Source organism: Sphaerisporangium sp. NPDC049457, assembly GCF_055586705.1.
Genome location: NZ_JBVJHR010000023.1, coordinates 51,189 through 157,449, shown reverse-complemented (window position 1 = coordinate 157,449; position 106,261 = coordinate 51,189). Strand labels below are relative to the sequence as shown.

Below are 106,261 nucleotides of genomic sequence, written 5' to 3'. Positions count from 1 at the left end.
CACGATCTTCGGATGTCATCACAAACACTGATGATCACGCGGTGGCCGTACCCATGCCACCACAACCAGCGAGATCACGAACGGTCACTGGAGTATTAGGACACACGGCATGATGCCTGATTTACTCTCATCAGGGCGAAAACCCGGCGTCGCTACCATAGTTCGCGAGCAGGGACGGTTCTGTCGACCTTCGGTCACCCTCTTCGCTCTCGCGAAGTGGTGTAATCCCATTTGGAATCACGAGCGATCGACGTCGTCTTCAGGCCCGCCTGACGTATCGTTCCGCAGGCGAATCGATGGGCGACCATCACACCAGACGGCAGATCGCTACGACCCGTCGAACCAGCTACTAGGTGGGTGTCATGAGCAAGGACGTAACGGACGACCTGAAATCCGAAGCCGAGAACGACCTGATCGACGTGCGCCGTCTCCCGCTTGGCACTCTCGGCGCTTTAACCGGTACGGGAATCATCGACGACGCGGTCGTTACCGGTGCCTCGTCCGGAGTGATCGTCGCTGCTTTCAACTCGTCGATCTGACTTCATGGGCACGCCCGTCCTGCCGTTTCGGCAATTCGTCATCAAGGTCGCCGGCCGCTGCGATCTGGCCTGTGATCACTGCTACATCTACGAGCATGCCGATCAAAGCTGGCGGGGACGGCCTACGGTCATGCCCGACGCGACGATGGCGTCCGCCGCACGCAGGATCGCCGACCACGCACGACGGCACCGGTTGCCCGGCGTCGACGTGATCCTGCACGGCGGCGAGCCACTGCTGGCCGGGCACGAACGGCTCGGCCGCTTCGCCGACGAGTTGACGCACTCGCTCGACGGCGTCTGCGCGCTCAATCTCAAGATCCACACCAATGGCGTCTTACTCGATGCCGCGTTCTGCGACATGTTCGCCGCACGCGGCATCCAGGTCGGCGTCTCCCTGGACGGCGACCGCGTCGCCAACGACCGCCACCGCAGGTACGCCGACGGCCGCAGCAGCTACGACAAGGCGACCGAAGCCGTCGCCCTGTTGATAGAGCGCTACCGCCCCCTGTACTCCGGTCTGCTGTGCACCATCGACGTCGCCAACGACCCCATCGCGGTCTACGAGGCGCTGGCCGAGCTCGAGCCGCCACGGGTCGACTTCCTGCTGCCGCACGCCACGTGGGACCGGCCCCCCGCGGGCGGCGCGGCGGCGTACGGCGAGTGGCTCGTGCAGATCTTCGACCGGTGGCTGGCCGACGGCAGGCCGATGGGCGTCCGCATGTTCGAGTCGGTACTGCGCACCCTCGGCGACAGGAGCAGCCTCACCGAATCGCTCGGGCTCGAGCCCAGCGACCTCGTGGTGATCGAGACCGACGGGGCCTACGAGCAGGCCGACTCGCTCAAGACCGCATACGACGGCGCTCCCGCGACCGGCTTCGACGTCGAGCGCCACGCCCTCGACACCGTCGCCGCCCACCCCGGCGTCACCGGCCGTCAGACGGGCCTCGCGGCACTCGCCGAGCACTGCCAGAGCTGCCCCGTGGTGTCCACCTGCGGCGGCGGACTCTACGCGCACCGCTATCGCACCGGCTCCGGGTTCGGCAACCCCAGCGTCTACTGCGACGGTCTGCTGCGGCTGATCACCCACATCCAGGGCGAAGTGCGCGCGATGACCGCGACCACGCACGCCATCTCCTCATCCGACCTCGCCGCACTGGCCTCCGGTCATGGCGACGCCAGGGTGATCAGCAGGCTTGAGGAGGGGCAGCAGAGCATACAGCGCACCCTCCTCGCCGGCGTGGGCGGCGCGTCGGCATCCATCGCCGCCTGGCGGCTGTTGACGCTGATCGACAGCGAGGCCAGGCCGGTCCTCGACTCCGTGCTCGCCCACCCGTACATGCGCGTGTGGGCCGGGCTGTGCCTGAAGGGCAGAGCCGACGACGGCCACCTGTCGGCGATCGCGGCCGTCGCCGCGATCCGGGCGGGCGTCCGGGCGGTGCTGCGGGTGCCCGTCCGCGACGGCGCCCTCAATCTGCCGTCGCTCGGCCGGCTCGCCGTCTCCGGAACCGGCGAGGTCACCGTCGAGACCGGCCGGCGATGCTTCCGCGTCGTCACGGGCGACGGCGCCATGTCGGTCGCCCTCGACGCTCCCGACGACACTCCGGGCTGGTGGCCGGTGCGCCGCCTGGCCGCCGAAGGCTGGAGCGTGGCGCTGGACGACGTCGACCTCTACCGCGACTGCCACCAGTGGCCCGCCGCCGAGCGCCTGAGCGACGAGGAGTACGGCCGCTGGACCTCCACGTTCGCCGACGCGTGGGCGCTCATCCAGCGTGACCATCCGAATTACGCGCCAGGCCTGGCCGCCGGCCTCAGCGTCGTCATGCCCCTCGCGCCGAGCCCCGACGGCTCCGAGATCAGCTCGACGTCCCGTGACGCCTTCGGCGCCGTGGCCGTCGCGCTCCCGGAGGACGCGACCTCGCTGGCGCTGCTGCTGATCCATGAGTTCCAGCACGTCAAGATGGGCGCCATCCTGGACATCCACCACCTGTACGACCACAACGACACTCGGCTTTACAACGCGCCCTGGCGTGAGGATCCACGCCCCCTCGAAGGGCTTCTACAAGGCACGTACGCCCATCTGGCCGTCACCGACTTCTGGCGTACCCGCCGCGTGGTCGACCACAACGAGGCCGCGCACCGCGCGGCCTCGCGGTTTGGCATGCACCGTGAGCAGGTGGCAGAGGCGATCGTCTCCCTGACCGAGTGCGAAGCCTTGACGGGTTTGGGACGGCGCTTCGTCAGGGGCATGCGGAAGACCGCTCTTCCATGGCTTGACGAACCCATCTGCTCGTGATCGGCGGACGAAGCGACTTCAGATCACTGCCCGTGCAGGGCGACGGCCCTGGCCTCTCGTATCGCGAGGCCGCTCGAAGAGCTATTCCGGGCTCTGTTCACCTCATTGCCTGGTTCATCGCATCGTTTTACAATCAAGGCGTCTCGCGGCCGGAGGTGGCATTGAGCACGTCACGCGACAGCGATAGCACCCGGCCCTATTTCTTTCTCAGCTACGCCCATACTCCCCGAATCGACAGAGATGACTCCTACGATCCTGACCACGGGGTCGAGAAGCTGTTCACCGACCTGTCCCGGCATGTCATGGTGCTCAGCGGAATGGATCACGGCGGGACGCCGGGTTACATTGATCGCAGGCTTCGTCTGGGCCAGCCCTGGTCTGATGAGATCGCGTACAACCTGGCGACCTGCCGGGTGTTCGTCCCGCTCTATTCCAGGCTCTACTTCACCAGAGAAAACTGCGGCAGGGAGTGGAGTGCCTTCCTGCACCGGATCTCCCCTGATCGGGCGACGAGCACCAGCGCGCAGACTCCTCTGGCTAGCCGTCAGGTTGACGGCCGCAGCCTGATCATCCCCGCGCTCTGGACTCCCGTCCCTTTGCACGTGATCCCGGACGTGGCACGCGACATCCAATTCACCGACTTTGGGTTCGACGCGCAGTACCTCCAGCACGGGTTCTACGGCCTCATCAATATCAAACGGTCTCGGCATGTTTACCAGGCCGTCGTCTACGACCTGGCGCGCCGTATCGTCGAGGCGGGGAACGACTTCCCTCTGGAAGTCTCTCCCCCTCTCGACTACATCTCTCTGAGTAACGTGTTCACGCCGGGGATCGTCGACCGAGATCAGGGCCACGCACTCAGGATCGCTGTGATCACGGCGACGACCGAGCGGCGTCAGAACGAAGCTCATCCCGCGGAAGTGCCGGGCGGAGTGAGCCCCTACCAGCCCTCGATCTCCGACTGTGTCTCCAATTCCATACCAGCGGACCCGGTCGTGGTAGCCGCGCTACCTCTCGCCAAGTCACGAACGCAATCCCGACCCGCCGACGAGATGCCGCTTCTCGCGATGGAAAACAGCCTTGCCGGCCCGGTCGGTGGCGAGCAGGCCATGCCGGAAACGGTGGGATCCATCCAGGAAGCCGTCCAATTCCACGACGCCACGACACCGCCTTCCCGTGGCGATCACTATGAGTTCTGGGTCGCCATGGTGCTGCCAGGGAGCGACGCCGCCCAGGAAACCGCAGAGAGCCGGACTGCGCCATGGCGAACTCCCGGCGAGACTTCGTCCGATTCCTCCGCGGACCCTCCAACAGCCCTGCCCATGCCCCCCGACGGCACCCTCTACCTCGACCCCCCGCACGGAGGGCAGGCCAGATCAGCACGGTCGATCCTGAACCGCCGACTTCGCCACGCCCCTGTGTACCCCCCTCAGGGAACGGCGTCCATCCCACGTCCCCGACTGCAGGGTCCTCTGTCGCTTCTCAAAGAAGGCACGCCGAAGGCCATAACATGACATCCGCCCACAAATCGTCATGTTACCTCTGTTTAAGGTGGCGCCGTTTCGGCGATGCACCGGCCGGTCGGTGCATTGCCGAGCCCGACTTACCACTTCCTGCGCAGAAGAGCAGGCGCAGATCCTTCTTCTCTGACCACCCTTGACCGTCCGACGTAGCGTGTAGCCAAACTCCGATATGACAAGGCATCCCGGCTGGAGGTGGGTCTGCAAGTGCCATATGCCACACAGGCCGGGCCTTATTTTTTCCTCAGTCACGCGCCCAGCCCAGGACGCGACCTTAATGATCGCTACAGCTTCAACCTCTGGACGGAGAAGCTTTTCGTAGATCTGTGTCGCCATGTGATGGTTCTGAGCGGTCGGGACTACGGCACCGAGCCCGGAATCATGAATCATGAGCAGGACTCAGGCGGCCACTGGCTTGACAAGCTGACCGAAGGGCTCGCCACCTGCAGAGTCTTCGTCCCTCTCTACTCCAGACGCTACTTCGAAAGCGAGCAGTGTGGGAAGGAGTGGACGGCCTTTTCCGAACGCATTCTCTACCACCGCGCGCGGGGATGGGAGAGGGTCGAGACAATCATCCCCGCCATCTGGGTCCCCGTGCCGCCGGAAGAGCTCCCCGAGGTGGCCCGCTCGATTCAGTTCAACCACGCCGGCCTCGGGCCGCAGTATACCGAGCACGGCTTTTACGGCATCATGAAACTCCGGCAGTACCGGAGCGCGTACGAGATGGCGGTCTACAACCTCGCGCGCCGCATCGTCGAGGTCGGCCACTCCACCCGGCTCATCCCAGGCGAGCCGCCCGACTACGACTCCCTGCGCAGCGCCTTCGGCTCCATGGACTCGCCCCGGGCCGGCGGCAACCGCATCAGGATCACCGTGATCGCCCCCGACATCCACAACCTTCCCGAAGGCCGGGAGCCGTACCACTACGGGCACACCGCCCAAGAGTGGAACCCCTACCGGTCGATCATCGGCAGATCTCTGGCCGAGCACACCGCCGACCTGGTGCGCCATCTGGGCTTCCGCGCCGACATAGGCTCGCTCGACGAGCACTACGACCACCTCTTCGGCGACGATCCGCCGACGAGCGCCGGACTGGTCCTCGTGGACGCCTGGGCCGCCGCCTCGGAGAAGTTTCAAGAGTCCCTCCGCCGCCTCGACGAGGCCCGCAAGCCGTGGATCAGCGTCGTGGCGCCGATGAACAAAGAGGACATCCAGTCAACGGAGGCGGAGCACCGGCTGCACGGGCATCTCGCAACAGCACTCAGGCACAAGCTCAACGAGGGACACCCCATCCAGCGATCCATGGCGAACAACATCGCGACCTTCGACCAGTTCCGCAGAGCGGTTCCCGAAATGGCCCGCGCGGCGATGAACCAATATCTGAGGCACGCACCGACGTACCCGCCCGCCGAGCGCCCGTCCTTGGATCGTCCGAGGTTGCGAGGCCCCTCGTTCCCGTACGACCGCAACGACACGGAGGCTCGGCCATGAGTGAGGCCCCCGAAGGCCACGTCATCACCTTCTACTCCTACAAAGGAGGCACCGGTCGCACGATGGCGCTGGCCAACACGGCATGGATTCTGGCGAGCAACGGCAAGAGGGTGCTGGTCCTCGACTGGGATTTGGAGTCGCCCGGCCTGCACCGGTTCTTCCATCCCTTCCTCGACGCCGACAAGATCGGTGGGACCGCCGGCATCATCGACATGATCAACGATTACTCGTTGGAGAACCTGCAACCGATACCACGACGGGGCGACTGGCACCTGGAATTCGCGAGGGTGCAGCGCCATGCGGTGTCCTTGAACTGGGAAGACTTCCCCGGGGAGGGGACGCTCGACTTCGTCTCCGCCGGCCGGCAGAACCGCGATTACGCCTCTTTGATCTCCTCTTTCGACTGGGACAACTTCTACGAAAGGCTCGGCGGCGGCCAGTACTTCGACGCCCTGCGGGCCGACATGAAGCGTCACTACGACTACATCCTCATCGACAGCCGGACCGGGCTGAGCGACATCGCCGACATCTGCACCATCCACTTGCCCGACACGGTGGTAATTTGCTTCACCCTCAGCGACCAGAGCATTGACGGCGCCTCGGCAGTCGCCCATCACATCAACGAGCGCTATTCACACCGGAACATCCGTATTCTTCCAGTCCCTATGCGCATCGACGAGGGCGAGAAAGACAGACTCGACGCCGGCCGCGAACTTGCCCGTACCCGATTCGAGGGCTTCCCTCAAGGCATGACCGCCGATCAGGTCCGCCACTACTGGAGTGCCGTCGAGATCCCGTACAAGCCCTTCTACGCCTACGAGGAGACCCTGGCCACGTTCGGCGACGCTCCGGGGGCGCCCGCCTCCCTGCTGGCCGCCTTCGAGCGGCTGGCCAGCATGATCACGCAGGGTGAGATCGCGTCCATACCCGCGTTGCCTGAGGATCTTCGCCTGAGCGTCCGCGAGGCGTTCGTCCGCAGACCGGCCACCATCGCCACCGACGTCCTGCTGAGCTATGTGCCCGAGGACCGCATGTGGGCCGACTGGATCGCCTCCGCGCTGGAACGGGCCGGCTTCAACATAGTGCGCCACAGCCAGGGCGACCTGACCGACGCCTCCGGCACGACGGCCCCGCAGAAGGGCCATGTCTTCAGCCACGTCATCGCCGTCGTGTCGGCCGCGTACATGCGATCCACGCAGATGGCCGCGCTGCGGCAGCCCTCGGCCGCCGCAAAGGCCAAGGGCCTGCACCCGAAGCTGATGTCGGTGCGCGTCGCCAATGTGCGAGTCGCCCCGCCGCTCGGCGAGCGCGCCACCGTCGACCTCACCGACTGCAACGAGGCTCAAGCCACCGAGGCCCTGTTCCGGGGGCTCGGCCGGCCTCCACAGGCCTCCAGCCCGGCGGACGACGATGCTCCGGTGAGGCCCCGCTTCCCCGGCATCCGACCGCCGGTATGGAACGTCCCCAACCGCAACGCGGCCTTCACCGGCCGCAACGCCGTCCTTGAGAAACTGCGCGACCAGATCGTCGGCGGCAGCAAGACCGTGGTCCTCCCCCAGGCGCTCTACGGGCTGGGCGGCGTCGGCAAGACGCAGGTGGCGCTGGAGTACGCCCACCGGTTCATGGCCGACTACGACGTGGTGTGGTGGATCGCCGCCGAACACCTGGAGCTCATCAATCCCGAGTTGGCCGAACTGGCGGAGAAACTCGGCGTCCGGGTCGGCGAGAGGGTGGCCGAGGCGGCCGAGGCCGCCCGCGAGGCGCTGCGCCTCGGCCGTCCCCACGCGCGGTGGCTGCTCATCTTCGACAACGCCGACGACCCCAAGGAACTTGAGCCCTACCTGCCCAGCGGCTCGGGGCACATCCTGATCACCTCGCGCAACTCCGCCTGGTCGCAGGTGGCCGCCCCGCTCGAGGTCGACGTCTTCACCCGTGAAGAGAGCATCGAGCACCTGCGCCGCCGCGCGCCGGGGCTGCGCGTGGCCGACGCCGACAAGGTGGCCGACGCGCTCGGCGACCTGCCGCTGGCCATCGAGCAGGCCGGTGCCTGGCTGGAGCAGACCGGGATGCCCCCCGAGCAGTACGTCGGGCTGCTGGACGCTCAGCTCACCGAGATGCTCGAACTCGGCGAGCAGCCGACCGACTACCCCACCCCCGTCGCCGCCACGTGGAACGTGTCGTTCGAGCAGCTGAGAAGGCACTCGCCGGCCTCGGTGCGCCTGCTGGAGCTGCTCGCCTTCTTCGGTCCCGAGCCGGTCTCCCTCGACATGCTCTACGGCGACGCGATGGTGGACTGCCTGGTCCCCTACGACGAGGCCATGCGCGAGAAGGTCATGCTCGCGCCCGCCATCCGGCAGCTCGGCCGCTATGCCTTGGCCCGCGTGGACATCGCCGACAACTCCATCCAGGTGCACCGGCTCATCCAGGCCGTCGTCCGCGACCGCATGGAAGTCCGCGAGCGCGAGACCACCATCCACGACATCCACCGCATCTTGGTCGCCGCCCGGCCCCGCGTCGGCGACGTCGACGACCCGAGCAACTGGCCCCGCTACGACGAGATCTGGCCGCACCTGGTCCCCTCCAATGCCGCCGACTGCGACGAGGAGTCGACGCGCCGCCTGCTCATCGACCGGGTGCGCTACCTGTGGCGGCGCGGAGAGCTGGAGCATAGTCTGGAGCTCGGCCACCGGCTGGAGGAAGCGTGGAGCGCCAAGCTCGGCAGAGGCGACCGCCAGACCGTACACCTGCGCTTCCACCTGGCCAACACCCTGCGCTCAATGGGCCGGTACACCGAGGCGTACGACATGGACACCGAGGTGCTGACCCACCAGACCCGCGAGCTCGGCGAGGACCATCCGTACACACTGCTCACCGCCGGCGGTCTGGCCGCCGATCTACGGGCCCTCGGCAGGTTCCAGGAGGCCCTCGATCGGGACAACCAGACCTACGAACAGGTCAAAGAGGTGTTCGGCGAAGACCATCCGCGCACGCTGACGGCCGCGCACAACCTGGGTGTCAGCCTGCGGCTGGCCGGCAGCTTCTCCCGCGCGAGAGAACTCGACCAGGAGACCGTCGACCAGCGCCGCAAGATGAGCCGCGAACTGCGCCCCGACGCCCTGTACACCATCGCCAACCTCGCCCGCGACCTGCGTGACCTCGGAGAGCTCTCCGAGTCGGTCACTATGACGCGCATGAGTCTCGAGCAGTACCAGAAGGTGCTGGGCGACGGCGCAATCGACACTCTGCGCACCGCCACGAGCCTGGCCACCTCGCTGCGCAGGACCGGCGCGGAGGCGGAGGCCAGGCGGCTGGTGGAAGACGTGCACGACCGCTACGTCCAACGTTACGGCGACACCCACCCCGATACTCTCCTGTGCCGGCTGGAGTACGCCTCCTGCCTCGCCACGATGGGAGAGACGTCTCTCGCCCACGAACGAGCCACCAACGTCATGGACCACCTGGTGGACACCCTCGGCCGAGAACACCCGTACACGCTCGCGGCGGCGAACAATGTCGGCTCCTACCTGCGGGCGCTGGGCCGTCTGTCCGAGGCCGGGCGGCTCGTCGAGCAGGCTCGCGACGGCCTGGCGAGACAGGTCGGCAAGAGCCACCCCATGACGCTGCTGTCGTCGATCAATGTGGCAAGTTGCCTCGCGGAGCTGGGCGAGCTGGAGACCGCCGAGGCGGCGGATCAGCGCACGCTGGCGGTCCTGCGCGAGACCCTGGGCTCGGAGCATCCCGACACGCTCGTCTGCGAGGCCAACCTGGCCATGACCCTCAACGCCCTCGGACAGACGGCCGAAGCCCGCCAGCGCCGCGAACGGGTGCTGCACGCCATGCGCAACGCCCTCGGCGACGACCATCCGCACATCGCCGACCTCGCGGCTTGGCGCAGGATCAACCGCGACCTCGAACCTCACGTGTGGTGAGCGCGACAGGGGCCGGCCGCAGCGCGGTGTCCTGACGCCGGATGCGCAGGCAGTTGAACGGGCGCGGCGCCACCAGGTTAAAGCGGCCAGGCCGCCCTGGACACCCCTAGGCGGCCTCCTCGTCACCGACGAGCCAAGGCAGCAGGTCGGGAAGGGCGGCCAGTGCGCCGAAGTGGGCGGCATCCGGCTCCACCCGTATGGTGGCCGTGGGTATGCGGGCAGCCAGCCAGTGGGAATGGCCGATCGGGGAGAACCGGTCTTGCTCTCCGTGCCACAGCAGGGTGGGAGCGCTGATGGCGGCCAAATCGAAGCCCCACGGAGAGCAGAAAGCGATCGCGTCGTCGATCCAGCCGTCCTCCGAGTGGCGCAACGCCTCGGTGTAATTCTCCAGCAGCATGGCCCGTACTCCGGGGTTGGCCACCATACGGCGATCCGCCTCGGGAAGCTCGGCGTACAAGCCGGCAATGAGAGCCGCAGGATCGGTGCGGATCTCCCGAGCCGTGGGAGCGAGCCAGTCGGCGAACCGCCTGCGTCCGGCGAGCGCGACGGTGAACTCCGTGATATTGGACTCCGTCATGCCGCCGAACCAATCGAGTCCTTCGGCCGCACGCGGCGCGAGGCCGACGAGCACCGCCGCCCGGATGACGCGGTCGGGCAGCAGCGCGGCGCAGGCCAGGGCGTGTGGACCACCCCCCGAGCGGCCCACCACGGAGAATCGGTCGAGTCCGAGCGCGTCGGCGATCGCCGCGACGTCGTCGGCCACCGAGGCCACCGAGCGGCCGATGAGGCGGTCAGATCCCCCGTACCCAGGCCGGTCGAAGGTGATCAGACGCACGCCGAGCCGGTAGAGGACCGAACCTCGCGGGCATGGGCCCACCCGGCTTCCCGGCGTGCCGTGGAGCAGGAACACAGGGTCGCCCTCAAGCTTCCCCTTCTCCTCCACCGCGAGTCGCCTGCCGTCGGCCGTGCGCACGACCTTCAATGCCCGCCTCCCCTGGACGACATGCCCAACTCAACATCCCCCAATTCGGTGCGCCGGGGAAGGGGAGGAGGGACATTCACGGGTACACGCTTGGGCGCTAATGTTACGGCCATGCGTCGCGTTTTGATCGTTTCTCCGCCGACCGCCCACTAGCGGGCGGTTTCTCTCCATCTGTCCGGGTCTGCATGGCTCGGTGAGTGGCGGCTGCCCGCGTTCAGGGGCCTTTTCCGTTTCCACTCCTCTGGAGAGAGTTCATGACGCACGTCTCCGTACGGCGGGGCATGCTGTACGTCACCGTCGCCGCCGCCATCTGGGGCACGGGCGGCCCTGCGGCTGCCCTGCTGTACCAGCTCAGCGGGCTCGGCCCGCTGGCGGTCTCGTTCTGGCGCTTCGTGTTCGGCGCCCTGATGCTGTTCGCCGCCGCGCCGCTGTCCAGGCTCGGCGCCCGGTCCGGCGTTTCCACGATCGGGAGGCTCCGTGCCGGGTGGGCCGGGCTGTTGCTCATGGGGACCGGGCTCGCGGTGTCGCAGGCGGCCTACTTCGGTGCGGTCGCGACGAGCGGCGTGGCCGTGGCGACCGTGATCACGCTGGGCGCCAGCCCGGCGATGGTGGCCCTCGGGGCGCGGTTGCTGCTCGCGGAGCGGCTCGGCCGCAGGGGCGCGGTCAGCATGGTGCTGGCTCTGGCAGGCCTGGCCTTGCTGGTGGGCGGCCCGTCGGGCGCGTCGGCGGCCGGCGTCGCGCTGGCGCTGGTGTCGGCCGTGGCCTACGCCGGCGTGACCCTGCAGTCGCGGCACGCGGGTCGTCCTCAGGCGCCGGCACGCTGTGTCGCCGCGACCGGCCAGGACGGCGTGACCAGCCGGGGGAGCGTAACCGGCCCGGATGTCGCGAGCCGCTTGGGGGCCGGGGCCGTGGTCGCGCAGGGGGAGACCACTGTGGTCCGGCCCGGGGACGGCGGTGGCGCCGGTGAGGCGTACGGGAGGGCCATGTGGGGGTTCGCGGTGGGCGGGGTGCTGCTGCTGCCGGTGGCCGCCGTGGAAGGGCTGGCGCCGAGCGAGGGTGCGGCCGCGTCGGTGGCGCTGCTCGGCTACCTCGGCGCGATGCCGACCGCGCTCGCCTACAGCCTGTTCTTCGCCGGGCTGGCGTCGGTGCGCGCGACGACCGCCTCGGTGGTGGCACTGCTGGAGCCGGCGGGCGCCACGGCCATCGGCGTGCTGCTGCTCGGCGAGCGCCTGACGGCCGCCTCGGCGGCGGGCGCGGCCGTGCTGCTCGCCTCGGTGGCTCTCCTCGCCGCCGGCGAGGCACGCGACGACCGGCCGGCGCGGGGCGCCTCCCGATAGCGGACCACGTGCCCGTAGCGGACCAGGTGCCTGGTAACGGACCAGGTGCCTGGTAGCGGACCAGGTGCCTGGTAGCGGATCATGGGCTCGACGGCGGATCATGGGCCGATGGGGGCACCATGGGCTGGGCGGTTCTCCGCGCGGTGACGGCGTCCGGCGGGTGTGGCGGGTACGAAGGTTTCACCATGCACAGGCTGGAAAGACCTCCAGCCTCACGGGAGAGGGGCCGGGATGAGCGCCGAGGCAGCGCGGCTGAGCCGTAGGCAGATCCGCCTGGTCTTCGCGGGTCTGATGGTGGCCCTGCTGCTGGCGGCCCTGGACCAGACGATCGTGTCCACCGCCCTGCCGACGATCGTCGGCGACCTCAAGGGCCTTGAGCACATCGGCTGGATCGTCACCGCCTACATCCTGGCCTCGACCATCGGCCTGCCCATCTACGGCAAGCTCGGCGACCTGATCGGCCGCAAGATCGTCTTTCAGGCCGCCATCGTCATCTTCCTGGTCGGGTCGGTGCTGTGCGGCATGGCGCGGAACATGCCCGAGCTGATCGCCTTCCGCGCCCTCCAGGGGCTCGGCGGCGGCGGCCTCATGATCGGCGTGCAGGCCATCGTCGCCGACCTGGTCTCCCCGCGCGAACGCGGCCGGTACGTCGGCGTCATCGGCGCGGTGTGGGGGCTGTCGTCGGTCATCGGCCCGCTCATCGGCGGCTTCTTCACCGACCACACGAGCTGGCGCTGGTGCTTCTACGTCAACCTGCCGCTCGGGCTGGTGGCGTTGGCGGTCACCGCCGTCGTGCTCAAGCTGCCCAAGCCGCGGTCGCGGCCGAAGCTGGACGTCCTCGGCACCGCGCTGCTCGCGGGCGCGTCGACGTGCGTCGTGCTGGTGACGAGCTGGGGCGGCACGCAGTACGCGTGGGCCTCCCCCGCGATCATCGCCCTGGGCGCGGGAGCGGTGGTGCTCGCGGTCGGGTTCGTGCTGGCCGAGCGGGTGGCGGAGGAGCCGATCATCCCGCTGCGCCTGTTCAGGAACAACCTGTTCGCCCTGCCCGCCGCGATCTCGGTGTTCGTCGGCGTGGGCATGTTCGCCGCCATCGCCTACCTGCCCACGTTCCTGCAGATGGTGAACGGGGCGAGCGCGACGCAGTCGGGGCTGCTGATGCTTCCCATGGTCGCGGGCATGACGATCACCTCGATCGGCTCCGGCCGCGTCATCTCGGCGACCGGGCGCTACCGCGTCTTCCCGATCGCCGGCATGGCGATCCTCGCGGCGGGCCTGGCGCTGCTGTCGCGGATGACCGCGGACTCCTCGATGGTGCTCAACGGCGTCTACATGTTCGTCACCGGGTTCGGGCTCGGCATGGTGATGCAGACGCTCGTGCTGATCGTGCAGAACTCGGTCGGCCACCGCGACGTCGGCGCCGCCACCTCGGCCGTCAACTACTTCCGCCAGACCGGCGCCTCGCTGGGCACGTCGCTGGTGGGCTCGGTGTTCATCCACCGGCTGTCGGACGCGCTGGCCGCGAACGGCGCCCGGCTGCCGGTGCACGCCGTCAACGCGATGACCCCGCAGATGGCGCACAGCCTGCCGCCGCCGGTGCGCCGGGCCGTCGCCGGTGCGTACGCGCAGGCGCTGCCGCCGATCTTCCTGTACGTGGTGCCGCTCGTCCTGATCGGCCTGGTTCTGGCGTTCTTCGTCAAGGAGGTTCCGCTGTCCGACCGCCCGGCCTCGGCGAGGCAGGACGTCACGGCGCGCAGCGGCTGAGGCGGGCGAGCGCTGGAACGCGGTTACAGTTGGAGGCGTTGGAGGTGACGTGGCCTCGATACCGCGATTTATGAAGAATCTCCTGGATCGTCCGGGAAGCGCAAATATAGGCCCCTTTCAGCGCCTGGCCACCCAGGCGCGCGGCCACGAAGAGCGGGTCAAGGCGTTGGACGACCTTCCCCGCCCTGACCTGGACGACCTGGCCGAATACTGCGCGATCGCCCGCGAGGCCGCCCGCCGCGCCCTCGGCATGCGGCCGTTCGACGTCCAGCTCGTCGGCGCGCTCGCGCTGATGTCCGGGCAGGTCGCCGAGATGGCGACCGGCGAGGGCAAGACGCTTTCTGGCGCCATCGCCGCCGCCGGGTACGCCCTGCGGGGCAGGCGCGTGCACGTGATCTCGGTGAACGACTACCTCGCCCGGCGCGACGCCGAGTGGATGGGGCCGCTCTACGAGGCCCTCGGCGTGTCCGTGGGCTGGATCGGGCAGTCCTCGACGCGCGAGGAGCGCCGGGAGGCCTACGCCAAGGACGTCACCTACGCCTCGGTCAGCGAGATCGGCTTCGACGTGCTGCGCGACCGTGTCGCGACGTCGCCCGGCGATCTCGTCGTCCCCGAGCCGTCCGTGGCGCTGATCGACGAGGCCGACTCTGTGCTGGTGGACGAGGCGCGCGTGCCGCTCGTGCTGGCCGGCGCCGCCGACCCCGGCGCGGACGCCCCCGAGATGGCCGAACTGGTCCGGCGGCTCTCGCGCGGCTACCACTACGAGCTGGACGACCAGGGACTCAACGTGTTCCTGACCGCCAAGGGCACCGACGCGGTCGAGAAGGCCCTGGGCGGCATCAATCTGTACGAGGCGCCGGACGTGCTGACCCGGGTGAACCTGGCCCTGCACGCCCACGCCCTGCTCGTCCGCGACGTCGACTATCTGGTCCGCGACGGGCGCATCCATCTGGTCAGTCAGTCCCGCGGCCGGGTGGCGACGCTGCAGCGCTGGCCCGACGGGCTGCAGGCGGCCGTCGAGGCCAAGGAGGCGCTGCCGGCCAGCGAGACCGGCGAGATCCTCGACTCGATCACCGTCCAGGGACTCATCCGCCGATACCCCGAAATATGCGGCATGACGGGTACGGCGGTGGCCGTCGAGGAGCAGCTCAGGGAGTTCTACGGCCTGAAGGTCGCGGTCATCCCGTCCAACAAGCCGTGCGTCCGCATCGACGAGCCCGACCGCGTCTACGGCACGGTCGCCGACAAGGAGCGCGCGCTGGCCGAAGAGATCGGGCGCGTCCACGCCACCGGCCGGCCGATCCTCGTGGGCACGCTCGACGTGTCGGAGTCCGAGCGTCTCGCGAGCGACCTGGCCGACAAGGGCCTCGACTGCGTCGTCCTCAACGCCAAGAACGACGCGCAGGAGGCCGCGATCATCGCCCGCGCCGGCGAGCACTCGGCGATCACCGTGTCCACGCAGATGGCCGGCCGCGGCACCGACATCCGCCTCGGCGAGGGCGTCGCCGAGCTGGGCGGCCTGTACGTCATCGGCTCGGGCAGGCACGCGAGCAGCCGCCTGGACGACCAGCTCCGCGGGCGCGCCGGCCGCCAGGGCGACCCGGGCGGGTCGGTGTTCCTGGTCAGCCTGGAAGACCCCCTGATCACCCACTACGCCCCCGACGAGGCCCTGCCGCGCGCCGGGGACGACGGGGTCGTCCACCACAAGCGCGCCGGGTACGTCGTGGGCCACGCCCAGCGGGTCGCCGAGGGCTCCCACCTGGAGATCCACCGCAACACCTGGCGCTACACCCGGCTGCTGGAGCGCCAGCGCGACCTGGTCCTGGAACAGCGCGACAAGGTGCTGCGGGGCGACTCCGCGGCCGACGCCCTGAGCAAGGCGGCCCCGCAGCGCTGGGAGGAGCTCGCCGAGCAGGTGGCGGAGCCCGTGCTCAAGGACGCGGCCCGCCAGATCGTCCTGTTCCACCTCGACCGCTGCTGGACCGAGCACCTCGGCTTCATGTCCGACGTGCGCGAGGGCATCCACCTGCGGGCGCTCGGCCACAGGCTCAAGCCCCTGGACGAGTTCCACCGCGAGGGCGTCGCCGCCTACCGCCATCTGATGGACGAGGTCGAGCGCCGCTCGGTCGAGACGTTCCTGGCGGCGACCATCACCGCGGACGGGCTGGACGCGGCCGACAGCGGGCTCAAGCGCCCCACCGCCACCTGGACCTACCTCGTCCAGGAGAACCCCTTCGGCAACGCCTTCGACCGCGTGCTCAAGCGGCTCTCACCGAGGGCCAAGCGGCGCCAGGACCTCGACTGACGCGACGGGACGCCGGATCCGGCGTCCCGGATCGGATCCGGCCTTCAGGTCCGGTCCGGCCGTCCAGGCCGTCCAGGTCCTGGTCCGGCACGTCCGGGTCCTGGTCCGGCACGTCCGGGTCCTGGTCCGGCACGTCCGGGTCCTGGTCCGGCACGCTCGGGTTCGGGTCCGGCCATTCGCGGCCGGGTCCGGCGCCTCCCCTCTGCTGCGCGGACGGGCGGTTGTGATTGGGTGCTGGATAGCAGGAGCGTCGCAAACGGGCACCTCCGCGACCGATGACGGTGACCGCATGAACCCTCATGACTTCCTCGACGTCGACCGTGACCTGTCCGATGAGGAGCGCGCGATCCGCGACGCGGTGCGCGACTACGGAAGCGCCGAGCTCCTCCCCCACGTCGCCGACTGGTTCGACGCCGGCACCATCCCCGACCCGCGCGGGCTGGCCCGCGGCCTGGGCAAGCTCGGCGTCTTCGGCATGCACCTGTCCGGGTACGGCTGTGCGGGCACCAACGCGGTGAGCTACGGCCTGGCCTGCCGCGAGCTGGAGGCCGTGGACAGCGGGTTGCGCAGCTTCGTCTCGGTGCAGGGGTCGCTGGCGATGACGGCGATCCACAAGTATGGGAGCGACGAGCAGAAGGACGAGTGGCTGCCGCGCATGGCGACCGGCGAGGCGCTCGGCTGCTTCGGGCTGACCGAGCCCGACTCCGGCAGCGACCCCGGCTCGATGCGCACCCGCGCGCGCCGCGACGGCGACGACTGGGTGCTCGACGGGACCAAGATGTGGATCACGAACGGGTCGGTGGCCGACGTCGCGATCGTGTGGGCGAGGACCGACGAGGGCATCCGCGGCTTCCTGGTGCCGGCGTCGGCCCCGGGGTTCTCGGCCAATGTGATCCACAAGAAGATCTCGCTGCGCGCCTCGATCACCTCCGAGCTGGTGCTCGACGGGGTGCGGCTGCCCAAGGAGGCGCTGCTGCCGGGCGCGGAGGGCCTCAAGGCCCCGCTGTCGTGCCTGTCGGAGGCGCGGTTCGGCATCGTCTGGGGCGTCGCGGGGGCGGCCCGCACCTGCCTGCTGGCCTCGATCGACTACTCCAAGAGCCGGGTGCAGTTCGACCGGCCCATCGGAGGCTTCCAGCTCACCCAGCGCAAGATCGCCGACATGCTCGTGGACGTCAACCACGCCATGATGACCGCGCTGCGCATCGGGCGGCTCAAGGACGCCGGGCTCGCCCACCACGCGCACGTCAGCTTCGGCAAGCTCGCCAACGTACGGGCGGCCCAGCGGGTGGCCGCCACCGCGCGCGGCATCCACGGCGCCAACGGCATCACCCTGGAGTACCCGGTGATGCGTCACATGGTGAACCTGGAGACCGTCGCCACCTACGAGGGCACCGAGGAGGTCCACGCGCTCACCCTCGGCCGGGCGGTGACCGGCCTGGACGCCTTCCGCTGAGGTTCGGGACACCCGGCACGCGGACGTCCGGCGGCGGCCGGTGATGTGTACCGGTACGGCTTGCGCGAATGCGGGTGCCGCCTCGCGGCAAGCCGTACCGGTCGCCGAAGCACGCACCGCCCGGTGATCACCGTGCCACGGCGAGACCTCACAGATCCCCGAGCCGCGAGGTCAGCTCAGGGGATCGCACTCCAGCCCGGCGACGAACCAGACGATCTTGCCGCCGCCCTCGGCCTGGACGACACCCCAGTCGTCGGCGAGCGTGCCGACGATCAGCAGACCTCTCCCGCAGGTGGCGTCCAGGTCGCCGGGTCCCGCGCAGGGCAGCCCGTCGCCCGCGTCGAAGACCTCGCCGTACACCCATTTGCCGTCACTGCCGAGCCTGAGCGAGAACGCCGTGCCGGCATGCTGGATGGCGTTGGTCACAAGCTCGCTGACAATGAGCAGGCAATCGTCGACCAGCCCCGCAGTGCCCCATCGACGCAACTCTCGGCCGACCAGCGCGCGTGCCGCACGGACGCTCTCGGCTTCTGCGGACAAGATCCATTCGGCCGTCCGCAGGGGAAGGCCACTGAGCACGTCCGGTCCGGTCGTGCAGTTCGCGCGGAAGGTGACGGACACCGGGAACTCCTTAGTGGGAGCGCTCCCACACACGTTACGGCAATAAGTCAGTGATGTGAATCACTTGCGACAAGATTGTTCGCCGGTTTCGGTCGGCGGACCATGGAGTTCTGTCGTGGTATACGCAGCAATGTTGGCCCATGGGGATAGTTATGCCCCTATCTCACCCTTTGTGGACCTCTCGTTTGGGAGCGCTCCCAAATACCTGCTGGAAGAGCCGGAAAACGTCGGCGCCAATGGCGGGACCTTGGCCTTGCCGGGCAGCGTGATTACTGTCGAAGCCGTGCGCCGTGCCCGCCTTCGGTCGCGGCTATGCCGGCCGAGAGGGCGGGGCGGTCAGCCGCCGCTCTTGCGGCGGAAGGACCGCTTGGCGGCGGCGGGCCCGTGGGCGCCGTGGATCTTGGAGCCGTCCTTGCCGCGGCCGCCGCCGTTCGACTCGGCCTGGCTGCGGCGCTTGCGCTCGAGCGCCTCGCGGAACTTGCGCTTGAGCTCGTCGTCGGAGGTCTCGGGACCGGGGACGTCCGCGGCCGGGGTTCCGGCCTCACCGGTCTCGGCGCCGGGGGTCGGGGCGCTCCCCTCGACGTCAGCGGGCGTCGCGGCGGCCCGGGTCTGGGATTCCGGCTCGAGCGCGTCGGCAGTCATGCGGACCTCCTGGTGTTGGACGGGCGACCACGCGGCCTCGCGCGGCGCGCACATGACGGCTCACCGGGCCGGCGGCGCCTGCGCCCCGCCCGTCGACCACGTCACACACGATCCGGCGAAGCACGGGCCCATCATCTCACGGGTCGCCCGGCCGTTTCGTACCAGGCGTGCCGTCCACCACGAGGCGGCGGTCAGTCCCACCAGAAGGACCAGGTGTGCTTCCCGAGGAGCGTCTCGGCGTAGTCGAGCAGGGTGCCCGCGCCCTGGACGATGGCGTCCGGGCAGAACGCCCAGTGCTCGGCCGCGACGTGGACGGCGTGGTGCTCGGCCATGGGAGGCGCCGCCACGCTGAGCTCCAGCGTGTTGAACCCCATGCCGACCAGCCGCGCGCCGAAGCGGTCCTCCCAGCTGCGCACCACGGCGGCGAGCGGGACGTTCCACTCGTTGTGGTGCAGCGCGCCCTGCCAGCCCATGACGGCGACGGCGTCGGCGCCGCGGTCGACCGCCGCGAGGCCCACCGGCATCCCCTGTGCGGCCAGGGTGGCGGCGTACCAGTCGGCGACCGCGCCGGGGTCGGCCCTCGGCTCGGCGGCCTCGGCGGGGCCCGGGCACAGCGGGCCGAACGGGTCGAGGATCTCCAACTGGTCCTCCGCCGCCCGTGCGACCCAGTCGGCCCACACCTCCTCCATGAAGGCGGCCACGTTGAAGTTGTCGATCTCGGCGGCGGCGTCGGGGGCGATCTGCCCGACCGACCACGGCTGCACCGAGTCCTCCAGCAGCACCGGCCACAGCCCCGAGTGCGGGTGCTCGGCCCGCAGCCGGGCGTAGAGGGCCCCCGTCACCGGCGCCTGGCTGAGCCAGAACGCGGGACGGCCGCGGGCGGCGGACGGGAAGCGAAGGTAGGTGGGGTCGGGCCACACCACCTCGCCGGCCGGAAGCTCGACCGCGAGCGTCCGCCCGTCGCCGCCGTCGTCGAACAACGGGCGCACGGCGGGGGGCAACCGCCGACGCTCACAACCGTCCATCTCCACCGTTCCGGTGCCGATCACACCCATAGGATGCCGGGCAGCCGAGATGGTAGTGCGAGGAGGATCCGCCACGTTCTCCGTCGTACCGCACAATCGCCCGTCCTGTCCCGCGCCCTGGCCACGATCTCTACCGTACGGAGGCTCCAGCGGATCGGCATCCTTCGCTACGGTGGTGATATGACGGATGCGATCGGGAATGTACGGGCCTCGGACGCCGATCGGGAGGCCGTGTCCGAACGCTTGCGCATCGCCGCCGGTGAAGGCCGGATCACCCTGGAGGAGCTCGACGAGCGGCTCGGGCGCGCCTACGCGGCCAGGACCTACGCCGAGCTCGACGTGCTGATCGAAGACCTGCCGCGCATCACGGCGGGCGCGCCCATGGCGGTCTCCGGCGAGGCGCCGCTGGTGCTGCGCACCGGCGCCGGTTCCATCACCCAGGCCGGCCAGTGGACGGTCCCCCGGCGCATCTCCGCCGAGTGCACCTGGGGCAACGTGAAGATCGACTTCACCGCCGCGACCTGCCCCTACCCTGAGGTGCTGCTCAACGTCGCGTGCGGGGCCGGGAACATCGTCGTCATCGTGCCCCGGGGATGGGGCGTCATGCTGGAGAACATGACGAGCGGCATGGGCCACGTGGTCAACAAGATCAGCACCGCCGCCGAGCCCGGCATGCCGGTGCTGCGCGTCAGCGGCCGTGTCGGCATGGGGCACGTCAAGTTCAAGCACCCTCGCCGCTAGGCTTCCGGCCGCCGAGACAAGCGTCCCAGGCAAGCGGCCCACCGAGGTGAGCGGCCGAGACGAGCCGTCGAGGCGGCCGAGAGAGGCCGTCGAGGCGAGCGGCCGCCGCGAGCCAGCGAGGCGAGCGGTCGAGGCGAACCGCCGGATTCCCGTCCCCCACAGGCGAAGCGTGCCTCCGGCTGGTCATATACATAATGCGTTGATATAAGTTCCTTATGGATTTTTCGGCCGGTACGCGCGACTTCCCCGCCACCGAGGTGACGGCCGCGCTCGAACGGCTCGCCCGCATGGTGCTGCGGCTCAACGCGCGCGGCGAGCTGTCGCTCACCTCGGCGGCGACGCTGGCCACCCTCGATCGTGCGGGTCCCTGCCGCCTGACCGAGCTGGCCGCGCGCGAAGGCGTCACCCAGCCGGCGATGACCCAGTTGGTCTCCCGGCTGCAGGAGGCCGGTCTGGTCGAGCGGTCCGGCGATCCGGACGACCGGCGGGTCGTGCGGGTGGGCATCACCGACGCCGGGCGCGCGGCCCTCGTCGCGCGGCGGAAGGTGCGCGCCGACGCGCTCGCCCGGCTGCTGCCCCAGCTCGGCGACGACGACCGGGCCGCGCTCGTCGCGGCGCTGCCCGCCATAGAGAACCTGACCCGCCTGGCGCCCGACGACCGGTTCGGCGCCTCGCGATGACCCCCGAGTACTGATCGACCGCCTGCGCGCCCCGGCATCCGGTGAGAACCGGCGCCGGCGGGCGCCGGCGACCTGTGAGATGGAGCGACGATTGATGAGCGGTCTGTCCGCCGGAGCGAGCGCGAGCCCGTTCAGGCAGCCGAAAGCGGTGTTCGCGGTCGCGTTCGCCTGTGTGGTCTCGTTCATGGGCATCGGGCTGGTCGACCCGATCCTGCCCGCGATCTCCCACGAGCTGAACGCCACCCCGAGCCAGGTCACCCTGCTCTTCACGAGCTACCTGGTGGTCACGGCCGTCGCCATGCTGATCACCGGCTGGGTGTCCAGCCGCATCGGCGCCAAGTACACGCTGATGGCCGGCCTGGTGCTCATCGTGGTGTTCAGCGCGCTGGCCGGGGCCTCGCCGAGCATCGGGTCCATCGTCGGCTTCCGCGCCGGATGGGGCGTCGGCAACGCGCTGTTCATCGCCACCTCGCTCGCCGTGATCGTGGCCTCGGCCAGCGGCGGCTTCGCGGGCGCGATCATCCTGTACGAGGCCGCACTGGGCCTCGGCATCGCGGTGGGACCGCTCCTCGGCGGCCTGCTCGGCCACGTGAGCTGGCGCGGCCCGTTCTACGGGGTGTCGGTGCTGATGGCCGTCGCCCTGATCGCCACCGTTGTGCTGGTGGAGCCCACCCCGCGTCCAGCGCGCAGGACCGGCCTGCTGGACCCGCTGCGCGCGCTGCGGCACCGCGGCCTGCTCACCATGTCGCTGACCGCGCTCTGCTACAACTGGGCGTTCTTCACCGTCCTCGGATACGCGCCCTTCCCCATGGGGCTGGACGCCGTCCGGCTCGGCTTCGTCTTCACCGGCTGGGGCCTGCTCGTGGCGGTGTTCTCGGTGTTCGGCGCGCCCTGGCTGCAGCGGCGCCTCGGCATCGCCCGCACGCTCTACGCCAACCTCGCCCTGTTCGCGGTGACCGTGCTCGTCATCGCCATCTGGACCACGCACCCGCCGGTGCTGATAACCGCGGTGATCGTCGCCGGGATCTTCATCGGCGTGAACAACACCGTCACCACGCAGGCCGTGATGACGGTCTCCCCCGTCGAGCGCCCGATCGCCTCGGCCGCGTACGGGTTCGTCCGCTTCATCGGCGGCGGCCTCGCGCCGTTCGCGGCGGGCAAGCTCGTCGAGCACACCGACATCCACGTCCCGTTCTTCATCGGCGCGGGCACGCTGGTGCTCGGCATCGTGATCCTGTCCACCGCGCACCGGCACCTGGCCGAGGCCGAGCGCGTGCAGGCCCAGGCCCTCCACACCGCTCCCGAGCCGGCAGGCACGGCAGTGTCGCCGTGACCGGCCCGTGAGCGGCGCGGGGCGGGGTCAGAGCAGGCGGCGGATGTCGCCGTAGGCGCGGTAGAAGCCGCCGCGCTCGGAGGAGCGGACGCCCTCTACCAGGTAGCGCGCCCCCGCCTCGCGGACGGTCTTCGGGAACTGGACGTTCCACCCCGAGTCGTAGCCGGGGCTGACGACGCGCACGCGCAGGCGGTCGCCCTCGCGGACGCACTCGACGACGATGCCGCCGTCGGCGTGGGAGACGCTCTCCAGCACGGCGGACGGCTGGACCGCGGCCAGGGTGGTGGCGGCCTTGACATCGACCGGCTCGGGGACGGTGCCCGCCTGGGCGGCCCTGATCGCCGCCTCGCTCGCGTCCACGCAGGCCAGGGTGCCGTTGGTGGTCACGATGTACAGGCGGTCGTCCAGGAACTGCATGGAGTAGGCCGAGCCGCACCCGGTGGCGAGCTTCCACAGCCGCGTGCCGTCGCGGTCGAAGCAGTAGATGGACGAGTGGTTGTCGCCGGCGAAGACGAAGCGCCCGTCGGGGGCCGCGGCGCAGGAGAAGACCGCGCCGTCGCAGCGGTAGATCGCGCCGAGCGCGCCGTCCCGCTTGGCGAGCCGGTACACCTCGTTGTGGCTGGTGCCGGCGTAGACGTCGTCGGTCTCCTGCCAGCCGAACAGCACCTGGCCGTTGGTGCGGGTGTGCCACACCGGCTTGCCGTCGGCGGCGTCGTAGCGGGACACGCCGTGGGAGTCACCGTGGTAGACGGCGTCCTGGTCACAGCGCACCATCCAGGCCGAGCTGCCCTGGCCGAGGCGGGCCCACTGGAACTCGTCCTCGTGGTCGATCGTCGTGACGCGCCCGGCCCGGTCGGAGACGCCGAGCACGCCGTCGTGGATGTCCAGCCAGTAGATGTCGACGTCCTCGGCTATCTCGTAGGCCACCCGCGGCACCTTGCCGCTCAGGTCGTACACCTTGCCGTCGTCGGCGCCGGCGTAGATCCAGAAGTCGTCGGCGACGATGCACTTGACGCCGTCGGGCAGTCGGAAGCGGCCGGTCACCGTACCGCCGTGGGTGACGGTGTAGACGTCGCCGTTCTGGTTGCCGACCCAGCAGCGGTCCTCGTCCACGAAGATGCCGAACGCGGCGGCGCCGCTGGCGAAGCGCCACAGCACCGGGGCCTGGCTGGCGGTGGAGCGGCCGCTCACGATGCTCCTGCGGGTCACCGCGCGCCGCGAACGCACCCCGCGCACGGCGGGGGCGTACCCCTTGCGGACCTTCTCCCCGATCTTCTTCGCCGCCGCGGCCTGAGCCTTCTCGGGGCTCGTGAACGCCGACACCTTGGTCTGGCCCTGCTCGCCGATGCGCCCGTAGGTGATGGTCACCTGGGTGCCCGACACGGCCACCTCGTAGAACTTGTGCGCGCTCCCGGCGTCCTCGGAGAGCTCCAGATACGTCGTCTGCGGCGCCATGCCGGCCGTCCCTTCCTTGATCGAATGCCCGGGAGCGTACGGGAACCGGCCGACAAAATGCTCCTAATACCCAAAACCCATGTTTACCTGCGGCGACGCGGGCAACGCCCACAAAGGGGAATGCGCCATCGCACGGGAGGCAGAGCCATGGCGAACGCTTTCGAGTTCCTGGAACGGGACCACCAAGAGGTCAAGCGGATGATGGCCGAGCTGGAGGACATGCCTCCGGTGAGCGCCGACGACCACGAGCGGATGCGTCAGCGCAAGGAGCAGGTCCGCCGGCTGATCATCGAGGAGTCCAAGCACGAGGCGGTCGAGGAGGAGTACTTCTGGCCGGCGGTGCGCAACCTCGTCCCGCACGGCGACGAGTTGGCCGAACACGCGATCAAACAAGAGCAGCGGGCGAAGTACACCCTCAACGACCTCATCGACTACGAACCCGGCCGCACCAGGTACGAGGACATGCTGACCGAGTTCATCGCCGAGGCGCGCGAGCACATCGCCTACGAGGAGGAGCAGGTCTGGCCCGAGCTGCGCATGGTGATCAGTCCCGAACGCGCCATGGAGCTCGGCACCAAGATGGAGAAGGCGAAGAGGCTCGCGCCCACCCGCCCGCATCCGCACACACCACCGAACCCGGGCCTGCTCAAGGCCGCCGGCCTGTTCGTAGGAGCCGCCGACCGCATCCGCGACATGATGGCCGCCCGAACAGCCCGCCACTGAGCAGCCCGGCACCGAGCAGGCCGCATCGAACGGCGGCAGGCTCGAACAAGCAGCAGGAAGCGACAAGGGGCGCGCCGATCCTGTGAGGGCGGCGCGCCCAAGCATGGGCCGAGCAGTAGGCGCCCTCCACGCGCAAGCGGCTTGAGCGTGGGCCTCCGCCCCACGCGCTCCCGGCGTACGCCGTCCTGCGGACCGTCGGCCGATAGCGCCATGTAACGATCTATGTGCGTACCGCGAAGTCAAGATGAAGCGAGGTCCGTACGCCGAGAATCGTTGGATGGGTCGAGCGATGCCCGAAGACACCACGCTGCACGCCCCGCTGGGCCGCCTCTGGGAACGCGTCGTCGACCTGCCGCCGAGGCTTCCGCCGGTCGTCGACGTTTCGCAGGGTTTTCAGGCTCGTGTGCCCTGAATGAGTCCCGACCCCGTTTTATAGAAGGACTCGGAGGTGGTCGCCATCTGGATACAGTTGGTGCCGACCGTTGTCGGGCTTGTCGGCGTTGTGATCGGGGTGCTCGTTGGCGCTTGGCGGCAATCACTGCTTCAGCAGGGTAACTGGCAGAACGAGGATCTGAGGCGTTGGCAGCGAGACCGAAGGAAGGCCTACCTCAAGCTCGTCCAGGCCGACGACAAACTGTACCGTTGTGTGATTCGGGACTCGCGTGACCCGCCGCCTGGGCAGACGGTGACCGATCGTGGAGCAGTAGATCCTGGTGAAGCGATTCCGCCACTCGCCACAGATGAACGTGCCGGGCTGCTCCAGGCACTCGACCGCCTCTGGCGTGCGAAGCGCGAGATCGAGCTGCTCCATCTGACGGACGACGCGCTTTTGGTGGCGACCAACAGACTCACACTGAAGGACGCCGAACTGGTGAGCCTCACGCTGTTCGACTTGACGCACCGCCCCGAAGACGCGCAAGCAGTGACAGTACAAATCCGAAATGCGCTGAAGACGCGGCGCGACTTGATCGACCAATTCATGCAGGAAGCACGGACGGCTCTCAACGTCCCGCGTAACCGGAATGCTTGATTCGATTTCGGGCCTGTTCGCTGATCCGTGTCCCGCCAAGGCCGCAGAGGTCGGCGTGGTCCCCGATCCGTCGCGGTCCTGGACGGAGGCCGCCATCACACAGGCGACCAGCGGCAGTCCGAGGGGGCGGGCGACGCTCTAACCCTTCTGAGCCGTTACTAGGGTGCTGTGGTGAGCACATCCCGGGCGTCCTGGCGTAACACCACCCATGACTGGGCGGCCGACGTCGATTTCGGCCACCTGGGCGACATTCGGGGGAACCCGGCCGGGTTCGCCCCCGGCGGCGTCCGGCACCTGGTTCTCGAAGTGCTCGCGTACGCGGCCGACGAGGCGGCGAGCACGGGTGGCGGACGCTGCGCCGTCACCCTCCACGCCGACGGCTCGGTGTCCGTGGCCGACGACGGACGGGGCACCGACACCCGTTTCGATGAGCAGGGGCGGCCGGTGAAGAAGCCCGTCATGGCGTCCAAGGACCTGCGCTTCTTCGACGACCCCGGCGCGAAGCCCCTTCCCGACGGGCATCCGCGCCGCGGCATGTCCGTGGTCGCCGCGCTCAGCGAGTGGCTCGTCCACACCAACCGCCGCCTGAACGGGTCCTGGATCCAGCGGTACGAGCACGGCGTCCCCGTCACCGGCCTGGAGCCCGTCGCCGGCGATGGCGCCACGGGGACGACCGTGCGCTTTCTGCCCGGCGCGCACCTGGCCCCACTCGCCGACCACCCGCGCAGCCTCGCGGACGGATGGTCTGGCCTGGCCGTGACCGTCGACGACCGCCGTGGTGGCTGACCGATCGAGGTCTGTGCCGTCTGTCGGAGCTGAGCAGCTTGTTCTCTCCGCCCAGATGAGCACCTTGAGATCAACCTTGAGACGTGCGCGCTCGGCGTGGGGCCGCGACGCTTTGCCCGAAGCACCGGGGCGGCGCCGCGCCAGCAGTCGTACTCTGGGCGGGGACGCTCGGCCGGAAGGTGGAGAGCAGGCATGTTGTGGATGTGGCTGGCGCTCGTCTCAGTGCTGGTCGTCACGGTCGTGGTGGTCGCCTGGGCAGGTCTGGTGACGGTCCCGGCCGGTCACATAGGTCTGATCAGCCGCAAGATCGGCCGGCTCCGCGAGAACGATCGCGCCTTCCCGGTACGAGTGCACGGCTCCGCCGGGCAGCAGGCCGCCGTTCTACCCGCTGACCACCTGTACTTCCGGCTGCCTTGGGTGACGACCGTGCGATTCGCCCCACGAACGCATGTACCGGTGGGCACCATAGGGCTGGTCGTCGCGCGTGAGGGACGGCTGAGGCGGACTGATCAGGTACTCGGGACGTACGTCGAATGCGACCACTTCCAGGACGGCCGCGCCTTCCTGCTCGACGGCGGCCAGCAGGGACGGCAACCAGCCATCCTCCCCGGAGGTGCTTCCTACGGCATCAATCCGTGGCTCTTCGACGTGATCACCGTCGACACCGTGACCGACGGCGGGCACGGGCTCACCGCCGCCGATCTCATGGAGACCTCCGTTCCCGTCGGGATGGTCGGCGTCGTCATCGTGCTGGACGGTGGCCGGCCGCTGGACGAGGAGCCCGGCCCGGTCGTGCCCGGCCATGAGAGCTTCCAGCGGCCAGAGGTGTTCCTGGCGGGTGGAGGTCGCCGTGGAGTTCAAAAGGAGACCCTGAGTCCCGGGGTATACCAGATCAATCCCTGGTTCGCCCATGTCGTCCGGGTCCCGACCAGGGATCTCGTCCTCGAATGGTCGCGTAAGGCGGCCGGCGCCGGGGGCTTCGACTCGGGTCTCGGCCCGATCGCGGTCAACGTGGAGGGGCATCGGCTCCGCGGTGAGATGTCGCAGATCATCAGGATCCCGAAAGAGACGGCGCCGCGACTGGTCGCCCACTTCGGCGGCGCCGGCGACGACTCCGGCGCGGAGAGCGAGTTCGACGAACGGGCGCCGGTGCGGCGCTTCGTCCAGCGGGTGCTCGGCGCCACGGCGGAGGGATACTTCCAGACTCTCGGCGGGACGTCGACCATTCTGGACTTCTTCGCACGTCAGTCGGAGGTACGTCTGGACCTCGAGGCGAGGATGCGGCTGGCCGCGGCCGAATGGGGAGTCGAGGCGCTTCGGACGACCGTGGCGGAGTTCCAGCACGAGGGGCCGGATTTCGACGCGATCCGCCGCCGGATCGCCTACCAGCGTGAACGGCTGCACGAACTGGAGTATGAGCGGAGCTTCGCCAATTACGAGGCCAGGGCCGACCTCACGAGAAGGAGCGCCGAGCGCGAGGACCACCTTGAGCAGGTGAGTGCACTGCGAGCGCAGATCGACTTGCTGAGCGCCGACCACGTGGCGATGGAGCGGTTTCTCGGTGAGATGAGACGACTGGGCGTGCCTGAGGTCGTCGGCGGCGACGCCAACGAGTTGCTGCGGTTCATTCCGATGCCGGTCGCCATGGAGTTGATCCGTAAGCTCTCGCGGGAGGAGCCGTCCGGGTCACGCGCACCTGGCGATCAGGAGAGCGGAGGCGACTCATCCGGGTCGGGCTGACGGCTCAGGCGGCTGAGAAGGCGGTTCCTCAGATGAGACGGGTCGAACGGCGCGCCCACAGAAGCAGTTCCTGGCCGAAGGAGCTGAGGATGCCGAGCCTCGCGAACGGCTCGAGCAACTCCAGGGCTTGTCCGGCCACCCCTCTGGCATCGTCTCGGGTACAGGCGTCGAGATAGAGGACTGCGCTGAGCTCCTCGGTCAGGTCGACGCGGCCCGGCTCGCGATCGTGCAGGGTCCTGCGAACGGCGACGGCCTCGCCCAGCATCCGTGAGGCCTCCTCCATCCGCCCCGCCCGCCGGGCAAGCCCCGCAAGCCGCTCGTAGGCGGCGGCCAAGCTCCGCAGATGTGCCCGATCACCGGGCTGCCGCGCCACCAGGCGCTCGGCAATGCGTAAGGATCGCCGGAAGAGGTCCTGGGCGTTCGCGTCGCGCCCCGCATCGGCCGCGAGGTCTCCGAGTTTTCCGTAGGAGACGGCCAGGTCGTGCAGGAACACGTCGCTGTCGGCGTCCGAGCGTGCCAGGCGTTCCCGGATCTCCAGCGATTGCCCGTAGCGGAATTCCGCCTCGCGGTTCGAGGCGGTCGCCGCCGCCAGATCACCCAGCTTGCTGTGGGTGATGGCAAGGTCTCGCAGATAGAGCGGATTGTCCAAGTCCTCGCGCAGGAGGTTCTCCGTCTGCCGCAAGGAGCTGAGGAGCAGGTCCCGCGCCGTCGCATACGCGCCGTCGGCCGCCGCAAGCTCGCCCAGCCGCTCGTAGGCGACCGACAGGTCCCGCGCGTGCCGGAGACGCTCGCTCCCGGTGCGCTGAACGCGCCGCCGGATCAGTGCCAGGCCGCGTTCGTACAGCCGGCGTGCTTCGGCGCCCCGCCCGAGATCCGCCATCAGATCGCCGAGCTTGACGTAGGACACCGCGAGCTCACGCTGGAAAGCCGTGTCGCCGGGTTCCACCTCGGCGAGCCTCTCGGCCGGGATGGTCAGCGTCAGCCGGACGAGATCATCCGTGAGGTCAAGCGGGTCGGGACGAGCGACGCGGTCCCGCAGTCGCCGCTCCGCCCGCGAGACGAGCGACTGGTGGCGGTCCGCGAGGGCGCGGCCGATGGTGGCCCAGTGGTGCGGGTTCGCCGTGCCGATCCGGGTCAGCGCGTCGAGGGCACGGCCGACCTGCCGACTGCCCGGAAGAGCCAGCACGCCAGCGAGCAAGGCTCGTCCGCCGTCCGGCTGCTCGTTGAGCGCTCTGCCGATCAAGGCTTCGCCGAGACGGTCGGGGCGGAGTGGATTGAGCAGGTCAGGACCGTTGTAGACGCTCGCGAGCCAGCTCACCACATTAGCCCGTCGCCGGTGTTCGGCTGCCAAGCCCAGAGCGGGCACCGCGGCCAGAAGTGCGTGCGCCTCCGTCGCGTCGGCGGCACCCGCGAGGGTGGCGAGCGCGACGTAGGTCCGTAGTTCATCCGGCTCCGCGGACGGGCAGTCGGGCGAGGCGAGCCAGTGGGCCTCCTCGTGCCGCAGGATGCGTTCGACCGGGGTTCGGTCGCTCTCGGAGCCGACAGCGCCGGAGAGCACGTGGTCGAGCGCTGCGAGCAGGATGTCCAGCGGCAACGTGCCGCCCAGCTCGTCACCGAGCGAGGGCCGATCGGCCACGTCACGCGACAGAGGGCGCCATACGTCCGTGAAGCGGGCCGTCGCAAGCGCGTAGAGTTCCCGCTGCTGCTCCGGCCGGAGCGGGAACAACAGCCGCTCCTCGTGCCGGGCCCGGTCCAAGATCGGCCGCCTGGCAGCCCGCAGGCCGTACTTCCACTGGGAGAACACGTCGCGGCCGGGCCTGCCGTTCTGACGCGTGATCAACAGCAGTCTCGCGGGGGCGAACTCGGTCGCGCCGTGCTGCAGCGCGCTGAGCAGGGCGTCCAGTTGAGCAGGGCTCACTCTTTCCGCATAGTCGACGACGATCAGACGCGGCAATGCCAGCGCGACGAGAGTGCTGTCGTTGTCGCCCCTGCGCATGCCGGTGGCCCAACCACGCTTCGACATCCGCCGGCACGCCTCGATCGCAAAGCGGGTCTTCCCCGCGCCACCGGGCCCGCTGACCACCGTGATGGCGACAGGATCGGGCGCGTCGCACCACGCCTCCAGATCGGCGAGGACGTCGTCATGGAAGAGAAACGGGACGACCCCGTACTCAGCCTGCAGGAGGTCCGCGGCGATGGACCGTGGCGAGCGGACGAACCCGTGGTCCGCCCATGGATGGTCCAGCACACCCACGTCATCCAGCGGCAGCACGCGATGCCAGGACCTGTCCCGCATGTTGTGCGCCCGGTTGGCCGCCAGGACCCGATCACCCCCGGGCATCGCGTCACCGCGCTCGAGTGCGGCGATCGGGCCGGCGAAGCCGCCGAGGTCGCCGTCCACGTGCCGAGACGCCGTGACGACTCCCACCACCGCGCGGCGGCTGGGGCTCACCAGCGGGGCTCCGCTGAGTCCCGGTGCGGCCTGACCGGCTTTGAGCCGCAGATAACCGTCTCCTTCGACTCCTTCGAAGAGGAAGGTGGCCGGCGAGCCCACAGGCGCGACACCGTCCTCACGCCGTGCGAACCCCCAGCTGTGACATTCCTCGCCGCTCGCCGGGTCCTGCGTCGCCAGCAGGACGGGCTGCCGGTGCAGCGTGGAACCGACCTCGACCAACGCCATGTCGGGGTAGGGCCACAGGCCGGGGTGGGTGGGTGCGGCGGCGGAGACGCTCACCGGTTCGCCCGGCCCACGTGCGCCGTCAGCCGTGCGGACGACCACCTCGTCACGGGCACGGACGACGTGCGCGCAGGTGAGGATGAGATCCTGTCTCACGTAGAAACCCGAGCCGAGGAGCACACCGTCGCGCGTCTCGATCTGGACGACGTAGGAACTCAGCGCCCGGGAGTCCACCCCGCCCGGGGCCGTCCGGCCGGACTGAGGCGGCACCGCACGCTCAGCTCTCGCTCTTCCACGTGAGTGTCACCTTGAGGGACGCCTCACCACCGCCTTCGACGATCAGCCCTGTGAGCTTTCCTGACTTGGCGGTCAGGTTCAGCCCGAACTCGACGGACGCCTCGCTCGGCTGGACCTTCTCCCACGCGGCACAGAGGTGCTCGGCAACGGCCTGGACGGTCTCACGCACTCCGTCGAAGGAGAAGGCGTCGTCCAGTCCGACGGTGCGGACGCCCGTCGAGTCGGCCACGTGGACGAAGAACTCCGCATCTCCAGAACGCACCAGGACCGACTCGGCCACAGCCCTTCCCCTCCTTGTCCGACCCCGGCACCCTATCGGTCACATCCTGCACCCCTGAGGCGCTTCCGCGGAATGCGTCCGGCTGGTCGTGTGCGGCTCTCTACACCACTAGTTCAGTGCGTCGCTCCGGAGCGGGGTGGTCTCGATTCGAGCGATAAGCGATTGCGGGCTCCGGCTTGGAGGTCAGTCGGTTCGCTGGCAGATCGTGACGGGGAGGCGGGGGGACCAGGTCTTGGTGACCTCGTCGTAGCCGCGGGCGTACCCGTTCGTTCCCGGGGCGCAGGGGGCGGCGATCGTCGTTTCCACGTAGACGGCGCCGCCGGGGGTGATGGGGTGCGTGACCGCGGTCTGCCACCTGGAGAACGCCACTCGGCCGGTGGTGAACTTGACGACCACGTAGACGCGGCCTCCGACGGTGAAGTTGCCGCCGGCGATCTTGAGGTGGCCGTTGAAGGTGTAGTTGAACAGGAAGGGCCTGGCCTGCCGGAGAGTGTGGGCGCTGGAGGAGGCCGCGCCGGCCGACGTCGTGTCGGTGACGCTCGCGTTCGCAGCGGTGCCGAGGGCGGGGACGCCGAGGGCGACGATGCCGGCGACGGCGGTGGCGCCGAGCAGGGCACGAATGGTGCTGTTCATCGGGATCTCCTCCGAGACGGTGTGAGCCATGCGCTCCGGGACGCTACGTCGGTGGGCTTGCTCCACCATTGACGGGCATGCCGCCTGCAGCCCGCTGTCAGCGGCCTGACTTTCGCTTGCATCACTCCGGCCCCTGGAACGGGACCGCCTAAGAGGCCGACGGGGCCGGTCCCCCGGGTGGGGTGGTCAGGTGGTGGCGAGGGTGGACAGGAAGCGGGAGGCGACGGGGGCCGCGACCTGCGCGCCGGTGCCGCCGCCTTCGACGATGACCGCGAACGCCAGGTCGCCCCGGTAGCCGATGAACCACGAGTGGGTCGGCGGCATGCGGCCCGACCCGTATTCGGCCGTGCCGGTCTTGCCGGCCGTGCCGCCGGGGAACGCGATGCCCTTCGCGGTGCCCTCGCTCACCACCGCCGGCATGAGGTCGCGCAGGGCGTCCACCACGGCGCGCTCCACCCTGCGCGGCGCCGACCCGCCCGCCGGCACCAGTGACGGCGGCACCAGCCGGGGCTGGCGCCAGGTGCCGTCGGCGATGGCGGCGGCCACGGCCGCCATGTTCAGCGGGCTCGCCAGGACGCGCCCCTGGCCGATCGCCGCCGAGGCGAGGTCGGTGTCGTCGCGGGGCTCGGGGAAGTCCGCCCGCACCGCGGGGACGCCGGGCGTGATCGGCGCGCCGAACCCGAAGCCGCGCGCCACCTGGGCGAGCCGGGCGCCGCCGAGCCGGTCCACGGCCAGGCTGCCGAAGGTCGTGTTGCACGAGTGCGCGAAGGCGTCCTCCAGCGACAGCCGCCCGAAGTCGTGGAACTCGGCGTTGTGGAAGGCGAACCCTCCGATGGTCCGCTCGGGCGGGCACTCGACGGTGTCGCCGGGGGTCATGCCGCCGGCGATGAGCGCCGAGGCGGTCACCACCTTGAACGTCGACCCGGGAGGGTAGGCGCCGAGCAGCGCGCGGTTGAAGCCTCCCGGCCGGTTGACCGCGGCCAGCACCTCACCCGTCGAGGGGCGCAGCGCGACCAGGGAGGCCGGCTTGGCCACCCCTTCGAGCGCCGCCGCGCCCGCTCGGTGGACCCGCAGGTCGATGGTGGTGCGCAGCGGCGTGCCCGCGACGGCCTTGCCGCTCGCCACGGTCTTGAGCGCGCGTCCGCCCTTGACGATCTCCACGCGGGCCGACGGCCTGCCGCTCAGCCGCGCGCCGTACTGGGACTTGAGCCCGTCGACGATCTGCAGCACGGAGCCCGGTGCCGTGGGTGTGTCGATGCGCGTGCCGTCGGCGGCGAGGATCGGGGCGGTCTCGGCCGGCACCTGTGTGATCTTGAAGCGCGCGCCGGCCGTCAGGTCGCCGTGGACGGACGAGGGCGAGAAGGACACCTTCCAGGCGCGGTCGCGCTCGACCAGCCGTAGGCGGCCGGTGTAGCCGAAGTCGACGGGGCCGCGCAGGTCGGCGCGGAAGTCCACCGTCGTCGCCGCTTCGCCCTCCTTGACGGTCCCCGGCGTGAACCGCGCGGAGGTCAGGCGCAGGTCGTCGTGGAAGCGCCGGTACCACCCCTCGAAGTCGGCCGGCGGGGCCGCCACCAGGGCGCGCATCGCGGCGTAGTCGTTCTTCGACCAGGCGGCCAGATAGCGCGCGGCGGTCTCCTCGGCCGAGCCTTCGGTGCGCAGCGCCCACACCACGCCGCCCGCCGCGACCAGCGGCACCAGCGTCAGAGCGGTCACCAACGTCAGTCGTCTCATCGTTCCCCTTCGACTTAGAGGAGGACAGCAGACGTCTGAGCGTTATGTCCAATATTGATATCACTACCTATTGATATGAATCACGATATAGTCGCTGATAATGGACCTGGTACGGCACCTGCGCTACTTCACCGTGGTCGCCGAGGAACTCCACTTCGGCAACGCGGCGGCGCGGCTCGGCATGGCCCAGCCACCCCTGAGCCAGCGCATCAAGCGCTTGGAGGACGAACTGGGCGTGCGCCTGTTCGACCGCTCCAGCCGCAGTGTGCGGCTGACCGAAGCCGGGCGACTGCTGCTCGCCCACGCCCACGACATCGTCGAACGGGTGGACGCGATTCCCGCCCTGCTCGCCCGCCCGGCGGGCGGCGGCGCGACCCTGCGCATCGGCGTCCCTCCCGACCTGGGCGGATCCGCGATCGCGGCCCTGCTCGCCGGGTACCGGGAAGCCCATCCCGAGGTACGGCTCGCGCTGACCGAGATGGGCACGGCCGACCAGGTGGGCGCGCTGGCGGACGGCGCGCTGGACGGCAGCGTGATCCGCCATCCGGTGAGCGCGCCCGGACTGCGCTTCGGGCCCGTGCTCGTCCAGCGTCCGGGCGTGCTCCTCCCCGAGGACGACCCGCTGGCGGCGTTCTCGTCCGTGCACCTGGCCGACCTGGCGACGCGCCACCTGGTGCTGTTCCCCCGCGAGAGCGAGCCGGGGCTGCACGAGGAGACGCTGGCCGAGTGCCGCCGCCACGGGTTCGTCCCGGCCGAGGTGCACCTCGGCCGGCATCCGCAGTTCACCCTGGGCCTGGTCATGTCCGGGACGGCCGTGGCCTTCGGTCCCCGCACCGAGCAGCGGGGCGTCGCCTGGCGGCCCCTGCTGGGAGATCCGCTGGCCTGGCGGGTGTCGGTGGCCTGGCAGCGCCCGTCCGAGGCGATGGAGGAGTTCGGCGCGGTGGCCCTGCGCGTCCTGCGGGACAATGCCGGGATGGTCCACGAGGGAGCCGCGCCGGCCCGCGCGGTCAGGCCGCGCCCGGCGTCCGGCCTGCTCGCATGAGCCCGCGCGACCCGGCCCGGCCCCCTGACCTTGAGGCGATCTTCCGTGCCGCCGCGGTCACCGGCAGCCTGCACGCGACCGACCTGGACACCGGGGCGCGGGTCGGCGCCGGCGACGACGACCCTGTGGTGCTCGCGTCGGTGTTCAAGCTCCCCCTGCTCGTCGAGTTCTACCGGCAGGCCGAGGCGGGCCTGCTCGACCCGGCCCGGCCGTGCCGGCTGGAGCCCGGCGACCGGACGGCGGGCGGCACGGGGCTGGCCGCCATGCTGGACGACGCCACCCTCTCGCTGCGCGACCTGGCGTACCTGATGATCGCGGTGAGCGACAACGCCGCCGCCGACGTCGTGGCCCGGCACGTCGGGCTGGATGCGGTGAACGCCATGCTGGGCCGGTTCGGGCTCCCGGGCACCTTCATCGAGCACGACTGCCGCGGGATGCTCGCCGCCCTGGAGGCCGACGCCGGGCGACTGGACGGACCGCTGCACCCTCGCGACGTGGCGCGCCTGCGGGTGCTCGACCCCGCGCACACCAACCGCAGCACGCCCCGGGAGATGACCCGGCTGCTCGGCATGGTCTGGCGGGACGAGGCCGCCGGCCCCGAGGCCTGCGCCGAGATCCGCCGCCTGCTCGGCCTGCAGGTGTGGCCGCACCGCCTGGCGTCCGGGTTCCCCTATGACGACGTGGTGGTGAGCGGGAAGACCGGGTCGCTGCCGACCCTGCGCAACGAGGTCGGCGTCGTGGAGTACCCCGACGGCGGCCGCTACGCGGTCGCGGTGTTCACCCGCTCGATCGGCACGGCCCAGCACCAGCCCAGAGCCGACGCCGCCATAGGCGCCGCCGCCCGCGCCGCCATCGACCACCTCCGCTCCCTCTGACCCCGTCTCGGCGCAGGCATGGCGGTACGACCCGATTCGGCCGGTCGCGGGGTGTGCCTTCCGGCGGGTCGATCGGACCCGCCGGAAGGCGGGGGCCTCAGTCGACGTCGACCCAGTTCAGGGTGCGTTCGACGGCCTTCTTCCAGCCGGCGTAGCCCTTTTCGCGCTGGTCGTCGGACCAGGCGGGGTGCCAGCGCCTGTCCTCGTTCCAGTTCTGCTTGAGTTCCTCGGTGGAGTTCCAGAAGCCGAGGGCGAGGCCGGCGGCGTAGGCGGCGCCGAGGGCCGTGGTCTCGGCGACGACCGGCTTGGACACCGGGACGCCGAGGATGTCGGCCTGGATCTGCATGCACAGCTCGTTCGCCGTCACGCCGCCGTCGACGCGCAGCACGTCCAGGCGGACGCCCGAGTCGTTCTCCATCGCCTCGACGACGTCGCGGCTCTGGTAGCAGATCGCCTCCAGGGTGGCCCGGGCGATGTGGGCGTTGGTGTTGTACCTGGACAGGCCGACGATGGCGCCGCGCGCGTCGGAGCGCCAGTACGGGGCGAACAGGCCGGAGAACGCGGGCACGAAGTACACGCCCCCGTTGTCGTCGACCTGCCGGGCGAGCTGCTCGCTCTGCGCGGCGCCGGAGATGATGCCGAGCTGGTCGCGGAGCCACTGGACGGCCGACCCGGTCACGGCGATCGAGCCCTCCAGCGCGTACACGGGCTTCTCCCGGCCGAACTGGTAGCAGACGGTCGTCAGCAGCCCGTGCCGCGAGCGCACGAGCTCGTTGCCGGTGTTGAGCAGCAGGAAGTTGCCGGTGCCGTAGGTGTTCTTGGCCTCGCCGACGCCGAAGCACACCTGGCCCACGGTGGCCGCCTGCTGGTCGCCGAGGTCGCCGGACAGCGGGACCTCGCCTCGCAGCGGGCCGGTGGCGCGGGTGACGCCGTACAGCTCGGGGTTGGAGGACGGGCGGATCTCCGGCAGCATCGCCCGGGGGATGCCGAAGAACGACAGCAGCTCGTCGTCCCAGTCGAGGGTCTCCAGGTTCATGAGCATGGTGCGGCTGGCGTTGGTCGGGTCGGTGACGTGGACGCCGCCGTCGGGGCCGCCGGTGAGGTTCCACAGCAGCCAGGTGTCGGTGTTGCCGAAGACGGCCTCGCCCGCCTCGGCCGCCGCGCGCACGCCGTCGACCTTCTCGAGGATCCACTGGATCTTGCCGCCGGAGAAGTAGGTCGCCGGCGGCAGGCCGGCCTTGCGGCGGATGACCTCGCCCTTGCCCTCGCGTTCCAGGGCGCTCGCGATGCGGTCGGTGCGGGTGTCCTGCCAGACGATGGCGTTGTAGTAGGGCCGGCCGGTCCTGCGGTTCCAGACGACGGCCGTCTCGCGCTGGTTGGTGACGCCGAGCGCCACCAGGTCGGCCGCCGAGAGGTTCGCCTTGCCGAGCGCCGTCTCGACGACCGCGCGGGTGCGCTCCCAGATCTCCACGGGGTTGTGCTCGACCCACCCCGCCTGCGGGAGGATCTGCTCGTGTTCCAGCTGGTGGCGGGCGATCTCGTTGCCGCCGTGATCGAAGATCATGAAGCGGGTGCTCGTCGTGCCCTGGTCGATCGCGCCGACGAAGTCAGCCATGGATTGTCGTCTCCTTCACTGGCCCCGCCGGTCGCCCGGTGCGGCCTTCGCCCTGCACACCTTCCACGCCGTTCACGGCGTCATCCCGTATCCCGTCCACGCCGTTCACGGCGTCACACCGTCGTGCCGCTCGCGACCGAGGGCGCCTTCCGACGCTTCCCCCTCGGTGGGCACGGTACCCGGCTCGGGCTCGCCCTCGGCGGGCAGGAACCGCGCGATCATCGCCTGGTACAGCCCGGCGCCGAGCACTCCGCCGATGACCGGGGCCACGATGGGCACCCAGAAGTAGAGATTCCCGTACTGATCACGCCAGGCGGACTCGTACCCGGTCAGGAACGAGGCGAGGCGCGGCCCGAAGTCGCGGGCCGGGTTGATCGCGTAGCCGGCGTTGGTGCCCCACGCCATGCCGATCGCCACCACGATGAGGCCGATCACGAACGGGGCGAGGTTGGCCGCCGGCGCGCTGTTGGCCAGGTCGGTGACCGCGAGGACCAGGAACAGCAGGATGGCCGTGCCGATCACCTGGTCGCGGAAGGCGCCCCACTCGGTCACCGGCAGCGTGCCGTTGCCGGGCAGCGTGGAGAACACTCCCTGGGTCTTGATCGTGAGGCCGGGGTCGGCCTTGGTGAGCACTTCGGTGTAGTTCCACCGGACCAGGAGCGCGGCCACGAACGCGCCGGCGGTCTGGGCGAGCGAGTACGGCAGCACCTTGCGCCACTCGAAGCCCTTGAACGCCGCGAGGGCGATGGTGACGGCCGGGTTGAGGTGGGCGCCGCTGATGCGGCCCGCGGTGTAGACGGCCAGGGTGACGCCGAGGCCCCACGCCCAGGCGATGCTGTCGTGGTCTCCGATGCCGCCCGCGACGACCTGCGCCACGACGGCCGTTCCCATCAGGATCAGAATCAGAGTGCCCGCGAATTCCGCGGCCAGCTCGCCGAACAGGCTGGGGGGTCGCTTCGGTCCGGCCATGTCGTCTCCTCACGTGTCGCCGTACGACTCGCCGTTCTCGCTGGATCGCCGCGGAGGCGATGACGGGCCGCACCGTCGGCCAACGGGAGGCGCCTGACCACCTGCCCGTACTGTTTGACCTGCGGCAACACTGCACCCAAGGAGGAGAAAGCCACGTCCACGAACGGGTCAAGAAATTTTTTCGCGCAGTTCGCAGGTCCCTGGATTCGTCCGCCGCCGTCCCGGTCTCCGCACCGATCACGTTCTCCGATTATGAAGTCCTGACGAATGATTTCCACCCTGAGGCAGTGGTGGGGTAAAAAACCTTCGCGGCCGGCGTACCGCGATCGCCGTAGCGCAGAACGGTCCTCGCGGACGAGGAGGACGCGCCGCGGCGGCCATAACGTAGGGGACGTGAGTCGCGTGACCCGGCTGCGCGAGGCCGTCTCCTCCCATCCTTACCTGGTGGACACCTTCATCGCGTGCCTGACGTTCGCGGGGAGCGTCCTCGGGCCGCCGACCGGACACCGGCCCCGCATCGGCCTCCCCCCGATCCCCCCGCCCACCCCGGTCCCGGTGGCGCTCATCGGGGTGATGTGCCTGGTGCTGGTGTTCCGCCGCGCCTCGCCACGCCTGGTCGCCGCGGTGGCCGTGGCCGGCTCGATGGCGCAGCTCATCATCGGTGGCGCCCGCGGCCCGGTCGACCTGGTCGCCGCCGTGGCGCTGGTCACCCTCGCCGTCCACACCCCGCGCCGCGCGTCCTGGACGTTCGGGGTGATCGCCGCCCTGATCCTGGGCGCCACCCGCATCGCCCTGTCCGGCGACTCGTGGTTCACGCCGCAGGTGGCCGGGCAGATCGCGTGGATCGTCATGGCCATCGCCGTCGGCGAGGCCGTGCGGAGCCGCCGCGCGTACATCGCCGCCGTGGAGGAACGCGCCCGCCGCGCCGAGCAGACCCGTGAGGAGGAGGCCGAGCGGCGCGTCATGGAGGAGCGGCTGCGCATCGCCCGCGAGCTGCACGACGTGCTCGCCCACCACATCGCGATCATCAACGTGCAGGCGCAGGTCGCCTCGCACGTCATGGACGCCCAGCCGCGGCAGGCGCGCGAGGCGCTCGGCCACATCCGCCAGGCCGGCAGGGAGGCCCTGGACGAGCTGCGCACCACGGTGGGCCTGCTGCGCCGGCCGGGCAGCGCCGAGGAACTGCCCACGGAACCGGCTCCCGGCCTCGACCGCCTGCCGCAGCTGATCACCTCGTTCACGGCCGCGGGCCTGGACGTGGAGTGCCGCCTGGAAGGCACTCCCCGCCCGCTGCCCTCTCCGGTGGAGCTGACCGCGTTCCGCGTCGTCCAGGAGGCGCTGACGAACGTCAGCAAGCACGCGGGGCCCGCCACCACCCGGGTGCGCGTCGCCTACGGGCAGCGGGACCTGACGGTCGAGGTCGTCGACGACGGCCGGGGCTGCGCCACGCCCTCGGACGCCTTCTCGGGGGTCTCGTCCGGTCTCTCGTCCGGTCTCTCCTCCGGGGGCTCGTCCGGGGGCTCCTCCGCCGGAGACGGCGGCCCGCGTCCGGCCGGCGCCGGGCACGGGCTGGTGGGCATGCGCGAGCGCGCCCTGTCGGTGGGCGGGACGTTCAGCGTCGGCCCCTCCCCCGGCCGCGGGTTCCGCGTCCACGCCGTCCTGCCGGCGCCGGAGGTGAGCGCCGTATGAGCGTCCGCGTCGTGCTCGCCGACGATCAGGCCCTGGTTCGGGCGGGCTTTCGCGTCCTGGTCGACTCCGCGCCCGACCTGGAGGTGGTCGGGGAGGCCGACACCGGCCACGAGGCCGTGCGCCTCGCCCGGGCCACCAGGGCCGACGTGGTGCTGATGGACATCCGGATGCCCGAGATGGACGGCCTGGCCGCCACCCAGGCGATCACCTCCGACGCCGACCTCGCGGGGGTGCGGGTGCTGGTGCTGACCACCTTCGAGATCGACGAGTACGTCTTCGCCGCGCTGCGCGCGGGGGCCAGCGGGTTCCTCGGCAAGAGCGTCGAGGCCGACGAGCTGCAGGACGCCATCCGCGTCGTGGCGCGCGGGGACGCCCTGCTGTCCCCCGGCGCGACCAAGGGGCTCATCGCCCGCTTCCTGTCGGCGCCGGGAGCCCGGCCGGACCACACCCCCGAGCACCTGGCCGTGCTCACCGACCGCGAACGCGAGGTGATGACGCTGGTCGCCGGCGGCCTGACCAACGACGAGATCGCCGACCGCCTCGGCATCAGCCGGATGACCGCCAAGACGCACGCCAACCGGGCGATGCTCAAGCTGGGGGCGCACGACCGCGCCCAGCTCGTCGTGATCGCGTACGAGACCGGCCTGGTGCATCCCCGCGCGCGGTAGCCGTCCGGGCCGCCTACGGCGTTCGCGGTAGGACAAGACCCTCCCAGCGGCGGACTCCCCCCGCCTTGGCGGCGATGAGCCTTGAAGTACGGCCGGGAGACCGGCCTGCGCCCCCACCGAATCCGACAAGAGATGGACCGATGTCGTTACTCGCCAGACTGAGCCTCGCCAACCGCGGCCTGGTCGCCCTCATCACGATCGTGGTGGCCGCCTTCGGCGTGTACACCATCCCGGCGCTGAAGCAGCAGCTGCTGCCGTCGCTCTCGTTCCCCACCGTGTCGATCATCGCCGCGTACCCCGGCGCGGCGCCGCAGATCGTCGAGGACGGCGTCACCCGCCCGCTTGAGGACGCCGTGCGCGGGCTGTCCGGCGTGACGGGCGTGAACTCGACCTCCCGCGAGTCCAGCGCGAACGTCCAGGTGATGTTCGACTACGGGACCGACATCGACGCCGCCCAGAACCGCATCCAACAGGCCATCGGCCGCGTCTCCGCCCAGTTGCCCGACAAGGTCGACCCGCAGGTCGTCACGGGCAGCACCGACGACCTGCCGGTCATCCAGCTCGCCGCGACCTCCGCGGGCGACCAGCGGCGGCTGGCCGACCGGCTGTCGGCCGACGTCGTCCCGGCGCTCAGCGGCGTCGAAGGGGTGCGCGACGTGACGGTCTCCGGCACCCGCGACGAAGTGATCACCATCGAGCCCGACGAGGACGAGCTGGCCGAGCACGGGCTGACCGCCTCGGCGATCGCCACGGCCGTCCAGTCGGCCGGCACCCCGGTGCCCGCGGGCACGCTGACCCGTTCGGAGAAGTCCCTCAGCGTCCAGGTGGGCACCAAGCTCGGCTCGGTGCGGGACATCAAGGACCTCTACCTCACCCCGCCGGCCACCGCCCAAGGCCAGGGCCAGGGGCAGGCGTCCGGGCAGGGCCGGCAGCGGCCGGCGGGCCAGGGTCAACCCGGAGCGGCGGGCGCCACGGGGACGGCCGGATCCGCCGGCGCGACCGGCGCCCGTTCTCCCCAGGCCCAGGCGCCTGCCAGGCCCAAGCCCGTCCGGCTCGGCGACGTGGCCACCGTCAAGCTCGGGGTGGCCGACTCCACCACGCTGACCCGCACCAACGGCAGGCCCAGCCTCGGCATCGCGGTCACCATGAAGCCCGGCGGCAACGCGGTGTCGATCTCGCACGACGTCCGCGCGAAGCTGCCCGCCCTGGAGACCGCCCTCGGCGACGACGCGCGCTTCACCGTGATCTTCGATCAGGCGCCGTCGGTGGAGCAGGCGATCGAGAGCCTCACCACCGAGGGACTGCTCGGCCTGGCCATGGCCGTACTGGTGATCCTGGTGTTCCTGTTCTCGCTGCGGTCCACGATCGTGACGGCGGTGTCCATCCCGCTGTCGGTGCTGATCGCGCTGATCGCCCTGTGGATCCAGGACTACTCGCTGAACATGCTGACCCTCGGCGCGCTCACCATCGCGATCGGCCGGGTGGTGGACGACTCCATCGTGGTCCTGGAGAACATCAAACGACACCTGTCGTACGGCGAGGGCAAACGCCAGGCCGTCGGGAACGGCGTGCGCGAGGTGGCCGGCGCGGTCACCGCCTCCACGCTGACGACCGTCGCGGTGTTCCTGCCCATCGCCTTCGTCGGCGGCCTGGTGGGCGAGCTGTTCAGCCCGTTCGCGATCACCGTGACGGTGGCGCTGCTCGCCTCGCTGCTGGTGGCGCTCACCGTCGTCCCCGTGCTGGCCTACTGGTTCATGAAGGCGCCCAAGGACGGGGACGTCGAGGCGATCCGGCGGGCGGCGGACGAGAAGGAGCGCCGCGGCCTGCTCCAGCGGGCCTACGTCCCGGTGATCCGCTTCGCCACCCGGCACCGGATCACCACGCTGGCCGTCGCCCTGGTCATCTTCGTCGGGACCCTCGGCCTGGTGCCGATGATCCGCACCAGCTTCATCGAGGACTCCGGCCAGAACACCATCAGCATCCGGCAGACCTTCCCGGTGAGCACCTCGCTCGCGGCGGCCGACGCCATGGCCAAGAAGGTCGAGCAGGTCGTCGCCGCGACCAGCGACGTGCAGTCCTACCAGGTCACCGTGGGCGGCGGCGGTGGCATCGGGTTCGGCGGGCGCGGCCGCGGCGGCGGCACCTCACGCGCCAGTCACTCCCTGACGCTGCGCGAGGGCGCCGACGCGGGCGCGGTCGAGCGCCTGCTGACCGACCGGCTCGCCGCCACGCGGGGCATCGGCGAGGTGAGCGTCGGCCAGGCCGGCGGCTTCGGCGGCAACTCGCTGCAGGTGGTCGTGCGGGCGGCCGAGCTCGACACGCTGCGCTCCGCGGCGCGGACCGTCCAGCAGGCCATGGCCGGGGTGCCGGACGTCGCCGAGGTGACCAGCAGCGTGGCCGACACCGCGCCGCGCATCGACGTCACGGTCGACCGCAGGAAGGCCGCGGAGAAGGGACTCAGCGAGATCGCCATCGGGCAGACGGTGGCGCAGGCGTTCAAGGGCGCCACCGTCACCCAGATCGCCCTGGACGGCACCACGGCCGACGTCGTGCTCCGGCCCGGACCCGCACCCGCGTCGCAGACCGACCTGCGCGACCTGAAGCTCGCCGGCAAGGTCACCCTCGGGGACGTCGCGACGGTCAAGCAGGTCAACGGGCCGGTCGAGGTCACCCGCATCGACGGCGACCGCAGCGCCACGGTGTCCGGCAAGGCCACCGGCACCGACCTCGGCGCCACCAGCGCCGAGCTGAGGAAGCGGCTGGACGGCGTGAGCCTCCCGGCGGGCGCCTCCTGGGAGATCGGCGGCGTCAGCGCCGACCAGGCGGAGGCGTTCGGCAACCTCGGGCTGGCGCTGGTGGCCGCCATCGCGCTGGTGTTCTTCGTCATGGTGGCGACGTTCCGCAGCCTGGTGCAGCCGCTGCTGCTGCTGGTCTCGATCCCGTTCGCGTCCACCGGCGCCATCGGCCTGCTGCTGGTGACCGACACCTCGCTCGGCCTGGCCGCGATGATCGGCATGCTGATGCTCATCGGCATCGTGGTCACCAACGCCATCGTCCTGATGGACCTGGTCAACCAGTACCGCGAACAGGGCATGCCGTTGCACGAGGCGGTCGTCGAGGGCGGCCGGCGGCGGCTGCGGCCCATCCTGATGACGGCGCTGGCCACGATCTTCGCGCTGCTGCCCATGGCGCTCGGCATCACCGCAGGGGGCGGGTTCATCTCCCGGCCGCTGGCCATCGTGGTGATCGGCGGCCTGATCAGCTCGACGCTGCTCACGCTGGTCCTGGTGCCGACGCTGTACACGATGGCCGAGAACCGCAAGGAGAAGGCACGCGCGCGGCGGGAGCGCCGCCGAGGCGGCAGGCCCCTGCCGCCGCCGCTTGAGGAGGCTCCCGGCGAGCCCGCCGTGAGCGCCTCGGGCACCGTCTGACGAATCCGGCGCCTCGGAACACCATCTGAGGGATCTGGGGCCTCGGGCACCGTCTGCCGGGTATGGGATCTCGGGCCGGCGAGCGCCGGTCGTCCTCGTGACGACCGGCGCTTTCCCGGTTCAGGGCTAAAACTAACCATTGTCATTTGAAAACCGGCGTTTTAGCTTCTTTACGTACCAATCACCCGCCTGTACGGGGTGCCGATGCGAGCACCCCGCCCCCTGGACCAGGAGGTTCCCTCCCGATGGTGAAGCCGCTGGGCGTGCAGCTTTACACCGTTCGTGACCAGATGAAGGTCGATCGTGACGAGGTGTTACGGCGGATAGCGGACATCGGGTACGGCGCCGTCGAGGCCTACGATCCCACCGACGATCCCAAGGGCTTCCGCGCCACGGCCGACGACCTCGGGCTGACCGTGCCGGCCACGCACGCCTACGCCCTGCTCTCGCAGGAGCCGGACGCCGTCCTGGAGGCCGTCGCCACGATCGGCGCGGACCTGGTCATCATCCCCGGCGGCATCCCGGAGGAGTCCTTCACCACCCGCGATGGCATCGTCCGCGCCGCCGACCTGCTCAACGGCCTGGCCGAGCACGCCGACCGCCACGGCATGCGGCTCGGCTACCACAACCACTGGTGGGAGATCGAGCCGAAGATCGACGGCGTCCACGCCCTCGAGGTGCTCGCCGAGATGCTCGCCCCCCGCGTCTTCCTGGAGATCGACACCTACTGGGCGGCCGTCGGCGGCGCCGACGTTCCCGCGCTGCTCGGACGGCTCGGCGACCGCGTCCTGGCCCTGCACGTCAAGGACGGGCCGGGCGTCAAGAACCGCCCGCACACCGCCGTCGGCAAGGGCGTGATGCCGGTGCCCGGCTTCCTCGCCGCCGCCCCCGGCCCTCTGCGCATCGTCGAGCTGGACAACTGCGACACCGACATCTACGAGGCCCTGGCCGAGAGCCACGCCTACCTCACCCAGTTGGAGGGCGCGTGACCGGCGGCCCCGTCGGCGTCGCCCTCGTTGGCGCCGGCGCCATCAGCGACGCCTACCTGCGCAACCTCACCACCTTCCCCGACGTGCGGGTGCTCGGCGTCGCCGACCTCGACGTCGCGCGGGCGCGGGAGAAGGCGAGCGCGTACGACGTGCCGGTGTCCGGCGACGTGGACACCGTCCTCGCCGTCCCCGAGGTCGAGATCGTCGTCAACCTCACCATCCCCGCCGCGCACGCCGCCGTCGCCACCGCCGCCCTGCGCGCGGGCAAGCACGTGTACGGGGAGAAGCCGCTGACCCTGGCCCCCGAGGAAGGCGAGAAACTCCTGGCCGAGGCGGCCGAGCGGGGGCTGCGCATCGGCAATGCGCCCGACACCTTCCTCGGCGCGGGTTTGCAGTCGGCCCAGCGGGCGCTGGCGTCCGGGCTGATCGGCGCGCCGGTCGCCGCGAACGCCGTCATGCAGAATCCCGGCCCGGAGTCCTGGCACCCCAATCCCGAGTTCCTGTTCCAGCGCGGGGCCGGCCCGCTGTTCGACATCGGGCCGTACTACCTCACGGCGTTGGTCGCGATGCTCGGACCGGTGGCCAAGGTCGCGGCCACCGCGCGCCAGGCCCGGCCGTACCGGGTGATCGGCTCGGGCCCGAAGGGCGGCACGCGGTTCGCCGTGGAGGTGCCCACGCACGTCATGGCGCTGCTCGACTTCGCCGGCGGGGCCAGCGCGTCCACGACGTTCAGCTTCGACTCTCCTGCGCACGTGACGATGATCGAGATCATCGGCACCGAGGGCAGCCTGGCCCTGCCCGACCCCAACACCTTCGGCGGGCCGCTGAAGGTGCGGGCCGCGGGCGACGACGACTGGCGCGAACTTCCGGTCGAGGGCACCACGGTCGGCCGCGGCCTGGGCGTGCTGGACATGGCGCGGGCGCTGCGCGGCGACCAGCCGCACCGCGCCTCCGGGACGCTCGCCCTGCACGTGCTGGAGGCGATGGCCGCCATCGCCGGCTCGGCCGAGCTCGGCGAGTTCCGGCATCTGTCGACGACCGTCCGCGAGCCTGAACCGCTGCCCGCCACCTGGAGCCCGGAGGAGGCCACCCTGTCCTGAGCCGCCGGACACCGCCCGCCGGCTCAGACGTCCAGCGCGCGGGCGAGCAGCGCCTGGAGGGTGATCGCGCCCGTCAACCGGCCGCCGTCCACCACGGCGACCAGCGGGCTGCGGGTGCGGGCCATCAGGGCGGCCACCTCCAGCACCGTGGCGTCCGGGTCGGTGATCGGCAGCTCACGCGGCTGATCGGGCAGGCACTCGCCCACCGTACGGCCGCCGAGCGCACGGACGAACAGGTCGGCCTGGCTCTCGTCGATGACGCGGGCCAGCGCCGGGTCGTCCTGGCAGTATCGCGGCACGGCCAGCCTGAGCACCTGCGTGCCGGGCAGCACGAACAGCGGGTCACTGTCGTGGTTCACCACGATCAGGCCGGGCAGGTCGTGCTCGGCCAGCAGGCGGGCCGCCTCCACCGCCGGGGTGTCCGCCGTGACCGTGGGAAAGCCGGACACGAGATCGCGCGCGTGCACCGGAGACCTCCTTCGCCTTTGCGTGTGAGCCTAACCGGTGAGATAGCGCAGCCACAGGTACGGAGCCGCCAGCCCCACCGTCACCACGGTGACGACCAGCCCGTACTTGGTGAACTCCCAGAAGCTGATGCGGACGCCGTTGCGGGCCGCGATGCCGAGCACGACGACGTTCGCCGAGGCGCCCACCGCGGTCGCGTTGCCGCCGAGGTCGGCGCCCAGGGCCAGCGCCCACCACAGCACGTCGCCGGACGGTCCGCTCGCGTGCACCAGGTCGGCGACGATCGGGCTCATGGTGGCCACGTAGGGGATGTTGTCCACGATCGCCGACAGCACGGCCGACCCGCCGAGCAGCCCCATCGTCGCGGGCAGGAGGTTGCCCTCGGTGGCCGAGGCCGCCGCCTGCGAGATCTGCCCGATGACGCCGGTCTCCACCAGGGCGCCCACCATGACGAACAGGCCCATGAAGAACACCAGCGTGGCCCACTCGACCTCGCGGATCGACTCCTCCACCGTGACCCTGGTCGCGGCGACGAGCAGACCGGCGCCCAGCAGGGCGACGACCGCGGGCTCGTAGTGCAGCACGGGATGCAGGACGAACGCGGCGATCACCACGGCGAGCACCGCGAGGCTCTGTACGAGGAGACGGCGGTCCTGGATCGCCTCGCGCTCGTTGAGCTTCATGATCTGCGCCGCCCGCTCGGCGTCGTACACGAACGCGGACCGGAACAGCCACCGGCACATGCCGATGAACACGACCAGCAGCACGACGACTAACGGCGCAAGATGCACCAGGAAGTCGTTGAACGTGAACCCGGCCCGGCTGGCGATGATGATGTTCGGCGGGTCGCCGACCAGGGTGGCGGTACCGCCGATGTTGGACGCCATGACCTCGGCGATCAGGTACGGCGCCACCGGCAACGACAGCCGGTCGCAGACCAGGAAGGTGACCGGCGCGATCAGCAGCACCGTGGTGACGTTGTCCAGCAGCGCCGACGCCACGGCGGTGATCACCACCAGCATGACCATCAGCCGGAACGGCCGGCCCCGGGCGCGTTTGGCCGCCCAGATCGCGACGTACTCGAACACGCCCGTCTGTTTCAGCACGCCGACGATGACCATCATGCCGAGCAGCAGGAAGATGACGTTCCAGTCGATGCCGGAGTGCTCGGAGAAGAACGCAGAACGGCCGTCCACCGCGTGGATCAGCAGCATCAGCGCGGCACCGCCGAGCGCGGCGGCGGTCCGATGGACGCGCTCGGTCGCGATCAGGACATAAGCGGCCACGAACACCACGACGGCCGCGATCGCGATCACAGGCGAACCCTCCAGAAAGCCGGTCTGGACAATGCCAACAACACCGCCGACCAGACTTCCCGGCACACCTCACAACTCCCCAAGCACCCTACCAACCCCCACCCCACCCAACACGACCCCTCCTGCGGGCCCCGCCCAGCCCAGCCCAGCGTCACACCTCAACGGCAACGACATCCACCAGAAGCACGCCGACCCCAGGCAAGCCGACAGCTTGCGAGACTTATGGGCTTGACGTTACGTGACGCCATGATGACCATGTGTTGAAGAATCTTCGCAACAAAGCACTCACTGACTGCTCGGGGACGCCTGTCCATGCTGGAGGCATGAGCGACGAGGAGCCGATCGACTACGAAGCCGTCCGGCGACGCTTTCCCTGGGTGGGTCTCGGAGAAAGCGGCGAGTACGACCTCTCCACCCGCTACCGCGAGATCTCCCGCATCATGCCGTTGGCCTGGCCGTTCCAGGAGAACGTTACTTAAGCTCCTCGACGGCGTCGCCGGTCCCGTTCTGGAGGAGCGCGAAAGCCCGGTCGGCGTCCGCGACCGCTTCGGGATGCACCTCGTCGGCGGTCCGTCCGGCCACGAGCTTCTGCCAGGTGGCCTGGGCGAGCACCCGTTGGACCGCGATCACTTGCGCCGCCTGGAGTCGTGCCGTTATGTCGCCGCCGAGGGCGGCGGCCAGCGCCTCCTCGTTGCCGAGCGCGTACTGGGCGACGCGTCCGGCGAGGCTCGGCGTGCTGAAGACCAGGCGGTGGAACGTCAGAACCTCGGGATGGTCGTTGAGGCCCGTGACAGGGTCGCGGCGGTCGAGGCCGGCCCGGAAGTGCCGGTGCAACGCGGTCAGCGGCGAGGTCCCGGCCGGACGGTCGCGCACCACCCGTGCGGCCTCGCCGTGGTGATCGGCGATCCGGTGCAGGACCAGATCCTCTTTCGCGGCGAAGTATCTGAAGAGGGTCGGCTTGGACACCTCGGCGGCCGCGGCGATGTCGGCGACGGACACGCGGTCGAAGCCGTGGGCGAGGAACAGCGAGATCGCCGCGTCGGCGATGGCGTCGCGGGTCCGGGCCTTCTTGCGGGCCCGCAGCCCGACCGGCTCAACCATGCGTCCAGCGTAACGTATGTAACCCGGTTGCTTTTTTAACCGAGTAACGATTCAATGCGCGGTGTGACAGAGACCGATGTTCTTGTGGTGGGTGCCGGGCCGACCGGCCTCACGCTCGCGTGCGACCTGGCCCGGCGTGGCGTCACGGTCCGCATCGTCGATCGGGTTCTCGAGTTCCCGCGTGGCTCGCGCGGCAAGGGGTTGAGTCCGCGCAGCCTTGAGGTGTTCGACGACCTCGGCGTGGTCGACCGGCTGCTGGAGTCCGGGATCACGCACCTGCCGCATCGCAAGTACCGAGGCGCGGAGGTCGTCGCCGAGATCGACCCGGAGGCCGATCGGGTGGCGACGCCGGACATCCCCTACCCGACCGGCCTGATGATCCCCCAGTGGCGGGTGGAGCGAACGCTGCGCGAGCGGCTCGCCGATTCCGGCGTCACCGTAGAACTCGGCGCCGAGCTGCGGGATCTCCGCCAGGACGCCGACGGCGTGACCGCGACCGTGGGAGGGACGCGGATCCGAGCGCGGTACCTGGTCGGCTGCGACGGTGGCCGCAGCACCGTCCGCAAGTCGCTCGGCCTGCGTCTGCATGGTGAGACGCCGGATGTCCAGCTCATGGCGGTCGGCGATGTCGAGGTCGACGGACTCGGCCGCGACGCCTGGCACCAATGGTTCGCGGGCGACGGCGCGATCATGCTCTGCCCGCTACCCGGCACGACGGCCTTCCAGGTCCAGGCATCGCACGAGCTCGCCCCGGACGGAACACCGCTGGAGCCGACGCTGGCGACGTTCCAGCGGACATTCGACCGCGTCGCCGGAATCCCGGGCGTGCGACTGCACGACCTGACCTGGCGGTCGAGCTACCGGGTCAACGTCCGGATGGTCGACCGGCTCCGTGTGGGCCGGGTGTTCCTCGCCGGAGACGCCGCGCACGTGCATCCGATCGCCGGCGGCCTCGGCATGAACACCGGCGTCCAGGACGCCTACAACCTCGGCTGGAAACTCGGCCTCGTGCTGACCGGCCGAGCCACGCCGGGCCTGCTCGACACCTATGACGAGGAACGGCTGCCGATCGCGAGCCGACTGCTCGACATCACCTCGGAACGGCTCGACGCCGTCCTCACCGCGATCAAGCAATCGGGCGGCGGCGTGGACGCCGTGGCCTCGCCCGAACTCACCCAGCTCCAGCTCGGATACCGGTGGAGCCGGTTGTCCCAGCATGCCGCCGGCCGGCGGAGCGACCTGCCGCACGACGCCGCGAGTGGACCCGGCGGACTTCGCCCGGGCGACCGGGCACCGGACGCTCCCTGCCTCGACCCGTCCACCGGCGCGCGGAGACGCCTGTTCGACCTCTTCCGCGGCCCCCATTTCACCCTGCTCGGCCTCGGCGAACGCCGTCGCCCCGCACTGGACGGCCGCACGGCCGACATCGTCAAGCCCTACGCGATCGGGCCGGGCGGCCTCGTCGACCACACCGGACACGTGGCCCACGCGTACGGCCGAGACGCCCAGATCCTCGTACGCCCGGACGGATACATCGGCCTGATCGCCAACGCGGACGACCCATCAGCGGCCACCGACTACCTACGCTCCCTGTGACCCTTCGCCTCCAGCCCGAACGCGGAGCGACTCAGTGCCCATCGGAGCGGATGCCATGCTCAAACAGCCGGAGGAAGGGCCACCCACTTTGGTGCACCACTTCCTCTATGAGTCGGAGCGACTGTTCGGACCGTTCGCTCTGCCCTGCACCCTTGGCGAAGACCATCAGCGTCTGCCGCAGTACGCGTTCGTGCCCGCCGACGACCGTGCCGGCCGCGTGCCCGCCGCTCGACTCGGAGGTACTTGGCGTGCACTGACCGTGCGCGAGAACAACGAGCAGGACTGCGGACCGGGACCCGGTTGGCTGCGGGACCAGTGAAGGGGTGTGGGAGTGCGCTGGAACGCGAAAGGAGCCCTGCCGGGTGAGCCAGGGCTCCTTCGTCTCGTGCGCGGTCGCGGGTGTCAGGCGATCATTTTTCCGTTCTTGAGCGCGCCCAGGAACGTGGACCACTCGGCCGGTGGTAGGACGAGGGCTCCGGACGCCGCGCTCTTGTTGTCCCGCACCCCGATGATCCCCGGCACGTTCAACGCGACCTCGACACAGTTACCGTTGTCTGTGCTGTAGGTGCTCTTGCGCCATTGCGCGCCCCAAAGGTCACCCACTTTGGTTCACCACTTCCTGTATGAGGCGGAGTGACTGTTTAAACGGTAGAGCCTCAGCGCGCACCGCGTCATATCTGGCTGTCAGCTCCACGATGACCTGCCGGTCCTCTATTGTTCGCCCGTTCGGCTGCGCGTCCGTATAGGCCGCATAGGCGGATCCGTTCCGCTCGGCGATGATGAACCCACCAGCCAGCCCACAATGCTCTCCCGGGTCGTAGGGCACGATCTGTATGGTGACCTTGGGCTGATGCGCGACCTCCAGCAGGAACCGTAGCTGTTTCCGTAGAACTTCCGCGCTGCCTACGCGACGTCGAATCACGCCCTCATCCATGACGAAGCTGGTCGCCGGAGGCTTGTCTCTCTGCAGGATCGACTGTCGCTGCATCCGGCTGGCAAGCCGTTCCCCCACCTCCTGAGAAGTAAGACCAGGAGCCGTCGAGAACATCGCATATGCGTATGCCTCGGTCTGCAGGAGGCCGGGGATGAGGACGGGCTCCCAACTGCGAAGCACTTCGGCCTCTTCCTCTTGTTCGAGCCAAGGCCTGAGGTGCCCGGGCGCACGGTTCCACGTCGTGGCGATGTAGAGCCCGAACATGATGCCGTCCAGGCCGAGGGCCCGGTCGCATGCGCGGGCGAAGTCGTCGGTCGGCGGGCGTCTGAGAGTTTCGACCATGGCGACCAGCGAGTCAGAGAAGCCCATGCGAGACGCCAGCGCTCGTTGAGAAAGCCTGGCCGCCTGACGATACCGTCGCAGTTCGCAGGCGAAGACGGCGCGTGGGGACTCACCCGGATCTACGTTATTCGTGGGGACAACTCACTCCTTTCCATGCAAATTTCCGACATATTGCTGCGCTCACCGGAATGCTCACGGAAGATGTGAAGCCATGTAAGCGTCATTCGCTCCCGATCGTAGCTTTCTGCCGCCACTCTGATAGGGCGAAGCCTCCAAGACGCGCAGTCCTGGATCGGACGAAAAGGCGAGCGTGATGCGGACAGGAAGACTATTAGGCGTCATCGAACTGGCCGGCGACCCCAAGTCGGCCAGGATGGCTCGTAACTTCGTACAGGCGACATTAGGCGAAGGCCACACGGCGCTGGACACCTTGACGCTACTGGTTTCCGAAGTCGTCACCAACTCAGTGGTCCATTCGGATTATCGGCACGGCGGCAGAGTCACTCTGGCGCTCGCCGACTGCTACGACTTCATTCATGTCGACGTGGTGGACGCGGGCGGCGCATGGGTTCCGCACGCGCACGACGACGAATCCGGTGAAGGAGGACGGGGTCTTCAGATCGTGCAGATCCTCGCCGCTCGCTGGGGCGTACGCCAGGACGCGACCAACCGGACCGTGTGGTTCCAAGTGGAGTACGAGCGCGACAGGGTCGACTCTGCGGTCCTCCCCTGGGGGCTGGCACCTCCGGACGGCGGCGAGACCGCCTTACGCCGAACCGCCAGGTACGCGACTCGGGCGATCGGCGGAAGCCTCACCGAAAAAGGGTGCGTACCGGGCGATTTATAGAACACCGGGTTTGGCGGGAAGACCTGGAGAAAGAAGCCTGGCCCACTGGCGTCGCTCTTTTCCTTCATGACGCCGCTCACCTCTCAAGACCGGCGCAGCCGAGAGGCGAAAGCCCCTGAGCCGAATCACAAGCATGCCTGACTCATCGCCGCCCCACTCCAATTCCACAGCGCGGATGACCGGCACATGAGCTGAGCGATCACGCCGTTGGTGACGTAGGTGAGCAAGGAAATAGCACCGCGTATAAAGGCCGCCATACCGGCTCACCTGATATCCGGATCGGCCACACCGCCGGCCGGCCATGAACCGGTGCGGCGACGAATTCCACCCCTTCGCCGTCGCACCTCGGCGGCGGCACGAAGTGGCGCTACCCCCGGGCGTCATCGAGCCGCCGCCGCAAGTCGTCCGGCGACCGTCGCCGGGCACCACCAGAAAGGGGAAGCAGATGCACGACCTGTACGGTGCTGCTCCCCGAACCGGCACGCCGCCCATCCCTGCCCAGCCCGCAGGTGACAATGGGCCTAGAGGCGACCTTCACCGCGAGCACAAGGCTCCTCCAGGCCTTGCCATCAAGGGCTGACACAACATGCGCCGCGCGACGGCGAGAGCGACGGCAGACGAGAACCGCCCAAAAAAGCGTGCCGAAGGCACCGTTTTGGGTGGCAACGCTCATCGCCGGCCGAGCCCGCCGGCCGGCGCCACGATGTGGCCGGCGGGGTTCGGTGGCCGTGGAGTCAGCGGGGCAGGGCGACGGTGAGGAGGATGGCGGAGTCCTCCAGGGCTTCCAGGCGGTGGCGGGCTTCGGGGATGACGAGCAGGTCGCCGGTCATGATCTCCCAGGAGTCCTCGCCGGCGATGATGCGCACCCGGCCGGACAGCACGTAGACGGTGGCCTCGCCGTTGGCCTGGTGCTCGCTCTGCCCCGCACCCTTGGCGAAGGCCATCAGCGTCTGCCGCAGTACGCGTTCGTGCCCGCCGACGACCGTGCCGGCCGCGTGCCCGCCGCTCGACTCGACCGCCTTGTCCAGTTGCTCGCGGGCCATGGCTACCAGAGAGAACTTCTGCGTCACGATGCTTCCCCTCGTGTTCGGCACGGCCGATCCGGCGCGCGCGTCCCCGTCGCGGGTCGCCGCGTCCTGACCGGAGTGGTCACGCGGGACGACGGAGGCCCACCCCCGCGTACGGGGGCTCACCCCAATGCGTACCCGGTCCAGGTCTACCCCTGACAGCGGTTTGACACCTTCCGGCGGCCAGGGCAGGAGCGTCAGGTGGTGGCCAGCGCCACGGTGGGAGGGAGGCGGGCGGCGCGCATCGCCGGATAGATGCCGGCGAGGGTGCCGATGAGCAGCGTCGCCAGCAGGGCCCCGCCCACCGCCCAGGGGGGCACCACCGCGGGCCATCCCTTGGCCAGGGCGTACGCCGCCGTGGCGGCCGCGCCGAGGGCCGTGCCGACCACCCCGCCGAGTACGGACAGCAGCAGGCTCTCGGTGAGGAACTGCAGCCGCACCTGACCGCGCGTCGCCCCGAGCGACCGGCGCAGGCCGATCTCCCTGCGGCGTTCGAGAACCGAGATGACCATGGTGTTGGCCACGCCGACCCCGCCCACCAGCAACGCCACGGCGCCGAGGCCGAGCAGCAGGTTGGTGAAGGCCCCCGATGCCGCCGCCTTGGCCGCCAGGGCGTCCGACGGTCTGCTGACCTGCACCTCGTCGGGGTTCTCCGGGTTCACCGTGCGCGCCAGCACGCCGGCGACCGCCTCCACGGCCTCGTCCGGCGAGCGTTCGTAGATCGTGGTCGGGTGCCCGTCGAAGCCCAGATAACGCTCGGCCGCGGGCCAGCCGACCAGGGCCGAGCGCTCGATCTCCGGTGCCAGCGGCATCGCGTCGAGGATGCCGATCACCTTGAACCAGCGGCCGCCGATCCAGACCTGCGGGCCCGCGCGGTCGATGCCCAGCCGCCGCGCGGCGACCGCGCCGAGCACCACGGCGGGCCGGCGCGCGGTGGCCGCGTTGAGCCAGGCGCCCCGCCGGACCGTGCCCTCCAGCGCCGCGGCCAGTCCCTCGTCCGCCGCCTGAACGGCGATGCCTCCGGTGACCTCCTTGGGGATGCGGTCGGTCCTGCGGACGCTGGCGTCCAGCCGTCCCGTCGCGCCGGCCTTGGTGACGGGGGCGATGCGGCGCACCATGTCCAGCGCCCCCTTCGGCAGCTTGGCGTCGTGCCCGAAGAGGGTCTGGCCGGGGGCGACGGTGAGCAGGTTGGTGCCCAGGCGGTCCAGCTCGCGCAGCAGTTGTTCCCTGGACGAGGCGGAGATGCCGATGACCGCGACCATGGTGGCGATGCCGATCGCGATGCCGAGCGCCGACAGCACCACCCGTGCCGGCCGGGTGCGCAGCCCCGCCGCGCCCACCCGCAGCACGTCGCGGAGCGTGAGCCGGGCCGGGGCCAGCCGGTCGGTGCGGGCGCCGCTCCTCATGGCGGTCATGCCGCTCATCGGGCTCTCCCCTCGATCTCCCACGGAGGGGTCGCTACGGTCATCGGGCTCTCCCCTCGACTTCCCACGGAGGGGTCGCTCTGATCATCGGGCTCTCTCGTCGATCTCCGGTCGTTCCGGTCGTTCCGGTCGTTCCGGTCGGTACGGTCGTTCCGGTCGGTACGGTCGTTCCGGTGGCGTCGTGTGGGTGGGCGGGCGGCGGGCCGTCGTCGGCGGCGATCAGGCCGTCTCTGACCCGCACCCTGCGGGGCGTCCGCGCCGCGACGTCGGCGTCGTGGGTGATGATCGCCACGGTGGTGCCCGAGGCGTGCAGAGTGCGCAGGATTTCCAGCACCTCGGCCCCGGCCGCCGAGTCCAGGTTTCCGGTGGGTTCGTCGGCGAGCAGCAGCGGCGGGTCCCCGACGACGGCGCGGGCCACGGCGACCCGCTGCTGCTCACCGCCGGAGAGCTGGTGCGGCTTGTGCCCGAGCCGGTGCCCGAGACCCACGCGCTCCAGGGCGGCGGCGGCCCGTTCCCGCCGCTCGCGCAGCGGCCGGCCGCTGTACAGGGACCCGTCGGCGACGTTGTCCAGTGCGGTGGTGCCGGGCGCCAGGTGGAACTGCTGGAAGACGAACCCCAGGCACCGGGCGCGCAGCGCCGACAGCTCGCGGTCCGACAGCTCGCCGATCTCGTGGCCGGCGATGCGGACGCTTCCCGACGTCGGCCGGTCCAGGGTGCCGATCATGTGGAGGAGGGTGGACTTGCCCGATCCGGACGGGCCGACGATGGCGAGCAGTTCGCCCTCCTCGATGACCAGGCTCACCCCGCGGAGCGCCTCCACGTGCCCGCCGTAGACCTTGCGCACGTCGGTGAGCCGGACGATGGCGGTCACTGCTCCGGCACCCCGACCTTCATGCCCTCGGCCAGTCCCGGGCCGGTGACCTCGACCCGTCCGCCGCCGTACGCCCCCGTCTCGACCGCGACGTAGCGGGACGCACCCCCCTGCACGACCTCCACGCCGAAACCCCCCTCGGCCAGGGCCACCAGCGCCTCGACCGGCACCGACAGCACGTCCTTCACCCGCTCGCTCTCCATGTCGACGGTGACCGGCGCCTGGTCGAGCCGGCCGACCTTCTTCGGCGACTTCAGCGTGATGTCGACGTCGATGGTGGCTCCGCCGTCGTCGCCGGGGTCGCCCTGCCCGGTCGCCTCGGCCACCGTGCCGACGCCGCTGATCGTGCCCTTGACCCGCCGCCCTCCCGGCAGCTCGACGGTCACGGCCGCTCCCTTCCTCGCCATGGACTGGTAGCCGCTGTCGAGGTCCACGTGGACGGTGCGGCGGGTGGAGGTGACGGTGAGCGCGCGCCTGCCCGGGGCCACGGCGTCGCCGACCTCGACCTCGGCGTTCGACACCCGTACCGGCCCGCGGAGGAAGACCACCTGGCTCGCGTCCACCGCGCCGGTCTCCGGCAGGCCGCGGTCCTCCTGCCACTCGCGGACGGCCTGGTAGGTGGCGTAGGTGAACCCCCCGTCCACCGTCATGTCGTCGCCGTAGCCGAGCGCCTTGAGGTTGGACTCCAGCTGCCGCACGTCGGGTCCGTCCACGACGCCGCGGCTCATGGTCCGGTACACCGGGATCGTGCCGTACATCAGCACGAGCGGCTTGCGGTCCACCTTGAGCAGCGCGTGGCCGCGGGTGACGGTGGCCCCCTCCCGGGCGACGGCCGTCACCGTGCCGGCCCCGCCGGCGTAGACCCGCCGTTCGCCGGCGTAGGTCAGCGTGCCGTCGACCGAGGTCGTGTCCACCAGATCGCCGCGGGTCATCTCCGCCGTGTTCCGGGCCGCCGACGCGGACGGCGCAGGTGCGCCGGCGCCGGAGCTCATCACCACGGCGGCGGTGGCCGCCCCGGCCGCGATCACGATCACCCCCAGCCCGGCCGACAGGACGGCCAGGCGCCGAACTCGCATCAACGTGTCACCTCCGTGCTCCGGGACGCACGCCCGGCAGCATGGGTGGGTTTCTAGCCAGGCGCGGATTAGCGGCGGATAAGCGGTGACGCGGCGCGGCGGGCGAGGTCCGGGCGCTTACCGGTGGCTAACGCGCGGTGAGGCACGCTGGGCAGTCGGCCGTCTCATGCAGGCAGGCCATCGGAAGGGGGATCGGAGATGCGTGTGCTCGTCGTCGAGGACGAGGACGAACTCGCCGACGCCATAGCCCGCGGACTACGGCGCCGGGCGATCGCCGTCGACGTGGTCTACGACGGCGCCGAGGCGCTGGAGCGCCTGTGCCACACCGGCTACGACGTGGTGGTGCTCGACCGCGATCTCCCCGAGCTGCACGGGGACGAGGTGTGCCGCCGGCTGGCCGCGACCGGGGCGGCCGGCCGGGTGCTCATGCTGACCGCCGCAGGGCGCGTGGGCGACCGGGTGGCGGGGCTCTCGCTCGGGGCGGACGACTACCTCACCAAGCCGTTCGCGTTCTCCGAACTGGTCGCGCGCATCCGCACGCTCGCCCGCCGGACCGCGCCCGCCCGTCCGGCCGTCCTGGAATGGGCCGGGGTGCGGCTGGACGCGGCGGTCCGCGCGGTGCACAGGGACGGGGCGCCGGTGACGCTCACCCGTAAGGAGTTCGCCGTGCTGGCGGAGCTGATGCGGGCCGGCGGGGCCGCGGTCACTCCCCGGCAGCTCGTGGCGCGGGCATGGGACGAGAACGTGGAGTCGGGGACGGGGGCGTTGCGGGTGACCATCACCACCCTGCGCAGGAAGCTGGGCGAACCGGATGTCATCGAGACCGTGCCGGGCCTCGGATACCGCCTGGGAGGGCAGCGATGATCAGAGCGCGGCTGCACGCGTGGTGGAGCGGCGTCGGGCTGCGCACCCGGCTCACCATCCTCTACAGCGGCCTGTTCTTCGCGGCCGGCACCACGCTGCTGTGGGTGACGTACCTGCTCACGGCCCGCGCGCTGGAGCGGGAGTTCTTCGTGGGGTCGGCCCCGCCGCTGCCGTCGGTCTCCGGAACGACGGAGAAGCCCATGGTGTTCGCGATGAAGGTGCAGCGCGACGTCGTCGCGGCGGTGGAGCAGGGCAGGCAGCAGGTGCTCAGCGATCTGTTCCAGAACTCGGCGCTCATCATGCTGGCCGTGGGCGTGCTGGCGATCATCCTCGGCCATCTCGTCGCCGACCGCGCCCTGCGCCCGCTGCGGCAGGTGACCGAGACGGCCGAACGGCTGTCGGAGAGCAACCTGCACGAGCGCATCGCGCTGGACGGTCCCCGGGACGACGTCAAGCGGCTCGCCGACACCTTCGACGCCATGCTGGACCGGCTCCAGCGCGCGTTCGACGCCCAGCGGCGGTTCGTGCTGAACGCCTCGCACGAGCTGCGCACCCCGCTCGCGATCAACCGCACGCTGCTGGAGGTGGCGCTGGAGGAGCCGGACGCCTCCGAGGACCTCGTGCGCCTGGGCAAGGCGCTGCTGGGCACGAACGCCCGGCACGAACGGCTGATCGAAGGGCTGTTGCTGCTCACCCGGTCCGAGCACGAACTGGTGGCGCGCAAGCCGGTGGCGGTGGACGAGGTCACGCTCGGGGTGCTGGAGGCGCTGGAGGCGATCGCGCGGCGGCGGCGGATCGCCATGGAGCGCCGCCTGTCCCCGGCGACGGCGGCGGGCGATCCGGTGCTCATCGAGCGTTGCGTGTTCAACCTGGTGGAGAACGCGCTGAAGTACAACGTCAAGGACGGCATGGTGCAGGTCGAGGTATCCGACGAGTCAGGAAATGTCATTGTCAAGGTGACGAATACCGGCCCGGTGATCCCGTCCTACGAGGTCGAGGACCTGTTCCAGCCGTTCCACCGGCTGCGCGAGCGCGTCGGCTCCGCGCAGGGCTCCGGCCTCGGGCTCTCGATCGTCCGGGCCATCGTCACCGCGCACGACGGCCAGGTCGACGCCGCGCCCCGCCCGGACGGCGGCCTGGTCGTCACCGTGCGCCTGCCCACCGCCGCCCGTTCCCCGGTCGCGGCCCGCCTCCCCGCCACCGCGAGGTGACCACCGGCGCGCCGCGACCGGAGCCGTTCATCCGCCGGCGCCGGGCGGTGGGGCGCCCGCGCCCGGCAGGAGCCGCTCACACGCCTTCTGCGCGTCCTCCAGCTTCTTCTCGGCCGCCGCCCCGCCGTTCTCGGGCATCTTCAGGAGCATTCCCTCCCCCGGCTTGGGATCGGGCATGTCGATGCCGTGCTCGCGCATGCACCCGGCGTAGGCCAGCATCGCGTCCCTGGCCTTGGGATCGTCCCTGTCCATCCGCTTGCCGCCCTGCATGTACTTGGCGCACGCCTGCTGGGCCGCCTCCATCTTGCCCTGCTGACCCTTGTCGGCCTTGATCATGATCTTGCCGTCCACGGGGTCCTTCATGTCGATCCCGTGCTCGCGCATGCACTGCGCGAACTTCAACGGGTCGCTGGACGTCATCGGCGAGGCCGTCGCGGTGGGCTGCCCCGAGGCCCCGCCGTCCGCCGAGGCGACGCCCGCGCTCTTGGCCTGGCCACCGCATCCGGCCAGCGCGAGCACGGGTAGTGCCGCGAACACCAGGGCCAGCCGCCGGACTGTCATTTCGTCCTCCTCCTCGCGTCCCCGGGCCCGTTGCCCGGCCGACGGCACCATGTCTACGGAGCACGGGATTAGCGAGAGGTAAGAGTCGGACGCGCCTGCCCGGACGACTGTGCGGTGTTCCCATACCTATGGCCAAGATTTGCCATACATGCCCCTTTCGCTGTTCCACACGGGTAAGGCTTGTCTTGCGTGAGGACAGGGGGCGGGTGATGCCGAGGAAGGTTTCCGCCGGTGCCGCCGACCTGATGGCCGAACTGGTCGAAGCCGGCCACCTGTCGGCCCTGGAGAGGCTGCCGGAGCTGCTCGCCGAGCACGCTCCGCTCGCCGGGCTGCGCGATGTGCTGGTCTATCTGATCGACCTGCAGCAGGAGACGCTGCACCTGCTCCCGCTTCCGGCCGGCGCCCACCCGCAGCCCGCCGACCCGCCGGTCGAGCTGCCGGTCGAGGGCACCCTGCCGGGCAAGGCGTTCCAGCAGCTCCAGGTGCTCGCCAAGAACTACGACGGCGGCGGCCCGGAGTGGTGGTGGGTGCCCCTGCTCGACGGCACCGAGCGTCTCGGCGTGATGCGCGTCAGCGCCGACGAGACGACGGAGCAGACGCTCTCGGACATCAGCTGCCTGGCCTCGACCGTGGCGCTGCTGGTGGTGAGCAAGCGCTCGCACAGCGACACCTACGCCCGGCTCGTGCGTACCCGCCCGATGAGCGTCACGGCGGAGATGCAGTGGAACCTGATGCCGCCGATGAGCTTCGCCAACGACAACGTGGTGGTCGCCGGGGCGCTGGAGCCGGCCTACGACATCAGCGGCGACGCCTTCGACTACGGCATCGCGGGCGACAACCTGCACCTGGCGATCTACGACGCCATGGGCCACGACGCCTCCGCCGGCCTCACCGCGACCCTGGTCGTCGCCGCCTGCCGCAGCAACCGGCATCAGGGCAAGGCCCTGCCCGCGACCGCCGAGGCCATCGAGGACACCCTGCTGGAGGAGTTCGGCGCCGACGAGCGCTTCGCCACCGCGCTGCTGGGCAACCTCGACATCCCGACGGGCCTGCTCACCTGGGTCAACTGCGGCCACCATCCCCCGGTGCTCCTCCGGGACGGGCACTGGGTGGGCACGATGGAGTGCAAGCCCTCCCACCCCCTGGGCCTCAACCTCGGCCTGCCGCTGGTGACCTGCCAGGAGCAGCTGCAGCCGGGCGACCGGGTGCTGCTCTACACCGACGGCATCACCGAGGCCCGCAACCGGGACGGCCAGGAGTTCGGGCTTCCCCGCTTCGTCGACTTCGTCATCCGCAGCGTGATGGACGACCTTCCCGTGCAGGAGATGCTGCGCCGGCTCATCCGCAGCGTGCTGACCTACCACGACCGGCAACTACAGGACGACGCCACAGTCCTGCTGATCGAATGGCGCGGCCCCACCCCCCGCCGCCCGGTACCGCGTCCCTAGCCAGGATTTCCCGGGCTTCACGGCGAATCTCGTCGTCTCCACCCACCGACGGCCGCGCTCGTTTCAGCCGGGCGAATATTCGCGGGGCACGAGCTACGGGTGGGTCGACGGAGGGCGGGGCGCCGTCCTCCGGGTGGCGGCGTGCGGCCGGTCAGCCGAGGACGAACGGGAGCCTTCCGGCCGCCTCGCCCAGTTCGGCCTTTTCCGCGTCGGTCGGGGCACGCCGACCTGTGCCGACGAGCAGCGCGTCCTTGTCGGTGAACGACGCGGGGAAGGCGGTCCGCGCGATCGTCTCCAGCATCTCGCGGGACCGGGCGAGGCTCTCGGCGGGCGGGTCCGCCGCGTCCGGAAGGTGCGCGACCAGGTCGAGGTGGTGCAGCGTCCACTCGAGGACGTACGCGGAGAGGTAGTCACCCGCGGTGAGGACCTCGCCGCGGGTCCCGACCCGCAGGCCCGGGTCGGCGAGCCCGGCGGCGCGGCCGGCGGCGGAGCCGACGTCGTCCAGGTGGAACTTGAGCAGCCGAGGCTCCTCGTACGCGGCGGCCAGCCGGACGGTCAGCGCGTCGAGCGGGTCGTCACCGGTGGGCGGCGTGTCAGCGACCTCCCAGTAGGTCACCGCGTCGCGGGTCGGTTCCGTGTCGGCGGGGGTCACCAGGGTGATCAGAACGTCCTGCGCGTCGATCACCAGATGGCACACCAGGTCGCGCACGAGCCAGCCGGTACAGCCGGACGGCCGCACGAAGTCCTCGTCCGGCAGTTCGGCGACCGCCGTACGCAACGCCGCCCAAGAGCGTACGAACAGGTCCACACCGGCAAGGTAGTGCGACGCCGCGACGGCGGACAAGCGCGACGAACGTTCGCCGGGCCGGGCACCGTACAACGGCGCCGCCATCGCCGTACCACGACCCGCCGACCCGGCGCCGGACACATCCAGCACACATGAGCGGAGAAGGGCATGGTCACTCGGGTCATCGGCTCAGACGGCGGGCTTTTGGGCGGGTATTTAGGGGTGCAGGGCGGCTTGTGCTTGTTGGGCGCGGCGGCGGGCCTCGGTGGCGCGGCGGGCGGCGCGGTCGCGCTCTCGCTCGGCCACGCCGAGCCGCTTGGTCGCCGCCTCCTGGCGTTCCCTGGCGGCCTCCAGTTCGCGGCGCAGGCGTTCGACGTCCTCACCGGCCGCCGTGCATACCTGGGCGGCCTCGGCGGCCTCCGCCTCCCATTCGCCGAGGACGCGCGCGGCCTCTTCCGCGGCGGCCGCGGCGTCGGCGGCCCGTCGCACCAGCGCTCGGCGCCGCTCTTCCTCCTCCCGGCGCCTGGCCTCCTCACGCTCACGGCGCCGCGCCTCCGCGCGGGTCTCCCCCGCCTCCCGCGGCGCCGAGGGCCCCTCGCCGTCGCCCTCGCCTTCGCCGTCGCCCTTCCCGGGGCCGGGGCGGCGATCGCCCGCGGGACGCTTCCCGGACGCGGGCGGGGCGGCGCGGCCGGACCGCGACGCCGCCATGCCCGGCAGTGCCCCGACAGGCCCGAAGCCGACGTGGCTGCGCGGCTGCGCCAGCCGCCCGTGCCGGACCTCCTCGGCGACCTCCTCGTCCATCGTCGCCGCGTGCAGGGTGTCCTCGACCTCGCGCGCCGCCGCCTCGCGCAGGGGACGGCCCGCCCGCTCGGCCAGTTCGTGCGCGGTGCGGGCAAGGCGGGCGACCAGTTCGCCGCGCCGCTGGTCCAGTTCGCCGATCTGCCCGCCCGTCTGCCAGGCCGCGCGCAGCTCGGCGCCCAGGTCGAGCAGCTCGCCCAGTTCGTCGGGGGCGTCGCGGGCGAGCCGGTTCACCGCCCACGCCGAGACGGTCGGACGCCGCAGCGCGCCGATGGTCTTGGCCAGGCCGGCGTCCCCGGCCTTCTTGGCATCGGCGGCCAGCCGCTTGCGCGCCTCGACGAAGTCTTCCGGCGCGCCGCCGTACAGCTCGCTCACCGCCTGGGACAGGTCCACGTCACCCCCTTATCAGGGTCTCCCACCAGCCGTCCACCGCGGGCGCGGCATCGACGTCGACGGTCTCGCCCGGCCGGGGCGTCACGATGCGGACGTCACGGGCCTTCGCCTCGCGCCACAGCCGCTCCACCGGCTCGGCCCACGGGTGCAGCGCCAGCGTGAACGTCGCCCAGTGCACGGGCAGCAGCAACCCGCCGCCGAGGTCGACGTGAGCGTTCACCGCCTCTTCCGGGTCCATGTGAATGTCCGGCCAGGCGGAGTTGTACGCGCCGATCGGCATCAGCGTCAGGTCGAACGGCCCGTGCTCGGCGCCGATCCCGGCGTACCCCTGGAAGTAGCCGGAGTCGCCGGCGTAGAAGACCTTGCGCCGCGCGCCGGCGACCACCCACGAACCCCACAGCGTGTCGTTGCGGTTGAAGGTGCGCCCCGAGAAGTGCCGGGCCGCGGTCGCGGTGAACCGCAGCCCGGCCACCTCGGCGTCCTCGCCCCAGTCGAGCTCGATGACACGCTCGGACGGCACGCCCCAGCGCTCCAGGTGGGCGCCGATGCCGAGCGGCACCAGGAACGGCGCGGAACGCGTGCGCGTCAGCCTGCGCACGGTCGCCAGGTCGAGGTGGTCGTAGTGGTCGTGCGAAATCGCGATGGCGTCGATCGGCGGCAGCGAGTCCAGGCCCACCGGGACGGGGTGCAGCCGCTTCGGCCCCACGAGCTGCGAGGGCGACACCCGCCTGCTCCACACCGGGTCGAACAGGACGCGCCGTCCCTCGATCTCGACCAGCGTCGACGCGTGGCCGTACCAGACGACCCGCAGTCCGTCGGCGGGGGACGGCGCGGCCGACGGCGTCAGGAGCGGCACGGTCCCCGGCGGGCGGCGCAGGTCGCGGCCGGTGACCAGCTCACGCACCATGTTGGGCGGCGGCCCGGCCGGCACCTTGGTCGTGCCGGACATGGGGTTGTGGAAGACGCCGTCCTTGAACTGGGGAGACCTGAGGATGCGGGCGGCGCGCGGCTCACCCGACCGCAGCGGCCTGACCCCCAGCTCCGCAGGGATGTCACGCAGCGCCCATCCCGCCGCCGCCAGCACCGCGGCGGCCGCCATCAAACTCTTCGACGCTCGGCTTCCCGTCACCCGTTCACACTCCCCGCACCTGAGTCATATCCAGCCGAACTCCTCCCGGCACGCCGGGTGTTCCCGTCCACGGCAAGAGGTCGTACGGCTCGGTCGTACGGCTCGCCCCGCGCCGACGCGCGTACAGGAAGCGCCAACACCGTCACCTCCTCCGGCCATGGTGTCAAAAGGCGGTCAAAGACACACGGAAGACGACAGCTCAGGCGAAGGGTGGGCGCGGGCCATGGGTAGGGAGCCTGACGTCATCGATGCACCGGCCGGGCACGCCCGTCCGCCGGGCGACATGGAGAGGCAGGTGCGCGAAATGGCTCGTCACCGCGCGGACAACCCGCTGGTCGGCGCGCTGCCACAGGCGTCGGCCTCGCCCAGCCTGCTGGGCTTGCTGGCGTCGGCCTTCTGCGCGCTGACGGCGTTGGGGTTGGGCGCGTGGTCGCCGGCCGGCGCCGAGGCGATGAGCGCGCCCCGTGGCCCGGTGGCGGTCATGACGAGCGGCGACCGGGGGCCGGTCCGCACGCACGCGGGCAACGGCCGGCGCAACAACGCCTACGTGGCCGTCCACAGCCCGACGGTGCTCCGTGGGCAGCAGCAGGTTGCGAACACCATCACCGGCGGATACGCCCGCACCCAGACGGCTCAGTGCCATCGGCAGCGCGTCTGCGTCATCACGCAGAAGAGCCGCATAGGCCACCGTCACCGGAGATGAGCCGCGAACGCGCGCCACGCCTCGCCGCTCGTCGCTCTCGTCATGCATGGCAATGATCCGGTAATGACCTCCGCGCGCGGATAGTCAGGAACGGGGTGGCCACACCGCCCGGCGATACGCTGACCACTCCGGTCCGGATCCCGGACCCGCCCGCCCGGGTTCAAGGGTGACGCAGCAGGGGGCGACAGAAGATGACGCGTCAGCACCGCGGCCGAGTGCTCGCCGGAAACCTCGCCATGTGCCTGCTCGCGGGCGCCTCGGCGTCGATCGTCTTCGGCGTGGTGGCCCCCGCCGCGAGCGCCGACACCGACGCGGGGCGCTCGGCCAAGGGACGCCATCACGTCCGCGCGAAGGCACACCACCACGCCCGAGCGCACGCGCGAGCCCGCGGGCACGCGCGCGACGATGACGACTCCGGGACCGGCTCGGGCTCGGGGTCCGATTCGGGGTCGGACGTGCTGAAGATCGGGAACGGCAAGCGCAACAACAGCCTGGCCACGGTGCGCAGCCCCACCAGCAACCGCGGCTACCAGCACACCTCGGCCGACACCATGGGCGGCACGACCGGCATCCAGAACGCGCTGTGCAAACACGCCAAGGTGTGCAACATCCATCTGAAGGTCATCATCATCAACCCGGCCCCGCCGAAGAAGGCCAAGAAGGCGACGTCCACCGCCGACGCCACGACGACCGACGACTCCTCGGACGGTGCGACCGCCGGCGCGAACACCACCGGCGATGACGACGACTGCTGCTGCGACTGACGCCGCGACGGCCGTTCCGCGACCGCCACGGGCGTGAGACGACCCCCACGGGCTGAGACGGCCGCCACGGGCGTGGAACACCCACGGGCGTGAGACGGCCGCGGCACGAGGGCCGTGCCGCGGCCGTGGGTCGGGGTGTCGGACCGTCACCGGCGCGTTGCCGGGGGGCGGCTCAGGGAGTCGGGGTGACGGTGATCGTCTGCGTCACCGTCGGATCGGCCGTGGGGTTCTCGCTCGGCTCGGTGGGGGTGGGACTGGGGGTGGTGGGTTCGCTCGGCGTCACGGTGGGGATCGCCGTCGGCGTGGGGGCCGGGGTGGCGCAGGACGCGGGGGTACGCCACTTGCTCTGGTTCGGCGCCCAGTAAGTGGCGGGCCACCAGCCCTTGCCCGGCCAGTACCTCTTGCTCGGGCGGGACAGGTCCACGATGTAGCCGGCCGTCGCGGCCGCCTCAGGCGCGGGGGTCACGGTCTCCTGCGGAGCCACGGTCCCGCTGTCCTGGGGCGCCACCGTCCCGGGATCCGACGGCGTGGAGCTCACGGTGTCCGACGGCGTAGGAGTCGCGGTCTCGGACGGCGCGGGGGTGGCGGTGTCGGACGGCGCGGAAGTCGCGGTGTCCGACGGCACAGGAGTGGCGGTGTCGGACGGCGCGGAAGTCGCGGTGTCCGACGGCACAGGAGTGGCGGTGTCGGACGGCGCGGGGGGCGGGGTGGGGTCTGGCGTCGCGCTCTCCCCCTGAGGCGCGGCGGTCAGCGAAACCCAGTCGCCCTGCTTGATCTCGCCGTTGCCACGGCGGCCCGAGACGACGCGGGTGTCGTCGGTGATCGCGTACGCCCTCTCGTAGCCGTCCAGGCTGCGCACGGTGATGGAGTCCTCGGCCACGGCGGTCGCCTGGCCGGTCTGGGTGAGCAGCGTGACGAAGGTGCAGCTCTTCTTGACCGCCATGACGAACTCGCCGTGCATCGTGCCGACGAACGGCCAGGGGGCCACCTTCGGCACCGGCACCGAGGGCACGGGGGTCGGCGGCACGGCCGGCGGCAGACCGGTCGGCGGCGCGGTCGGAGTCTCGGTGGTCGTCAGGGTGGGGGTGGGGGTCTCCACGGGAGGCGTCGTGGGGGACGCCGCGGAGGCCGCGGCCATCCCGACGCCTCCCGACGCCACCAGTACGAGGGCGGCGGCGAGGATGGGCGGGCCTGAGAGGCGCCAGCGCGGCCCGCCTGATCCGTTTTCGTGCGGCTTGTCAGGTTTGGTGGGCGTCACCGTTGTTCCTCCATTGGCTTGTCTGGTCAGCCCGCCGCGAATGGCGGCGAGTCGACAGGGCCGTTCTGCCTTACCCCTTCTAGAACGGCCCTCACGCCCCTCCGGCTCGATTCCGGCCGACAAAAGCGTCCAGAACGCCCTCCCGATCGCCCGCGTCCACGCCGCCCGCCCCAAGCGCGCCGCCCGCACCGCCCTCGCCCCAAGCCAGGTGAACGCGGCATTCCACCTCCACCCGACACCCCTGCCGACAACGCGCGACCGCCCCCGGCACCATGCCAGAAAATTTCACCAACATTTCCTGACAACCAAGCATCCTCACGCACCGTCTCCTCTCGTGCCCCATCCGTCATGACAGGAGCCGCAGTGCGCATCCCCCCGGCCCTCCCCGCCGCCGCCTTGGCCGGCGGTCTGCTCCTCCTCTGCTCTCCGGCGCACGCCACCGCCCTCGCGGGCGGGCAGGGCACGGTCGTCGTCACCGACATCGTGGAATACCAGTGCACCGACAGATCAGGGAGCGCTCAACGGCAGGACATCCGGGTGCAGGTCGAGTTGACGATCCCGACCGGCGTCGTGACCGGGCAGCAGATGACCATCGGCTGGCGGGGCGTGTACGTCGGCGGCGGCTCGCTGGTGGCCCCCGCGGCCGGGCTGCCCGCCGGCACCAAGATGTACGCGTACGCGTCCATCAGCGACCTCCCCCAACTGAACTCGGCCACGGGAATGGCTTCTCTCGGCGGGCAGATCGGCCCGGGCGAGCCCATCGCCCTACCGGCCGTCGGCATGAAGACCACGTCGATGAACACCGGCACGGCCAGGGTGAAGCCCGGTGCGATCAACTTCGGTTCCACACCGAGCGAACGGCTGATCGAGTGCGAGGTGGGCAACGCCGACGCCCTCGCCTCCTATGCGCTGACGGTCGCCGGGGGCGCTGGGGGCGCCGCCACGGACGACCCCACGCCGCCGGCCACCTCTCCGACCCCGACCTCGACCCCTGCCGGGACGGAGACCGGAGGCGATGGCGAGAGTGAGGACGAGGAGGAGGCCGGGACGCAGGTGCCTGCCGGGGACGGCAACGCCAAGGTGACCAGGACTCCGGCCGGCGCCGCGGACACAGGAGGCGGCGGCCAGGCGGGCCCCGATGGACGGGTGCTGGTGCTGGCCGGGCTGGTGGTGGCCCTCACCGCCGGCGCGGGGCTCCTTGTACGCCGCCGTGCCGTCCGCGGGGGATGATCGTCCCGGTGTGAGAACCGATCGTCAGGAGCATGGCCAGCACGACGCCACGTGGCCGAGGGGGCCCGCCCGGCGGGCCGCCCCGCCCCTTCGCCTTCGGAGCGTCACCGGCGGACTGCGATTCGCCAAGGCATTTCGGGGCGTCTTGCAAGCAAAAGTCGTCATGATCTATATTACGGGCGAGCGGGGGACGGAAGCAGATCTACTAGGTGAATGACACCGATAGTCAACGTCGGCTTCAACGTCACCAGCCGTCAACGACGGTCACCGTAAGCGACCCGGCCGTGTAATTCAATCTTGAATTGAACCGCCATCTCCCCGGGCGACAGTGGTTCAGGAAAGGCGCAGGAGGCGCCCGTTTCACTGCGCAGGTAGGTAACGGTGCTGAGTGCGCTGGGGCTGTCCGCGCGCGACGAGGCCATCTACCGCATCATGCTGGACCACCCGGATTTCGGCGTGGCCGACATCGCCGCCCATCTGGGCCTGGCCGACCACGACGTCCGGGAGGCCCTTGTGGAGCACCGGGACGCCCATCACCGAGCTGCCCGCGCGCAACGAGCACGGGCTGACCCCGCAGGAGCACAACCTGCTGCGGCTCCTCGCCGACGGCCACACCGACGAGTCCGCGGCACGGAGCCTGGCCATCTCGCTGCGGAGCGTCCAGCGCATGATGAACGCGCTGACCGAGCGCCTCAACGCGGTCAGCCGCTTCCAGGCCGGCACCGAGGCCGGCCGGCGCGGGTGGGTCTAGGGTCATCGCATGTAGAAGCACAGCATCGGGTCGTTGCGCCCGGTGTGCACCGCCTCGCCGAGGTCCAGGGTCCGCTTCAGCTCCGACAGCCCCCGGTTGACCTCCGGAGCGGCCGCCCGCGACGCGGTGAAGTAGCCGATGCCGCGCTCGGCCAGCCACGAGAGCACGACCCGGCCTTCGCTGAACGGCCACGGCCGCCGCGTGTGGAAGACGTCGTGCACGCTGACCGGCACGCCGGGCGGGACCGTGGGGAACAGCTCGTTGACGTACCAGCGCGCGAAGCTCCTGGTGTGCGCCGCGTCCACGAACAGGTAGTCGATCGCGTGGTCGTGGTCGGCGAGCATCTCGCGCGCGTCGCCGTGGACGAACGTCCACCTGCCCTCGGCGAGCTCCTGCGGCACGTTCTTACGGGCGTTGTCGACCAGGTCGTAGGTGTGCAGGTGCCCGGCGCCGTTGTCCCGCAGCGCGCGCAGCAGCCAGGTGGTCGACCATCCGTCCAGCGAGCCGATCTCGACCACCACCTCGGGCCGGTGCTCCCGGACCATCAGGTAGGTGATCTCGGCTTCGAGGTCGTCCAGTTTCGTGGCGACCCCCGGATTCGCGGCGCGCATCGCGTGCTGCTCGGCGCGCACGGCCCGCAGGTCGCCGGCGTATTTCCGGTACAGGTCGATGACGTAGCCGAGGTTCAAATCACCGTTCTCCGCGTAACCCGCCGCCTGTTCCACGCGATTTCCGTCCACGCCGTGCCTCCTTGTATTACGCGTCCGCGCCGGCCGCGTGCGGCCGGTCGCGGCGAGGCCGGCCCTTCGGCTCCGCCGCGCCGGCCCGCCACCGAAGATCTACCGGATTTCGGAGAATATAGGAGCCGCCTTTCATTTCGTTATGTGCGTTGTTTCGGCCGGGACCGCGCGGCGCCGGCTCCGGCGCACGCCGAATTCGCCCGGCCCCTGTACACGGCGGGCGATCAGCGGTAAGAAACTCAGCGTGACGAAGCCGCGTGCGAACTATGGTGTGGACGCCCCTGCCGTGCTGGCCGGGCTGACCGTGGGAGGGGTGGTGGAGCTCGGCCTGGCCGCCGCCTGCTTCGCGGCCGGCTGGACGATCCTGGCGGTGGTCCTGCTGGTCGGCGGGCTCATCCTGGTGGCCGGCGCGGCGTTCTTCGCGCACACCACCCTCCGCGGCAAGTTCCAGGTATGGGACGCCGAACTGGACGCGCTCGGCCTCGCCGGCGGCGAGCGCGTCCTCGACCTCGGCTGCGGCCGCGGCCTCGTCCTGCTCAAGGCCGCGGCCAGGCTCCCCTCGGGCACGGCCACCGGCATCGACCTGTGGACCCGCGACCAGTCGGGCAACAGCCAGGACGCCACCTGGGCCAACGCCCGCGCCGAAGGGGTGGCCGACCGGGTCGAGCTGGTCACCGGCGACATGCGCGCCCTGCCGTTCGAGGACGCCACCTTCGACCTGGTGGTCTCCAGCCTCGCCGTGCACAACATCCCGGACGCCGACGGGCGCGCGCGGGCGGTCGCCGAGGCCTTCCGCGTGCTGAAGCCGGGCGGGCGGCTGCGGCTGGCGGACTTCCGGCACGGCGCCGCCTACGCCGCCGTGCTCCGCGAGCGCGGCGCGCTGGACGTCGAGGTGCGCGACCTCGGCTGGCGGTTCTGGTACGGCGGCCCGCACGCCCGCACCGCCATGGTGACGGCCACCCGCCCGTGACGTCTCACGCGGGCAGGGCCGACAGCCAGGTGCGGACGGCGGTGAACAGGGCCGGGGCGTTGCGGTGCAGGTTGAGCGCGTGCCCGGCCCCCGGCAGCACGAACGTCGACAGGTGCGCCTCCGGCGCGTAGAACCAACTCTCCCAGGTTTTGACCGCCTCCGCGTCGGTGCACTGCAGGTAGGGGCCGTTGCAGAACAGGTCGTCGTGCTCGCCGACGGCCACGAACACCGGGGCTCGGACGGCGCCGGAGATCGCCGGGTCGCCGGCCTCGGCGAGCGTCGCCTGCTCGCCGGTCGTCATCGTCGTCTTGGTCAGCTCGACGACCGACGGCATCGCCGGGGAGACGCCGGCCGGGTCGAGGAACAGGCCGGCCCGGGTGCCCGCGCGGGTGGTGAGGTAGCCGGCCGGCGGGCGGGTCGGCTTCAGGAGCGGATCGCCGGCGGCGGGCACGAGGGCCTCGTTGAGCGCGTCCAGCTTCGGCCCGACCGAGTGGACGAAGCCGGTGGCCACGACGGCGTCCAGGTCGGCGTGCCGGGCGGCCTCGGTGACCAGGACGCTCGCGCCGAAGGAGTGCCCGACGCCGACCACCCGCCGGTAGGCCGTGCCGTCCACCCCGCCGCCGCGCAGCCGTCCCACGATGTCGTGGACGGCCTCGACCTCGCTGCTCAGCGTCGTCGTGTCCGCGGGCGTGCGGCCGCTCAGCCCGGTGCCGGGCCGGTCGAGGGCGAGGACGGCGTACCCGGCGGCGGCCATGGCGGTCGCGTACGGCCGGGCGCCCGCCTCGGCGGGGGTGAGCCAGTACGCCTGGTCGAACGTCGCGCCGGCCAGCAGCAGCTGGACGGTCGACGGCGGCGGCCCGGCGGGACGGCAGAGCGTCCCGCGCAGGGTGACAGGGGTGCCGGCCACGGCCGCAGGGACGGCCAGCAGGCGGCAGCTCACCCCGCCCGTGCCGCCCGCCGCCGCGGCGGGCGGTCCTCCGGCGGCGACCAGGGCGAGCCCCGCCGCCAGCGCCGCGAGCAGTCGCGCACCCGTTCGCATCGATCTCTCCTTCATGACCGGCCGGACGGCAGGGTGGGCAGCACCTTGTCCAGGAACCGTTCCAGGCTCGCCACCGCGACCTCGCCCGGCACGGCGCCGAAGTCCATCTGCCAGAGGAACCCGTCGGCGCCGAGCGCCTGGGAGACCTCCTGGATCCGCTCGGCCACGGTCGCCGGAGCGCCCACGATGGCGCTGCCCATGGTGCGGAACGACACCGGGTCCAGCGCCCGTATGGCCCGGCTCATGCCCGTGTAGCCGCGGTAGTCGTCGGAGGCGGCCGAGACCCACGAGTCGGTGGCGTCCGCCCACACGTCCAGGTAGGCCCGCAGCAGCGGGTCGGCGGTCCGGGACGCCTCCTCGTCGCTGTCGCCCACGTACAGCGGGAGGCTCGCCACGACGCGCGGCGGGTGCGGGTGCCCGGCGTCGGCGTGCGCCTCGCGGTAGACCGCGATGTGGTCGCTCATCTCGGCGAGCGGGGTCAGCGCCGGGGTGACCAGCAGGTTGTACCCCCGCTCGCCGATCCAGGCGAAGCTCTCGCGCGAGCGCACGGCCGCGATCCACACCGGCGGGTGCGGGCGCTGCACCGGCCGGGGCAGCGTGGTGACGTCCCGGAAGCGGAAGAACGGCGTGTCGACGCTGACGTTCTCCTCGGTCCACAGCCGCAGCACGGTCTCCACGGTGGCGGTGAAGCGCTCCCTGCTGCCGTCCATCGGCACCTGGAAGGTGGCGAACTCCTGGGGCAGGTAGGCGCGCGCGAAGCCGATGTCCAGCCGTCCCCCGCTGATGGCGTCGACCATGGCCGCCTCGGAGGCGAGCTGGACGGGGTGGTGGAACACGGGCAGCACGCATCCGGTCATCAGCCGGATGCGGGTGGTCGCGGCGGCCACGGCGGACAGGAACGCCAGCGGGCTCGGGCAGTAGCCGCCGTAGGCGCCGAGGTAGTGCTCGGTCATCTTCACGTGGCTCATGCCGCCCTGGTCGGCGAGGCGGCTCAGCAGCAGCACGTCCCGGAAGTACTCGTCGGGCGCCTTGGTCGCCGGCGCGCAGTCCGGCAGCAGGGACAGGCCGTGGAACATGGGCGTTCCTCTCTCCGCGCGACCGTCAGGCCACGGCGAACAGGAAGAAGGTGACGTGCGCCACCATCAGGGGGATCAAGACCGGGTAGTGCCAGTACAGGACGCTGTGCGTGACGCCCATGACGATCGCCCCGACGACGGGGAACATCGCCGCGCGCCAGGAGGACATCAGGAACACCTGCATGACGGTGAACAGCAGGCAGGACAGCGCGATGGCGAGCACCGGCCCGGCGTCGCGCAGCCAGGTCAGCACCAGCCCGCGGAAGACGACCTCCTCGCTGCCGACCTGCACGGCGGTGAGCGCGATGGCCAGCGGCAGGGAGACGACCTCCATCGTCTTCAGGTGGTGGCGGATCCAGCCGCCCCGCGACAGGCCGAGCCACTGCCGCATCCGCTCCTCGCCCGCGCCGGACTCCGCGGCGGCGGTCGCGGGCTGCGCGCGCGCCCGCGCGGCCTCGGCGGCCTGCGCGCGGGCGGGCGCCCGCCCGGCGGCGACCGGCCGGGCCGGCGTGGCGGCCCGCTCGGCGGCGGCGCGGCGCCGTCCCCGGGCCTGCACTCCTTCGATCAGCACCCGGCACAGCAGCGAGCCGAGGGCGACCTCGCCGACGCCGATCGCGGCGCCGAGGAGAATCAGGCCGGGCCGGTTCCAGCCGGTGAGCAGCCCGGCGACGTCGACGCCGGTGACCAGGGCCAGCAGGATGACGACCAGCACGTGGCTGGCTCCCGCGGCGGCGAGTTCAAGGACGCTGCCGCGCTCGCTCGCGTCCAGGCGGCGGGCGAACGGCAGCAGGTGGGCGGCGCGCCGGCAGGCGGCGAACAGGGCCGCCTTGGCGTACTTGTAGTACAGCAGGACCAGCGCGGCCAGCACGAGCGCGCGCAGCGGCCAGGGCAGGGCGGCCGTCATGCCGGCGCCCCCCACATCCCGCGCGCCGCGGTCCGCCGCGCCACCGGCTCGCTGCGCCGGTAGCGCCACACCCAGACGTTGAACGCGACGTGCGCGACGACCGCCGCGAGGACGTTGCCGGTGAGCAGCGTGGCCGCGCAGGCGGCGACCGCGAGCGGCGTCTTGGCCAGCACTTGCACCCAGCCGAAGAAGACGTGGGAGCAGGCGAACACCGCCGCCGTCACGGCGAGGGCGCCGGCCGCGAGCAGGACATCGCCGGGCAGCAGGGCGAGCCGGGTGAGCACGCCGCGGAAGACCAGCTCCTCCCCGACGGCCACGGCGACCAGCAGTTCGGGCCGTACCCGCAGGTCGGCGCCGGTGGGCGCGTAGTCGTTGCGTGCCCGCACCAGCCCGGTGCGGCGGCGTTCGGCGGCGCCGGTCCCCGAGGCGGCGAACCCCGCGGGCCGGGCCGCCGTCATGCGCGGCGGCCGGGGCCCCGCGGGGGCCTGACGGGGGCCGCGGCCGGCCGTGGTGATCGCCCGGTCGGCCCGGATGACGACCGCGCCGAGCGCGGCCCCGAGGGCCGCCCCCGCCGGCACCCCCCACCAGCCGGCGGGGTGCCCCGGCACCGGCACGACGACCGCGACCGGGCCGAGCAGCAGCGCCGCGGCGGCCACGAGCGCCCCCATCAGCAGCACGTGGACGCCGAGCAGCGGCAGCCGACGCACCCACTCCCACCGGGTGTGCAGGTGGGCGGCGAGCGTCAGGCAGGCCAGCGACAGCAGCGCGAGCGCGGTGAGGGCGTACGCCCGGGTGTCAGGGATAGGGGTGGGGGTCATGGCGGCGGAATCCTCCGTAGGCGGCGAACCGCTCGTGGGCCGCCGCCGGGGCGCTGGGCAGCGGCAGCGTCACCAGGTCGGGGCACCAGAAGCGGGCCACGACGAACCCCAGGGCGGCCACGTCCATGGTGGTGAAGTCGGCCGCGTACAGGCGTTTGCCGGTCGCGTGGAAGGCCCGCACCAGCTCCCGCGCCCGGACGCCGGCCGGCCGCTCGTCGTCGGGCGGCAGGTCGTCGGCGGAGGCTTCGCCGCAGTCGGCGAACCGGGCCTCCACCACCCGGGCGCCCTCGGGCGTGGCGGCGTAGGAGACGTTGGACTCCAGGTCGAAGATGTCGTCGGTGGCGGTGTCCCGCTGCTCGAACCGCTGCTGCAGCGCCGACCAGGTGGCAAGGCCCCGCACGCCCGCCGCCTCCAGCAGCGCCCGGTACATCGCCCGTTCGAGCACCCCGTCGATGCCGAGTCCGACGGCGACGGCGGGCAGCCGGCCGTCGGGGCTGCGGATGAGGCAGGCGACGGTGAACCCGGGCAGGTCGGCGCTGGGCAGCAGGTGGAACTCCGGCCGGTCGCCCCGCAGGTCGAACGCGTTCTGCACGACGCGTTGCAGCGCGGCGGTGCGGGCGCCGGGAGTGACGCGGGTCGAGCGGCTGCCGCCGTACCAGTGGCTGAGCGCCGCGTCGATCTGCACCATCTCTTCCAGCGCGTTGAGCGCGGCCCGGTCGGGGTCGGTGTGCGAGGCGGTGCCGGTGGACACGGCGGGGGCCAGCCACGGCTCGCCCCGGTGGTCCTGGACGACGTAGCCGACCAGCAGGAGCTGGGCGGGCACCCAGCAGTCACGGCCGTCGGACAGCCGGGTCGCGCGCACCCAGCCGAGCACGTCGCCGTCCTGGCGCGCGCGGAAGGGGAACCCGTCGCGGCCGTACTGGGCGGCGGTGTACGGGGCGGCCGGGCCCGCGTCGCACTCCTCTCCCGCCTCGCGCAGCTCCTCGACCGAGGCGTAGCGGATGGGGAAGCGCCCGCTCACCGGGGCCAGGTAGCCGCCGTACCGCTCCACCACCTCGCCCAGCGTGCGGATGTGGGACTCGAAGGGACGCAGCCCGTACCCGCCGATGTGGTAGGCGCCGATCTTGGGCGCCGGCAGGCCGCGCAGCACGTGCACGCCGGTCAGCTCGCCGCCGGCCACCATCAGCCGGGGGGCGCCGCGCTGGCGCTGCAGGAAGCCCATCGACGTCATCAGCCCGCACAGCGGGGAGTGCATGCGGGCCCGCAGCCGCGCGGTGAACTGGTCGGGGGACTCGACGACGCGGGGCTCCATCAGCCCGGGCGCCTCCACCACCTGTGACACCTCAGGCATCGATCCACCGCCGCACGTCGAAGTAGAGCTCGGTGGCCTCGCGCTGCACCACCGGCCCGCACGCCCGGCACCCCGGCAGCCGCAGCACCTCCGAGTAGGCGATCTCCATGGTCGGCACGTAGATGCCGAGCACCTTGCCCAAGGTCGTGGTGGACCCGGTGAGCGCCAGGTTGAGCGCCTCCAGCCCCACGTGCCCGGCCACCAGGGCGCGCAGCGCGTCAAGGGTGGGCGGCTCGCCGACCCTGATCGAACGACGGACCAAGGCGTCCTTGTACCGCTGGTACCCGGCCGACTCGCGCAAGTTCATCAGCACCCGGGTCTCGAAACAGGCGAAGCACGCCGAGGCCGGCGGATGGAACGACGGGCCGATCATCACCATCGGGCCGTCGATGGCCGCCTGGATCCACGGCGTGCGCAGCGCCAGGGCGATGCGGTTGAGCACCGTGAGCCGCAGCGGGTGCGGCTCCTCGGCGACGTGGACCAGCAGCTTGCCCCGCCAGGGCTCGAACCGCTCGGCGAACCGCTCGAAGGCCAGCCCGTCCTCCAGGGCGACCAGGTCGGCCTCCAGCAGGGCGCGGTGCAGCGGGTCGTCCTCGCCGGCGACCTCGACGCCCGCCGGCGCGCTCGGGCTGAGGACGCGCGCGGTGGCCTCGGCCAGGGCCTCGCCGCCGAGGACGACCACCGGCGGCGCGGGGGTCTCGGCCACGTAGGCGCCGGTGTTCTCGATGTAGGCGTCCAGCGCGGTCTCCGGGCCGCGGGCGATCACGCCGAGCTGGTCCAGGTGGTCCACCAGGGCCTCGATCTCGGCGCGGGTGACGCCGTTGGCCTTGGCCACCTCGGCGCGGCCGGTGGTGCCGTCGAGCCCGCTGAGCAGGTTGTACAGGCGGCCGGTCCTGGCGTGGTCGGTGAGGGTGTAGGAGCGGACGTTCCAGACGCCGTGCCGGAGCTCCACGGTGTCGGCGTCGTGCGCGACGACGCTGTAGGACGGTTTGATCCGCACGTTCTTGCTCTGCTGCATGGATGCCTTTCCTTCCTGGTACTACGGGGGGCTGCGCGGGTGCCGCCGTCAGCCGAGCAGGGCCGCCGTCCTCGGCTCGTCTCCGCCCGCGGCGGCGATCCCGGCGAACTGCAGGTCGATGAAGGCGTCGGTGATCTGGTCGCGGCGCAGCCGGACGCCGTCGGCGTCGCGGCGGACCTCGGCCACCCGTTCGAGGAAGCCGAGCAGGTGGCGGCACGGCCCGAGCGTCAGGATCTCCTCAAGGGGGACGCCGGTCCGTTCCTGCCAGAGCGCGCGCGAGGCGCCCTCGAAGGTGGTGAGCGCCTGGTAGAGCAGCCGCGCGGCGATCGCGGGGGACGCGGCGGGGTAGCGCTCGTCGAAGTGCAGGGGGTCGCGGTTGTAGGCGGCGAGGAAGCCGCGCCGGTGCGCCAGGTACTCCCCGCCGATCAGCGAGGTGGCGCCGGAGCCGAAGCCGACCCAGTCCATGCGGAGCTGGAAGTAGGCCAGGTCGCTCAGGCACCGACGGTCGCCGAAGTGGCTCATGGCGTACTCGGGCAGCCCCGCGTCCACCAGCATGCCCGCGGCCAGCGCGTACGCGGTCTTCTGCTCCGAGCGGAGCATGGCGGTGGTGCCGCGGGTCACCTGCCGGCGCAGCACGGTGCCGTGAGCGGGCCGGTAGGGGTAGAGCGCCACGTGCGTCACCGGCAGGTCGAGTGCGGTGCGCACCGATTCGGCGACCTCCTCGACGGTCTCGCCGGGCAGGCCGCAGATCAGGTCGATGGACCGGTCGTCGAACCCCGCCTCGGCGGCCAGGTGCACCGCGCGGCCGGCCTCGGCGGCGTCGTGGCTGCGTCCGAGCTTGCGCAGCCGGCGGTCGTCGAACGACTGCACGCCGCTGCTCCAGCGCCGGAACCCGACGCGGCGGAAGGCGGCGAGCTTGGCGGCGCTGAGGCTCTCGGGGCTGCACTCGATGGTCGCCTCGGTCAGGGTCGCGGGCAGGTCGAACACCTCGTGCAGCGCCTCGCCGATCTGCTCGATCTCGTGTTCGGCCAGGATGCTGGCGGTCCCGCCGCCCCAGTACATGATCTCCGGCCGGTATCCGCGGGCGGCCAGGTCGGCCCCCCGCTCCCTGATCTCCCGGCACAGGGCCGTGATGTAGGCGCGCCTCGGGCTGTCGGCGGGCCGCAGCAGCAGCTCGCCGGTGGGGATCTCGGTGACCCAGTCGCAGAAGTGGCACTTGGAGCTGCAGAACGGAATGTGCACGTAGACCAGCAGCGGCCGCGGCTCGCTCACCCCGGCCACCCGACGAAGATCGTGTGGGCCAGGAAGGACAGCACACCGTCCAGTCCGAGCGCCTCGTTGGACAGGTCGTCGATGTAGCTGGAGCAGTCGGTCGTCCCGAGGCCGAACCCGGTGGCGGCCAGGTGGACGTTCTGCGACATGCCTCCGCACTCGTGCAGGACGAAGCGCATCCCGCGCGGGCCGTACTTGCGCATGGAACGCCAGGGGCGGGCCACCAGGAGGATCACGGCGGCGGCGCTCTCGACGGAGATGATGCCGCCGGGGATGGCGAACGACTCGCGCAGCCGGTCCACCGTGGCCCGGTCCCCCGTGCGCACCAGGACGTCCTCGACCGGGCTGTAACGGTAGGTGCCCACGGTCAGCTCGGGCACGTCCAGGGCGGCGAGGTGGACCTCGACGGGGTACAGCCCGCCGCCGCTCGGCACGGCGCGGAACCGGTAGGTGGCGGTGCCGCCGCGCATCAGCTCGGCGTCGGCCTCCCCCGTGACCCCGGCGGCGTACCGCAGCATGGTGCCGACCTCGGCCAGGGCGACCGGGTCGCCGGTGTAGCGGCGCACGCTGCGCCGGCGCGCCACGGCCTCGTCCAGCGCGATGGCCAGCGGGACGGGCGGCGGCAGCTCGACGGTGTCGGCGGCGGCGGGCGTCTCCTGGTCGATCACGGACAGGGCGGTGGCCATGACGTCGCCGAAGTAGTCGGCGCCCGAGAGCTGCGCCTCGCGGTCCCAGGGGGCGAAGCGGCCCGCGACGATGAACTCCTCGGCGATCCGGGGGAAGCGCGCCTCGCCCAGATTGTCGTAGCGCGCCTGGTGCGTGCGCAGACCGACCGAGTCCAGCCCCGGGCTGAGCAGGCGGTACGCGCTCACCCCCGCGCTGGCCTCGGCGAGCTGGGGATCGGTGACATTGTCCATGGGCGCTACTCCTGGAAGATCTCGGTGGGCGGGGGAACCTTCCTGTTCAGCGCGATCGACTGGTCGACGAGCTGCTCGGCGGTGACCGGGGTGGCGTACTCGCCGAGCCGGAAGGTCGCGTGGGCCCACTCGCTGAACTGCACCAGCCCGAACCGGTTGCCGTCGGCGTCGGCCACGCTGGCGCCGCGGCCCATCGAGTCGCCGGCGTCGCCGCGGTAGAACGGGCTGTCGCGGAACTGCTCGCGGAACTCCGGCTTGACCTGCTTGGGCAACGGCAGGTCGTAGGGCCCGGCGGTCACCTCGCCGCCGTGGTCGGCGATCATCTTGAGCGATCCGTCGAGGTCGGCGACGTGGTAGTAGATCGTCACCGACTCGCCGGGGAACCGCCGCTGGTTCACGGTGATCAGGATTCCGTCGCTGGACACCGGCGCGTGGTAGGAGATCTCGTAGGAAAGGGAACGCGCCAGCGGCATTCCGAGGAACGCCTGGTAGAAATCAAGACCGCGTTCCATGTCGTCGACGGGGACGTTGATGAGGACAGGTTTGGGAATGGCGGAGACGTCGATTTCCGAGGTGTTCTCCAAGGCTGGACCGCGCTTTCCTGACTATGGTGGGCAGTGGCGGAGGCGGGGCCCGGGAAACGATCCCGCGGGCCCCGCTGGTGCGTGGATTACGGCCGCACGATGGTGCCGCACGAGCTGGACGTGCAGCCCGCGCAGCACGACGACGCGCCCGGAACGACGACGCCGAACTCAGTGCCGGACAGGCCGGCGCCGAGCGGCTGAGCGGTCATGCTGCGGTGGTCGATGGTCGCGGTGCTCTCAAGCTTCATACGTGGTTCACCCCCTCCCAGGTGGTGAACGGAGTCCCCGTACAGATCGAGGTCGCGGATTCATGCCGAGCCCGGGCTCCGCGTTCGACCCATCGAAAGGCCCCATTTCGTGGGATCGGACGAATCCGATCCTCACATAACCGGGTTTTGTGTCAATGATGCGAAAACGGAGCAGTTGATGGTGACAAATGTCATCGGCGAATGGTGGGAGAACAGAGCTGCCGCATTCCCGGCCGCCGCCGTAAAGTGCAGCGGCGGCGTGATCCCAAGGGTCCGCCGAAGCAGCCGTTCGCGTCCGCCGAAGGCATCGGGAGGCCCGGAGAGCGATGACAGGTGACACGGCGCAAGTGAGCATCAGGGACGTCGCCTACAGCTACGGCAAGGTGCCGGCGCTCGCCGGGGTGAGCCTGGAGGTGCGGGCCGGCGAGGTCGTCGCCCTTCTCGGGCCGAACGGCGCGGGCAAGAGCACCCTCACCCACGTCATGCTCGGCCTGCTCGCCCCGCGGTCCGGCCAGGTCCGCCTGTTCGGCGCCCGTCCCGAGGACGCCGTCGCGCAGGGCCGGGTCGGCGTGATGCTCCAGGACACCGGCCTGATGCGGTACGTCAGCGTGCGCGAGCTGGTGGGCCTGGTCGCGGCGCAGTACGGCCGGGCCGCCCGCACCGACGACATCCTGAAGGACGCCGGGCTCGCCGACCTCGGCTCCCGCCGCATCGGCCGGCTCTCCGGCGGGCAGCGGCAGCGGGTCAAGTTCGCGCTCGCCATCGCCGGCGACCCCGAGCTGCTGTTCCTCGACGAACCCACCGCCGCGCTGGACGTGCAGTCCCGCCACGCCTTCTGGCAGGACATCGTCGACCGGGCCGGCCGGGGCAGGACGATCGTGTTCGCCACCCACTACATCGAGGAGGCGGAGGCGTACGCCAACCGCATCGTCGTCCTGCAGGACGGCGGGGTGGTGGCCGACGGGCCCGCCCGGCAGATCATGACCAGGGTCAGCGACGTGACCCTGCGCTTCAACAAGCCCGAGGCCCGGGAGGACGAGCTCCAACGGCTCCCTGGCATCGTCCGCCTGCACAACGGCTCGGCAGGAGGCGACCACTGGGAGCTGGTCACCTCCGACCAGGACGCGACCCTCGACGCCCTGTACGGCAACGGGCGGTCGGGGGTGAGCGGCCTGGAGATCTCCCGCACCTCCCTGGAAGACGTCCTGCTGGCGCTGACGAAGGAGACCGGACGCTGATGGGCCGCTACATTCGGCTGGACGTCGTGAGCATGGTGCGCAGCGGCTACTTCCTGGTGTTCTCCGTGCTCTTCTCCGCCGGCTTCTACGTGATGTTCACCAAGCTGTTCGTCGTCGAGGGCTGGACCCAGAGCGGCGACTTCGCCGCGACCTACATGGTCGCCCTCGGGGTGTCCGGGGCGTTCTACGCGGCGCTGACCGGCGGCGGCATCCGGCTCGGCGAGGAACGCGGCAGCGGCTGGGCGCGCCAGCTCACCCTCACCCCGCTGTCCCCCCGGCGGTACGTTCTCGGCAAGCTGGCTGCGGCCTGGCTGCTCGCCCTGCCCGCGCTCGCGGCCATCTTCCTGCTCGGCGTCGTGCTCAACCAGGTGACCATGCCGCCCGCGAACTGGGCGCTCACGCTCGCGGCGACGTGGGGCGGCAGCCTGTGCTTCGCCGTGTTCGGCGTCGCGATCGGGTTGCTGGTCGCCGGGGACGCCACCCAGTTCGCCTGCCTCGGCGTGTTCTTCCCGCTGGCCATCCTGGGCGGCCTGTGGTTCCCCACCTCGGCCTTCCCCGAGGCCGTACGGCACGTCGTCGAGTACCTGCCCACCAGCGCCCTGTACCGCCTCGGCATCACCGCCGAACACGGGACGGGCCCGGTCGGCATGCCACTGCTGGTCCTCGCCTGCTGGACCGCACTCGCCGGCATGACCGTCCTGGCCCGCCTCCGCCCCGAATCCCTCAGCCCCTCCCGCTGACCCCCCGCGCGAACCCCCGAGTGCCGTGCCGGACGAGATCGGCGCCGGGTCGGCGGGTCGTGGTACGGCGAAGTCGGCGCCGTCGTGCGGCGGGTGACCGGTGCACCTCTCCCGACGCCGCGCCGGAAGCGTGTGTGGTCAGGGTCAGAGCCAGTCGTTGGCGGCGGCGATGCGTACCGCCTCGTGCCTGTTGCGGGCCCCGGTCTTCTGGATGGCCCTGGTCAGGTAGTTGCGGACCGTCCCCCCGCTGAGGCGCATGGACTTGGCGATCTCGGCGATGGTGAGGAAGTCGCGGGCGTGGCGCAGGACCGCCGCCTCCTGCCGGGTGAGCGGGCACGGCTTGGCCATCGCGATGCGCGCGGCGAGCTTGTCGTCGATCACCAGCTCGCCGGCCGCGACCTGCCTGATCGCGATGACCAGCTCGGCCGGCGAGACGTCCTTGACCAGGTACCCCCGGGCGCCCGCCGCCAGCGCCGAGCGCAGGGCGTCCGGCTGGCGGAACGCCGAGAGGATCAGGCACCGGGTGTGCGGCGACCACTTGCCGAGCGCGGCCACGATCTCCACGCCGCTGTACGTGTCGCCCTCCCCGTTCCCCGTGCCCCCGGGCATCTGGAGGTCGACCAGCGCCACGTGGGGGCGCGTCAGCGCGCCGACGGACACGGCCTCCTCGACGCTCGCCGCGCTGCCCACCACCCGCAGCCCCGGAAACCCGGACAGCAGCATCTCCAGCGCGTTGCGGATCAGACTCTGGTCCTCGGCGACGAGAACGTTCAGCGAAGGTCCCGGCATGGCGCTATCCCCTTTTGACGAGCCTCGCTACCACCCGGACGCCCCCGTCCTGCGAACGCCCGACGAGCAGTTCCGCGCCGGCCTGCTCCAGCCGCTCCCGCAGCCCCGTCAGCCCGGCTCCCGGCACCACCGGCCGGCCGGACCGTCCGTCGTCCTCCACCGTCAGCCGGTCGACGCCGAAGATCACCCGGCAGGTACGGGCGCCGCTGTGCTTGACCACGTTCGTGACGGCCTCGCGCAGGAACCACGCGAACACCGCCCGGCGGTGCACCGCGGCGGGCGCGCCGAAGACGGCCAGGTCGATGCCCGCCCAGACCAGCAGTTCCCTGGCGTCGTCCAGCTCCGACGCCACGTCGGGGGCCCGCATCTCCTCCACCACGGCCAGCGTGTTGTTCAGCGTGGTGCGGGCCAGCGCGGCGATGTGACGCAGTTCCTCCTCGACGGGGCCGCCGGCCTCCGCGCGCGCCACCACCTCGGCGCGCATGACCAGCGCGACCAGGTCGCGGCCGACCAGGTCGTGCAGGTCTCGGGAGAGCCGCCGGCGCTCCCGCTCGGTCGCCAGCCGTTCGTAGTTCTTCTGCGTCTCCCACTGGGTGACCGCGAACTCGAGCACCTGGTGGATGCCGGTCAGGGTGAGAGTGAAGATCACGAGCTGGACCGCGAGCATGCCAAGCCTGACCGGCGCCATTCCGCGCAACAGTCCAACGGACGTCACGATGAGCACGCATCCGAACGCGGAGATCAACCCCGCGTGCGTACGGTGCGTTAGGACCACGGCGGTAATCAGATAAAAGGGCAGATAATAAATCCAGTCGGGCGGCAGAACGGCGATGAGGGCCAAGCCGGACGCCACCAGTCCGGCGAACGCCCATGGCGTGCGGATGCGCTCCGAACGCGGGATCCCGCGCACGACCACGCGTGCGTAACAGGCACTGAAGACGAGCACGCCCGCGGCCGCCACGAACCACTGCGACGGGGCGGGCCGCCCCGCCGCGAAACCGGGCCACAACGTGAGGATGAGCAGCAGAAACGCGACCGTGAACAGACGCATCCCCGTGTAGAGGCTGGCCGACGGTGCGCTACTCCCTCGAGAGACATCCACCTCGTCCCGCACGGGATAGATCGTCCCATAGGGCACGACATTTGAGGAGGATCGTCATCGAAACGCCGTCAAATACCACGACTTTTGCATGAAAAGAACACGTTTGGTAAGCGAATTGCGAGATCTCTCCAGAGAGGTGCGATCAATCCAGGGATTACCGATCGGGGATTTTCGCCACCCCGCGGCCGGTCCGGCACACCGGGCCGCGGGGTGCGCGGTCAGCTCGCCGAGACCGAGAAGCTGTTAGTGCGGAAGTCCATGCCGCCGCTGGAGGAGGTGATCTCGTAACCGAACTGGACGTCGCCCAGCGTCACGTCCCCGAACCAGTTGCTGGACCGGAGCCAGGTCAAGATCGCCTTGATGTTCACCGTGCCGGAACTCGTGTTGCCCTGGCGCACGAAGGAGAACACCTGGTTGGAGCCGTTGGAGCCGCGGTAGACGTCCCAGCTGTGGCCGCCGGCCGACACGCTGGTCTGCCGTGAGCCGAGCGGGCCCACCGGCCCGTACTTGTTCATCCAGAGCATGATCTCGTAGGTGTGGCCGTCACACCAGATGTCGTACGCCGTCGCGTACGCCCCGCCGTTCGGCACCGTGACGTTGAAGCTGCTGCTCACGCTGCCAAGAGCGCTGATGCGCCGGTTCACGTTCCTGGTCGCGTTGGGGTAGGACTTCACCCCGCCGGTGTTGGGGTGATTCGCCCACACACCCCAGTTGCTGGAGGAGTTCGCCCAGATCGTCTGCGGGCCCGCGCCGTTCCCCCAGATGTTGTTGTAGAGGGTGTAGCCGCCGTTGGCCCAGGTGCCCCACCGGTCCGAGGAGGACCAGACGGCCGCCTGGGCGGGAGCGGCGAGCAGCCCGACGAACACCACGAGCATCGACACCGGCACGAACAACCGTAACGTCCTGAGCATGATCTCCCTCTCCTGTCGTCCCACCGGCCCCCGGCCCCCATCGGCGTCGCCGTGACGGGCGTCGAAATGCCTGTCGAAGCGCTTCGACGACATTTCGACTTGATCGGAAACCGCATCCTCCATGAAGTGGAGCTACCGTAGGTTCGCCCACACCCAGGCGCAACAGACCGGTGAAAGCTTTCCCGACACCCCAGGTCAACCTCCGAACGCTCCCACCGCCCCATGAAACTTTCGACCAGAGAACCCACCCCAGCACCGCCACCGTCATCCCATTGTCGGCTGACGCGGGAAAGAGGCCACGGAGGCGTCCGAGTCGCGCGTGTACGCCACCTGGAACCACAGGGTCCGCCCGGCATCATGCTCCCAGACCGCCCACATCCGCGAGAGGACGTCCACGAGCAGCAGCCCCCGCCCGCCTTCGGCGCACAGGTCCCCGCCCACCTCTGGGATGGTTTCGCCTCCGGCGTCCGCGACGTCGACATGCACGAAGTCATGGAAGTCGGCCAGCGCCAACGTGATCGGGCCGCCGTCCCTGGAGTCGGAGTGGACCACCGAATTGGTGACCGTCTCGGAGACCAGCAGCCGCACGGTCTCCAGGGCCGGGTGCTCCGGCCCGAGCTTCTGTTCCACGAACCGGCGGGCGAGCCCGACGGATTCCGGAGAACCGCTCAGCTCCATCACACCTAACAGATTCCCCGTCGCCGGTCGCTCCGGATTCGGGGGAATGGTCACGGGCTTTGTCATAGATCGCACCCATCCGCACGCTCAGGGACCCAGACGACACCGACTCCGCTCACGGGTCCCGCTTCAATTCGCCGGCCAGGCCGGGATTGCGGGGGGCTGCAATCTCGGCCTGACCGGCCGCCCGAAGGGCTACCGTCAGGCTTGCGCACGTGGCATGGTGAAGGCAGCGGAACCACGGCTACGCCGCAAGCGCAACCCCCGACCGCCGACGTGTAACGAGGTGTAACGCGCAATGGCCGGCAATTGCGGAGCGCCGGGAGTATTCCTTGGGCGAGAATTGCGCCGAGCGCGAGAGGCAAAAGGGATATCTCGGACGGCCCTCGCCAGGCAGTTCTACATCTCCGAATCTCTGGTGAAACTCTGGGAAACCGGGCGGCGCGTCCCCACTAAAGATCATCTGGGTCGGCTGGACGAGCTCTTCGGGATGGACGGCCTGCTCGTGAGGTTCCGCGAAGACCTGGTCAGGACATCGGTGCCGCTGGAGTGGTTCGGCCGATGGCCCGAGATAGAAGGCCGAGCCACCGCCCTGTGGTCCGTTCACGCACATGTCTTCCCTGGCCTCCTGCAAACGGAAGCGTATGCCCGCGCGGTCCTCCATGCCGGAAACCACCTTGCGAACCTTGATGATCTGGTGAGCGCGCGAATGGAGCGCCAACAGGTTCTATCCAAAGAAGAGCCACCGATGATCGTCGCACTTCTCCTTGAGAGCACTTTGCGTTACGGCATCGGCGGACCCAAGGTCGTGCAGGATCAACTACTCCACCTTGCGGAGCTGGCGCGGCGCGATGATGTGATCATTCAGATCGTCCCCAGCAAGGCGTCCGCCTGTGCCAGATTCACCGGTCCTTTCGTCATCGCGAATTTCGACGGTGGCGATGACGTCGCCTACGTGGACAACGCGATCGCGGGCGAGGTCATCGAGGACCGGGAGGGCATCGTGCGACTACGGCGCATTTTCGACATGCTCAGGGCTGCCGCCCTGTCGGAAGACGGTTCGATGGAGCTCATAGAGAAGGTGGCGACAGAATGGACGCCTTGAAGTGGCGTAAGAGTTCTCACAGCTCCGCCAACGGTGGTGAGTGCGTGGAGATCGCGACTCTCCCCAAGGGGGTCGCGATCCGGGACAGCAAGGACCCGACGAAGGGGCAGCTGACCACGTCCACCGAAGCGTTCGGCGCCTTCCTGGCCGAGATCAAACGCTGACACTGGAGGGAAGGTTCACCGGTTGACCCGCCGTACGGCGGCGCCGTACCCCGACCCACCGCCCTGGCGCCGAGCACACCCAGCACCACACGAGTGAAGGAATCGGACCACACCGGGCGAGGAGGTGAGACCAGAATGGACGCCTTGAAGTGGTGTAAGAGTTCTCACAGCTCCGCCAACGGCGGGAATTGCGTGGAGATCGCGACGCTGTCGAATGGGGTCGCGATCCGGGACAGCAACGATCCGGCGAAGGGGTATCTGACCGCGTCCGCCGAAGCGTTCGGGGCCTTCCTAGCCGAACTCAAAGGGTGAGCTTCACGGCCAGATCCACCGGTGATCCGCCGTACAGCGGCGCCGGTATCGCCGTACCCCGACCCACCGCCCCGGCGCCGAGCACACCCCGCACACCACATGAGCGGGAAGCCGAGGACACCTCGGGCCGCGCGAGTGGGAAGTTGGGCACACCTCGTGTCACATGAGTGGGGCTCGGGGTCTATCGTGCATGGGTGCGGCGGGTGCTTGTTGTTGGGATCAGTGGGGCTGGGAAGTCCACGATGGCGCGGGGGCTTGGGGAGCGCCTCGGGGTGGGCTATCACGAGATGGACGCGCTGCACTATGTGGGGCCGGGCTGGGCCGTGGACGGTGACTTCAGGGGGAAGGTCGCCGCGATCGTGGCCTCGCCCGCCTGGGTCTTCGACTCCTTCGGCTACCCCGAGGTGCGCGACCTGCTGTGGGAGCGGGCTGACACCGTGGTGTGGCTGGACTACTCGAAGGCCGTGATCATGCCGCGGGTCCTGCGCCGGTCCCTGCGACGCACCCTGCGGCGCGAGCGCGTCTTCGGCGGCAACCGCGAGACCCTGGCCGGCTGGTTCCGCCGCGACCACCCGGCCTGGTGGGCCTGGTCCCAGCACGCGGCCCGTCGGGCCGACATCCAGCGACTCGTTCACGACCCCCGTTTCGCACACCTGCGCGTGATCCGCTTCACCACCCCGGCTCAGGCCGCCACCTGGCTGGCCGCCCTCCCCCGCTCCTGACACCCGGGTTCTGCCGGGCGGGCTTCCCTCCGATCTCGGGACAAAGCCGGTGGGCGGCGGCATCGGCTTTATAAGTGCCCGCGAAGTCACTTCTAAGAACGTTCCCAGTGGCCCAGGCCACAGTTCCTTTCAGGTCAGGAACTCGCCTTTGCCGACGCAATGGCGCTATCGAAAAGGAACCAGGAACGATGAAGACGTACGCGAAGATGTTCTCCGCCTCGCTGGTGACCGCCGCGGCGGTGGCGGCGACCATGTCCGCGCCCGCCTCGGCGGCGGCGGTGACGATCCGGGTCGAGCGGGCCTACTCCGAGACCGTGTGGGAGTGGAACGGCCAGGTCACCTGTCCGACGAACCAGGTGCTCACCGGCCGCTCGCACGTCGGCGACGAGAACCGCCCGACCACCTACTACTGCAGTTGGATCCTCATCAACGGCGAGCAGGTCCAGGTGCACCTCGGGGACTGGACTCCCGGCCAGACTGAGAGCAGGTCCAGCTACATCGCCCCGACGGACCAGGCGCTCGTCGGCCGGTGGCACACCGGCGACGAGAACGGCAAGACCTACTACCGCACGGCCGCCCTGTACTGGCAGGGACGGCAGGTTCGGCTGACCTTCCCGACGTGGACCGGCGAGTACAAGGAGAGCAACCACGTCACCGAGGCGGGCTACAACCAGGTCATGACCGGCCGCACGCACAGCGGGGACGAGAACGGGAAGACCCGCTACCAGTACGCCACCGTGACGTTCGAGGGCTGAGTGCCCGCGGAGCCGACGGCCTGCGAACCCACGACCCGTACGGCCTGGAGATGACTGTGGGCACCCTCCGTCAAGCGGAGAGTGCCCAGGTCGGCCATGCCACGGTGCGCCGCCAGGGACTCGAACCTCGGACTCGCTGATCAAAAGTCAGCTGCCCCACGCTCAAGCGCGGGCCGGATCATGCCTTAACGTTTCGTTTCGCGTGTTTCGTCCAGGGCATGCCGCACAATGACAGCCAGTACCGGATTATCACTTGCTATCCGAGCACATATACCCCACTCCAGATGGCGTCACGCTCGCGTAGGCCGCGCAGCGCACCCGATCGAGATCGGGTCGTCCTGGCTCACGCCCGGGCGGTCACCAAGCTCGAACCCCACGCCCTCGCATAACGGTGATACAGGCGGATTACGTCGTCATGTATTTTGACCCTTGAACCATCCATGTACTGTGGTTGCCTTGGTGGCTCTAAACTGACGCCGACGAGCAGGTCTCGAGTGGAGGTTTGTATGCCCCAGCCCACTTCGTCAACCGAACCTCCGCAGCGCCCGAAGGTGGGCGTCGGCGTGATGCTCGTCAAGGACGGCAAAGTCCTGCTGGGGAAAAGACGGGGCGCGCATGGCGACGACACGTACGGCTGGTGCGGGGGACACGTCGAGTTCGGGGAGACGCTAGAGGAGGCGGCACGCCGCGAGGTGCGGGAAGAGACCGGAATCGAGGTTCACGACCTGTTGTTTCTCTGCGTCAGCAACATCATTCGCTACGGGAAGCACTACCTTGACGTAGAATTCATGAGTGTTGACTTCAAAGGACAGCCCGAGGTCCACGAGGAAGATCGTGTGGAGCGATGGGCGTGGTACGGCCTGGAGGAGTTGCCGGGCCCCCTATTCGGTGCCGTCGAGTTAGCCATCGACAGTTACAGAAGCGGGAGAAAGTACAATCCATGAAGGCCGAATTCGAGCTGGTGCCGGCGAGGAGTCAGGTTTCGGCTGGACGGATTCGAGACATAAGTAGCGACTGCGAGTTGAAGTTGTGTCTTCGTACCAAGACCGCGGTGTGCGGATGAGCATTCCAAGACGTCGAGGCGGATGTTCCCCAACTTCATCCCTGCACGTGCCGAGTACAGGGCCGACTTCGCCGCTTCGAGCAGCTCGTCGCGCACAGCTTCCGGGAGATCGGCTTCCCAGCCGACATCAGTGGTCGGAGCGGGAGAAGCGGTGATGCGGATGCGGGGTTCGGTAACCATAATCCCGACGCCACCATCGACACGGCCGGACTTCGAGCCATTCATGTCGATCAGCGATAAATGCAAGCGAGCTCCCGCGACCACTTCGACGGCTGCCATAGTGACTACCTCGCCAGACCTTGGGCCAGATAAGCGGCTATATATACCGGAGCGTTCCAGACGCTGTTGAGCTCGTCTTCTGAGACTACCTCCGCAGTAGGTGCGGGTACAGTGCCGCTTTTTCATCCTGAGCAGTGGTCTTCCTCGGTGTCCTGTAGGACGAAGGTGGCCTGACCAAGCGCGGTGGCACGTCGAACGGTCGACCGCATGAGGGCACAGTTGCGGACCACGCCCGGCGCGGAGCACACGGCATGACGGTCGAAGCGCGCCAGAGCGACTGTCACACCGGACGCGGTTGGCAGCCTTCCCGCGTGGAAGTACCGCAGCGTAAGGGATGCAGATATAAGCGGCGGTCATCACTGCGAAGGACTGCTGGATAGTCATACAAAGGGCCCATCGCGGCCAAAGACCCCGCAACGGCTCGCACAGGCCTGGAGATGACTGTGGGCACCCCCCGTCAAGTGGGGATGCCCAGGTCGTCAGCTGTCGCTGTGGTGCGCCGCCAGGGACTCGAACCCCGGACCCGCTGATTAAGAGTCAGCTGCTCTAACCAACTGAGCTAGCGGCGCGTGACCCTGTCTAGGTTAGCGGTACTCAGGGGGTGCCCGTGACATCGGCCGGGGCGGGACGGGTCGATGGGCGGGCTTACCTCAGGGTGACGCGGACCTATCCGCGGATCGATGTTTCCCCGGAGATGGGCGGGTAGAGCGAAGAGTCCCGACGAAACCAATCGAAGGGAGAACAGCAAGATGCAGCAGGATCTGTGGAGCTACAGCCCGACCGTCACCGAGCCGCACCAGAGCTTCGACGTGGTCGGATATCACGTGGAGGCCACGGACGGCAAGATCGGTTCGGTGGACGACGCCACGTACGAGGTCGGCGAGAGCTACCTGATCGTCGACACCGGCCCGTGGATCTTCGGCAAGAAGGTCATGCTCCCCGCGAGCACGGTCACCCGCATCGACCCGCAGGAGAAGAAGGTCTTCGTCAGCCGCACCAAGGACGAGATCAAGGACGCTCCGGAGTTCGACGAGGCGAGCTACAAGGAGCCCGCCTACCGGAGCCAGGTCGGCGACTACTACGGCCGGTTCCCCTTCGGGCCGGGCACCCTGTAGGCACCCGCACCCAGGCCATCGCCCTCCAGGGCGCCGCGAGGCGCCCTGGAGGGTGCGCAGGAGGAAGGCCGCGCCGGACGGCGCGGCCTTTCCGCGTGCCGGACCCCGTTCAGCGCGGAAGACGCGGGCCGGCTCGTGTGATCAGGGCCGCTGGGACGGCGGCGGGCGGACGGGACGGCGGGCGGCTGCGGCCCGGTCCGGGGATCACCTCAGCGCCAGGCGCAGGAGCAGGTCCTTGACGTCGGTGGCCTCGAAGCGTTCCTGGGCGGCCGACGGGTCGGAGCAGAGGAGCACCGGGGCGTCGGCCGCGTCGGCGGGCAGCAGCCCATGGGAGCCGCGCACCCCCCGGGCGCCCGCGTCGAGCCCGACGACGTTCATCATGTAGCGCATGCCGAGCTTCTTGCGCAGCAGCGCCACCCCGGCCCGGCGCTTGGCGCCGAGGGGATCCGCAGGGTCGAAGAGGAGTTCCGCGGGGTCGTAGCCGGGCTTGCGGTGGATCTCGACCAGCCGGGCGAAGTCGGGGGCGCGCGCGTCGTCGAGCCAGTAGTAGTAGGTGAACCAGGCGTCGGGCTCGGCGAGCAGGACGAGCTCGCCGGAGCGCGAGTGGTCCAGGCCGTGCGCCCGCTTGCCGTCCTCGTCGAGCACCTCGGCGACCCCGGGTACGGACGCGCAGAGCTTGGCCACGGCCGGGATGTCGGCCGGGTCGGCCACGTAGACGTGCGCCACCTGGTGGTCGGCGACGGCGAACGCCCGCGAGGTCCACGGGTCGAGATACTCCATGCCCGCCTGGGTGTGCACGCGCAGGAAGCCCTCGGCGCGCAGCGTCCGGTTGACGTCCACCGGGCGGGAGACGTCGGTGATCCCGTACTCCGACAGGACCACGACGGTGCGCCCCCGTGCCGCGGCGGCGTCCAGCAGCGGGGCCAGCACGCCGTCCAGCTCGGCGGCCGCCGCGGCGGAGCGCGGGTCGGACGGGCCGTACCGTTGCAGGTCGTAGTCGAGGTGCGGCACGTAGGCCAGCGTCAGGTCGGGGTTGTGCCTGGCCATGACCTGCTCGGTGGCGCGGCAGATCCAGGCCGACGAGGCGATGCCCGCGCCCGGCCCCCAGTAGGTGAACAGGGGGAAGGTTCCGAGAGCGGACGTGAGCTCGTCGTGCAGCTCGGGCGGGTAGGTGTAGCAGTCGGGGTCCTTGCGCCCGTCGGCGTGGTAGATCGGCCGCGGGGTGACGGTCCAGTCGACGTCGGCGCCCATGGCGTACCACCAGCACACGTTGGCCACGGTGAAGCCGGGCCGCTCCCGCCGGGCGGCGTGCCACAGTTTGTCCCCGCCGACGAGCGCGTTGTGCTGGCGCCACAGCAGGACTTCGCCGAGGTCGCGGAAGTACCAGCCGTTGCCGACGATGCCGTGCTCGGCGGGCGGCGCGCCGGTGAGGAAGGTCGACTGCACCGAGCAGGTGACGGCGGGCAGGACGGTGCCCAGTTCCGCCTGGAAGCCGTCCGCGGCGACGGCGCGCAGCCGCGGCATGTGGGCCAGCAGCCTCGGGGTCAGGCCCACCACGTCCAGGACCAGCAACGATGTCATGCTTTCACTCCAAGGTGGCGAAGTTCGGCGCGGACGAAGTCCAGTTCGTCGGCGATGCCCTCGGCGAGCTGCTCGGGGGTCCGCGGGCGCAGCGCGGCCGGCAGGACGCCCCAGGTGTAGGTCTCCACGTCGAAGTGGTCGCACAGCGGGGCCGGCCCGCCGGCGAGTTCCGCGAGCGCCTCGCGCAGCAGCGGCGTGGTCGCCGCGAGCGGCGCGGCCGGTGAGACGTGCAGCGGCACGTGGTAGTGCACCCGCCACGGCCCCGGCAACCCTCGGTCGAGGGCCTCGTCGAGGTCGTCGGCGGCCTCGCCCGACGGGGTGCGCGTCTGGTGCAGGAAACGCGGCTCGACGTACTCGCGCAGCGCTTCGGGCTCGGCGGTCTCCAGGGCCGCGGAGAGCTGGACCTTGACGATGGGCAGGCCGGCGTCGCGCAGCGCGCTGAGCGCGTCGGCCGGCCGTTCCCAGGCGCAGGCCAGGTGGGCGAGGTCGACGCAGACGCCGAGCCGGTCGTGGTCGGCGTCCGCCAGGTGGGCGATGGCCTGCGAGGTGGTCTCGACGACGCAGCCCGGTTCGGGTTCGAACGCCACGCGCACGACGCGTCCGGTGTCGGACTCGACGGCGGCCAGACCGGCGGCGAGGTCGTCGAGCCGGCGCGCGGCCCGGCCGGCCATCGCGGCGTCCCACGGCTCGCGCCAGGCCAGCGGCAGGGTGGAGACCGAGCCGCGGGCGGCGTCGTCCGGCAGCAGGTCCGCGAGGACGCGCGCCAGGTCCAGGGTGTAGGACAGCCGCTCCGGCGTCGTCCAGTCGGGGTGGTAGACCGCGTGCTTGACCACGGGGTCCTGGAAGGAGCGGTAGGGGAAGCCGTTGAGGGTCACGACCTCCAGGCCCCGCGCGGCCAGCTCCCGGCGCAGCCTCGCGCGCAGCGCCGGGTCGGCGGCGAGGGCGGCGGCGACGGGCGCGGCCAGCCAGAGCCCGAGCCCGAGGACGTCGGCGCCGAGGCGGTCGCGGATCGGGACGGCGTAGCCGTCGAACTGGGCGATGATGCCGTCCAGATCCTCGGCCGGGTGCACGTTGGTGCAGTAGCTCAGATGCAGCGGCGTCCCCGCGGGGTGCGACAGCCGCATCAGCTGCCCCCGCGTTTGATGGAGCTGCCGGCGAAGGTCGGCTCACCCGCGTCGACGTCGGCGCCGGTCAGGTCCAGGCGCCCGGACTGGCCGTAGAACTCGACCGGGTTGCGCCACAGCACGCGGTCGACGTCGTCGTCGGTGAACCCGGCGGCCAGCATCGCCCTGCCGGTCTCCAGCGTGAGCAGCGGGTCGGACACGCCCCAGTCGGCCGCGGAGTTGACCAGCATCCGCTCGGGCCCGTGCTTGCGCAGGATCTCCACCATGCGCTCGGGCGACATCTTGGTCTCAGGGTAGATGGAGAAGCCCATCCAGCATCCGGATTCGTGCACGATGTCGACGGTGACCTCGTTGAGGTGGTCCACGACGACCCGTCCGGGCGCGATCCCGGAGGCGGCGACGACCTCGACGGTGCGCCGGGTGCCACGGGCCTTGTCGCGGTGGGGGGTGTGCACGAGCGCGGGCAGGTCGTGCTCGACGGCCAGGGCGAGCTGCCGTTCGAACGCGTCGTCCTCCTCGGGCGTCATCGAGTCGTAGCCGATCTCGCCGACCGCGACGACGTGGTCCTTGTCCAGGTAGCGCGGGAGCAGGTCGAGCACGGGCCGGCAGCGCGGGTCGTTCGCCTCTTTGGGGTTCAGCGCGATGGTCGCGTAGTGGACGACGCCGAACTGCGCGGCCCGGTACGGCTCCCAGCCGAGCAGCGAGTCGAAGTAGTCGGTGAAGGAGCCGGGGTTGGTGCGGGGCTGTCCCAGCCAGAAGGCGGGCTCCACGACGGCCTGGACTCCGGCGGCGGCCATCCGCGCGTAGTCGTCGGTGGTGCGCGACGTCATGTGGATGTGCGGGTCGAAAATGCGCATCAAGCCTCCTTTTGGGTGAGACGGTCGAGCAGGGCGGCCGCGTCGGCGGGCATGGGACGCCCGGCCGCCGCGCGCTCGTCGGCGAACGCGGCCAGCATGGCCGCCAGTTCTCGGTCGGCCCGCTCGTCCAGCCGGTCGACGGCGGCCAGCGGCACGCCCATGAACACGCATTTGAGCACCGCCTGCCGCCAGGCGACCTGGTCGAGGTGGCGGGCGTACGGACCGAGCGCGGCCGCCACCAGGCGCGTGTCGTTCGTGCGGAGAGCGTCGTGCAGCAGCGGCACCGCGGCCGCGCCGACGTCGAGCATCGGCAGCGCCTTGAGCACGGCGCGTTTCTCGTCGGCGTCGCCGTAGCGGTAGAGCTCGCCGATCTCGGTGCCCAGCAGGTCCGGGGGCAGCGCGGCCAGCAGCAGCGCCCGCGCGGCCTCGTCCGCCGTCCAGCCGGGCTCCTCGGGCAGGGCACGCCTGCCGACGCGCCGCCCGGCCGCGGCGAAGGACCGGCCGATCGTCTCGGGCCGCTCGGCGGCCGCGGCCAGCGCGTCCCGCAGCCACTCCCCCGGCGATGTGTCGCGCAGCGCGGCGCTCAGCCGCTGCGTCAGCGTCATGACAAGCTCCCTTCCGCCTCGCGCGACGCCTTCTCGGCCGCGCGCAGGAAGTCGATCGAACGCTCGGCGACGGCGGGCGCGGCGTGGGAATGGCGGGGCAGCTCGACCGCGACCAGGCCCTGGTAGCCGGCGTCGGTGAGCGCGCGCAGCACCGGCGGGAAGTCGATCTCGCCGTCGCCGAACTCCAGGTGCTCGTGCGTGCCGCGCCGCATGTCGTCGATCTGGACGTTGACCAGGTGCCCGGCGACGCCCGCGACGCAGGCGGGCACCGGGTCGGGCTCGTTGCAGCGGCAGTGCCCGATGTCGAGCGTGATGCCGAAGCCGTCGGGCGCGCCGAGGGCCTGGTGCAGCCGGCGCCAGCCGGCGATGGTGTCCACGAGCATGCCCGGCTCCGGTTCGAAGCCCAGCGGCACGCCGGCCTCTCGCGCGGTCTCGGCGACCCGCTCGCATCCGCCGACCAGCCGGTCCCAGGCGACGGCCTCGCCGAGCGGGGCCGGGCGGATGCCGGACCAGAACGACACCGCCTCGGCGCCGAGGTCGGCTCCGATCGCGACGGCGCGGCGCAGGAAGTCCACCCGCAGGTCGCGGTCGTCGTCGAGCAGCGTCGGGGCGTGCTTGCGCCGCGGATCGAGCAGGTAGCGCGCACCGGTCTCCACGACCACCGCCAGGTCGAGGGCGCGCAGCCGGTCGGCGACCCGCGCCACCCGCCGTGCCAGCCCGTCGGCGTACGGGTCGAGGTGGCAGTGGTCGAGCGTCAGCGCCACGCCCTCGTAGCCGAGGCCGGCGATGACGTCGAGGGCGTCCGTCAGCCGGTGGTTGCCGAAGCCGTTGGTGCCGTAGCCGAGTCTCATGTCGCGGCGATCTTCTTGACCAGGCGCCGGGCCAGCGGGGCCGCCGCGGCGAGCATGAGCGCGACGCGGGGTGCGCCGCCGCGCGCGGTGAGGGCGCCCTGGAGGGCGGGCAGGCTGACGATGCCCGCGGTGACCGCGTCGCGGACGCGTCCCGGCGAGGGGTCGGCGACGGCGCGCGCCTGGGGAAGCCCGAACTGGGCGGCGTACCAGCCGGCGAGGGCGGGCTGCGTCCCGTTGGCGCTGCCGCGGACGGTGGCGGCGGTGAGCGCGACGGTGCCCGCCAGCGTCGCCGCGGGCACGTGCGGACGCGCACCCGACACCTCTCCGTGGGAGAGCGCGGTGAGCAGGTACGTGTGGGCGGCGATCGTGGCGGCGGACGGCAGCGCGGCGGCGGTCGAGGACCCGGAGGTGGCGCCCAGCAGCACGTCGAGGCCGCGGCACAGGGCCATGGCCGCCGGGCCGGCGGCCGTGCTCTTGGCGAGCACGTCGTACGCCCAGACGGCGGCGGCCAGCGGCGCGGCGACCGCCAGGGCGCGCCTGCCGCCCGCGAGCCCCGCCACGGCGACGCCGGCGACGGTGAGCCCCACCGCGGTGCCGAGGGCCGCGTTCGCCGACACCCGTCCCGAGGGGATGGGACGCTCGGGGCGCTCCACGGCGTCGAGATGCCGGTCGGCCCAGTCGTTGGCGGCCATCCCCGCCCAGTACAGGCAGACCGAGGAGCAGGCCAGACCGGCGGTGCGGCGGCCGAGCACCCCGGCGGCGGCCGCCCCGGCGACCACGTCGCCGGGGACCGACAGCGCGGCCGGAGCGCGGATCAGGTCCAGCAGGTCGCGCAGCTTCATCGGGGTGTGCTCCGCGGGCCGTACGAGGCGACGGCCTCGCCCAGCGCCCGCCACTGGTCGGCCAGGGCGTGCGGGACCTGTCCGAGGGGGTCTTTGAAGAAGAAGGCGAGTTCGGTGAGCGGGCCCGTGCGCCCGGCGCGGTGGGCGGCCGACGTCAGCCGGGCCAGGTCGAGGATCAACGGCGCGGCGAGCGCGGAGTCGCAGCCGTGCCAGCTGAACTCCATGCGCATGCGCGTGCCGAGGAAGCCCTCGAAGGTGATCAGGTCCCACGCGGTCTTGAAGTCGTCGAGGTCCTCGACGAAGTCGATGCGGGTGTCGCCCTGCGGGGAGTAGCCGAGCGTCTCGGCCAGCACCCGCTGCTTGCTGGCGGACTTGGCCGCGTTCGCCGCCGGATCGGCCAGGTTGGCGCCGTCGCCGCCGCCCAGCAGGTTGAGCCCCGACCAGCTGCGCACCTTCAGGTTGCGCTGGACGAACATCGGGGCGAGCACCGACTTGACGAGCGTCTCGCCGGTCTTGCCGTCGTGTCCCCCGTACGGGAGCCCCTGCCTGCGGGCCAGCGCGTCGAGGGCGGGCAGGCGGGCGCCGGTGGACGGGGTGAAGTCGACGTACGGGCAGCCGGCGCGCAGCGCGGCGTAGGCGGCCAGGGAACTGGGCGGCAGGACGGGATCGGGGCCGTGCAGCGCGGTTTCCAGCGCGTCGAGGTCGGCGTGGGCGGGATGCGGCGGCGGCGCCGGTTCGGTGGTCGACACGTTGATCACGACGACCCGGTCGAGCCCGTGGCGCCGGCGGAACCGGTCGAGGTCGGCGCCGATGTCCTGCGCCACCTCGGCCTGGGTGGGGCGGTCCGGCAGCGGCCGCACGTCCTGTTCGATCGTAAGGAGGGCTTCGCGGACGGCCTCGGCGAGCCGTGCCGGGACGATGCCCGCCTCGGCCAGCGCGGCGGCCTTCTTGTCCAGGGAGACCGAGGAGATGTCGTGGCCGCCGAAGACCAGGTCGCCGAGGCCCGGCAGGGCGTCGCTGTGCAGCTCGGGCGTCTCAAGGACGCACCCGGTCGGCGCGGCGAGGCCCGCCCGGACCGCCAGGGCTCCGATCATGCTGGTGACCGCGACCGATCCTCTCGCTCCGATCAGCCATACTCCGGTACTCATCAGTCTCCTCTCGCGGGGGTTCGAGACGGCAAGGCGCGCCCCGCAGGGCGCTCCGCAGGTGAGCTCTCGCGGGCGGCGGCACGGTGCGGCCGCCGCCCGCGAGAGGTGTCATTCGGTGGAGAAGGCGGCGTCGAAGGCGGCGGTGGGGGGTGTGATGGCGTTGAGGCCTCTGACGTAGGCCAGGGCCTCGGGGGCGCCGGCGAGGCGGTCCATGCCGGCGTCCTCCCACTCGACGGAGATCGGGCCGTCGTAACCGATGGAGTTCAACGCCCGGAAGCAGTCCTCCCACGGCACATCCCCCCGCCCGGTGGACACGAAGTCCCAGCCCCGGCGCAGGTCGGCCCACGGCAGATGCGACGACAACCGCCCCCGCCGCCCGTCACCGATCCGGACCTTGGCGTCCTTGCAGTCCACGTGGTAGATCCGGTCGGCGAAGTCCAGGATGAAGTTCACCGGGTCGATCTGCTGCCACACCATGTGCGAGGGGTCCCAGTTCAGCCCGAACGCCGCACGATGCCCGATCGCCTCCAGCGCGGCGACCGTGGTGTGGTAGTCGTAGGCGATCTCGCTGGGGTGCACCTCGTGGGCGAACCGCACCCCGACCTCGTCGAACACATCCAAGATCGGGTTCCACCGGTCGGCGAAGTCCTGGTAGCCGGCCTCGATCATCGACGGCGGCACCGGCGGGAACATCGCCACCGTGTGCCAGATCGACGAACCGGTGAACCCCACCACCGTGTTCACCCCCAGCTTGGCCGCCGCCCGCGCGGTGTCCTTGATCTCCTCGGCCGCCCGCCGGCGCACCCCTTCGGGCTCGCCGTCGCCCCAGATCCGCGCGGGCAGGATCCCCTTGTGCCGCTCGTCGATCGGACTGTCGCACACCGCCTGACCGACCAGATGGCTGGAGATCGTCCACACCTTCAACCCGTGCTTGTCCAAGATCTCCAGCTTGCGCGGAATGTAAGATTCATCGGCCAGCGCCTTGTCGACCTCGAAATGATCACCCCAGCAGGCGATCTCCAGACCGTCATAGCCCCACTCGCCGGCCAGACGGCACACCTCCTCGAACGGCAGATCGGCCCACTGACCGGTGAAAAGCGTGATCGGCCTCGTCATGATCCCTCCACAGTCGTGAAGCGGCTGCCGGCAGCCGCGCTCCGCTCGACGGCGGCCGGCACTCTCCGTACCCGCGGGCCGTCGTCGAAGGATGGCTCGCGGGCGGCGTCGGACGCAATCGATTCGATGAAGTACTTCGCCGCGTGGGCGAGGACGGGTGTCATGACTCGAACCCGAGTGGCAGGTACTTCTGCGCGTTGTCCTTGACGATGGTCTCCGACGTCAGCGTGATCGACTGCGGCACCTGCTGCTCGACCAGATCGCTCAGCCCCTTGCCCTGCGCGATCAACCGCGCCAGCTTGATCGCCGAAGCCGCCATCGTCGGGCTGTAGGTCACCGTCGCCTTCAGCACACCCGAATCCGCCGCGATGTCACGCATCGCGTTCGCCGACCCCGCACCACCGACCATGAAGAACTCGTCGCGCCCGGCCTCCTTCACCGCCGCCAGCACACCGATGCCCTGGTCATCGTCATGGTTCCAGATCGCATCGATCTTCTTGTGCGCCTGCAGCAGGTTGCTCGCCACCTGCGTACCCGACTCCACCGTGAACTTGGCGTCCTGCTGAGCGGTCACCGAGAACCCGTAGGTCTTCAACGCATCGGCGAAACCCTTGCTGCGATCCTGCGTCAACGGCAACGTCGCGATGCCCTGGATCTCCAGGATCACCGGGTTCGAAACGCCCTTGTCCTTCAGCGTCTTACCGATGTAAGTACCGGCGGCCACCCCCATTCCGTAATTATCACCACCAATCCACGTACGGTAGGACAACTTGTCAGGAAATACCCGGTCGAGGTTGATCACCGGGATACCGGCGTCCATCGCCTTGCGCGCGACCTGGTTGAGCTGCTCACCGTCGTTCGGCAGGATCACCAGCGCGCCGACCTTCGCCGCGATCAGCGACTCCACCGCCGAGATCTGCTGGTTGATGTCATTGGTCGGCTCCACCGGCTTGAACTCCACATCGGAGTACTGCTTCGCCGCGTCCTGCGCGTTCTTGGTGATCGCCGCGATCCAGCCGTGATCGGCCGCCGGCGCCGAGAACCCGATGACGACCTTCTCGCCCGGCTTGTCGTTGTCCGTCCCCGCCACCGCGGCCGCCTGCGTCGCGGCGGCGGAGGGAGCCGCCTTGGGCTCGTTGCTCGTGCAGGCGCTCACCAGGGCGCCCGCGCCGACGACGGCTCCGCTCACCAGGAACCCGCGCCGGCCTACGTTCTTTTCCATGATCTCTCCTTTGGGTACAGCCGACCGCCCGCGCGGTCCGGCCGCGGAGCCCTCGTCCGCGAAGCGGAGAGGGCTCCGCGGTTTCAGGTGCCTGTCGCCAGGCTTCGCCGCTGCAACAGCACGGCGGCGACGATGATGATCCCCTTGGCGATGAGCTGGTCGCTCGTGTTCAGCCCGTTCAGGATGAACAGGTTGGTGATCAACGTGAAGATCAGCAGCCCGAGGATCGAGCCGATGATGCTTCCCCTGCCGCCGGTGAGCAGGGTCCCCCCGATGATGACCGCGGCGATCGCGTCGAGTTCGTACAGATCGCCGTGGGTGGACGAACCGGTCGTCGTCCTGGCCATGATCAGCACTGCCGCGATGCCGCAGCACAGTCCGGACAGCGCGTACAGCAGCACGGTGTGGCGGCGCACGTCGATGCCGGCCAGGCGCGCCGCCTCCGGGTTGCCGCCGACCGCGTAGGTGCGCCTGCCGAACGTGGTGCGGTTCAGCAGGACCCAGCCCAGCAGCACGACGACGGCGAAGATGTAGACCAGCAGCGGCAGGCCGAGCACCCGCGTCGTGGACAGGTCCACGATCGCCTCGTTGCCCTGCTGCACCAGCTGGGTCTTGCGGTCCGACATCCGCTGGGCCAGCCCGCGGGCGGCCACCAGCATCGCGAGCGTCGCGATGAACGGCACCATCCGCCCGTAGGAGATCAGCAGCCCGTTCACCACGCCGGCGCCGACGCCGACCATCACGGCGCACACGATCATCACGAACGGGCCGTAGGACTGCGTGGCCAGCGTGGTGGCCCACACCGAGGCCAGCGCCATCAGGGCGCCGACCGACAGGTCGATGCCGCCGCCGATGATCACGAAGGTCATGCCGACGGTGATCACGCCGATGGTCGCGGTCAGCGACAGCACGCTCACCAGGTTGGACCCGGTGCCGAAGGCGTCGGGCGCGGTGATCATGCCCACCGCCGCCAGCAACGCGAGCGCGATGATCAGTCCGAGATGGGGGATCGCCCCCAGCCGGTTCAGCGTCGTCGCCGCGGGGACGGGTCCACCGGCGGTCCGCGCCCGGCCGGTCACCCCCTGTTCGTCCACCACGGGCTTCAGGGAGTCGCTCACGCCGGTCTTCCTTCCATGATCATGTCGAGGACGTCGTGTTCGTCGAGGGCCCGGGCGTCGCTCTCGTGGATCACGCGCCCCTCCCGGATGACCAGCACCCGGTCGGCCAGGCCGAGCACCTCGGGCACCTCGCTGGAGACCAGCAGCACCCCGAGGCCCTCGTCGGCCAGCTTCCTGATGACGGCGTACAGCTCGGCCCTGGCGCCGACATCGACGCCGCGGGTCGGCTCGTCCAGCAGCAGCAGCCTGCGGCCGTTGATGAGCCAGCGCGCCAGCACCGCCTTCTGCTGGTTGCCGCCGGAGAGGTTCTTGATCGGCCGATCGAGTTGGCGCGGACGGATGTCCAGGTCATCGGCCTGGCGCCAGGCGTCGGCCGCCTCCCGGCCGCGGTTCATCCAGCCGAACCTGGCGTAACGGCCGAGGCTGCTCAGTGAGATGTTGCGCATGACGCTCTGGTCGAGCAGCAGCGCCTGGGCCTTGCGCTCCTCGGGGGCGAGCCCCATGCCGGCCCGTACGGCGCGCGTGGTGCTGCCGCCGCGCACCGGGACGCCCTCCACGACGACCCGGCCCTCGGCGCGACGGGCTCCGTAGATCGCCTCGATGATCTCCGACCGGCCCGACCCCACCAGCCCGGCCAGCCCGACGATCTCCCCGGCGCGCACGGTGAACGACACGTCCCTGACCCGGCCGGGAACGCTCAGCCCCTCCACGCGCAGGATCTCGGGACGGCCGTCGTGGCCGCCGGCCTCGAGGCGGGGCGGGAAGACGTGCTCGACGTTGCGGCCGGTCATCAGCGAGACCACCTGCGAGGTGGGCGTCTCCTTGGCCGGGAGCCCGACCGCGACCGTGCGCCCGTCCTTCAGGACCGTGACCCGGTCGCCGATCTCGCGGATCTCCTCCAGCCGGTGCGAGATGTAGATCACCGCCACGCCGCGCGCCGTCAGGTCGCGGATGATCCGGAACAGGTTGGCCACCTCGTCGTGGGCCAGGGCCGCCGACGGCTCGTCCATCACGATCAGCCGGGTGTCGTACGAGAGCGCCCGCGCCATGCTGACCACCTGCTTGGCCGCGGGCGCCAGCCGTCCCACCTCGGTCGCCGGGCGGATCTCGCCGTGGCCGAGCCCGGTCAGCAGCTCCCGGGCGGCGCGGTTCACCTCGCCCTGGCCGACGAACCCCATCCGGGACGGTTCGTGGCCGAGGAAGATGTTCTCGGCCACGCTCAGCCCGTCGACCAGGTCCAGCTCCTGGTAGATCGTCGAGACGCCCAGCCTGATCGCGGCCGTCGGGCTGGTCAGCCGGACCTCTTCGCCGCCGAAGGCGATGGTGCCCTCGTCGGGCTGGTGCGCTCCGGCCAGCACCTTGATGAGGGTCGACTTGCCCGCGCCGTTCTGGCCGAGCAGGCAGTGCACCTCCCCGGCGCGAACGTCGAGGTCGACGCCGTCCAGGGCGCGCACGCCGGGGAACTGCTTGACGATTCCTCGCATGACGAGGAGAGACGCCGAGTCGGGAGATGACCGCGGCACGAAGAGCCTCCGGGGGGTGTGTCTGGGCGGCCGAGGGGAGAGGGGGTCCCGTTCGCCGACCGGGCCAGACGGCACAACTGGGACGGCACCGAAGTCGGCGAGGACGGTGCCGTCACAGCTCTGACCGGCGGTCGGCGAACGGGACGTTCGGGGGGTGAACGGCCGGAAGGAACAGGGGATGCGTCGAGGGTGTGGGGAGTGGTCGCTGCCTTCCGTGCCTGGGTTCTACGAGTGGCGGATCGCGATGGTGGTGGGGTCGGACAGCACCCGCTGGATGACGACGTTGACCGCGCCCCGTGAGGCCGCGCCGAAGCCCAGGGTGGAGGCGGCGAAGCCGCAGCGGTCGGCGACGACGGTCATGCTCAGCCGGTCCAGCTCCGTCTGCGCGACGGGGATGAGCCGGTCGGCGAGCCGGGCGAAGTATCCGCCCAGCACGACGACCCGCGGGTTGAAAAGGTTGATCAGCAGCGCGGTGCCGCGCCCGAGCCACCGGCCCACCTCGGTGATCGCGGCCTCGACCCGTGGATCGCCTTCGGCCCACCGTTGGTCGATCTCCGCCAGCCGCTCCTCGGGATCGCGCACGAGCTGCTGGTCGGTGCCATGGACGTGGTCGGGACCCGCCATCCGCACCAGCGCCGCCAGGCCCACCTTGGTCTCCCAGCAGCCGATCCGGCCGCACCCGCACAGGTCGCCGGACGGGTCCACCACGACGTGGCCGACCTCTCCGGCGAAGCCGTCCGCCCCGCCCAGGGGACGGCCGCCGGAGATGATGCCGCAGCCCACGCCGACCTCCCCGGTGAGGTAGACCATGTCGGGCGTGCCCATGGCGACCCCTGAGGTGTACTCGGCCAGCGCGGCGAGGTTGGCGTCGTTGTCGATGGTGACGGGCACCTCCGCGGAGATGCCGGCGGACAGCAGCCGCTCGACCACCGGCACCTGCCGCCAGCCCAGGTTGGGCGCGACGACGACGGTGCCCGTGGCGGCGTTGATGAGACCGGGAACGGCCACGGTGATCCCGGCCAGCGCGACGCCGAGCCCGTCCAGGTCCGCGACGGCCTTCCCGATCACCTGGGCCAGCTTGTCGAGCGAGCGGCCGGTCCCGGCTCCCATGGAGTCGAAGCCGATCCTCCGGTCGATGAGCACCCGGCCCGCCAGGTCGGTCGCGAACGCCGCGATGTAGTCGACGTTGACCTCCAGCCCGAGGGCGCCGACCCTCGCGCCGTCGAGGGAGAGCGCGCGGCTCGGCCGCCCGACGGAGCCCTCGTGCCGCGGCCCGATCTCCTTGAGCAGCCCCCGCGCCTGCAACTCCCCCACCAGGCTGGTGATGGTGGTCTTGTTCAGGCCGGTCTCGACGGCGACCGCCGACCGGGAGCACTGGCCGCGTTCGCTGACGTGGCGCAGCACAAGGGAGAGGTTGGAACGGCGGACCGTGGTCTGGTCGGCGGGAAGTCCCGTCGTCCGGCCAGGACCCCTCGGCTCGACGAGGCGGCCGTCGGGCTGGTTGTGCTCCACGGCCCTCCCTTAATTGATTCGCATGGCTCGCCGAATTAAAGACACACAAGCCCTGGCGAGACAAGCGGCACGGGTCGGCGATCTACGTAACTTTCGCGTAACGGGACATTTTTGCTGCTGACCTGCCATGTCCCCGTACGATGCCAACTCGTTACCTCGCAACGGAGTGCATAACGGACATCCGCGTGTTACAAACCTCATTAATTGATCACGGAGATAAACGAAGGGCGGTGACCGCGTGACACAGGACCCGCGCCTGCTCCGCGCGGCGAGCGGCACCGCCTCTCCCACGAGCGCCACCGCGCTACGCAGGGCGAACCTGTCGTCAGTGCTTCGTCAGCTGCGCGACCATGTGTCACGTTCCAGAGCCGACATCGCCGACGCGACGGGCCTGCACCGCGCCACGGTCTCCAACCTGGTGGCCGAACTTCTCGAACGGCGCCTGGTGCGGGAAGTGGGCATCGAGCACGTCGGCGCGGTCGGCCGTCCCCGGCGGGCGGTGGCGCTGCACGGCGCCCACGTCGGCGCGCTGGGACTGGAGATCAACGTCGACTACATCTCGGTGCACGGCCGCGACCTTCGCGGTCATGTCCTGGTGGAGCGCCGCGTCAGCTTCGACGCGGTCGGCAGCGGGGCCGACCGTTCGCTGCGCCGGCTCGGCATGGTCGCCCGGGAGGCCATCGAGGCGATGAACCGCGCCGGGGCGGTCCCGGCGGGCGTCGCGGTGGCGATCCCGGCGCTGGTCGACGTGGCGCGCGGCGTCGTGAAGCTCGCACCCAACCTGGACTGGCACGACCTGCCGCTGGCCGACCGGCTGTCCGCCGCGCTCGACCCGCTGCACGTGCCGGTGATGGTGGACAACGACGCCAACCTGGCGGCGCTGGCCGAGTACACCTCGGGCGTCGCCGCCGGTACGCCGCACCTGGTCTACCTCACCGGCGAGGTCGGCGTGGGCGGCGGGATCATCGTCGACGGCAGGCTGCTCCGCGGCGCGGACGGGTTCTCCGGGGAGGTCGGGCACCTGCCCGTCGACCCGGCCGGCGCCCGCTGCGGATGCGGCCGGCACGGCTGCTGGGAGACCAAGGTGGGCCTGGCGGCGCTGGTGCGCACGGCCATGCCCGAACAGACGTACACCCACGCCGGCCTGCCGGTGTCCGACCCTGAGGAGCGGGCGACGGAGATCGCCCGGAGACTGGCCGCGGGCGACCGCGGCATGCTGGACGCGGTGGCGCAGGTAGGCCGGTGGCTCGGGCTCGGCGGCTCGATCGTGGCCAACCTGTTCAACCCGCGTGTGATCGTCGTCGGCGGCTACTTCGCCACGCTGTCCGAATGGCTGCTCCCACACGCCCAGGCGGAGCTGGACAGGCTCGTCGTGGCCCGCCCCGCCTCCCAATGCCGGTTCACCGCCTCGAACCTAGGCTTCGGGGGGGGGGGGGGGGGGGGGGGGGGGGGGGGGGGGGAAAACACCCCCCCCCCCCCCCCAAAAAACCCGGGACACGAAAAGAGAGGGGGGGGGGGAAAGAGGGGAGGAGTC

At 70.7% G+C, this 106,261-nt stretch carries 100 protein-coding genes and 2 tRNA genes; 46 read left to right on the top strand and 56 right to left on the bottom strand.

Annotation, left to right across the window (positions count from 1 at the left end; translation table 11 throughout):
• Positions 1–362: 362 nt before the first annotated feature.
• From ACZ6QO_RS31565 to fxsT, 5 genes are all read left to right on the top strand, one after another.
• Positions 363–539: a hypothetical protein gene (locus ACZ6QO_RS31565; RefSeq protein WP_465856025.1), complete on the top strand. Its 177-nt coding sequence runs from the start codon at positions 363–365 to the stop codon at positions 537–539.
• A gap of 4 nt (positions 540–543) precedes the next feature.
• The gene (locus ACZ6QO_RS31560; protein ID WP_465856023.1) at positions 544–2,832 is read left to right on the top strand and encodes an FxsB family cyclophane-forming radical SAM/SPASM peptide maturase; all 2,289 of its coding nucleotides are present in this window, start codon (positions 544–546) and stop codon (positions 2,830–2,832) included.
• Positions 2,829–4,346 carry a TIR-like protein FxsC gene (locus tag ACZ6QO_RS31555; protein WP_465856021.1) on the top strand — a complete coding sequence of 506 codons (1,518 nt, stop codon included), beginning with the start codon at positions 2,829–2,831 and terminating at the stop codon, positions 4,344–4,346. Before ACZ6QO_RS31560 ends, ACZ6QO_RS31555 begins: the two co-directional genes overlap by 4 nt.
• A gap of 201 nt (positions 4,347–4,547) precedes the next feature.
• Positions 4,548–5,843, top strand: a complete 1,296-nt coding sequence (locus ACZ6QO_RS31550) for a TIR-like protein FxsC (RefSeq protein WP_465856019.1) — start codon at positions 4,548–4,550, stop codon at positions 5,841–5,843.
• On the top strand, positions 5,840–9,772 hold the full coding sequence (fxsT, locus tag ACZ6QO_RS31545) for an FxSxx-COOH system tetratricopeptide repeat protein (RefSeq protein ID WP_465856017.1): 3,933 nt from the start codon (positions 5,840–5,842) through the stop codon (positions 9,770–9,772). Before ACZ6QO_RS31550 ends, fxsT begins: the two co-directional genes overlap by 4 nt.
• A gap of 106 nt (positions 9,773–9,878) precedes the next feature.
• Here fxsT and ACZ6QO_RS31540 read toward each other — a convergent pair whose 3' ends face one another.
• Entirely contained in the window at positions 9,879–10,745 is an 867-nt protein-coding gene (locus ACZ6QO_RS31540; RefSeq protein WP_465856035.1) for an alpha/beta fold hydrolase, read from the bottom strand.
• 263 nt (positions 10,746–11,008) lie between these two features.
• Between ACZ6QO_RS31540 and ACZ6QO_RS31535 the strand changes: the two genes are divergently transcribed.
• The 4 genes from ACZ6QO_RS31535 (at position 11,009) to ACZ6QO_RS31520 (ending at position 17,610) form a co-directional block, all read left to right on the top strand.
• Entirely contained in the window at positions 11,009–12,091 is a 1,083-nt protein-coding gene (locus tag ACZ6QO_RS31535; RefSeq protein ID WP_465856015.1) for a DMT family transporter, read from the top strand.
• Between the two features lie 231 nt (positions 12,092–12,322).
• Positions 12,323–13,852 (top strand): MDR family MFS transporter, encoded by a 1,530-nt coding sequence (locus ACZ6QO_RS31530; RefSeq protein ID WP_465856013.1) that lies wholly within the window; start codon positions 12,323–12,325, stop codon positions 13,850–13,852.
• Positions 13,853–13,922: 70 nt separating this feature from the next.
• Entirely contained in the window at positions 13,923–16,157 is a 2,235-nt protein-coding gene (secA2, locus tag ACZ6QO_RS31525; RefSeq protein WP_465856011.1) for an accessory Sec system translocase SecA2, read from the top strand.
• A gap of 289 nt (positions 16,158–16,446) precedes the next feature.
• Positions 16,447–17,610: an acyl-CoA dehydrogenase family protein gene (locus ACZ6QO_RS31520; RefSeq protein ID WP_465856009.1), complete on the top strand. Its 1,164-nt coding sequence runs from the start codon at positions 16,447–16,449 to the stop codon at positions 17,608–17,610.
• Positions 17,611–17,781: 171 nt separating this feature from the next.
• Here ACZ6QO_RS31520 and ACZ6QO_RS31515 read toward each other — a convergent pair whose 3' ends face one another.
• The 3 genes from ACZ6QO_RS31515 to ACZ6QO_RS31505 all read right to left on the bottom strand — a co-directional run bounded on the left by ACZ6QO_RS31515 (position 17,782) and on the right by ACZ6QO_RS31505 (position 19,922).
• Positions 17,782–18,231, bottom strand: a complete 450-nt coding sequence (locus ACZ6QO_RS31515) for an ATP-binding protein (RefSeq protein WP_465856007.1) — start codon at positions 18,229–18,231, stop codon at positions 17,782–17,784.
• A gap of 336 nt (positions 18,232–18,567) precedes the next feature.
• Entirely contained in the window at positions 18,568–18,873 is a 306-nt protein-coding gene (locus ACZ6QO_RS31510; protein WP_465856005.1) for a DUF5302 domain-containing protein, read from the bottom strand.
• A 191-nt stretch (positions 18,874–19,064) separates the two neighbouring features.
• The gene (locus tag ACZ6QO_RS31505; protein ID WP_465856003.1) at positions 19,065–19,922 is read right to left on the bottom strand and encodes a DUF4253 domain-containing protein; all 858 of its coding nucleotides are present in this window, start codon (positions 19,920–19,922) and stop codon (positions 19,065–19,067) included.
• Positions 19,923–20,078: 156 nt separating this feature from the next.
• Here ACZ6QO_RS31505 and ACZ6QO_RS31500 point away from each other — a divergent pair, with 156 nt between their 5' ends.
• From ACZ6QO_RS31500 to ACZ6QO_RS31490, 3 genes are all read left to right on the top strand, one after another.
• A complete protein-coding gene (locus ACZ6QO_RS31500) occupies positions 20,079–20,639 on the top strand; it encodes a DUF1707 SHOCT-like domain-containing protein (RefSeq protein WP_465856001.1) in 561 nt (186 codons plus the stop codon).
• 215 nt (positions 20,640–20,854) lie between these two features.
• Positions 20,855–21,319 (top strand): MarR family winged helix-turn-helix transcriptional regulator, encoded by a 465-nt coding sequence (locus ACZ6QO_RS31495; protein WP_465855999.1) that lies wholly within the window; start codon positions 20,855–20,857, stop codon positions 21,317–21,319.
• A gap of 94 nt (positions 21,320–21,413) precedes the next feature.
• Positions 21,414–22,652: an MFS transporter gene (locus ACZ6QO_RS31490; protein WP_465855997.1), complete on the top strand. Its 1,239-nt coding sequence runs from the start codon at positions 21,414–21,416 to the stop codon at positions 22,650–22,652.
• 27 nt (positions 22,653–22,679) lie between these two features.
• Here ACZ6QO_RS31490 and ACZ6QO_RS31485 read toward each other — a convergent pair whose 3' ends face one another.
• On the bottom strand, positions 22,680–24,107 hold the full coding sequence (locus ACZ6QO_RS31485) for a WGR domain-containing protein (protein WP_465855995.1): 1,428 nt from the start codon (positions 24,105–24,107) through the stop codon (positions 22,680–22,682).
• Positions 24,108–24,254: 147 nt separating this feature from the next.
• Between ACZ6QO_RS31485 and ACZ6QO_RS31480 the strand changes: the two genes are divergently transcribed.
• The 5 genes from ACZ6QO_RS31480 to ACZ6QO_RS31460 all read left to right on the top strand — a co-directional run bounded on the left by ACZ6QO_RS31480 (position 24,255) and on the right by ACZ6QO_RS31460 (position 28,386).
• Positions 24,255–24,830, top strand: coding sequence for a hemerythrin domain-containing protein (locus tag ACZ6QO_RS31480; protein ID WP_465855993.1), 576 nt, complete (start codon positions 24,255–24,257; stop codon positions 24,828–24,830).
• A gap of 277 nt (positions 24,831–25,107) precedes the next feature.
• A complete protein-coding gene (locus tag ACZ6QO_RS31475) occupies positions 25,108–25,242 on the top strand; it encodes a hypothetical protein (RefSeq protein WP_465855991.1) in 135 nt (44 codons plus the stop codon).
• 36 nt (positions 25,243–25,278) lie between these two features.
• The gene (locus ACZ6QO_RS31470; protein WP_465855989.1) at positions 25,279–25,860 is read left to right on the top strand and encodes a hypothetical protein; all 582 of its coding nucleotides are present in this window, start codon (positions 25,279–25,281) and stop codon (positions 25,858–25,860) included.
• Between the two features lie 171 nt (positions 25,861–26,031).
• Positions 26,032–26,646, top strand: coding sequence for a hypothetical protein (locus ACZ6QO_RS31465; protein WP_465855987.1), 615 nt, complete (start codon positions 26,032–26,034; stop codon positions 26,644–26,646).
• A 192-nt stretch (positions 26,647–26,838) separates the two neighbouring features.
• Positions 26,839–28,386 (top strand): SPFH domain-containing protein, encoded by a 1,548-nt coding sequence (locus ACZ6QO_RS31460; RefSeq protein WP_465855985.1) that lies wholly within the window; start codon positions 26,839–26,841, stop codon positions 28,384–28,386.
• Between the two features lie 28 nt (positions 28,387–28,414).
• Here ACZ6QO_RS31460 and ACZ6QO_RS31455 read toward each other — a convergent pair whose 3' ends face one another.
• The 4 genes from ACZ6QO_RS31455 to ACZ6QO_RS31440 all read right to left on the bottom strand — a co-directional run bounded on the left by ACZ6QO_RS31455 (position 28,415) and on the right by ACZ6QO_RS31440 (position 34,004).
• The gene (locus tag ACZ6QO_RS31455; RefSeq protein WP_465855983.1) at positions 28,415–31,297 is read right to left on the bottom strand and encodes a trypsin-like peptidase domain-containing protein; all 2,883 of its coding nucleotides are present in this window, start codon (positions 31,295–31,297) and stop codon (positions 28,415–28,417) included.
• Positions 31,298–31,340: 43 nt separating this feature from the next.
• On the bottom strand, positions 31,341–31,640 hold the full coding sequence (locus ACZ6QO_RS31450) for a CU044_2847 family protein (protein ID WP_465855981.1): 300 nt from the start codon (positions 31,638–31,640) through the stop codon (positions 31,341–31,343).
• A 183-nt stretch (positions 31,641–31,823) separates the two neighbouring features.
• Positions 31,824–32,273, bottom strand: a complete 450-nt coding sequence (locus tag ACZ6QO_RS31445) for a hypothetical protein (protein ID WP_465855979.1) — start codon at positions 32,271–32,273, stop codon at positions 31,824–31,826.
• Between the two features lie 186 nt (positions 32,274–32,459).
• Entirely contained in the window at positions 32,460–34,004 is a 1,545-nt protein-coding gene (locus tag ACZ6QO_RS31440) for a penicillin-binding transpeptidase domain-containing protein (protein ID WP_465855977.1), read from the bottom strand.
• A gap of 100 nt (positions 34,005–34,104) precedes the next feature.
• Here ACZ6QO_RS31440 and ACZ6QO_RS31435 point away from each other — a divergent pair, with 100 nt between their 5' ends.
• Both ACZ6QO_RS31435 and ACZ6QO_RS31430 read left to right on the top strand, forming a co-directional pair.
• Positions 34,105–35,046 (top strand): LysR family transcriptional regulator, encoded by a 942-nt coding sequence (locus ACZ6QO_RS31435; protein WP_465855975.1) that lies wholly within the window; start codon positions 34,105–34,107, stop codon positions 35,044–35,046.
• Entirely contained in the window at positions 35,043–35,921 is an 879-nt protein-coding gene (locus ACZ6QO_RS31430) for a serine hydrolase (RefSeq protein WP_465855973.1), read from the top strand. The genes ACZ6QO_RS31435 and ACZ6QO_RS31430 overlap by 4 nt, the downstream gene beginning before the upstream one ends.
• A gap of 97 nt (positions 35,922–36,018) precedes the next feature.
• On the opposite strand, the gene glpK is transcribed toward ACZ6QO_RS31430, so the two are convergent.
• Complete coding sequence (gene glpK, locus ACZ6QO_RS31425) at positions 36,019–37,536, bottom strand: glycerol kinase GlpK (RefSeq protein ID WP_465855971.1); 1,518 nt, start codon at positions 37,534–37,536, stop codon at positions 36,019–36,021.
• Between the two features lie 105 nt (positions 37,537–37,641).
• Positions 37,642–38,505, bottom strand: coding sequence for an MIP/aquaporin family protein (locus ACZ6QO_RS31420; RefSeq protein WP_465855969.1), 864 nt, complete (start codon positions 38,503–38,505; stop codon positions 37,642–37,644).
• Between the two features lie 393 nt (positions 38,506–38,898).
• On the opposite strand from ACZ6QO_RS31420, the gene ACZ6QO_RS31415 reads away from it, so the two are divergent.
• The 5 genes from ACZ6QO_RS31415 to ACZ6QO_RS31395 all read left to right on the top strand — a co-directional run bounded on the left by ACZ6QO_RS31415 (position 38,899) and on the right by ACZ6QO_RS31395 (position 46,382).
• Complete coding sequence (locus tag ACZ6QO_RS31415; RefSeq protein WP_465855968.1) at positions 38,899–40,194, top strand: sensor histidine kinase; 1,296 nt, start codon at positions 38,899–38,901, stop codon at positions 40,192–40,194.
• Positions 40,191–40,862: a response regulator transcription factor gene (locus ACZ6QO_RS31410; protein ID WP_465855967.1), complete on the top strand. Its 672-nt coding sequence runs from the start codon at positions 40,191–40,193 to the stop codon at positions 40,860–40,862. The genes ACZ6QO_RS31415 and ACZ6QO_RS31410 overlap by 4 nt, the downstream gene beginning before the upstream one ends.
• Positions 40,863–41,002: 140 nt before the next feature.
• Complete coding sequence (locus ACZ6QO_RS31405; protein ID WP_465855966.1) at positions 41,003–44,293, top strand: efflux RND transporter permease subunit; 3,291 nt, start codon at positions 41,003–41,005, stop codon at positions 44,291–44,293.
• Positions 44,294–44,538: 245 nt separating this feature from the next.
• Complete coding sequence (locus tag ACZ6QO_RS31400; RefSeq protein ID WP_465855965.1) at positions 44,539–45,282, top strand: sugar phosphate isomerase/epimerase family protein; 744 nt, start codon at positions 44,539–44,541, stop codon at positions 45,280–45,282.
• Positions 45,279–46,382 carry a Gfo/Idh/MocA family protein gene (locus ACZ6QO_RS31395; RefSeq protein ID WP_465855964.1) on the top strand — a complete coding sequence of 368 codons (1,104 nt, stop codon included), beginning with the start codon at positions 45,279–45,281 and terminating at the stop codon, positions 46,380–46,382. Before ACZ6QO_RS31400 ends, ACZ6QO_RS31395 begins: the two co-directional genes overlap by 4 nt.
• A 23-nt stretch (positions 46,383–46,405) precedes the next feature.
• Here the strand turns inward: ACZ6QO_RS31395 and ACZ6QO_RS31390 are convergent, their stop codons facing one another.
• Complete coding sequence (locus tag ACZ6QO_RS31390) at positions 46,406–46,849, bottom strand: CBS domain-containing protein (RefSeq protein WP_465855963.1); 444 nt, start codon at positions 46,847–46,849, stop codon at positions 46,406–46,408.
• Between the two features lie 30 nt (positions 46,850–46,879).
• Entirely contained in the window at positions 46,880–48,163 is a 1,284-nt protein-coding gene (locus tag ACZ6QO_RS31385; protein WP_465855962.1) for an ArsB/NhaD family transporter, read from the bottom strand.
• 323 nt (positions 48,164–48,486) lie between these two features.
• On the opposite strand from ACZ6QO_RS31385, the gene ACZ6QO_RS31380 reads away from it, so the two are divergent.
• Positions 48,487–48,642: a hypothetical protein gene (locus tag ACZ6QO_RS31380; RefSeq protein ID WP_465855961.1), complete on the top strand. Its 156-nt coding sequence runs from the start codon at positions 48,487–48,489 to the stop codon at positions 48,640–48,642.
• Here the strand turns inward: ACZ6QO_RS31380 and ACZ6QO_RS31375 are convergent.
• On the bottom strand, positions 48,635–49,264 hold the full coding sequence (locus ACZ6QO_RS31375; RefSeq protein ID WP_465855960.1) for a TetR/AcrR family transcriptional regulator: 630 nt from the start codon (positions 49,262–49,264) through the stop codon (positions 48,635–48,637). The two genes, ACZ6QO_RS31380 and ACZ6QO_RS31375, sit on opposite strands and share 8 nt — an antisense overlap.
• A 63-nt stretch (positions 49,265–49,327) precedes the next feature.
• Between ACZ6QO_RS31375 and ACZ6QO_RS31370 the strand changes: the two genes are divergently transcribed.
• Both ACZ6QO_RS31370 and ACZ6QO_RS31365 read left to right on the top strand, forming a co-directional pair.
• A complete protein-coding gene (locus ACZ6QO_RS31370) occupies positions 49,328–50,860 on the top strand; it encodes an FAD-dependent monooxygenase (protein WP_465855959.1) in 1,533 nt (510 codons plus the stop codon).
• 55 nt (positions 50,861–50,915) lie between these two features.
• The gene (locus ACZ6QO_RS31365; protein ID WP_465855957.1) at positions 50,916–51,179 is read left to right on the top strand and encodes a hypothetical protein; all 264 of its coding nucleotides are present in this window, start codon (positions 50,916–50,918) and stop codon (positions 51,177–51,179) included.
• Positions 51,180–51,262: 83 nt separating this feature from the next.
• On the opposite strand, the gene ACZ6QO_RS31360 is transcribed toward ACZ6QO_RS31365, so the two are convergent.
• Both ACZ6QO_RS31360 and ACZ6QO_RS31355 read right to left on the bottom strand, forming a co-directional pair.
• Positions 51,263–51,463, bottom strand: a complete 201-nt coding sequence (locus ACZ6QO_RS31360) for a DUF397 domain-containing protein (protein WP_465855955.1) — start codon at positions 51,461–51,463, stop codon at positions 51,263–51,265.
• A complete protein-coding gene (locus tag ACZ6QO_RS31355) occupies positions 51,456–52,217 on the bottom strand; it encodes a helix-turn-helix domain-containing protein (RefSeq protein ID WP_465856033.1) in 762 nt (253 codons plus the stop codon). The genes ACZ6QO_RS31360 and ACZ6QO_RS31355 overlap by 8 nt, the downstream gene beginning before the upstream one ends.
• 232 nt (positions 52,218–52,449) lie before the next feature.
• Here ACZ6QO_RS31355 and ACZ6QO_RS31350 point away from each other — a divergent pair, with 232 nt between their 5' ends.
• A complete protein-coding gene (locus tag ACZ6QO_RS31350) occupies positions 52,450–52,983 on the top strand; it encodes an ATP-binding protein (RefSeq protein ID WP_465855953.1) in 534 nt (177 codons plus the stop codon).
• A gap of 734 nt (positions 52,984–53,717) precedes the next feature.
• Here ACZ6QO_RS31350 and ACZ6QO_RS31345 read toward each other — a convergent pair.
• From ACZ6QO_RS31345 to ACZ6QO_RS31330, 4 genes are all read right to left on the bottom strand, one after another.
• Entirely contained in the window at positions 53,718–54,053 is a 336-nt protein-coding gene (locus ACZ6QO_RS31345) for a cupin domain-containing protein (protein WP_465855952.1), read from the bottom strand.
• Positions 54,054–54,247: 194 nt separating this feature from the next.
• A complete protein-coding gene (locus ACZ6QO_RS31340) occupies positions 54,248–55,474 on the bottom strand; it encodes an ABC transporter permease (protein WP_465855950.1) in 1,227 nt (408 codons plus the stop codon).
• A 40-nt stretch (positions 55,475–55,514) separates the two neighbouring features.
• Positions 55,515–56,345: an ABC transporter ATP-binding protein gene (locus tag ACZ6QO_RS31335; RefSeq protein WP_465855948.1), complete on the bottom strand. Its 831-nt coding sequence runs from the start codon at positions 56,343–56,345 to the stop codon at positions 55,515–55,517.
• Positions 56,342–57,421 carry a peptidoglycan-binding protein gene (locus ACZ6QO_RS31330; RefSeq protein WP_465855947.1) on the bottom strand — a complete coding sequence of 360 codons (1,080 nt, stop codon included), beginning with the start codon at positions 57,419–57,421 and terminating at the stop codon, positions 56,342–56,344. Before ACZ6QO_RS31330 ends, ACZ6QO_RS31335 begins: the two co-directional genes overlap by 4 nt.
• Positions 57,422–57,619: 198 nt before the next feature.
• On the opposite strand from ACZ6QO_RS31330, the gene ACZ6QO_RS31325 reads away from it, so the two are divergent.
• Together ACZ6QO_RS31325 and ACZ6QO_RS31320 are read left to right on the top strand one after the other, a co-directional pair.
• On the top strand, positions 57,620–58,285 hold the full coding sequence (locus ACZ6QO_RS31325) for a response regulator transcription factor (RefSeq protein WP_465855945.1): 666 nt from the start codon (positions 57,620–57,622) through the stop codon (positions 58,283–58,285).
• A complete protein-coding gene (locus ACZ6QO_RS31320; protein WP_465855943.1) occupies positions 58,282–59,496 on the top strand; it encodes a HAMP domain-containing sensor histidine kinase in 1,215 nt (404 codons plus the stop codon). Before ACZ6QO_RS31325 ends, ACZ6QO_RS31320 begins: the two co-directional genes overlap by 4 nt.
• Positions 59,497–59,523: 27 nt before the next feature.
• Here the strand turns inward: ACZ6QO_RS31320 and ACZ6QO_RS31315 are convergent, their stop codons facing one another.
• Complete coding sequence (locus ACZ6QO_RS31315) at positions 59,524–60,057, bottom strand: hypothetical protein (protein ID WP_465855941.1); 534 nt, start codon at positions 60,055–60,057, stop codon at positions 59,524–59,526.
• Between the two features lie 209 nt (positions 60,058–60,266).
• Here ACZ6QO_RS31315 and ACZ6QO_RS31310 point away from each other — a divergent pair, with 209 nt between their 5' ends.
• The gene (locus ACZ6QO_RS31310) at positions 60,267–61,505 is read left to right on the top strand and encodes a PP2C family protein-serine/threonine phosphatase (protein ID WP_465855939.1); all 1,239 of its coding nucleotides are present in this window, start codon (positions 60,267–60,269) and stop codon (positions 61,503–61,505) included.
• Positions 61,506–61,656: 151 nt separating this feature from the next.
• Here the strand turns inward: ACZ6QO_RS31310 and ACZ6QO_RS31305 are convergent, their stop codons facing one another.
• The 3 genes from ACZ6QO_RS31305 to ACZ6QO_RS31295 all read right to left on the bottom strand — a co-directional run bounded on the left by ACZ6QO_RS31305 (position 61,657) and on the right by ACZ6QO_RS31295 (position 64,582).
• Positions 61,657–62,313 (bottom strand): maleylpyruvate isomerase N-terminal domain-containing protein, encoded by a 657-nt coding sequence (locus ACZ6QO_RS31305; protein ID WP_465855937.1) that lies wholly within the window; start codon positions 62,311–62,313, stop codon positions 61,657–61,659.
• Positions 62,314–62,508: 195 nt separating this feature from the next.
• The gene (locus ACZ6QO_RS31300) at positions 62,509–63,483 is read right to left on the bottom strand and encodes a hypothetical protein (protein ID WP_465855935.1); all 975 of its coding nucleotides are present in this window, start codon (positions 63,481–63,483) and stop codon (positions 62,509–62,511) included.
• Between the two features lies 1 nt (position 63,484).
• Complete coding sequence (locus tag ACZ6QO_RS31295) at positions 63,485–64,582, bottom strand: MBL fold metallo-hydrolase (protein WP_465855934.1); 1,098 nt, start codon at positions 64,580–64,582, stop codon at positions 63,485–63,487.
• Between the two features lie 325 nt (positions 64,583–64,907).
• Between ACZ6QO_RS31295 and ACZ6QO_RS31290 the strand changes: the two genes are divergently transcribed.
• Positions 64,908–65,315 (top strand): hypothetical protein, encoded by a 408-nt coding sequence (locus ACZ6QO_RS31290; RefSeq protein ID WP_465855932.1) that lies wholly within the window; start codon positions 64,908–64,910, stop codon positions 65,313–65,315.
• 191 nt (positions 65,316–65,506) lie between these two features.
• On the top strand, positions 65,507–66,079 hold the full coding sequence (locus tag ACZ6QO_RS31285) for a hypothetical protein (protein WP_465855930.1): 573 nt from the start codon (positions 65,507–65,509) through the stop codon (positions 66,077–66,079).
• Positions 66,080–66,251: 172 nt separating this feature from the next.
• Here ACZ6QO_RS31285 and ACZ6QO_RS31280 read toward each other — a convergent pair whose 3' ends face one another.
• Entirely contained in the window at positions 66,252–67,337 is a 1,086-nt protein-coding gene (locus ACZ6QO_RS31280; RefSeq protein WP_465855928.1) for a hypothetical protein, read from the bottom strand.
• Positions 67,338–67,700: 363 nt separating this feature from the next.
• Here ACZ6QO_RS31280 and ACZ6QO_RS31275 point away from each other — a divergent pair, with 363 nt between their 5' ends.
• Together ACZ6QO_RS31275 and ACZ6QO_RS31270 are read left to right on the top strand one after the other, a co-directional pair.
• Positions 67,701–68,567 (top strand): hypothetical protein, encoded by an 867-nt coding sequence (locus tag ACZ6QO_RS31275; RefSeq protein ID WP_465855926.1) that lies wholly within the window; start codon positions 67,701–67,703, stop codon positions 68,565–68,567.
• Positions 68,568–69,078: 511 nt separating this feature from the next.
• The gene (locus ACZ6QO_RS31270; protein WP_465855924.1) at positions 69,079–69,318 is read left to right on the top strand and encodes a response regulator transcription factor; all 240 of its coding nucleotides are present in this window, start codon (positions 69,079–69,081) and stop codon (positions 69,316–69,318) included.
• Between the two features lie 2 nt (positions 69,319–69,320).
• Here the strand turns inward: ACZ6QO_RS31270 and ACZ6QO_RS31265 are convergent, their stop codons facing one another.
• On the bottom strand, positions 69,321–70,058 hold the full coding sequence (locus ACZ6QO_RS31265) for a class I SAM-dependent methyltransferase (RefSeq protein WP_465855922.1): 738 nt from the start codon (positions 70,056–70,058) through the stop codon (positions 69,321–69,323).
• A 244-nt stretch (positions 70,059–70,302) separates the two neighbouring features.
• On the opposite strand from ACZ6QO_RS31265, the gene ACZ6QO_RS31260 reads away from it, so the two are divergent.
• Positions 70,303–71,028 carry a class I SAM-dependent methyltransferase gene (locus ACZ6QO_RS31260; protein WP_465855920.1) on the top strand — a complete coding sequence of 242 codons (726 nt, stop codon included), beginning with the start codon at positions 70,303–70,305 and terminating at the stop codon, positions 71,026–71,028.
• 4 nt (positions 71,029–71,032) lie between these two features.
• Here ACZ6QO_RS31260 and ACZ6QO_RS31255 read toward each other — a convergent pair whose 3' ends face one another.
• The 10 genes from ACZ6QO_RS31255 to ACZ6QO_RS31210 all read right to left on the bottom strand — a co-directional run bounded on the left by ACZ6QO_RS31255 (position 71,033) and on the right by ACZ6QO_RS31210 (position 80,255).
• A complete protein-coding gene (locus ACZ6QO_RS31255) occupies positions 71,033–72,067 on the bottom strand; it encodes an alpha/beta hydrolase (protein ID WP_465855918.1) in 1,035 nt (344 codons plus the stop codon).
• Positions 72,068–72,078: 11 nt separating this feature from the next.
• On the bottom strand, positions 72,079–73,143 hold the full coding sequence (locus ACZ6QO_RS31250) for an LLM class flavin-dependent oxidoreductase (protein WP_465855916.1): 1,065 nt from the start codon (positions 73,141–73,143) through the stop codon (positions 72,079–72,081).
• A gap of 25 nt (positions 73,144–73,168) precedes the next feature.
• Entirely contained in the window at positions 73,169–74,047 is an 879-nt protein-coding gene (locus tag ACZ6QO_RS31245) for a CPBP family glutamic-type intramembrane protease (protein ID WP_465855914.1), read from the bottom strand.
• Positions 74,044–74,865 (bottom strand): CPBP family glutamic-type intramembrane protease, encoded by an 822-nt coding sequence (locus ACZ6QO_RS31240; RefSeq protein WP_465855913.1) that lies wholly within the window; start codon positions 74,863–74,865, stop codon positions 74,044–74,046. Before ACZ6QO_RS31240 ends, ACZ6QO_RS31245 begins: the two co-directional genes overlap by 4 nt.
• Positions 74,843–76,216 (bottom strand): YcaO-like family protein, encoded by a 1,374-nt coding sequence (locus ACZ6QO_RS31235; protein ID WP_465855911.1) that lies wholly within the window; start codon positions 76,214–76,216, stop codon positions 74,843–74,845. The genes ACZ6QO_RS31240 and ACZ6QO_RS31235 overlap by 23 nt, the downstream gene beginning before the upstream one ends.
• A complete protein-coding gene (locus ACZ6QO_RS31230; RefSeq protein ID WP_465855909.1) occupies positions 76,209–77,234 on the bottom strand; it encodes a TOMM precursor leader peptide-binding protein in 1,026 nt (341 codons plus the stop codon). The genes ACZ6QO_RS31235 and ACZ6QO_RS31230 overlap by 8 nt, the downstream gene beginning before the upstream one ends.
• A gap of 48 nt (positions 77,235–77,282) precedes the next feature.
• On the bottom strand, positions 77,283–78,506 hold the full coding sequence (locus ACZ6QO_RS31225) for a coproporphyrinogen-III oxidase family protein (protein ID WP_465855907.1): 1,224 nt from the start codon (positions 78,504–78,506) through the stop codon (positions 77,283–77,285).
• Positions 78,503–79,423 carry a SagB/ThcOx family dehydrogenase gene (locus ACZ6QO_RS31220; RefSeq protein ID WP_465855905.1) on the bottom strand — a complete coding sequence of 307 codons (921 nt, stop codon included), beginning with the start codon at positions 79,421–79,423 and terminating at the stop codon, positions 78,503–78,505. The genes ACZ6QO_RS31225 and ACZ6QO_RS31220 overlap by 4 nt, the downstream gene beginning before the upstream one ends.
• A 5-nt stretch (positions 79,424–79,428) precedes the next feature.
• Positions 79,429–80,007: a VOC family protein gene (locus ACZ6QO_RS31215; RefSeq protein ID WP_465855903.1), complete on the bottom strand. Its 579-nt coding sequence runs from the start codon at positions 80,005–80,007 to the stop codon at positions 79,429–79,431.
• An 86-nt stretch (positions 80,008–80,093) separates the two neighbouring features.
• Positions 80,094–80,255, bottom strand: coding sequence for a hypothetical protein (locus ACZ6QO_RS31210; protein ID WP_189162446.1), 162 nt, complete (start codon positions 80,253–80,255; stop codon positions 80,094–80,096).
• A 347-nt stretch (positions 80,256–80,602) separates the two neighbouring features.
• Here ACZ6QO_RS31210 and ACZ6QO_RS31205 point away from each other — a divergent pair, with 347 nt between their 5' ends.
• Complete coding sequence (locus ACZ6QO_RS31205) at positions 80,603–81,493, top strand: ABC transporter ATP-binding protein (protein ID WP_465855901.1); 891 nt, start codon at positions 80,603–80,605, stop codon at positions 81,491–81,493.
• Positions 81,493–82,233, top strand: coding sequence for an ABC transporter permease (locus tag ACZ6QO_RS31200; RefSeq protein ID WP_465855899.1), 741 nt, complete (start codon positions 81,493–81,495; stop codon positions 82,231–82,233). The genes ACZ6QO_RS31205 and ACZ6QO_RS31200 overlap by 1 nt, the downstream gene beginning before the upstream one ends.
• Before the next feature lie 144 nt (positions 82,234–82,377).
• Here the strand turns inward: ACZ6QO_RS31200 and ACZ6QO_RS31195 are convergent, their stop codons facing one another.
• The 4 genes from ACZ6QO_RS31195 to ACZ6QO_RS31180 all read right to left on the bottom strand — a co-directional run bounded on the left by ACZ6QO_RS31195 (position 82,378) and on the right by ACZ6QO_RS31180 (position 85,713).
• A complete protein-coding gene (locus ACZ6QO_RS31195; protein ID WP_465855897.1) occupies positions 82,378–83,022 on the bottom strand; it encodes a response regulator transcription factor in 645 nt (214 codons plus the stop codon).
• 4 nt (positions 83,023–83,026) lie between these two features.
• The gene (locus ACZ6QO_RS31190; RefSeq protein ID WP_465855895.1) at positions 83,027–84,073 is read right to left on the bottom strand and encodes a sensor histidine kinase; all 1,047 of its coding nucleotides are present in this window, start codon (positions 84,071–84,073) and stop codon (positions 83,027–83,029) included.
• Between the two features lie 269 nt (positions 84,074–84,342).
• Positions 84,343–85,035, bottom strand: a complete 693-nt coding sequence (locus tag ACZ6QO_RS31185) for a glycoside hydrolase family 12 protein (protein ID WP_465855893.1) — start codon at positions 85,033–85,035, stop codon at positions 84,343–84,345.
• A gap of 264 nt (positions 85,036–85,299) precedes the next feature.
• Positions 85,300–85,713 (bottom strand): ATP-binding protein, encoded by a 414-nt coding sequence (locus tag ACZ6QO_RS31180; RefSeq protein WP_465856031.1) that lies wholly within the window; start codon positions 85,711–85,713, stop codon positions 85,300–85,302.
• Between the two features lie 298 nt (positions 85,714–86,011).
• Between ACZ6QO_RS31180 and ACZ6QO_RS31175 the strand changes: the two genes are divergently transcribed.
• The 5 genes from ACZ6QO_RS31175 to ACZ6QO_RS31155 all read left to right on the top strand — a co-directional run bounded on the left by ACZ6QO_RS31175 (position 86,012) and on the right by ACZ6QO_RS31155 (position 88,771).
• A complete protein-coding gene (locus ACZ6QO_RS31175; RefSeq protein WP_465855891.1) occupies positions 86,012–86,818 on the top strand; it encodes a helix-turn-helix domain-containing protein in 807 nt (268 codons plus the stop codon).
• Positions 86,819–86,862: 44 nt separating this feature from the next.
• Positions 86,863–86,982 carry a DUF397 domain-containing protein gene (locus ACZ6QO_RS31170; protein ID WP_465855889.1) on the top strand — a complete coding sequence of 40 codons (120 nt, stop codon included), beginning with the start codon at positions 86,863–86,865 and terminating at the stop codon, positions 86,980–86,982.
• Positions 86,983–87,117: 135 nt separating this feature from the next.
• Entirely contained in the window at positions 87,118–87,294 is a 177-nt protein-coding gene (locus ACZ6QO_RS31165; protein WP_465855887.1) for a DUF397 domain-containing protein, read from the top strand.
• A gap of 242 nt (positions 87,295–87,536) precedes the next feature.
• Entirely contained in the window at positions 87,537–88,016 is a 480-nt protein-coding gene (locus tag ACZ6QO_RS31160; protein WP_465855885.1) for a P-loop NTPase family protein, read from the top strand.
• Positions 88,017–88,204: 188 nt separating this feature from the next.
• Positions 88,205–88,771, top strand: coding sequence for a hypothetical protein (locus ACZ6QO_RS31155; protein WP_465855883.1), 567 nt, complete (start codon positions 88,205–88,207; stop codon positions 88,769–88,771).
• 105 nt (positions 88,772–88,876) lie between these two features.
• Here the strand turns inward: ACZ6QO_RS31155 and ACZ6QO_RS31150 are convergent.
• Positions 88,877–88,941: transfer RNA gene (locus tag ACZ6QO_RS31150), tRNA-Lys, on the bottom strand.
• Between the two features lie 270 nt (positions 88,942–89,211).
• Here ACZ6QO_RS31150 and ACZ6QO_RS31145 point away from each other — a divergent pair.
• Positions 89,212–89,715: a nucleotide triphosphate diphosphatase NUDT15 gene (locus tag ACZ6QO_RS31145; RefSeq protein ID WP_465856029.1), complete on the top strand. Its 504-nt coding sequence runs from the start codon at positions 89,212–89,214 to the stop codon at positions 89,713–89,715.
• Here ACZ6QO_RS31145 and ACZ6QO_RS31140 read toward each other — a convergent pair.
• Together ACZ6QO_RS31140 and ACZ6QO_RS31135 are read right to left on the bottom strand one after the other, a co-directional pair.
• A complete protein-coding gene (locus ACZ6QO_RS31140; RefSeq protein WP_465855881.1) occupies positions 89,685–90,113 on the bottom strand; it encodes a hypothetical protein in 429 nt (142 codons plus the stop codon). The two genes, ACZ6QO_RS31145 and ACZ6QO_RS31140, sit on opposite strands and share 31 nt — an antisense overlap.
• A gap of 492 nt (positions 90,114–90,605) precedes the next feature.
• Positions 90,606–90,682, bottom strand: a tRNA-Lys gene (locus ACZ6QO_RS31135).
• A gap of 180 nt (positions 90,683–90,862) precedes the next feature.
• Here ACZ6QO_RS31135 and ACZ6QO_RS31130 point away from each other — a divergent pair.
• Complete coding sequence (locus ACZ6QO_RS31130; RefSeq protein WP_465855879.1) at positions 90,863–91,228, top strand: PRC-barrel domain-containing protein; 366 nt, start codon at positions 90,863–90,865, stop codon at positions 91,226–91,228.
• A gap of 204 nt (positions 91,229–91,432) precedes the next feature.
• Here ACZ6QO_RS31130 and ACZ6QO_RS31125 read toward each other — a convergent pair whose 3' ends face one another.
• The 13 genes from ACZ6QO_RS31125 to ACZ6QO_RS31065 all read right to left on the bottom strand — a co-directional run bounded on the left by ACZ6QO_RS31125 (position 91,433) and on the right by ACZ6QO_RS31065 (position 104,727).
• Positions 91,433–92,809 (bottom strand): alkaline phosphatase family protein, encoded by a 1,377-nt coding sequence (locus tag ACZ6QO_RS31125; RefSeq protein ID WP_465855877.1) that lies wholly within the window; start codon positions 92,807–92,809, stop codon positions 91,433–91,435.
• Entirely contained in the window at positions 92,806–93,933 is a 1,128-nt protein-coding gene (eboE, locus tag ACZ6QO_RS31120) for a metabolite traffic protein EboE (RefSeq protein WP_465855875.1), read from the bottom strand. Before eboE ends, ACZ6QO_RS31125 begins: the two co-directional genes overlap by 4 nt.
• Positions 93,933–94,790 (bottom strand): TatD family hydrolase, encoded by an 858-nt coding sequence (locus ACZ6QO_RS31115; protein ID WP_465855874.1) that lies wholly within the window; start codon positions 94,788–94,790, stop codon positions 93,933–93,935. Before ACZ6QO_RS31115 ends, eboE begins: the two co-directional genes overlap by 1 nt.
• Positions 94,790–95,395 carry an EboA domain-containing protein gene (locus ACZ6QO_RS31110; protein ID WP_465855872.1) on the bottom strand — a complete coding sequence of 202 codons (606 nt, stop codon included), beginning with the start codon at positions 95,393–95,395 and terminating at the stop codon, positions 94,790–94,792. The genes ACZ6QO_RS31115 and ACZ6QO_RS31110 overlap by 1 nt, the downstream gene beginning before the upstream one ends.
• The gene (locus tag ACZ6QO_RS31105) at positions 95,392–96,246 is read right to left on the bottom strand and encodes a sugar phosphate isomerase/epimerase family protein (RefSeq protein WP_465855870.1); all 855 of its coding nucleotides are present in this window, start codon (positions 96,244–96,246) and stop codon (positions 95,392–95,394) included. The genes ACZ6QO_RS31110 and ACZ6QO_RS31105 overlap by 4 nt, the downstream gene beginning before the upstream one ends.
• Entirely contained in the window at positions 96,243–97,088 is an 846-nt protein-coding gene (locus ACZ6QO_RS31100) for an SCO3242 family prenyltransferase (RefSeq protein WP_465855868.1), read from the bottom strand. Before ACZ6QO_RS31100 ends, ACZ6QO_RS31105 begins: the two co-directional genes overlap by 4 nt.
• Positions 97,085–98,236 carry an inositol-3-phosphate synthase gene (locus ACZ6QO_RS31095; RefSeq protein ID WP_465855866.1) on the bottom strand — a complete coding sequence of 384 codons (1,152 nt, stop codon included), beginning with the start codon at positions 98,234–98,236 and terminating at the stop codon, positions 97,085–97,087. Before ACZ6QO_RS31095 ends, ACZ6QO_RS31100 begins: the two co-directional genes overlap by 4 nt.
• A gap of 108 nt (positions 98,237–98,344) precedes the next feature.
• On the bottom strand, positions 98,345–99,352 hold the full coding sequence (locus ACZ6QO_RS31090; protein ID WP_465855864.1) for a sugar phosphate isomerase/epimerase family protein: 1,008 nt from the start codon (positions 99,350–99,352) through the stop codon (positions 98,345–98,347).
• The gene (locus ACZ6QO_RS31085) at positions 99,349–99,516 is read right to left on the bottom strand and encodes a hypothetical protein (protein WP_465855862.1); all 168 of its coding nucleotides are present in this window, start codon (positions 99,514–99,516) and stop codon (positions 99,349–99,351) included. Before ACZ6QO_RS31085 ends, ACZ6QO_RS31090 begins: the two co-directional genes overlap by 4 nt.
• Entirely contained in the window at positions 99,513–100,574 is a 1,062-nt protein-coding gene (locus tag ACZ6QO_RS31080; protein ID WP_465855860.1) for an ABC transporter substrate-binding protein, read from the bottom strand. Before ACZ6QO_RS31080 ends, ACZ6QO_RS31085 begins: the two co-directional genes overlap by 4 nt.
• A gap of 83 nt (positions 100,575–100,657) precedes the next feature.
• The gene (locus tag ACZ6QO_RS31075; RefSeq protein WP_465855858.1) at positions 100,658–101,692 is read right to left on the bottom strand and encodes an ABC transporter permease; all 1,035 of its coding nucleotides are present in this window, start codon (positions 101,690–101,692) and stop codon (positions 100,658–100,660) included.
• Positions 101,689–103,176 (bottom strand): sugar ABC transporter ATP-binding protein, encoded by a 1,488-nt coding sequence (locus ACZ6QO_RS31070; RefSeq protein WP_465855856.1) that lies wholly within the window; start codon positions 103,174–103,176, stop codon positions 101,689–101,691. The genes ACZ6QO_RS31075 and ACZ6QO_RS31070 overlap by 4 nt, the downstream gene beginning before the upstream one ends.
• Before the next feature lie 264 nt (positions 103,177–103,440).
• Positions 103,441–104,727, bottom strand: a complete 1,287-nt coding sequence (locus ACZ6QO_RS31065; RefSeq protein WP_465855854.1) for an ROK family protein — start codon at positions 104,725–104,727, stop codon at positions 103,441–103,443.
• Positions 104,728–104,965: 238 nt separating this feature from the next.
• On the opposite strand from ACZ6QO_RS31065, the gene ACZ6QO_RS31060 reads away from it, so the two are divergent.
• Positions 104,966–106,261 (top strand): ROK family protein (locus tag ACZ6QO_RS31060; RefSeq protein WP_465855852.1); only part of this gene is annotated, 1,296 nt, incomplete at its 3' end.

Coding starts and splice junctions, on each gene's coding strand:
- ACZ6QO_RS31500 (WP_465856001.1), top strand. CDS start 20,079: ATGACGGATGCGATCGGGAATGTACGGGCCTCGGACGCCGATCGGGAG.
- ACZ6QO_RS31375 (WP_465855960.1), bottom strand. CDS start 49,264: ATGGTTGAGCCGGTCGGGCTGCGGGCCCGCAAGAAGGCCCGGACCCGC.
- ACZ6QO_RS31080 (WP_465855860.1), bottom strand. CDS start 100,574: ATGGAAAAGAACGTAGGCCGGCGCGGGTTCCTGGTGAGCGGAGCCGTC.
- ACZ6QO_RS31100 (WP_465855868.1), bottom strand. CDS start 97,088: ATGAAGCTGCGCGACCTGCTGGACCTGATCCGCGCTCCGGCCGCGCTG.
- ACZ6QO_RS31105 (WP_465855870.1), bottom strand. CDS start 96,246: ATGAGACTCGGCTACGGCACCAACGGCTTCGGCAACCACCGGCTGACG.
- ACZ6QO_RS31210 (WP_189162446.1), bottom strand. CDS start 80,255: ATGAAGCTTGAGAGCACCGCGACCATCGACCACCGCAGCATGACCGCT.
- ACZ6QO_RS31485 (WP_465855995.1), bottom strand. CDS start 24,107: ATGGCGCCGCAGACGACGTATCTGGAGCTCTCCGAGGACGCCGGGAGC.
- ACZ6QO_RS31490 (WP_465855997.1), top strand. CDS start 21,414: ATGAGCGGTCTGTCCGCCGGAGCGAGCGCGAGCCCGTTCAGGCAGCCG.
- ACZ6QO_RS31420 (WP_465855969.1), bottom strand. CDS start 38,505: ATGGCCGGACCGAAGCGACCCCCCAGCCTGTTCGGCGAGCTGGCCGCG.
- ACZ6QO_RS31195 (WP_465855897.1), bottom strand. CDS start 83,022: ATGCCGGGACCTTCGCTGAACGTTCTCGTCGCCGAGGACCAGAGTCTG.
- ACZ6QO_RS31565 (WP_465856025.1), top strand. CDS start 363: ATGAGCAAGGACGTAACGGACGACCTGAAATCCGAAGCCGAGAACGAC.
- ACZ6QO_RS31285 (WP_465855930.1), top strand. CDS start 65,507: ATGACGCGTCAGCACCGCGGCCGAGTGCTCGCCGGAAACCTCGCCATG.
- ACZ6QO_RS31510 (WP_465856005.1), bottom strand. CDS start 18,873: ATGACTGCCGACGCGCTCGAGCCGGAATCCCAGACCCGGGCCGCCGCG.
- ACZ6QO_RS31480 (WP_465855993.1), top strand. CDS start 24,255: ATGGCGAACGCTTTCGAGTTCCTGGAACGGGACCACCAAGAGGTCAAG.
- ACZ6QO_RS31255 (WP_465855918.1), bottom strand. CDS start 72,067: ATGCGAACGGGTGCGCGACTGCTCGCGGCGCTGGCGGCGGGGCTCGCC.
- ACZ6QO_RS31165 (WP_465855887.1), top strand. CDS start 87,118: ATGGACGCCTTGAAGTGGTGTAAGAGTTCTCACAGCTCCGCCAACGGC.
- ACZ6QO_RS31130 (WP_465855879.1), top strand. CDS start 90,863: ATGCAGCAGGATCTGTGGAGCTACAGCCCGACCGTCACCGAGCCGCAC.
- ACZ6QO_RS31295 (WP_465855934.1), bottom strand. CDS start 64,582: ATGGCGGCCGCCGCGGTGCTGGCGGCGGCGGGATGGGCGCTGCGTGAC.
- ACZ6QO_RS31340 (WP_465855950.1), bottom strand. CDS start 55,474: ATGAGCGGCATGACCGCCATGAGGAGCGGCGCCCGCACCGACCGGCTG.
- ACZ6QO_RS31460 (WP_465855985.1), top strand. CDS start 26,839: ATGTTGTGGATGTGGCTGGCGCTCGTCTCAGTGCTGGTCGTCACGGTC.
- ACZ6QO_RS31400 (WP_465855965.1), top strand. CDS start 44,539: ATGGTGAAGCCGCTGGGCGTGCAGCTTTACACCGTTCGTGACCAGATG.
- ACZ6QO_RS31190 (WP_465855895.1), bottom strand. CDS start 84,073: ATGCGTCTGTTCACGGTCGCGTTTCTGCTGCTCATCCTCACGTTGTGG.
- ACZ6QO_RS31250 (WP_465855916.1), bottom strand. CDS start 73,143: ATGTTCCACGGCCTGTCCCTGCTGCCGGACTGCGCGCCGGCGACCAAG.
- ACZ6QO_RS31140 (WP_465855881.1), bottom strand. CDS start 90,113: ATGGCAGCCGTCGAAGTGGTCGCGGGAGCTCGCTTGCATTTATCGCTG.
- ACZ6QO_RS31530 (WP_465856013.1), top strand. CDS start 12,323: ATGAGCGCCGAGGCAGCGCGGCTGAGCCGTAGGCAGATCCGCCTGGTC.
- ACZ6QO_RS31475 (WP_465855991.1), top strand. CDS start 25,108: ATGGGTCGAGCGATGCCCGAAGACACCACGCTGCACGCCCCGCTGGGC.
- fxsT (WP_465856017.1), top strand. CDS start 5,840: ATGAGTGAGGCCCCCGAAGGCCACGTCATCACCTTCTACTCCTACAAA.
- ACZ6QO_RS31115 (WP_465855874.1), bottom strand. CDS start 94,790: ATGCGCATTTTCGACCCGCACATCCACATGACGTCGCGCACCACCGAC.
- ACZ6QO_RS31380 (WP_465855961.1), top strand. CDS start 48,487: ATGAGCGACGAGGAGCCGATCGACTACGAAGCCGTCCGGCGACGCTTT.
- glpK (WP_465855971.1), bottom strand. CDS start 37,536: ATGGCTGACTTCGTCGGCGCGATCGACCAGGGCACGACGAGCACCCGC.
- ACZ6QO_RS31240 (WP_465855913.1), bottom strand. CDS start 74,865: ATGACCCCCACCCCTATCCCTGACACCCGGGCGTACGCCCTCACCGCG.
- ACZ6QO_RS31435 (WP_465855975.1), top strand. CDS start 34,105: ATGGACCTGGTACGGCACCTGCGCTACTTCACCGTGGTCGCCGAGGAA.
- secA2 (WP_465856011.1), top strand. CDS start 13,923: ATGAAGAATCTCCTGGATCGTCCGGGAAGCGCAAATATAGGCCCCTTT.
- ACZ6QO_RS31520 (WP_465856009.1), top strand. CDS start 16,447: ATGAACCCTCATGACTTCCTCGACGTCGACCGTGACCTGTCCGATGAG.
- ACZ6QO_RS31325 (WP_465855945.1), top strand. CDS start 57,620: ATGCGTGTGCTCGTCGTCGAGGACGAGGACGAACTCGCCGACGCCATA.
- ACZ6QO_RS31125 (WP_465855877.1), bottom strand. CDS start 92,809: ATGACATCGTTGCTGGTCCTGGACGTGGTGGGCCTGACCCCGAGGCTG.
- eboE (WP_465855875.1), bottom strand. CDS start 93,933: ATGCGGCTGTCGCACCCCGCGGGGACGCCGCTGCATCTGAGCTACTGC.
- ACZ6QO_RS31145 (WP_465856029.1), top strand. CDS start 89,212: ATGTACTGTGGTTGCCTTGGTGGCTCTAAACTGACGCCGACGAGCAGG.
- ACZ6QO_RS31160 (WP_465855885.1), top strand. CDS start 87,537: ATGGCGCGGGGGCTTGGGGAGCGCCTCGGGGTGGGCTATCACGAGATG.
- ACZ6QO_RS31405 (WP_465855966.1), top strand. CDS start 41,003: ATGTCGTTACTCGCCAGACTGAGCCTCGCCAACCGCGGCCTGGTCGCC.
- ACZ6QO_RS31560 (WP_465856023.1), top strand. CDS start 544: ATGGGCACGCCCGTCCTGCCGTTTCGGCAATTCGTCATCAAGGTCGCC.
- ACZ6QO_RS31180 (WP_465856031.1), bottom strand. CDS start 85,713: ATGGAGCTGAGCGGTTCTCCGGAATCCGTCGGGCTCGCCCGCCGGTTC.
- ACZ6QO_RS31445 (WP_465855979.1), bottom strand. CDS start 32,273: ATGAACAGCACCATTCGTGCCCTGCTCGGCGCCACCGCCGTCGCCGGC.
- ACZ6QO_RS31175 (WP_465855891.1), top strand. CDS start 86,012: ATGGCCGGCAATTGCGGAGCGCCGGGAGTATTCCTTGGGCGAGAATTG.
- ACZ6QO_RS31200 (WP_465855899.1), top strand. CDS start 81,493: ATGGGCCGCTACATTCGGCTGGACGTCGTGAGCATGGTGCGCAGCGGC.
- ACZ6QO_RS31155 (WP_465855883.1), top strand. CDS start 88,205: ATGAAGACGTACGCGAAGATGTTCTCCGCCTCGCTGGTGACCGCCGCG.
- ACZ6QO_RS31085 (WP_465855862.1), bottom strand. CDS start 99,516: ATGACACCCGTCCTCGCCCACGCGGCGAAGTACTTCATCGAATCGATT.
- ACZ6QO_RS31535 (WP_465856015.1), top strand. CDS start 11,009: ATGACGCACGTCTCCGTACGGCGGGGCATGCTGTACGTCACCGTCGCC.
- ACZ6QO_RS31185 (WP_465855893.1), bottom strand. CDS start 85,035: ATGCTCAGGACGTTACGGTTGTTCGTGCCGGTGTCGATGCTCGTGGTG.
- ACZ6QO_RS31220 (WP_465855905.1), bottom strand. CDS start 79,423: ATGGACAATGTCACCGATCCCCAGCTCGCCGAGGCCAGCGCGGGGGTG.
- ACZ6QO_RS31235 (WP_465855911.1), bottom strand. CDS start 76,216: ATGCCTGAGGTGTCACAGGTGGTGGAGGCGCCCGGGCTGATGGAGCCC.
- ACZ6QO_RS31350 (WP_465855953.1), top strand. CDS start 52,450: ATGCGGACAGGAAGACTATTAGGCGTCATCGAACTGGCCGGCGACCCC.
- ACZ6QO_RS31070 (WP_465855856.1), bottom strand. CDS start 103,176: ATGCGAGGAATCGTCAAGCAGTTCCCCGGCGTGCGCGCCCTGGACGGC.
- ACZ6QO_RS31365 (WP_465855957.1), top strand. CDS start 50,916: ATGCTCAAACAGCCGGAGGAAGGGCCACCCACTTTGGTGCACCACTTC.
- ACZ6QO_RS31245 (WP_465855914.1), bottom strand. CDS start 74,047: ATGACGGCCGCCCTGCCCTGGCCGCTGCGCGCGCTCGTGCTGGCCGCG.
- ACZ6QO_RS31320 (WP_465855943.1), top strand. CDS start 58,282: ATGATCAGAGCGCGGCTGCACGCGTGGTGGAGCGGCGTCGGGCTGCGC.
- ACZ6QO_RS31310 (WP_465855939.1), top strand. CDS start 60,267: ATGCCGAGGAAGGTTTCCGCCGGTGCCGCCGACCTGATGGCCGAACTG.
- ACZ6QO_RS31430 (WP_465855973.1), top strand. CDS start 35,043: ATGAGCCCGCGCGACCCGGCCCGGCCCCCTGACCTTGAGGCGATCTTC.
- ACZ6QO_RS31095 (WP_465855866.1), bottom strand. CDS start 98,236: ATGAGTACCGGAGTATGGCTGATCGGAGCGAGAGGATCGGTCGCGGTC.
- ACZ6QO_RS31230 (WP_465855909.1), bottom strand. CDS start 77,234: ATGCAGCAGAGCAAGAACGTGCGGATCAAACCGTCCTACAGCGTCGTC.
- ACZ6QO_RS31315 (WP_465855941.1), bottom strand. CDS start 60,057: ATGACAGTCCGGCGGCTGGCCCTGGTGTTCGCGGCACTACCCGTGCTC.
- ACZ6QO_RS31495 (WP_465855999.1), top strand. CDS start 20,855: ATGGATTTTTCGGCCGGTACGCGCGACTTCCCCGCCACCGAGGTGACG.
- ACZ6QO_RS31330 (WP_465855947.1), bottom strand. CDS start 57,421: ATGCGAGTTCGGCGCCTGGCCGTCCTGTCGGCCGGGCTGGGGGTGATC.
- ACZ6QO_RS31110 (WP_465855872.1), bottom strand. CDS start 95,395: ATGACGCTGACGCAGCGGCTGAGCGCCGCGCTGCGCGACACATCGCCG.
- ACZ6QO_RS31440 (WP_465855977.1), bottom strand. CDS start 34,004: ATGAGACGACTGACGTTGGTGACCGCTCTGACGCTGGTGCCGCTGGTC.
- ACZ6QO_RS31090 (WP_465855864.1), bottom strand. CDS start 99,352: ATGACGAGGCCGATCACGCTTTTCACCGGTCAGTGGGCCGATCTGCCG.
- ACZ6QO_RS31410 (WP_465855967.1), top strand. CDS start 40,191: ATGAGCGTCCGCGTCGTGCTCGCCGACGATCAGGCCCTGGTTCGGGCG.